Consider the following 115343-nt stretch of genomic DNA (forward strand, 5'->3'; position numbering starts at 1 on the left):
AGATGACTGTCAAGGCACCTATCACCGAGACTCTTGCCAGCGCTCTTTTGATGCTTACCCCCTGGAAAAAGGACCGTATTCTTGTCGATCCGTTCTGCGGAAGCGGCACCTTTCCTATTGAGGCGGCAATGATGGCAGCGGATATGGCGCCGGGACTGAACCGTCATTTTCTGGCTGAGAGCTGGGAGCATCTGATCCCGAAGGAATGCTGGGAGGATGCAAGAGAAGAAGCCAGAGAACGTGTAAATCTTGATATTGAAACCGATATCCAGGGCTTTGATATCGATGCAGCTGCCATCAAGGCAGCACGCGCCAATGCAAAAATGGCAGGAGTGGACAGACTGATCCATTTCCAGCAGCGCCCGGTCAGTGAACTCCACCATTCCAAACCCTTTGGTTTTATCGTGACAAATCCGCCATATGGTGAGCGGATCGAAGAAAAATCCAATCTCCCTGCACTGTACCGTGAGATCGGTGAAAGCTATAAGGGGCTGGATCGCTGGTCCATGTATCTGATCACTGCCTATGACAAGGCAGAGAATGACATCGGCCGAAAGGCAGATAAAAACCGTAAGATCTATAACGGAATGATGAAAACCTACTATTACCAGTTTCTTGGACCACGTCCGCCGAAGAAAGGAAGTATTAAAGAATGAAAAAGATCATTTTTGCTACCGGAAATGAGGATAAAATGAAGGAAATCCGAAGGATACTTGCGGATCCTTCTCTGGAGATCCTTTCCCTGAAGGATGCCGGGATCCATGCGGATATTGATGAAAATGGAAAAAGCTTTGAAGAAAATGCCATGATCAAGGCAGAAGCAATCAGTAAAATGACCGGCGAGATCGTTCTGGCAGATGATTCCGGTCTGGAGATCGACTATCTGAACAAAGAGCCGGGAATCTATTCCGCACGCTATATGGGTGAGGATACTTCTTATCATATTAAAAACGCAAACCTGATCCAGCGTCTGGAAGGTGTACCCGATGAGAAACGTACCGCACGTTTTGTATGTGCTATTGCGGCAGCTTTCCCGGATGGCAGAAGAAAGACAGTCCGTGCTGCCATGGAAGGCCGCATCGGCTACGAGGAAAAAGGGGAGAATGGCTTTGGCTATGACCCGATCTTTTATCTTCCGGAATATGGCTGTACTTCCGCAGAGCTTTCCATGGAAGAAAAGAACAGGATCAGCCATCGTGGAAAAGCTCTTTGTCTTATAAAGGAAGAGCTTGTATGAAGGTGCTGATCGTAAGCGATACTCACGGAAGAGATGAAAACCTGGAGATCGCGATAAATCGGGAGGCTCCTTTTGACATGCTGGTACATTGCGGAGATGTGGAAGGCAGAGAATTTTATATCGAAGCCCTTGCAGAATGTCCCTGCAGTATTGTGTCCGGAAATAATGATTTTTTCTCGGATCTTCCGAGAGAAGATGTGATCGAGGTCGAGGGAAATAAGATCCTGGTAACTCACGGTCATTACTACGGTGTATTCATGGCCTTTGATCAGCTGGCAGAAGCTGCCCGCTCAAGGGGATGCAATGCGGCTTTTTTCGGACATATCCACGTACCGGTTGTTGAAAAGGAAGCAGGTGTGCTTCTGGTAAATCCCGGAAGTCTGGCTTTTCCCAGACAACGGGGACACCGTCCAAGCTATGCAGTAATGGAGACAGATGGAAAGGGCGAAATGCACGTAGAGATCCGTTACCTCTGATTCCGGCAGAAAAAACAAATAAACTGTCATAATTGATAAAATTTGTGCCAATATTCAGCATATATTAGTCAAAAACGATTGCGAAAGTCAGCTATGTGCTATATAACGAACAAGTAGTTTTTTTAGTAATATAGAGCGTTCTTTAGGGTACTGACCATGAAGGGGTCTCGTTCCTGAGAATGCAGCAGAGCGGAATGAGAAGGTCCGCTTTACATAAATGAAGGGAGAAAATACACATGACTGCGGTTTATTATAGGGAGTATCGGCTTTTTATGCTGCTTCCTGTATGATCATAACAGTATCCGATTGAAAAAAAGCTTTCTTCATCCGTTTTTTAGCATAGGATGTTTCCTGATCGCAGTGTCAACAGGTCTGGTGATCCGGAGCTGCTGGCCGCGGCGGGGAAGTTCTTTTTTTATTTCTGCTGTTTTTCTGACAGCAGCGATCCTGTTTCTGGGACTGTTGATCTATACATTGTTTTTTGCGTTGCCCTTTGATGAGACATATAGTCAAAGAAAATCATGAAAGGCTGGCCTATACAGGGGGTGTTATGCACTCTGCCGACATCCTGGCGTTCTGTGGTTCGCCGGATTTTATTTTTGCCTGGCCGGATTTCTTGATCTGACAATGCAGGATTACATGAAGATCCAGAATCGCCTGATGGAAGAGCAGATCCAGCTCTGGTCAGACTGTGAACTGGGCAAAAGCATTCTGAAGGGCAGGAGGCCATCCGGGATCGACGAGTTCCGTCGGCTGGTACCTCTTACCACTTATGAGGATTATGCGGATATGCTTCATAATTATGAGGATCCCACGTTCACTCCTCCGACCTATCTTATGGATGAGGTTGTTCCCGGGGAGAAATATGAGCTTGTGATCACTGTGTTGAAGGGCGGAGCCTTTGCCAGGTACCGTGTGGGAGATATGTATCGGTGCGTGGGTCTTACCAACCAGGAGGATCGGACACAGATCCCAAGATTTGAGTACATAGACCGTGTTCCGTGGATCATTGATATCGCAGGCTTTACCAGGATTTCGGAAAATGGTATCAAAAGTGTGATCCAGCTGTCCGGGCAGCCGGTTACGGATTGGATCGCAGTGAAAGAATATAATGAGAAAAAACGCCCATATCTGCATCTTTATATAGAAGTAAAAAAAGAAGCGCTGATGTATCAGGCTATGAGCACGGATATTCTGAAAGAACTTCTGACCACATATTTCGGGAAGGAAAGATCCATCTGGCAGAACCGGCGGAGCTGAAACGGGAAGAAAAAGCATAAAGAATATTAAGATTACGGGTCTGACAAGCTATGTCAGACCCGTTTTTGTGAAGAATATGAAGAAAGCTTTATTTATCATCTCCGGTAAGGCGAAGTACATCCCGGATCTCATCCACATTCATATCCAGGATCACGGCAAGTTCATCAATGGTGAATTTGGTGGCGTCATCATCGTCTGTGAGTTCTTTAACCGCAGCCTCCAGGTTTTCTACCTTGGATACCAGATAGTCGTCACGGAATTTCTGCTGTGTCTGTTCCTCAATGGCATGAAGGATCCCACTGCGGATACGACCACGCATCCAGGTATCGTTTTTCTCCTGTGGGTCTGTCTCTTTGAGAGACGCCAGAAGGGCCAGATTTGCCTCCTGAATGAGATCGGCCAGGTGGATTTCCTCACAGTTCAGTTCAGCGGCCATCTGGGCTGCCTGAGCCATGTAGAACTGTGTCAGTGCACCTTCGGCAGCAGTGTCTCCCTTTGCAAAGGCCTGAAAGAGGGACGCAAGATCATCCGGATCAAGTCCTTCCGGGGAAAAGCTTTCCATATAGTCACTGAGATAGGCCTGTTCCTCGGCAGTAAGAGCAGCACGGGTACCCGGAAGCTCTTCCTTGTCGCTGGATTCGGATGAAACAGCATCTGCTCTGGCAGCACCGGTGCCTTCATCGGCGCCTTCGATGGTGATCCCTTTTAATTTGAGATACTGCAGGATCTTTACAAGCTGTGAAGTGCTCAGATCCGATTCATCGAAATGGTCACGGATCTGCTGCTGGGAGAGCTGCTTATTGTTTTCCTCAGCAATGGCACAGATGTCATTAAGCTTCTGCTGAAATAATTTTATATCCATGTAAAAACATCTCCTTAGTACTTGTTTTTTTTCTTGACTTAAATTATGGTTTCATGATACCATAAGCCAGTCGCAAATGACAAGAAAACCTTTAAATAGGCGGAAAAAACGTGAAAAAAAGTTTTTTTAAAAAAATTCAAAAAAGGTGTTGACATTTGTAGATTGCTATAATATAATATCACTTGTCGTCAGGCAGAAAACGAAAACGAAACACAAACGAAGACGACAACAACTTAATAAAAACCATAAGTAAATGGTACATCGGGGTGTGGCTCAGTTTGGCTAGAGCGCCTGGTTTGGGACCAGGAGGCCGCAGGTTCGAATCCTGTCACCCCGACTGCTGTAAACTTATTACCGCAAGCATGCGGGTGTAGTTCAATGGTAGAACACCAGCCTTCCAAGCTGGATACGTGGGTTCGATTCCCATCACCCGCTTCTCTGAGAAGAGAGCATGTGTCTGTAGCTCAGCTGGATAGAGCAACGGCCTTCTAAGCCGTGGGTCGGGGGTTCGAATCCCTTCAGGCACGTTGTGGTGGGTATAGCGCAGTTGGTTAGCGCGCCAGATTGTGGCTCTGGAGGCCCAGGGTTCGAATCCCTGTATCCACCCTTCGCCCATTGGGCTATCGCCAAGCGGTAAGGCACAGCACTTTGACTGCTGCATTCGCTGGTTCGAATCCAGCTAGCCCAGTCCTTTTTTATGGGGTATTAGCTCAGTCGGTAGAGCACTTGACTTTTAATCAAGTTGTCCGGGGTTCGAATCCCCGATGCCTCATTAGCGGAAAGCATTTGCTTTCCGTTATTTTTTTATCATCAGACAGGATGAAAATATAATTGAATATGCGGATATGGCGGAATTGGCAGACGCGCTGGTTTTAGGTACCAGTGGGCAACCGTGCAGGTTCAAGTCCTGTTATCCGCAGTGATCAAGAGGCTTTCTATAAATCTGATTTATGGAAAGTCTTTTAATTTTTAGAATTATATTCACAGAAAAATGCCACATATGCATAAGGATATGTGGCATTTTGACTCTATCGAATTTCTTAAATGACGTTACAATTTCTCCCCTTCATTCACTTCCTCAATAAATACCTTCCCTTCCGCCTGCTGTTCCCCAAAATGAAATCGCAGTACAGCCTGAGGCCAGTTGAGTGTGATGATGGCTTTTTTGTCCCGTGTCTTTCCTGCGGCCTGGAGGGCTCGTTTGTATACGTCTTCCAATTTGGTGAAGGACAGCTTTTTCTCGCGGTAATAAAAGTGGTTTCCATCGGTGGTTGGTACCTGCGGGATCAGGAACTCGTCGGAAAGCTCCATAAGCCCGTGAAGCATTGCACGGTACACGTTTTGTTTATCTTTCGACATTTTGCCGTAGTAATATTCTTCAGTTTGTTTCATATATAAAAATACGGAGACTCCTTTCCGGAAAAATAGATTTCAATCAAAGATTATAGCATAAAAAAACATGCAGGACTATCAGAAAAGATACACCCTGCATATTTTTGGTATTGAATATTTTAGATCGAAAATAACTGTGAGCCTGGATCAGCCGTTATACAGCTGATAATACCGGCCCTTCTGTGCAAGCAGCTCCCCGTGGGAACCACGCTCGATGATGTGTCCCTGCTCCAGGACCATGATGCAGTCACTGTTGCGTACTGTGGAAAGTCTGTGGGCGATCACAAAGGTCGTCCTGCCTTCCATCAGCTTATCCATACCATCCTGTACAAGCTTTTCGGTACGGGTATCAATGGAGCTGGTGGCCTCGTCCAGGATCAGGACGGGCGGGTCTGCAACGGCTGCACGGGCAATGGAGAGAAGCTGTCGCTGGCCCTGACTTAAGTTTGCGCCGTTTCCGCGGAGAAGGGTATTATAACCCTGTGGAAGCCTGCGGATGAAACCGTCGGCGTTGGCAAGCTTTGCTGCTGCGATAACCTCCTCATCTGTGGCATCCAGCTTTCCGTAGCGGATATTTTCCATAACGGTTGCTGTGAACAGGTTGGTATCCTGAAGAACGATGCCCATGGAGCGTCTGAGGTCATCTTTTTTGATCTTGGTGATGTTGATGCCGTCATAACGGATCTTACCCTTCTGAATGTCGTAAAAACGGTTCAGAAGATTGGTGATGGTGGTTTTTCCGGCGCCGGTAGAGCCTACAAAAGCGATCTTCTGGCCTGGCTGTGCATACATGTTGATGTCATGGAGAACGATCTTGTTGGAATTATAACCAAAGTCTACATCCTCCAGGACCATATCACCCTTCAGCTCGATATAATCAGTGGTACCCTCAGCTTTGTGGAAATGCTTCCATGCCCAGCGGCCGGTACGTTTGTCGGATTCGGTAAGAACACCGTTTTCCTCTTTTGCATTGACGAGAGTAACGTAGCCTTCATCCACTTCCGGTTTTTCATCCAGAAGATCAAAGATACGTTTTGCACCTGCAAGAGCCATAACAATACTGTTGAACTGCTGGCTGACCTGGTTGATAGGCATGTTGAAGCTCTTATTGAAGGTCAGGAAGCTGGCAAGCCCGCCAAGTGTGAAGCTGCCGATGCCGTTGATTGCAAGGATACCGCCCACCATGGCGCAGATCACATAGCTGACATTTCCAAGCTGTGCGACCACAGGCATCAGGATGTTGGCAAAACGGTTTGCATTGTCTGCGCTGGTGAAAAGCTGGTCGTTCAGTTCATCGAATTTCCGGATGCTTTCGTCCTCATGGCAGAAGACCTTGACAACCTTCTGACCCTCCATCATCTCTTCGATATAACCATTGACAATACCAAGGTTGGTCTGCTGCTCCAGGAAATATTTTCCGCTTAAACCTGCAAGCTTCCGGCTGGCAGTCATCATAATGGCAACCATAAGCAGGGTAACTACAGTAAGCGGAACATTCAGGATCAGCATACTTACAAGAACACTGACGATGGTGATCACACTGGAAAGCAGCTGCGGAAAGCTCTGGCTGATCATCTGGCGCAGGGTATCAATATCGTTGGTGTAGATGGACATGATATCGCCGTGTGCGTGAGTGTCGAAATATTTGATGGGAAGCGTTTCCATCGTTGCAAACATATCGTTTCGGAGGTTACGTAAGGTTCCCTGGGAAACATTGATCATGATACGGTTATAAGTATAGGTGGCAATAACACCAATGGCGTAAAAGCATGCCACACGTGCGATGGCTGCAGCCAGAGGCCCGAAATCCGGTGTATCTGCTGAGAGAAGCGGTGTGATATACTGGTCGATCAGGGTTTTCATGAACATGGTTCCCTGTACATTGGCAAGAACACTGACAAAAATGCAGATCACCACGATCACGATATGGATACTGTAGTTTTTAAAGATATAACGGGCAAGGCGTCCCAGAAGCTTTCCCGGCTGCTCCGGTGCTCCCATACCCCTTGGGCCAGGACCGCCCGGGCCTTTCATGTTCTGTTTTTTCAAGCCGGCTCACCTCCCTCGTCAAAATCACCGGCGCCGCCGGTCTGTGAATGAAATACTTCCTGATAAATGGCGTTGGTCTTAAGAAGCTCCTCGTGGGTACCAAAACCGTTGATCTCACCGTTATCCATAACGATGATCCGGTCCGCGTTCTGGATGCTGGAAACACGCTGTGCGATGATCAGCTTGGTGGTATCCGGGATCTCCTCGGCAAAGGCATGGCGGATCCTTGCATCTGTGGCAGTATCTACCGCACTGGTGGAGTCATCCAGGATCAGTATCTTCGGCTTCTTCAGAAGAGCACGGGCAATACAGAGACGCTGCTTCTGGCCTCCGGAAACATTGGAGCCGCCCTGTTCAATGAAGGTATTGTATTTGTCCGGCATTTTTTCGATGAAATCATCGGCACAGGCAAGCTGGCATGCGCGGCGGCATTCCTCCTCTGTGGCATTTTTGTCACCCCAGCGGAGATTTTCCAGAATGGTTCCTGAGAAGAGTACATTCTTCTGAAGAACAACGGAAACCTGATTTCTGAGAGATTCCAGATGGTATTTACGGACATCGATGCCTCCTACGGAAACAGAACCATCCGTTACGTCATAAAGACGGCTGATCAGGTTGACAAGGCTGGATTTTGCACTTCCGGTACCGCCGATGATCCCTATGGTCTCGCCGGAACGGATCGAGAGATTGATATCCTTCAGAACGGGTTCCTGACTGTCTTTCTTATAGCTGAAATTCACGTGATCGAAGACGATACTTCCGTCCGGGACATCTGTTACCGGATCCTCCGGATCTGTGATGTCCGCAGTATCATTGATGACTTCCGTAACACGCTCTGCGCTGGCAATACTCATTGTCACCATAACAAAAACCATGGAAAGCATCATAAGGCTCAAGAGAATGTTCATGCAGTAGGTGAGAAGGCTCATAAGCTCACCGGTAGTAAGGGAGCTGCCTACGATCATTTTGGCGCCGAGCCAGCTGATCCCCAGGATACAGGCATAAACGGTAAACTGCATCAGGGGCATGTTCATGACAACGATCTTCTCAGCACTTAAGAACATTTCGTATACTTTGTTGCAGGCTTTCTGGAATTTACTGATCTCGTAGTCTTCGCGGACATAGGCCTTGACCACACGCACAGCGCCGATGTTTTCCTGGACACTTGCGTTCAGGTCGTCATATTTACGGAATACGGTCTGAAAATATACCGTTGCTTTTCTCATGATAAAGATCAGACAGGCTCCCAGGAAGATAACAGCGACAAGATAGATGCTTGCAAGCTTTGCATTGATAAGAAACGCCATGACCATGGCACAGATCAGACTGGCCGGTGCACGGGTACACATACGAAGGATCATCTGATAGGCGTTCTGCAGGTTGGTCACATCAGTGGTAAGACGGGTGATCAGGCCGGCAGTGCTGTATTTGTCGATGTTGGAAAAAGAAAAGGTCTGGATGTTGGTGTATATGGCTTTTCGGAGGTTTCTGGCAAAGCCTGTGGAAGCCAGTGCTCCGTATTTTCCTCCCATGACGCCGGACCAGAGTCCGCACAGGGCAAGAACTACCATAACTGCACCCATCCGATGGATATGGCCGATATTTCCGGCTTCCACACCCTTATCAATGATGGAAGCCATGGCCAGGGGGATCAGAGTCTCAAAGAGAACTTCCAGGATCATGAAAAAAGGCGTGAGAAACGATGCCTTTTTAAACTCCCTGACCTGGGCCAGAAGGGTTTTGAGCATAAAAAATCTCCTTTCTTTACTGTTCAAAAGACAGCACCACTGGAAAGGATTCCGGGCTGCTATAGAACAGATATATTGTTCAGCTACTATTATCGGGGAAAATATTTTTAATGTCAAGATAAACATGTGCGAAATGCTTGACACAACATCCTTTAAGCGGTATATTAAAAGTTAATATTCGCCTGTAGAACAGGGAAGGAATGGGATTCAGATCCCTTTAGAGGGTCTATATAGAGTTAAATTTTTGCAGGGAGGATTTTATATGGAAATCAGACAGTCAGCGGAGGATTATCTTGAGTCAATTCTGGTTTTATCCAAAAAAGGAGGAGGAGTTCGTTCCATTGATATTGCGACCAGACTTGGTGTTTCCAAGCCAAGCGTCAGTCACGCAATGAAGCTTCTTCGTGAGGATGGTTATATTGCCATGGACCGTTACGGTACCGTGACACTTCTGGAGAAGGGGGCAGAGATCGCCAATCAGATTTATGAGCGTCACATTGTTCTTGCCAGGATGCTGGAGGGACTTGGGGTTCCGGCAGAGATCGCAATGGAGGATGCCTGCAAGATGGAGCACGACATCAGCCAGGAGAGCTTTGAGAAGATCAAGGCACATTATAATAACTTTATTAAGAAGGAAGAAACAGCAGACTAAGAAACATGCAGACAGGCAGCCGGAAGGTAAAATACCAAACCGGCTGCCTGTTTTTTATTTATTATCTTTTTCCTTTTCCGGCAGCTGTGCCAGGATGATGGCTGCAAACATGATGACACATCCAAGGAGCTCTTTTATGGAAAGCTTCTGATCCAGGAGCACCCAGCCTGCAAGCACGGAGATGCAGGATTCAAGAGAAAGGATCAGAGAAGCAACGGTGGGATTCACATTTTTCTGGCCTACGATCTGCAGGGTGTAGGCAACACCGCAGGACATCACACCAGCATACAGGATCGGCAGCCAGGCAGTGAGAATGGAAGAAATCTGCGGATGTTCCAGAATAAGTGCCGGGATCATGGACAGGATCCCGCAGACCAGAAACTGGATACAGGAAAGCTTTACACCGTCTGCCTTCGGGGAAAAATAGTCAATAACCAGAATGTGCAGGGAAAAGAGAAAAGCACATACCAGCACCAGAATATCTCCGAGGCCAATGGAAAATCCGTCTGTGATGCAGAGAAGATAAAGTCCGACCAGTGCCATGACAACGGCTGCCCATATAAAGGGACTGCATTTCTTTTTCAGGAAAATTCCGATGATCGGGACGATGACAATGTAACAGGCGGTGATGAAGCCGGCTTTTCCTACTGTTGTGTACTGGATACCAAACTGCTGGAAGCTGCTGGCAGCAAAAAGAGCAAATCCGCAGGCAATGCCGCCCAGCCACAGGTCACGGCTGTTATATGGCGTGGGGGATACAGCTTTTTCTGAAGGTGCTGATGAGGATTCCGGTATTGCGGAGTCTGTGGCAGCAGAGGATTTATTTCCGGAACGGTTCAGGATAAAGAGCACCGGAACCAGGACAGCGGCACCGATCAGGGAACGGACGCCGTTGAAGGTGAAGGGGCCGACATATTCCATGCCCACACTCTGGGCAACAAAGGCGATTCCCCAGATCGTTGCGGCCAGAAGCAGGCAGAGAGAATTTTTCAGAGGCATTCTCTGTGAGTTCATGATAAAAAATCCTTTCGTTTATTAGGTATTATGTGATCAAAGCAGTATATAACAAAAGACCCCGGGGAACTTATATAGCTTCCCGGGGCATTCTTATGATCTGTCGGAACAATGTCCAACAAAATTAGTTCTGATTCTGGTTATTTTTAACTTCTGCAAGCTTCATGGCACGAACCTTCAGCGGCAGACCGAACAGAGTGATGAATCCGTCTGCATCATGATGATCATACATATCACCGGTTGTGAAGGAAGCAAGAGACTCATTGTAAAGGCTGTACGGAGAGGTTGTACCATTCTTGATGATGTTTCCTTTGTAAAGCTTGAATTTAACCTCACCGGTAACATATTTCTGAGTGGACTCAACAAATGCCTGGATAGCCTCACGGAGAGGTGTGTACCATTTTCCTTCGTAAACAACCTGTGCAAACTGGCTGCCAAGCTTTTTCTTGGCTTCCATTGTCTCACGGTCAAGGATCAGCTCCTCAAGCTGGTCATGTGCTGCCATCAGGATCGTTCCGCCAGGAGTTTCATAAACGCCACGGGATTTCATACCAACAACACGGTTCTCAACAATATCAACGATACCGATGCCGTTCTCACCGCCAAGCTTGTTCAGCTCTGTGATGATCTCGGAAACCTTCATTGCTTTTCCGTTGAGTGTTTTCGGAACACCCTGCTCGAATGTCATGGTGATCTCAGTTTCTTTATCCGGAGCCTTCTCCGGTGTTACACTTAATACAAGCATGTCATCATAGTTCGGAGCCTGGGATGGATCCTCAAGCTCAAGTCCCTCATGGCTGATGTGCCAGAGGTTTCTGTCACGGCTGTAGCTGTGGCTTGCATCAAATGGAAGAGTGATGCCATGAGCCTTACAGAACTCGATCTCATCTTCACGGGACTGCATGGTCCACAGATCTGTCATACGCCATGGAGCAATGATCTTGATGTCCGGAGCGAGAGCCTTGATGCCAAGCTCGAAACGGATCTGGTCATTTCCTTTACCGGTAGCACCGTGGCAGATAGCAACGGCACCCTCTTTACGTGCGATCTCAACCAGCTTCTTGGCAATGACCGGACGAGCCATGGAAGTTCCGAGAAGATAGGAATGCTCGTATACAGCACCAGCCTCTACACACGGCATGATGAAATCATCGCAGAACTCATCGACGATATCCTCGATATATAATTTGGAAGCACCGGACATTTTTGCTCTCTCTTCAAGACCGTCCAGCTCGTTTCCCTGTCCGCAGTTTACACAGCAGCAGACAACGTCATAATCAAAGGTTTCTTTCAGCCACGGGATCAGGGCTGTGGTATCAAGACCACCGGAATACGCTAAAACAACTTTTTCTTTCATAATATATGTCCTCCTGGGATTTTTTTGATTTTGTATCGCTCCGGACATTTCCGGGACGGTGAATTTTTTTACGTTATCTGGAAAAATTATGCTGTTTTATAACTTTACCAGAGTGAATAAATATTCATGTACAACAAAACAAAATTTTCGGCTGCCCTGTCGACATGGCTTAATATACACCAGATTTTATAAATATGCAAGAGATAATTTGAAAAATATGAAAAAAATTTTGCATAAAAATGCATCAAAAAGTAGGCAATATTATAAGAAAATACAGGAAAAACAGAAAAGACCGTGAAAAATCAAAGAAAATGACTATTGCATAATATGCAGAGAAGATGTATAATCTATCCATTGACAAGGCGGACATATGAGCTGGCAGTACAAACAGGGTTAAGATGTCCGTCTGACCTGGGCAGAAGGTTCAGATATCAGAAGACATAAAAAAGAAACATAAATAAGAATAGCAAGCGCTTCTGCAGGGTGTATTAAGCCGTAGGAAAACGGCAGAGGAGGAATGTGAAAGATGATTAAAGCAGGAATTATCGGTGCGACAGGATACGCAGGAAATGAGATCGTAAGACTTCTTCTTGGACACAAGGACGTTGAGATCAAATGGTTCGGCTCCCGAAGCTACATAGATCAGCAGTATGCAGATATTTATCAGAATTTTTTCAGGCTGGTGGATGCCAAATGTATGGATGACAACATGGCTGCACTTGCAGATGAGGTGGATGTGATCTTTACCGCAACACCACAGGGCCTTTGTGCATCCCTTATTACTGAAGAAATCCTTTCCAAATGTAAGGTGATCGACTTAAGCGCAGATTTCCGTATTAAAGATGTGAAAAAATATGAGAAGTGGTACGGGATCGAGCATAAGGCTCCGCAGTTTATCGAGGAAGCTGTTTATGGCCTCTGCGAGATCAACCGTGAGGATATTAAGAATGCAAGGCTGATCGCCAACCCGGGATGCTATCCGACATGCTCCACACTGTCTATTTATCCGCTGTTAAAGGAAGGCCTCATTGATCCGAATACCATTATCATTGATGCCAAGTCCGGAACCTCCGGAGCAGGAAGAGGAGCCAAGGTTCCGAATCTCTACTGTGAGGTAAACGAGAGCATCAAAGCTTACGGTGTTGCCACACACAGACATACACCGGAGATCGAGGATCAGCTTGGATATGCATGCGGACAGGAAGTGATGATCAACTTTACCCCGCATCTTGTTCCGATGAACCGTGGGATCCTGGTAACAGCATATGCCTCCCTGACCAAGGATGTTACCTACGAGGAAGTAAAAGCAGCCTATGACAAATATTATAAAGACGAGTTCTTTGTACGTGTCCTGAACAAGGATGTATGCCCGCAGACAAGAAATGTAGAAGGCAGCAATTTTGTGGACGTGAACTTCAAGATCGATCCGAGAACAAAGAGAGTCATCATGATGGGCGCTATCGACAACCTGGTAAAGGGTGCAGCAGGACAGGCTGTTCAGAACATGAACCTGATGTTTGGATTTGACGAGAACGAAGGACTGAAACAGATTCCGATGTGCCCGTAAAACAGGCAGATCACAAATAAAATATGGGGGATGCCGAAGGACTTTAAACGAATGAACTGCGATATTCGATCCGGCATCACCATTGAGAGGAGATATATAATATGAAGATCATCGACGGCGGCGTTACAGCCGCAAAAGGTTTTAAGGCAGCGTCAACTGCAGCAGAGATCAAATATAAAGGCCGTACCGATATGGCTATGGTATTCAGTGAGGTCCCCTGTGTGGCTGCAGGAACTTTCACGACCAATGTGGTAAAAGCAGCTCCTGTAAGATGGGATCAGGACATTGTATATAATCACCCGGGTGCAAGAGCTGTGATCTGCAACAGCGGAATCGCCAACGCATGTACCGGCGAGGAAGGATTCGGCTATTGCAGGGAAACAGCCAAGGCAGCATCCGAAAGCCTTGGGATTCCGGAAGACAGCGTACTGGTAGCATCCACCGGTGTCATCGGAATGCAGCTTCCCATCGACCGTATCGCAAACGGAGTAAAAGCCATGGCACCGAAGCTTGAGGGAAGCCGCGAGGCAGGCCTTGAGGCAGCAAAAGCCATCATGACAACAGACACCGAGAAGAAAGAGGCAGCGGTAGAGATCGAGATCGGTGGAAAAACCGTAACGGTAGGCGGTATGTGCAAGGGCTCCGGAATGATCCACCCCAATATGTGCACAATGCTTGGATTTATCACCAGTGATGTGGATATCTCAAAGGAACTTCTTCAGGAAGCACTCAGCGAGGATATCAAGGACACCTACAACATGGTATCCGTTGACGGAGATACCTCCACAAACGACACCGTCCTCCTCCTTGCAAACGGCCAGGCCGGCAATCCGAAGATCACAGAGAAAAACGCAGATTATGAAGAGTTCAAAAAAGCTCTTAACTACGTAAACACAACCCTTGCCAAAAAGATCGCAGGTGACGGAGAAGGTGCAACTGCACTCTTCGAGGTCAAGGTCATCGGCGCAGCCACCAAGGCAGAAGCCGTAACCTTAAGTAAATCCGTAGTAACCTCTTCCTTAACAAAGGCAGCCATTTACGGCCATGATGCAAACTGGGGAAGAATCCTCTGCGCCCTCGGCTACTCCGGCGTCCAGTTCGATCCGGAAAAGGTAGATCTCTACTTTGAGAGCAAAGCAGGAAAGATCAAGATCATTGAAAATGGAGTTTCTACAGGCTACAGCGAAGAGGAAGCAACTAAGATCCTCTCTGAAGAGGCAGTGACAGCCATTGCGGATATGAAGATGGGAGATGCATCCGCAACTGCGTGGGGATGCGACCTCACCTATGATTACATAAAGATCAATGCGGATTATCGTTCTTGATGTAAGAGCTCTGTAGAATGTTTTTTATGGTGGATTTTAGTTGTAGTTTTGTTTCAGTTTGTAAGCTGAGAAAACCCTTAGGGGGAGCGAGCTCAAAGTTGCGAAGCCCGCACGCTCCCCCTAAGAACCCCCTCCGTTGGGCACGCTTGGCTGTGGCATGTAGAACTTCAGTCGACGAAGACTGAGTGACGAACGTGAGAACCTGCAGGGCGGGAGCTCTGAAGTTGAGGCGTGTTGAGGTTTAGTTGACGAAAACTGAGTGACGAAGGTGAGGAACCTCGGAGCGGGAGCCCGGAAGTTATGTCGGGTTAAACTTCAGTTGCCGAAGGCAGACTGACGAGCTGTTCGCCTTTGGCGAAAGCGCGTCGGAAGCGGCTGTCTGCGACAGCCTGTCCGCAGCAGGCGCTTTGCCCGCAACGCGGGCAACAGCCCGTTTCCCGTGGCCGGAGGGGAGGAGCGCGAGGAGGGGAAACGGCCTTCGGAACTCCGAGTGCCTCCCCTCCTCGCAAATCCACGGCTGTCAGCTGAGACAAAATTATAATAAAAAAGAAATCCCTCCAACATACAACAACAAAACCTTTTTCAATCCATATCATTTTTCAAAAAAAGGAGACACCCACATGGTAAATCAGAAATATCTTGACAAAGCAGAGGTTCTCATAGAAGCCCTGCCATACATCCAGCGGTTCAACCGCAAGATCGTAGTCATCAAATACGGCGGAAGCGCCATGCTTGATGAAGAATTAAAGCGTAACGTCATCAAGGACGCAGTCCTTCTGAAATTAGTCGGTTTCAAACCGATCATTGTTCACGGCGGCGGCAAGGAAATCAGCCGCTGGGTCGGTAAAGTCGGCATGGAGCCGCATTTTGTAAACGGTCTCCGTGTAACGGACAAAGACACTATGGAGATCGCAGAGATGGTTCTTGCAAAAGTAAACAAGGAGCTTGTTACTCTGGTAGAATCTCTCGGCGTACAGGCTGTAGGTGTCAGCGGTAAGGACGGCGGTCTTCTCCAGTGCAAAAAGAAGCTTTCCAAAGGCGAAGACATCGGCTACGTAGGTGAGGTTACAAAGGTTAATCCGAAGATCCTTCATGACCTTCTGGAAAGAGACTTCCTTCCGATCGTATTCCCGATCGGCTTTGATGAAAATTTTGATTCCTACAATATCAATGCGGACGATGCAGCCTGCGCCATTGCAGAGGCAGTTGAGGCAGAGAAGCTTGCCTTCCTGTCCGATATTGAGGGCGTTTACAGGGATGCAGATGATCCCTCCACTCTGATCTCCGAGCTTCGTGTAGATGAGGCTGAGAATCTGATCGCAGATGGTACTGTGGGCGGCGGTATGATCCCGAAGCTGAAAAACTGTATCGACGCTATCGAGCATGGTGTAAACAGAGTTCATATCCTGGATGGAAGGATCCCGCACAGCTTACTGCTTGAGATCTTTACAAACAAAGGTATTGGTACTGCAATTTTAAAAGATGATGGGGAGAAATATTACAATGAGCATGAATGAACAGATGGAAGAATCTGAAGCCAGTATTCTTCATACATATAACCGTTTTCCGGTAGTTTTTGAAAAAGGCGATGGCTGTTACCTCTATGATTCCGAAGGAAAGGAATATCTGGATTTTGCGGCCGGTATCGCTGTAAATGCCCTGGGATATCATTATCCGGGCTATGATGAAGCACTGAAATCCCAGATTGACAAGCTGATGCATATTTCCAACCTGTACTACAATGAGCCGATCATTGATGCAGGAGCCAGACTTGTACAGACAAGCCATATGGAAAAGGCTTTCTTCACAAACAGTGGTACAGAGGCCATTGAGGGTGCTCTGAAGGCTGCCAAGAAATATGCCTACGAAAGAGATGGCCATGCAGACCATGAGATCATTGCCATGAACCATTCCTTCCACGGCCGCAGCATCGGCGCTCTTTCCGTGACAGGCAATGCACATTACAGAGAACCCTTTGAGCCTCTGATGGGTGGGGTGAAATTTGCAGATTTCAATGATCTTGAGAGTGTAAAGGCTCAGATCACAGATAAGACCTGTGCCATCATCACCGAGACCGTACAGGGAGAAGGAGGTATTTATCCGGCTACAAAAGAGTTCCTGGAAGGCTTACGTAAGCTTTGTGATGAGAAGGATATCATCCTGATCCTGGACGAGATCCAGTGCGGTATGGGACGTACCGGACATTATTTTGCATGGCAGGCATATGGAGTACAGCCGGATATCATGACCTGTGCCAAAGCACTTGGCTGTGGAGTTCCGGTAGGTGCTTTTGTGCTGAACAAAAAAGCAGCTGCAGCTTCCCTGAAGCCAGGCGACCACGGAACCACTTACGGTGGAAATCCCTTCGTATGTGCAGCCGTCAGCAAGGTATTTGATATTTTTGAAAAGGATCAGATCCTTTCCCATGTGCAGGGACTTACTCCGTATTTTGAGGAGAAGCTGGACGAACTGGTTGCAAAGCATGACTGTGCGGAAACAAGAAGAGGCAAAGGCTTCATGCAGGGTATCGTGATCAAGGGACGTCCGGTAGGAGATGTGGTGAAAAAAGCTCTTGCAAAGGGCCTTCTGGTGATCTCAGCAGGAAGTGATGTTCTCCGCCTTGTTCCTCCTCTTGTGATCACAAAAGAGGATATCGACAAGATGGCAGAGATCCTTGACGAGTGTATGGAATAATAAAAAAATAACAGATATAAAAGCAGCAGTATTTTCCGGAAAGGGTAGTGTGCCGATGGAGAATACGGCTGCTTTTTTTGTCAGAGAGACAATATATATAAATTATATAACAGATATAGAAAACAGTATCCGAAAATCTGGTCGTGTGTTTGAAAATAAACAAAAACTGCTATGATACACCGACAAAATGCACAAAAAAGAGAGAGGGTTTGAGGATAAATTGCACATCTACACAGTTGATTTTAGAACGCCATATGTTATAATTTCACTAGTAAAAAAATTTATGTGAGGGGTGAAAATTTTGAAAAAATTATTAACCGTCATGTGTACTTTTCTGACAGTATTTCTGGCATGTCCTGTGGGTGTATGGGCAGCCGGAAACGGTGGGACAGGATCTGGTGTGCCGGTGTGGCTTTGTATCCCTTTTGCGGGTCTTCTTCTGTGTGTTGCAGTGATGCCGCTGGTAAAGGGTGAGTGGTGGGAGTCACATCAGCCCGTTGTGGTTGCATTCTGGATCGTTCTTATGATCATTCCGTTTGCAGTTGTTTACGGTGCCGGAAAAACTGCGGAAACAGTGCTAGAGTGCGTGATCAATGACTATCTTACATTTATCATCCTGCTATTCGGACTGTTCTGTGTATCCGGTAACATTACAGTTGAGGGTGATTTTGCGGGCTCGCCAAGAGTAAATGTAGGACTTCTTGCACTGGGAACCCTGCTTTCCAGCTGTATCGGAACTACCGGAGCCAGCATGCTGATGGTCCGTCCGGTGATCAAAATGAATTCCTGGAGAAAGAGAAAGGGTCATATCATGATCTTTTTCATCTTTATGGTATCCAACATGGGTGGCTGCCTGACACCGATCGGTGATCCGCCGCTTCTGATGGGCTTCATGCGAGGAGTTCCGTTTTTCTGGAGCCTTCATCTTTTTCCGGTACTTATCTTTAATATGGTGATCCTTCTGTTTGTGTTCTATCATCTGGATATGCGCTCTTACAAGAAGGATATCTCAGAGGGACGTAAACCGGATATCAGCAAACCGGGTACCGAGTTTAAGATCGAGGGTCTTCATAATATCATCTTCCTTGTGATGATCGTTGTGGGTGTTATCTTAAGCGGAATGCTTCCCGGTATGCCTGCATTCCAGGATGCGGCCGGAAATGTAAAGGGCCTTCATATTTTTGGTGAGGTTACTTTAGGCCTCCCGTCGATCATTGAGATCGTCCTGATCCTGGCAGCTGCATTTCTGTCCTTTAAAACAACAGATAAAAGGATCCGTGTGCGGAACCATTTTACCTGGGGTGCGATCAAGGAGGTTGCAGTACTTTTCATCGGTATTTTTATCACCATGCAGCCGGCCCTGATGCTTCTGAAAGCAGTAGGACCGAATCTCGGTATCACCGAGCCGTACCAGATGTTCTGGGCGACCGGAGCTTTGTCCAGCTTCCTGGATAATACACCGACCTATCTGGTATTTCTGACAACAGCGGGAACTCTCGGATTTACAAACGGAATCGCAACAACGCTGGGAACGGTTCCTGTAAAGCTTCTTTCTGCGATTTCCTGCGGTGCTGTATTTATGGGCGCCAATACATATATCGGCAATGCTCCGAACTTTATGGTCAAGACACTTTCTGACGAAAATGGTATCAACATGCCGTCCTTCTTCGGATATATGGCATGGTCCATTTGTTTCCTGGTACCGGTGTTCATCATCGATATGCTGGTATTCTTTTTATAAGGGAGGAGGATCAATATGCAGGATAATAACATTCGAGAGAAATGCAGAGAGCTTGCCACCAGGCTTTATGAACTGGATGGCGAGGTTTATGAAAGCGTAGGATCTTCCCTTGGACGTACCTTCACCGGTGACAGAGAAGGCACTATCCGGAACTTAAGTGCTCTGATGTATACCAAACCGGACGGACATCTTCTTCGAAGCGAGATGGCACTGATCAGCAACATGGCCAGGACCATCAAGGATAAAGAAGAAAAAAGCCGTCTCATGAAGAAATATGATGAGATCTTTCAGGAGATCCTGACGCTGCCGGAGACTTTTGTTGCTACGGATATCATGGACAAGGAACGTGTGGCACTGAATCATATGATCAAGCACAGGGAAAAAATCTCTGAGAATGACCATCTGGTCATCTGCATCAGCCGTACACAGGGAAGTGCCGGCAATGATATCGGTTTCGGACTGGCAGACAAGCTTCGGATCAACTATTATGATGTGGAGATCTTTGATCAGGTATTAAGGCGTCTTGAGGCGGAAAAGGGCGCGGTCAACGATGCGGAATATTTTGCGGATTTCAATAAATATGAGAAGAAGCATAAATCTGATCCCAGGGGCTGGTTCCGGGAATTCAACCGTTACCATGGTCTTCCGAAACAGGATGCGGTATTCTTTAACATGAGTGACCTGATCTGCAATCTGGCCTCAAAAGAGGACTGCATCATTATGGGAAGGTGTGCGGATGCGATCCTCAAGAACAACCACATTCCGCATATCAGTCTGTTTATCACAGCTCCTTTTGCTATCCGTGTGCAGCATGTTATGGATGTACGGAAGATGAATATGAAGCAGGCAGTCCGTTTCCTGAAGAAGATGGACAGCCAGCACAGACGGTATTACAATTTTTACGGCGGAGCTCAGTGGGGCAAGCCGGATAACTACGATCTTTGTATCAACAGTGCAAGCTACGGGATCAATGAAACGGAGAATCTGATTCTGAAGCTTTTGGATGATCAGATCCACTAAGAGATAAAAATATGAGCAGCACGGAAGAAAGAAAAAGTTCCGGAAGGGGTTTTTAGCTTAACAGGCTGCAAACAGAAAAAGAATCAGAACAGAGTTCCTGCATTCTGAGGTAACCTTCTGCCAGACAGAAATACCTCAGAATGCAGGAACTTTTTTTATATTTTGTTTATAAAAACTTAATCTTGATTAACTTTTTTCATTTAGGGGATTGACATTTGAAAAAACTTAGTATAAACTAACCTATGAGTTAGAAATAACTAATTAGACGGAGTTAATTAATAGAAAGAAATGGAGGGATTCCATGCAGCCGATTTTATTTTTACAGTCAGGTGATACTGGCACGATCAAGCGTATTTCCGGAGCGGAGGATACAAGAAGATTTCTTGCAGGCCTTGGTTTTGTTGAGAATGCGGAAGTGACAGTTATTTCCCAGTTTGACGGCAATCTGATCGTAAATGTCAAGGATTCCAGAGTAGCAGTCAATAAGGAAATGGCCAGACACATTATGGTGTGACCGGACTGTGCGGCAGTGACCGGTAGTGGATTTGCCCCAAACTGCGGAAGGCGCAGTTGAGGATAGATTAGGAATTGGAATATGAACAGGGAGGAAAAGAGAAATGACTTTACGTGATGCAGCAGTAGGTTCTACAGTAGTTGTTTCCAAGATCACCGGCGACCCGGCTTACAAGCGTCGTATCATGGATATGGGAATCACAAAAGGCAGCGAGGTTTATATCCGAAAGGTAGCTCCTCTTGGAGATCCGGTTGAGATCACCATCAGAGGTTATGAGCTTTCCCTGCGTAAGCATGACGCAGCATGTGTGGAAGTAAAGTGAAATAAGCTTCGAAAAATGACAGAGCGTCAGGCTCTGACCTGAAAAAAGGAGGATGCAAAATGTCTGTAACAATAGCTCTTGCCGGAAACCCGAACTGTGGTAAGACTACAATGTTCAATGCTCTTACAGGCGCGAACCAGTACGTTGGTAACTGGCCAGGTGTTACTGTAGAGAAAAAAGAGGGTAAGCTGAAAAACCAGAAGGATGTAACGGTAACAGACCTTCCGGGTATCTATTCACTTTCCCCGTATACACTTGAGGAGGTTGTCAGCCGTGATTACCTTCTGAAAGAGAAACCGGATGTGATCATCGATCTTGTGGATGCAACAAACATCGAGAGAAACCTGTATCTTGCAACCCAGCTTCTTGAGATCGGTATCCCGGTTGTTATCGCTCTTAATATGGTGGATCTTCTGAAGAAGAACAACATCCATATCAATGTAAAAGGCTTAAGCTCCGCGCTTGGATGCCCGATCGTTGAGACCTCTGCTCTTAAGGGAACAGGCCTTAAAGAGGTTGTCGATGAGGCAATCAAATGTGCGAACCAGCACAGAGTACCATCGAAGCAGATGGAATTTCCGAAAGCAGTAGAAAAAGCTGTAAATGAGATCGAGGGATTTGTTCCTGCAAACATTGCTGAGGAGAACAAGAGATGGTATGCAGTAAAGCTTCTTGAGAGAGACAGCAAGGTAAAAGAAGGTCTGAACCTTCCGGCTTCTGCACAGTCCAGGATCGAGGAGATTGCTTCTGGCCTTGAGAAGGCAGAGGATGATGATACAGAGAGTATCGTAACGGATGGAAGATATCAGTACATCCAGAAGGTTGTTTCTGCAAACGTTAAGAGAAGCGGAAATAAGATGACAGTTTCCGATAAGATCGACCGCATCGTAACAAACCGTGTTCTCGGTCTTCCGATCTTTATCCTTACCATGTTCATCGTTTATTATGTATCGGTAACAACAGTTGGTACCATGGTAACAGACTGGACAAACGACAGCTTTGTGGGAACCATCCAGAGTGTTGTGTCGGATGGACTCGGCAATGCCGGTGTTGCTGACTGGCTGGTAAGCCTTGTATCACAGGGTATCATCGGTGGTCTTGGTGCAGTGCTTGGATTCGTTCCGCAGATGGCGATCCTGTTCCTGTTCCTTTCCATCCTTGAGGACTGCGGTTACATGGTTCGTATCGCGTTCGTCATGGACCGTGTATTCCGTCATTTCGGACTTTCCGGAAAGAGCTTTATCCCGCTTCTTATCTCCTCCGGCTGTGGAATCCCTGGAATCATGGCTTCCAAAACGATTGAGGCAGATAATGACCGTCGTCTGACGATCATGACAGCAACATTTATTCCATGTGGTGCCAAGCTTCCTGTTATCGCTCTTATGGGTGGTATCATGACAGCTTATGTAACCGGTGACTACGTAGCTGCTGGTTTCATCACACCACTGATGTACTTTATCGGTGTTGTAGCAGTTCTTGTAGCTGCGATCATCCTGAAGAAAACAAAACCGTTCTCCGGCAAACCTGCTCCGTTCGTAATGGAGCTTCCACAGTATCACATTCCGTCTGTAAAGACAGTTCTGCTTCATGTTTGGGAGAGACTGAAAGGCTTCATCATCAAAGCCGGTACCATTCTTTTCCTTGCAACCGTTATCATGTGGATCCTTTCCAGCATCGGAAATACAGGAAGCGGAATCGGATTTGTTGAGGACAGCAACGACAGTATCATGGCTATCCTTGGCGGTATCCTTGCTCCGATCTTTGCTCCTCTTGGATTTGGCAAATGGCAGCCGGTTGCAGCCTCCATCTCCGGATTCTCCGCAAAAGAGTCCATTGTAAGTACAATGGGTGTTCTTGCAAACGTAGCTAGTGATGATGCAGAGGATACCATGATCGTTGGTGCAGCGATCAAAACATGGTTCCCGACAGCAGTAGCAGCATTTTCTTTCCTGCTGTTCAACCTGCTTGACTCTCCGTGCCTTGCAGCTATTTCTACAATGGCACATGAGATGCAGTCCAGAAAATGGTTCTGGTTTGCAATTCTCTTCCAGAACATTTTTGCTTATGTTGTAACACTTTGTGTATACCAGATCGGTCTTGTTGTCACAGGTGCCGGTTCCTTCGGAATTGGAACGATCGTAGCGCTGATCCTTGCAGCAATCCTGCTCTTCCTTCTGTTCAGACCAGATCCGTACAAGAACCAGAACGATGTTACAAAGAGATCTGTACAGGCACAGAGTAATTGAAAACCGGTCATACAGTAACGATCCGGTACATATGACAGCTTTGAAATGATGCTGTAAGAACAGCTGAAATGATAAGAAATGCAGGAGACCGGGGATGTAAATACCTGGTCTTCTGTGCTATAATAAACTTGAAGAAATAAGGAAGTTTTTTTACAAAAGTATTCAGCAGAGGCTGGCAGCAGTTCACAGGCTGTACAGCGAAAGAAAGGGTGACAGATATGAGTATGATAGCGGATATTATTGTACTGGCACTGGTGATCGCATATGGCGTATTTGTGATCAGTTATCTCTATTCAAGAAAGAAACAGGGGCTCAGCTGTGTCGGCTGTGCCGGTAACACACGTACAGGAGGCTGTGGCGGCAGCTGCTCCGGTCATTGTTCCGGCTGCTCCGGCTGCAGTGGAATGCATAAGTAACCAGGAGGGAAAGAAATCATGGCAAATGCAATTGTTGTCATCGTTGTTATCATCATTATGCTGTTTGCCGGAAAAGGCGCATATAAACATCTGAAGGGCGAAGGCGCCTGCTGCGGAGGCGGCAGCAAGCCGGAGATCCCGAAGAAGAAGCTGGATGGAACCAAGCTGGGTGAGAAAACCATGAAGATCACAGGCATGCACTGTGAGAACTGTGTGGCCAGCGTCACAAGAGCGATCAACCGCATTGACGGTGCGGCAGCAAAAGTAAGCCTGAAAAAAGGTGAGGCAGTGGTTTCCTACGACAGAGAGATCTCCAACGAAGAGCTTAAGAAGGTAGTGGAAGACAGAGGATATCACGTAGTTTCTATCCAGTAAAGCTTTATCATAAGAATAACTTTGCCGCGGCTTCTGAGCCGGCAGATCAGAGAAGAGACTTCTCGGCGAAATGCTTAAAAATATTTCGCCGGGGGGCCTTTTTTTTATATAAAAAGTCAGAGTTGCAATTGACTCACTAATGTACACCATTGTATAATAAAAACAGAAAAATTCAGACGGAACGAAATATTTTCTTTCTATCCGGATGAGGCATTAAAACAAAATACAGCAGGAAACAGACTTTGACGGCAAGGAATATCCGAGCAGGAATCGTTGTTCATCCGGCACAGCTTAACCGAATCAGCTGCGAAGCAGTTATTCGGTTATGAACAAGCAGCAAATTCGGATCGCGAATATCCGCTTGACTTTGGTTTGTGAGCGGAATACGGGACTCTTTCACCTTGTGCGTGAAAGAGCTTTTTTTATGAAAAATACCTGCGGGAGCGAACAGAATGAATTAGGGAGGATTTTATGCTGAAGGTAGCAGTATACGGAAAGGGCGGTATCGGAAAGTCTACAGTGACGTCCAACCTGGCGGCGGCTTTTGCAGCCATGGGGAAGAGAGTGATCCAGATCGGTTGTGATCCCAAGGCGGATTCCACCATCAATCTTCTTGGGGGAGAACCTCTACGGCCGGTAATGAATTATATGCGGGAAGAGGATGAGGAGCCGGAAAAGCTGGAGGATATTTCAAAGGAGGGCTTTGGTGGAGTTCTCTGCATTGAGACCGGCGGCCCCACGCCGGGACTTGGCTGTGCAGGCAGAGGTATCATCGCAACCTTTCAGCTTCTGGAGGATCTGAAGCTTTTTGAGACCTGGAAGCCGGATGTAGTGCTTTACGATGTTCTTGGAGATGTAGTATGCGGTGGTTTTGCGGCACCGATCCGGGAGGGCTATGCGGAAAAAGTACTCATTGTCACATCCGGAGAGAAAATGGCACTCTATGCAGCCAATAATATTTCCAGTGCTGTGCGGAATTTTGAGGATCGAAGCTATGCGAGGATCTTCGGGATCGTGCTGAATCACAGGAATGTGGAGAATGAAACGGAAAAAGTAAATGCTTTTGCAGAAAAAAATAACATCCCGGTCGTGGGTGAGATCCCGAGAAGTGACGAGATCATCCGATGGGAGGATCAGGGCAAAACGGTGATCGAGGGAGATGAGAATTCTGAGATCAGTGAGAAATTTTTTGAACTGGCCAGGAAGCTGTTGGAAATTGAAGAAACGGAGAAGGAGGATATATGAAAAAGAAAGCATATTTTGCAACTGCAGAAGAATTGGCCCGGGGCGGGCTGGAAGCGATCCCTCCGCAGATGATCTCCGGGAAGCATCTGATCTACAGCTCTCCGGCAACTCTGGCATTTAACTCTCCGGGAGCGGAGGGCTTTGGCGTAAAGCGGGCCGGGCTTGCAGTGCCGGATTCCATTATGCTGATCGTGGCACCGGGATGCTGCGGAAGAAATACCTCTCTTATCAGCTCCCTGCCGGAGTACAATGATCGATTTTTTTATCTGATGATGGACGAGACGGATATTGTTACAGGCCGTCACCTGAAAAAGATCCCGAAAGCGGTAAAAGAGATCTGCGACTGCTGTGAGAAGAAGCCGTCTGTGGTGATGATCTGTATCACCTGTGTGGATGCACTTCTGGGAACGGATATGGAACGTGTCTGCCGGAAGGCAGAGGAAAAGGTGGATATTCCGGTGCGCCCCTGTTACATGTACGCACTGACACGTGAGGGCAGAAAGCCGCCTATGGTCCATGTGCGCCAGTCCTTATACTCACTCCTTGAGCCACAGAAGAAAAAGGGAAATGTGGTCAATCTTCTGGGATTTTTTTCGCCGCTGGTTGATGACTGCGAGATGTATGAGCTGCTGCAGCAGGCAGGCGTAAAGACCATCCATGAGATCTCAGGATGTAAGGATTATGAAGAATATCAGACCATGTCACAGGCCAATTTTAATCTGGTGCTTCATCCGGAAGCAAGGTTTGCAGCGGAGGATTTTCATGACCGGCTGAAGATTCCTTTTATTGAGCTTCGGAGGCTCTACCAGACAGATAAGATTGAAAATCAGTATCGTGCCCTGGGACAGGTCCTTGGAGTCTCTTTTGATCAGGAAGTGTATAAAAAAGCAGCAGAAGAGGCTGTGGAGCGATTCCGGGAGGTCTGTCCGGATGCGTCTTTTGCAGTAGGGGAGTGCATGAACGGAGATCCCTTTGAGCTGGCCCTTGCCCTGGTGCGGTATGGTTTCCGGGTGCCGGAGATCTACGGAACTATCACAGCCGAGAATTTTGTATATATACGGCATCTTGCGGAATTGAGTCCGGATACAAAGGTTTTTTCCAATATGGAACCCACCATGCTGTATTACGATCCGTCCGGGAGCGGAGTGAATCTTACTATAGGAAAGGATGCAGGATATTATCACCGGGATCAGCCAAATGCCGTGTGGAATCAGGACCGGCAGCCCTATGGCTATGCGGGGGTACGCAGGCTGTTTGAAACACTGACAGAGAAAGTTTTGCAGAAGGGAGAAAAGGTATGAGAGGACTTCGGAAATATCTGACACCCTTTGCACCGGATCAGTCCGGAGCTGTGTCAGTGCTGTATGAGCTTGGCGGGATCATCGTGATCTGTGATGCAGGAGGATGTGCGGGAAATGTCTGCGGCTTTGATGAACCAAGATGGTTTGAACAGAAAAGTGCGGTATTCAGCGCAGGACTTCGGGATATGGATGCCATCCTGGGACGGGATGACCGCCTGGTTGCCAAGCTTGTGGATGCAGCAGAAAAGGTGGAGGCAGGCTTTGCAGCCATTATCGGAACACCGGTACCTGCTGTGATCGGAACGGATCATCAGGCACTGCGGCGGATGTGCGAGAAGAAAACAGATCTTCCGGTGCTTACGGTAAATACCAACGGAATGGAGCTTTATGATGGGGGAGAGCGGAAGGCTTATCTGGAGCTTTTTAAAGCCTTTGCCCGGGAAAAGCTGCCTGTGGAGGCTGGTAGGACAGGAGTTCTCGGAATGACACCTCAGGATGTCAGTGACCTGAAAGCAGCAGACAAGATCCGTGAAAAATTCCGTGCCAGAGGACAGAGAGCAGTCTGCTACGGAATGGGAGACGGGCTTGATGAGGTAAAAAAAGCCTCCTCTGCGGAAAAAAATATCGTGGTTTCTCCTGCGGCACTGGAATGTGCCAGATATCTGGAGAAAACCTTCGGAACACCTTATGAGGTGGGATATCCTCTGGCGGAAGAGCTGGTTCCTGATATGGATTATACAGGAAAAAAGATTCTCATCGTGCAGCAGCAGGTGATGGCCGGTTCCATAAGAGAGGAGCTACGGAAACGTGGTGCGGACGGAGAGATCACCGTGGCAAGCTGGTTTTCCATGGAAAAAGATCTCCTGGAGGAGGGCGATGTGTCGTTAAGGGATGAGGAAGATTACATGGAACTGGCAGAGCAGGGCGGATATGACGTGATCTTTGCAGATCCATGTATGAAGCGGATGACAAAGGCTTTTTCAGGCGTGTTTGTGGATGCAGTGCATTTTGCGGTATCCGGAAAATGCAGGTAGTCCATAAGGTCAGGACATAAAGTTACGTGCATGCTGCAGCCGGATCAGTGGAAACAGCTGCAGAGAATGGAGAAACATATGGAGCGGGAAATTACGAAAATGATCCGTGTTTACGGGATCGTACAGGGGGTGGGGTTTCGCCCTACGGTGAGCCGTCATGCTATGGCAAGAGGAATCCGTGGCAGTGTGTCCAATAAAGGACCCTATGTGGAGATTTTTGCTCAGGGTAAGCAGCAGGATGTGGATGCCTTTATCGCAGATATCGGGAATAAGCCGCCGAAGCGTGCAGCTATCCTGAAGCTTCTTGAAGAATCGGTGGAGGAGCCGGAGAAATTTACACAGTTTGATATCATCGAAAGTGAGAAGACAAAGGGGGAGATCTTTGTCTCCCCGGATATCGCGATCTGCGATGAATGTAAGGCGGAGATGTTTGATCCGGAAAACAGGCGGTATCTGCATCCCTTTATCAACTGTACCTGCTGCGGTCCCAGACTGACGATCCTGGATTCACTTCCTTATGACCGTGAACGGACCAGTATGAAGGAATTTCCCATGTGTCCCTCCTGTGCAGATGAGTACCATAACCCGGATACCAGACGCTATGATGCCCAGCCGGTGTGCTGCAATGACTGCGGCCCTGAGGTATACCTGGCGGGAAGAGAGGAACGGGGACGGGAGGCTATCACTTATACAAGGAAGATCATTGCTTCCGGCGGGATTGTGGCCATCAAAGGGATCGGTGGTTTTCACCTTTGCTGTGATGCTACCAGTGAGGAGGCAGTACAGCGGCTGCGGCAGCGGAAACGGCGTCCGGTGAAGCCTTTTGCAGTGATGGCACAGGATATGGAAGCTGTGAAGAAAATCTGTAAGGTCAGCGAGGAACAGGAGAAGATCCTTACCGGTCATCAGAAGCCGATCCTGCTGTTGGATAAGCTGCCGGGAGAAACGAGGCTTTGTGAGAGCATTGCACCCGGGAATCCCAAGGTGGGTGTCATGCTTCCCTATGCACCGGTTCAGCTGCTTCTTTTTCATTACGATGATGGGATCCGGATGCCCGGGCTTCTGGTAATGACCAGCGGAAATACTTCCGGGGCGCCGATCTGCAGAGATGATGAGGAGGCGGCAGAGGAGCTTTCCCATCTCTGTGACTGCATTCTTTCCCACAACAGGAAGATACGTATCCGGGCCGACGATTCGGTGATGGATTTCTATAAGGGTGAACCCTATATGATCCGCCGTTCCCGCGGGTATGCGCCGCTGCCGTTTATGGTTTCCACACCCTGGAAGGGCCAGGTGATCGCAGCAGGTGGAGAACTTAAGAACACCTTCTGTATTGGTGTGGATAACCGTTTTTATCCTTCCCCTTATGTGGGAGATCTGGAGGATCTTCGAACGGTAAAAGCCCTGAAGGAAACGATCGGGCGACTGGAAACACTTCTGGAGGTGCAGCCGGAGGTAGTGGTCTGTGATCTTCATCCTAAATATAATTCCACAGTGGTGGCAGAGGAGCTAGGGCTTCCGGTTCTGAGGGTGCAGCATCATTATGCACACATTTTATCCTGCATGGCAGAAAATGACTGCGAAGAAAAGGTGATAGGGGTTTCCTTTGACGGAACAGGCTATGGAACCGACGGAACCATCTGGGGCGGAGAGCTCCTGGTTGCAGACTGTCAGGGATTTACAAGGTTTGGAAGTATAGAACCCTTTGTCCAGGTTGGCGGAGATATTTCCGCAAAAGAAGGCTGGCGGATCGCCGTTTCCCTGATCTGGCAGAATACGGGAAATCTGGAAAAAACCCTGGACACTGTCCGTAAACTGGGACTTTGCACAGATCAGGAAGCAAAGGTACTGGTGACTATGGCGCAGCGGAAGATCAATGCCGTGACTTCCACCAGTGCAGGAAGACTTTTTGACGGAGTCAGTGCAATCCTGGGGATCCGGAGAGCGTCCACCTTTGAGGGAGAAGCGTCCACAGCACTGGAATTTGCGGCGGAGGCCTGGAGAAAGCAGCGGGAGATGCAGAAGAAAAATCCGGAAGAAAATCTGAAGATACGGATGTCAGAAAAGGAAGACATTCCGGAAAGCACAGGCATCTCAGAAGCGTCTGAAGATGAACGAAAATTTATTTTAAATACAGGTGAGATCGTTGCATATCTGGTCCGGGCAAGGCTTGCAGGAGCGGATCCCGGGAAGCTGGCTTATGGATTTCACCGGGCACTGGCAGATGAGATCCTTGCAGCCTGTGAGGAAGCAGAGCGGCAGACCGGAATCCGGAAAGTGGCATTAAGTGGCGGTGTCTTTCAGAACCGGCTGCTTCTGGAGCTGGTAGATGACGGCCTTACGGAAATGGGGTTTAAAGTTCTGAAGCACAGCCTGATCCCGCCGAATGACGGAGGGATCGCACTGGGGCAGGCGGTGTATGGGATGGCTTATGTGCAGCGATACAGATAAATATAGATGAGATCATGCAGATACGGATCAAAAATGTTTTATGATAATGCATGGAGCATACAGCAGAAATGCAGGATGGGAGGCACAGATATGTGTGTAGGATTATCAGCAAAAGTAGTAAAGATCAGTGACGGAACAGCAGTGGTGGATGCAGGCGGCGCAAAGAGAGAGGTTTCCGCCCAGCTCCTGGGAGACCTGGAGCCGGGGGATTATGTGATGGTGCATGCAGGTGTTGCCATTGCAAAGATCACCGATGATGACGAGGAAGAGACAGACCAGCTGATGGAGGAACTGTTGTGATGGAAGAGAGGAAAAAAACAGCAAGAGAGATCATAGAAGGATATCAGGGACCGCCGGTGCGGATCATGGAGGTCTGCGGAACACACACCCACGAGATCTTCCGTCTGGGGATCCGCAGGCTTCTGCCGTCTCAGGTGGAGCTGATCTCAGGACCGGGATGTCCGGTCTGTGTAACACCGGTAGGATTTATTGACGAGGCCGTTTATCTTGCTCTGGAAAAACAGGTGACGATCTGCACATTCGGTGATCTTGTCCGCGTACCGGGAACAAAAAAAAGCCTTGCAGATGCCAGGGCAGAAGGCGCCAGGATAAGGATCGTCTATTCACCGGCAGATGCAGAAAAATATGCGAAAGAGCATCCAAAAGAGCAGGTGGTATTTCTTTCCGTTGGCTTTGAGACCACCACGCCTGCCGGCTGTCTTTCCGTGAAAAAGGCCGGAGAGGACGGACTTTCCAATTATTCGCTCCTTGTGGCAAACAAGACCATGCCCCAGGCTTATCAGGCATTAAAGGGCAGTGCGGATGTGTTCCTTTATCCCGGACATGTCAATGCGATCACAGGAACTGCGCTCTGCGAGCATCTGGCAGAGGAAGGCATCAGTGGTGTGGTGGCAGGCTTTACAGCGAAGGAGCTGCTTACGGCACTGGCTGTTGCACTGGTACGTTTTCAGGAAGGAAAACCGTTCTTTGTGAATGGCTATCCCCGTGTGGTAAAAAGTGAGGGAAGCCCGGAGGCACAGAAGCTGATCGATGAACTGATGGAGCCCTGCGATTCTGAATGGCGCGGTCTGGGTGTGATCCCGGGATCCGGGCTGGTGCTCCGGAAGGAGTGGGAAGCCTTTGATGCCAGAAAAAAATATGCAGTGCCGCCGATCCAGGGCAGGCCAAATCCGGCCTGTCGCTGTGGGGATGTGCTTCAGGGAAAATGCAGGCCATCAGATTGTAAGGTATTCGGAAAGGTCTGTACCCCGCAGCATCCGGTAGGTGCCTGTATGGTATCCAATGAAGGAGCATGTTCCGCATATTTTATGTACGGAAACGGATGTCCGCTTTAATGGACTGCGAAACATGATACATTACATATAGTACAAACGAAGGATCGTATCCGGAAGATCTGACAGGCTGAAACCGATATGAAATTCCTTTGACCCAGCATAGAAAGAAGATAATATTATGGAAAATAAAACAGTGACCATGGCACACGGTGCCGGAGGCCGTCAGACCTCAGAACTGATCGATGAAGTATTCAAAGCGCATTTTGCAAACCCGGATCTCACAGCCGATGATGCGGCCGTGCTGGTTCCGCCTGCAGGAAAAATGGCAGTATCCACCGATGGATTTATTGTTTCTCCGGCATTTTTTCCGGGGGGAAATATCGGCAAGCTTTCCATCTGCGGAACCGTTAATGACCTTGCCTGTATGGGAGCAAAACCGATGTATCTTACCTGCGCTTTTGTCATTGAGGAGGGTTTTCCCATGGAGAAGCTGGAGGAGATCGCCGCAGCCATGGAAAAAACAGCAAAAGAAGCCGGAGTGCGTATTGTTTCCGGAGATACTAAGGTGGCAGGAAAAGGTCAGGTTGACGGTGTGTTTATTACAACAACCGGAATGGGTGAGATCCAGGAGGGCGTTCAGGTAGGCGGTGAGCTGGCAAAACCGGGAGATGCCATTATTGTAACCGGTGATGTGGGAAGACATGGATGCACCATTCTTCTGGCAAGAGAGGATTTCGGCATTGACGCAGATGTGACAAGTGACTGCGCACCGCTGTGGGGAGCTGTAAAAGATGTACTGGATGCCACCCATGACATTCATGTGATCCGTGATGCCACAAGAGGTGGTGTCGGAACGGTTCTTTACGAGATCGCAGGACAGAGTAACGTAGGGATCCGCCTGGATGCAGCAGCTGTTCCGGTAGCTCCGGAGGTAAAGGGTGTCTGCGGCATGCTTGGCCTGGAGCCTCTTTATCTGGCATGTGAGGGACGAATGGTGATCATGGCACCAAAGGAAGAGGCAGGAAGGATCGTGGAAGCACTGCGTAAATGTCCTTATTCCAGGAACGCAGCCATTATCGGTGAAGTTACGGAAGATCAGCCGGGAAAGGTTGTCATGACTACGGAGATCGGAACGCAGGCACTTCTTCCGCAGCCGGGAGGAGAGCTTCTGCCGAGGATCTGCTGATAATATCGGAAAGGAGAGTCAGATCTTATGGAGACAAGAGTGGCATTGATTTCGATCATTGTGGAAAACAATGACGTGATCGATGATATCAACCGTTTTCTTCATGAAGCGGGAAAATATATTATCGGGAGAATGGGGATCCCTTACCGGGAAAAAGGCATCAATATCATCAGTATTGCCATTGATGCACCACAGGATGTGATCAGCTCCTTATCCGGAAAGATCGGCCACCTCAGTGGAGTTTCCGCCAAAACGGCATATTCCAATGTGATTACAAAAGCGGAGGACAGAAAATGATAAAAGTTGCGGTATACGGAAAGGGCGGCATCGGAAAATCTACTACGGTTTCCAATGTGGCAGTAGCCCTTGCGGAAAAAGGAATGAAGGTGATGCAGATCGGCTGTGATCCCAAGGCAGATTCCACGATCCTTCTCAGGCATGGAAAAAAGGTTCCCACTGTGCTGGAGCTGTATAACGAAAAACGCCAGGAGCTGAAGCTTACGGATATGGTGCAGATCGGATATGGGGGTGTAGTCTGTGTGGAAGCCGGCGGTCCTGCACCGGGGCTTGGATGTGCGGGAAGAGGTATCATTACTGCTCTCGAGAAGCTTAAGGAAAACGGAGCCTATGAGACTTATAAACCGGATATTGTTTTTTATGACGTACTGGGAGATGTTGTCTGTGGTGGATTTTCCATGCCCATGCGAAAGGGGTATGCAGATAAGGTATTTATCATCACCTCCGGAGAAAACATGGCCATCCATGCAGGGGCAAATATTGCCATGGCAGTGGATAATTTCAGAAACAGAGGATATGCATCCCTTGGCGGCGTGATCCTGAACCGGCGGAACGTGCCGGGAGAGGAAGAAAAAGTCCGGGAGCTGGCAGAGGATTTTCATACGCGGGTAGTGGGAACGCTTTCCAGAAGTGAACTGGTCCTGGAAGCAGAGAATCGAGGAAAAACTCTTCTGGAAGCCTATCCGGATTGTGAGATGGCAGAGGAGTACCGGACACTGGCCGAGCAGATCCTGAATGCATGCAGGGAGGAAGGCTCATGTTAAAAAGAGTTGGTAACAGAGAGCTTTTTGGAAAAACAGAAATATTTATAAAGGAAGCCTCCTTTCCGGTTCCTTTTCAGCCGGGGCTGGAATTTAATTCACCGGTCCATGGAAACTGGAATATCGTACATACGGGAATGCTGGTTCCGGAAGCAAGGCAGATCTATGTCTGTGCGGATAACTGCATGCGTGGCGTTGTGCTGACTGCCGCAGAGATGAATGCGGCAGACCGTTTTTCCTTTGTGATTGTGGAGGAAAAGGATCTTCTGGGCGGAAATCTGGAGGATGTGACCATTGAAGGAGTGACGGACATTCTGAACCGGCTGGATGAGAAGCCAAAGGCAGTATTGCTTTTTACCGTGTGTCTTCATCATTTTCTGGGAAGTGATCTGGACCGCATCTACGGCGAACTGGAAGAAAGATTTCCGGAGATCTTTTTTATGCGATGCTTTATGGATCCTGTCATGCAGAAAACAGGTCCGACTCCGGATCAGAAGCTGCGCCGTGCCATGTATGATGCAGTACCGGAGAGGAAAGCAGATCCGGAATGTGTCACAGTCCTGGGCAGTGATTTTGTGCTGGATGAGAGTGCAGATATCTGCCGGATCCTGAAAAAGAACGGAATCCGTCTCCGGGAAGCACCGGCCTGTAAGACCTGGGAGGATTATCAGAGCCTGGGAGAGGGAAGCCTGATCCTTAACTGTTATCCGGCAGGAAAATTCGGAGTACAGCAGCAGGCGGAGAGACTTGGAAGGCCGTTTTTATACCTGCCCGGAAGCTTTGACTATGAGGAGATAGAGACGCAGGAAAAGTATTTGCTGGAGCTGCTGGATCAGCAAAGTGGCGATAAAAATGGCCTGGATATCGAAACGGAGATCCGAAAATGCGAGGAAGCTCTTTTCCATGCACACCAGATCATCGGTGACACTCCCGTAGCTGTGGATTATCTTTTTCATCCAAGACCTCTGGGACTTGCAAAGCTTCTCCTTACGCATGGATTTCAGGTACAGTCCGTTTTTCTGGACAGTATCAGCCCGGAAGAAAAAGAAGTATTTTTCTGGCTGAAGGAGAATTACCCGGAACTCATGTTGATTTCAACTGTCCGCCCGGAGATGAGAGTGCGGCCACGGCAGCATTCCGGAAAACTCCTTGCCATCGGACAAAAAGCAGCCTGGTTTACCGGAAGTCGGAATTTTGTCAATATGGTACAGGGGGGCGGGCTTTGGGGCTTTGACGGGATCAGACGTACTGCACAGCTGATGCTGGAGGCATTTAATGAGGAAAAAGCTCCGGAGGATCTGATTGTTCGAAAGGGATGGGGGTGCGAAAGCTGCATATGAGACAGGCATATCGGATCATACCAATCTACACGGCAGACGTGTCCGGCGTCTGCTCCGCGTTGTATGAGCTTGGAGGAATGACAGTGATGCATGATCCCTCCGGCTGTAATTCTACCTATAATACCCATGATGAGATCCGGTGGTACGACCAGGACAGTCTGATCTTTATCTCAGGTCTTACGGATATCGATGCCATTATGGGAAATGATGAGAAATTTCTTCAGGATATCGAAGAGGCGGCAAAGGAGCTGAAACCGAAATTTATTGCACTTGCAAGTTCACCGATCCCCTTTATGAACGGAACAGATTTTCAGGGACTGGCCCGTGCACTTACAGCAAGGACCGAAATTCCGGTATTTTCGGTTCCGACCAGCGGCATGCACGACTATGTATACGGAGCAGGGCTGGCACTGGCGGAAATCGCAGTACATTTCACAGGAGCAGCAGAGGAAACAGGAAGGTGTTCAGAAGTACCGACGGGATCTGCGGAAAGATCTACAGAGAAGAGAAGCAGGAAATTAAATCTTCTTGGAGCAACACCCCTTGATCTTGGCCCGCAGTCTGCAGTAGATGCCATGAAAAAACGTCTGAAAAACTATGGCTGGGAGATACTTTCCACCTGGGCTATGGGGGATACGCTGGAAGCTTTGTCCCGTGCCGGTGAAGCAGCGGTAAACCTTGTGGTATCCTCTGTGGGAATCCCGGCGGCCAATGTGCTGAAAGAAAAATTCGGTACGCCATTTCTCGTGGGGACTCCTGTGGAAGGTTATGAGGGGCAGATTTCAGATGCACTTGAGCGGATCGCGGATAGATCCTGTGGAGAGTGGGTAAATAAGAAGGATGACTCCGCAGAGGAAAGCGGAGGGCAGATCTTAGGGAAACAGGAGGAACTGTGGAAAGTAACTCCGGAGCAGGTAATCTATTTTCAGGGAAGGAACAGTCTGTCAGCAGTATCTGACCCTTCAGGAGAAAGCAGGGAAATGCCCGACAAAGATGAGGCATTTTTTTCCGTACCGGACATTACCATCATCGGAGAACCGGTTACCATGGGCTCCCTGGCAGCAGTCATAGAGCAGAAATACGGAAAAAAGGTTCAGCTGCTCTGTCCGCTGGAGATCACAGAGGGACTTTTGCGCAAGGGAGATGAAGCCATCTGTGGCGAGGAAGCCATGGAAGAAAAGCTGAAAACAGCCAGGATCATTGTGGCAGACCCACTCTATCGTCCGATCTGTCCGAAAACAGCCATTTTTTATGAGATGCCGCATATTGCGTTTTCCGGAAGGATATATCTCAGAAAATATTTTCCGGAATAAAGAGCGTTTCGTGATCATGTATATAAATATTATGCGGATGAGAAAACAGGGCAGCAGTGTGTATAATTGCAGGAAAATCACATAAACTAAATTATAAGAAACCGTAAAGGCGTTGCAGAAATATGCAGCGCCTTTTTCCGGCAGTAATACCGGAAATGGAGTATATATGGAGGGATTTTTATGTGGGGATTTCTGTCAGCACTGATCTCAGGTGCACTGATGAGTATTCAGGGGGTATTTAACACAAATGTAACAAAACAGACCAGTCTGTGGGTTTCAACCGGCTGGGTACAGTTTTCTGCATTTCTGGTCTGTGTGGCAGCATGGTTTTTCACAGGCAGAGAAAGTATCGGCATGCTGTGGCAGGTAGAGGCTAAATATAATTTACTCGGAGGAGTGATCGGTGCATTTATCACTATCACAGTGATCCGGAGTATGGGAAGTCTGGGGACTGCGCGGGCGGTTATGCTTATTGTCATTTCTCAGCTTGCGGTGGCTTATCTTATAGAACTGCTGGGGATTTTCGGTGTGGAAAGAGCAGATTTTCAGTGGAGAAAGCTGCTGGGAATGCTGATCTGTATTGCAGGTGTGGTTATTTTCAAATGGAAATAGAAATAAAAGTATTGTAATATTTGTAATACTTCGTTAAAATAAGGTATGGTTTTGCATGAGTAACGGGGCACCTGCCGCCACATCGGCGGAAAGGAGTGAACCGCATACCTATGAAAATAAGATCACATATCAGAAGTGTTCGGCTTGTTTTTTCCATATTTTTGTTACAGATCCTGGCAGGGCTGACAGGCTGTAAGGATGACGGAACAGAATTTCTGGAGAAAGAACTGGTGCAGGAAGAAAGTACGGAAGCATCCGGAATGGATGCAGAGCAGGAAGAACCGAAGGATACGGAAAGTGAAGTATCCGGGAAGGAATCCGCAGTGGCTGCGGCAGATATATCACAGAAGAAACAGAATGAGTCTGCGGAAGAACCGGCTCCGGAGGTTGAAAAACAGCTGCCGGAGATCTCAGACACCCCTCAGACCATTTATGTAGATATATGTGGAGCAGTGACCAGCCCGGGAGTCTATGAGCTTCCATATGGCAGCCGTGTTTTTCAGGCTATCGAGCAGGCCGGAGGATATCTTCCGGAAGCTGCGGCAAGCTATCTCAACCGTGCTAAGGGACTTTCCGATGGACAGCAGGTTTATGTGCCTACCCAGGCGGAGGTGGACAGCCAGCGGATCGCAGCTACCCAGGATGGATCGGAAGTCACAGCAGAAAACAGTACCGAAACGGCGAGCGGACAGAAATCCGCCGGAGAGGATTCCGGTGAAGCCGAGACTGCATCTTCCACAGAGCAGAAGATCGATCTGAACACCGCTGATGTATTCCAGCTTACTACTCTCACAGGTGTAGGGGAGTCCAAGGCCCTGGCGATCATCGCTTACAGGGAAGAGAACGGTCCCTTTACTTCAGCAGAGGATATCATGAATGTACCAGGCATCAAAGAAGGAACCTATGAGAAGATAAAGGATAAAATAGCAATAAAGTAAGGAGCGCTAAATGAGCAGGAAAGTATTGGTAGTAGATGATGAGAAACTGATTGTCAAGGGACTTCGCTTCAGTCTGGAGCAGGACGGAATGGAAGTGGACTGTGCCTATGACGGAGAGGAAGCACTGGAAAAAGCAAAAGCAGGAGAGTACGATATCATCCTTCTTGACCTGATGCTTCCAAAAATGGACGGTTTTGAGGTATGCCAGCAGATCCGTGAATTTTCCAATGTTCCGATCATCATGCTTACAGCAAAAGGAGAAGATATGGATAAGATCCTGGGTCTGGAATACGGAGCTGATGATTATGTCACCAAGCCTTTCAACATCCTGGAAGTCAAAGCCCGCATCAAGGCGATCATCCGCCGTGCAGGCAGCAAACAGGACAAGCAGGAGAAGGCCAAGACTGTGGAAGTCGGAGAACTGAAGCTGGACTGCGAAGGACGCCGCGTATTTATCTCCGGAAAAGAGATCAACCTCACAGCCAAGGAATTTGATGTGCTGGAGCTGCTGGTATTCAATCCGAACAAGGTATACAGCAGAGAAAATCTTCTGAATATCGTATGGGGCTATGAATATCCGGGAGATGTCCGTACCGTAGATGTACATATCCGCCGCCTGAGAGAAAAGATCGAGGCCAATCCCAGTGAGCCGAAATATGTACACACCAAATGGGGTGTGGGCTACTATTTCCAGGCATAACCTGTGAAGTTCAAAAAGAACGGCAAATTTTTCAAAAGTCTCCGCTTTCGTATTCTGATCATCCTGATCATACTGGGAATCGTACCGAGTGTCATCGTAACGGAAATGGTCATTGCCAACTATGAAGATCGTGCCATTGCCAACCGTGTGCAGAGCATGGAGAACATCTGTGACATCATGTGCGACCTGCTGATCAAGGAGAATTATCTGAATGACACCAGCTCTCAGACGGTGAACAGCAAGCTGGAATTACTGTCCAACAGCTATGGTGGCAGGATTCTCATTGTAGACAGGGATTTCAGGATCATCAAGGATACCTATGGCGTGGATGAGGGCAGGACTCTGGTTTCCCAGAAAGTATTGAACTGTTTTAAAGGAGAAGATGCCTGCCAATATGATTCTGACAGCCAGAAGCTGATCCTGGCAGTTCCGGTAAAAAGTCCGGATGTAAAACAGGTGCAGGGTGCCATGATGATCATGGCATCTTCCAGTGAGGTGACAGCAACCATCCATGAACTGGAGCAGAAAGGGATTCTGATCATCGGTATCATTGTAGTGCTGGCCATTTTTCTGGGTTATATTCTTTCCACGATCCTGGTGAAGCCATTTGCCAGGGTAACGAAAGCAATCGAGGACCTTACAGACGGATATCAGAATGAGGAGATCTCGGTACCGGATTATACAGAGACAGCTTTGATCACAGATGCATTTAACAAGATGCTTTCCAGAATGAAGACGTTGGATGAATCCAGACAGGAGTTTGTATCCAATGTGTCTCATGAGCTGAAGACACCTATGACTTCAATGAAGGTTCTGGCGGATTCGCTGGTAGGACAGCAGGGGGTTCCGGAGGAACTGTATCAGGAATTTCTTTCTGATATCACAGAAGAGATTGACAGAGAGAACAAGATCATCACCGATCTGCTCTCCCTGGTAAAAATGGACAAAAAAACAGCAGATATGAATATCAGCAATATGAATATCAATGAGCTGCTGGAGAATATCCTGAAGCGTCTCCGTCCTATTGCAGATCAGAGAAGGATTGACCTGATCCTGGATTCGTTCCGACCGGTAACCGCAGATGTGGATGAGGTGAAATTTACCCTTGCCATCAGTAACCTGGTCGAAAATGGTATCAAATACAATGTAGATGAGGGATGGGTCCGCGTAACACTGGATGCGGATCATAAGGATTTCTATGTGACGGTTGCAGATTCCGGCCTGGGAATACCGGAAGATTCCATTGAACGGATCTTTGAGCGTTTTTATCGTGTGGATAAATCCCATTCCAGAGAGATCGGCGGAACCGGTCTTGGACTTGCTATTACAAGAAGTTCTATAGCCATGCATCATGGGATCATCAAGGTATCCAGCAAAGAGGGTGAGGGAACCACATTTACCGTGAAGATCCCGCTGTCCTATATCCCGTCCTAGGAGGTACAGCATGAAAAAAACGATTTTGATCATCTGTGTGGCCGCTGCCTGCATCCTTTTTGGTCTGGTTGCTTTCATAGGTTTGTCGGGAAGAAATAAAAACGAAGAACAGCAGTATAGATTTTATTATATCAACAGCGATGAAACGAGACTGAAAGAAGAAAAATATACTCCGGAGAAGGAAACAACAGAAGTGATGCTGCGCAATTTTTCCGAGAGTCTGAATAACCGTGAGACCCGGGAAGACGGAATCTCACTTTTTCCGGATGGGGTAAAGATTTCTTCTTATTCTATACAGGATGGAGTCCTGAACGTAGAATTCAATGAGGCCTATGATAAAATGTCACGTACCAGAGAACTTCTGGTGCGGGCAGGTATAGTGAAGATCTTTTTACAGGTTCCAGGAGTGGATTCTGTGGAGATCTATGTGGGTAAAAAGCCGCTGACAGATACCAGGGGTGAGGAAGTGGGAGCCATGAACAACGACACTTTTGTGGAGTTTTCCGGGTCCGATGGGGATGTGTACAGCTATGACACCTTTACTTTATATTTCACAAACAAAAACGGAGATAAACTGGTAGCGGAACAGAGAAGTGTCCGCTACAGACGAAATCTTCCGAAGGCTACGGTGGTTCTGGAGCAGCTTGCAAGAGGTCCGCTGGAAAAAGGACATTATCCTACAATACCGGAGAATTCAGAGGTACTTTCCCTGACGAGAGCAAACGGAATCTGCTATGTGGATTATAATTCCGTATTTCAGGATTATGCGCTGGATGTTTCGGAACAGATTGCCGTGTATTCGGTGGTAAATACGCTGATCGCGGCAACGGATGTGGACAAAGTTGAGATTTCCATCGAAGGAAACAAGGAAGTGACCTTTGGCCAGAATATGCAGCTTTATAAGTTCTATGAATGGAACGACAGCCTGCTGGCACACACAAAGGCTAAAAAAGAACAGAAAAAATAAAACATTTCAAAATATCAGAAAACGGGAGAACATTTATGGCGAAAAGGCCGATGTGTCTTTTGTGTTTTCTTATGGTGCTGAGTCTTGGCGCACTGGAGCTTATGGGGATTCCTCTGATCAGTGGGAATCCCCTTCCGTTAAATGTGCAGGAGCAGATCGAAGCGCACCCTGGTTCCATAATCTGCGGGGAGGTGGAACAGTATGAAAACACAGAATTTTCCCAGTCTGTTTATCTGAAAAAAACATATCTTATCCATCAGTCAAAAAAATTTCCAATTGAAAATGTAAGAATATTCCTCAAAAAAGAAGAAGATCTGAAACCGGGAATGAGGATCCTGGTCAAGGGAACGCTGAAAAGAGTGGAAGGTCCTGCGAATCCGGGGGGCTTTGACAGCCAACAGTATTATGCCTGTCGTCATATTTATTATTTTATGAAGAACGCTGTGCTCCAAAAGAAAACAGCCGTGTATTCCGGCTACAGGCAGCTTCTTTTGGAGATAAAAGAAAGCTGCAGACAGATCCTGAAGGAAGCAGCAGGAAAAGATGCACCTGTTTTTTGTGCCATGACGCTTGGAGACAAACAGGAACTGGATCCGGAAACACAGATGCGTTATCAGCTGGCCGGAATCATACATATCCTTGCCATCAGCGGACTTCATATCAGTATTCTGGGAATGGGGCTTTACAACCTTCTAAAGAAGATGGGACTGGGAATCTGGCCTGCCGGGATTTTTTCTCTGGGAGTGATGCTGCAGTATGGGATCATGACCGGAGGGAGTGTTTCCACCATGCGTGCAGTAACTATGTTTCTGATCGCCATGGGAGCCAGGATCACCGGACGGATCTATGATATGATGAGTGCTCTTTCCGTAACTGCCATGATGATCCTTGTGGAATCTCCGGCTTATCTCCTGGACAGCGGATTTCTTCTGTCCTTTGGCTGTGTTCTGGGAATGGGGCTCGCTGCGGAAAAGATCTGTGCCCTTGCAGGAGCGGAGAAAAAATGGACAAAGGCACTGGTAAGTCCTATAGCTCTTCAGCTTGTGACTCTGCCGGTGATGCTGAAGTTTTTCGGAGAAGTCTCTATTGCCGGATTTATCCTGAATCTGTTGGTGCTTCCAAGTGTGGGGGTAGTGCTGACTGGAGGAATGGCGGCGCTGCTGCTGGGAATTCTCAGTATTCCTGCGGCAAAACTGGTAATCCTGCCGGCAAGGGTACTGCTGCTTTTTTATGAATATCTCTGCAGTCTGGCAGGAAGATCAGGATGGAGTACCTGGATCGGAGGGGAGCCGGAAACATGGCAGATCCTGGTATATTATGGCTTTTTGATCACAGTTCTGTTTATGGGGCAGTATATAAAAGAACAGCTCCGGAAGAAAAAAGCAGTCTGTGAGGAAACGGAGCTAGCAGAGGAGCGGGCGGAAGCAGGTTGCCGGAAGCTATATGCTATCCGGATAACTGCCGGTATTTTTCTGGCAGTCGGAATCCTGATACTGGGATATCATCCAGCAGGAAGTCTGAAGGTGATCTGCCTGGATGTAGGACAGGGGGACGGTATTCTTGTGGAGACCCCGGAGGATCACCATTTTCTGATCGACGGAGGAAGCAGCAGCCAGTCGGAGCCTGGAAGATACTGCCTTTTGCCGGCATTGAAAAGTCAGGGGATTTCCTGGCTGGATGGGATTTTTATTTCCCATACAGATCAGGATCATATCAACGGTGTGAAAGAGCTTCTGGAATATATGGGAAAAGGTCTTACAACCATCCGGGCCGGATATCTGATCCTGCCTGCCTGGGCGGAAAGACCAGATGCGTGGAGGGAGCTTGCAGAGGCAGCAAAAACAGCCGGAGTTAAGGTCATGACAGCAGGAAAAGGGGATGAATTGCCTTGCGGCAAAGTATCTTTTTCTGTTCTGTGGCCGGAGAAAAATGCCACAGGAAAAGATGTGAATGAGGAAGCTATGGTGATGGAGCTGTCTTTTGGAGATTTTCAGATGCTTTTTACCGGAGATATCGGTGCAGATACGGAGAAAAAGCTTCTGGCAGTCGGTGGGCTTGAGGATGTTGACTGTCTGAAGGTGGGACATCACGGTTCCCGTTATTCTACCACAGAAGCATTTCTTGAGAAAATAAAGCCGGAAGTGGCGATCATTTCCTGTTCGCTCACCAACACCTACGGACATCCGTCACCGGAAACCGTAGAGCGGCTTAAAGAGGCCGGAAGTCAGGTGGAATACACCATGAAAAACGGTGCTATTACCGTGGAAACAGATGGAAAAAAGCTTAAGATCGGAAGGTTCCGAAAGGATTGAGTTTTTTTTCAAAAACCGAAAAAAACGGTGACTTTTGAACACGTTTGTTGTAAAATAGACAGGGTTTGTGCAAAAACAAAATACTGAAAATGGGCAATACAAGATAAGGAGTTTTTATTTATGAAATATGATGTACTGATCGTAGGAGCAGGTCCCGGTGGAATCTTTGCGGCCTATGAACTGATGAATAATGATCCGGAGAAAAAGATCGCGGTTTTTGAAGCTGGTCATCCTCTGGAAAAAAGAAAATGTCCCATCGACGGAAAGAAAGTAAAATCCTGTATCCACTGCAAAACCTGTGCGATCATGAAGGGATTTGGCGGTGCAGGCGCTTTCTCCGACGGAAAATATAATATCACCAATCAGTTTGGCGGAACTCTGTACCAGCATATCGGCAAGGATACAGCCACAGAGCTGATGGAATATGTAGATAAACTGAACCTGATGCATGGCGGTGAAGGAACCAGGCTTTATTCTACCACAAACAGCGAGATCCGTAAGCTCTGCCTTCAGAACGGCCTGCATCTTCTGGATGCATCAGTCCGTCATCTGGGAACAGATATCAACTATGTGGTGCTTCAGAACCTCTATGAAAAAATGAAAGACCATGTGGACTTCTATTTTGACGCATCTGTTGACAAAGTAGAAAAAACTGAAGACGGTTATGCAGTTTTTGTAGGAGATGAGCGTTACGAGGGAACTTACTGTATCATCTCCGCAGGACGGAGCGGAAGTAAATGGATGGAGACGGTATGTACAGAGCTTAAGATCCCGACTCTTTCCAACCGTGTGGACATCGGAGTCCGTGTGGAGCTTCCGGCAGAGGTTTTCAGCCGTCTGACAGATGAGCTTTATGAGAGCAAGATCGTTTACAGAACTGAGAAGTTTGAGGATATGGTCCGTACCTTCTGCATGAACCCGCGAGGTGTTGTCGTGAATGAAAATACCAACGGTATTATCACAGTAAACGGTCACAGCTACGAAGATCCGGCAAAGCATACCAACAATACAAACTTTGCCCTTCTGGTATCCAAGCATTTCTCAGAGCCGTTCCATGACAGCAACGGATACGGTGAGAGCATTGCAAGACTTTCCAATATGCTTGGCGGTGGTGTTATGGTACAGCGGTTTGGAGATCTGATCCGCGGAAGACGAAGCACAAAAACCCGTATTGAGGAAAGTTTCGTAACACCTACACTTTCTGCGACACCGGGAGATTTAAGCCTTGTTATGCCGAAACGTATCCTGGATGGCATCATCGAGATGATCTATGCCCTGGACAAGATCGCACCGGGAACCGCGGATGACGATACTTTGCTTTATGGCGTGGAGGTTAAATTCTATAACATGGAGGTTGAGATCGACGAAAATCTGGAAACCTGCCACAAGGGTCTCTTTGTTATCGGAGACTGCAGCGGCGTGACACACTCTCTTTCCCATGCATCTGCCAGCGGAATCTACGTAGCCAGATACCTGGAGCAGGAGTATTTTAACAGATAAACTGCAAAGCAGTTTATCTGTTAAAGACAGTCCTTTTCTGATATCAGGGTGATGACAGAAAGGGGCTGGTTTTTATGCAGGATATGCATGAATATTGGAGAAAGCATTCAGATAATAACTGACAGATACAGGGAGAAAACCGGTTACTGTTCACTGGTAATATTTCGCAAGGTGTTTTTTGTGAGCGAAGATCACAGAAAACCGTGAATCGTCTGACATCAATCTTGACAAATTTGCGAGTTTGTGGTAAAAGTTAGATAACCAGGTAAAAGAAAATATGTGCAAATGTTATAATGATAAGGTTGCATCCAGTCGGATGTGCAAAAGAGAATCCGGTGAGAATCCGGAACGATACCGTCACTGTGAAAGGGGAGCTGCTTTTATAACCACTGGGAGACCGGGAAGGGAAAGCAGTGTGGAACCAAGTCAGGAGAACTGCCTTATTGTGAGATCCAGGGATTCGCGGTTTACGAATCGGTATTCTCCATAACAATACAGAACTTCTTTTTATGTATTTGTATTGCGCAGAGAATCATGTGTGAGCAGGCGGCCGCAGAGAGCTGCTGTTTTTTTGTACATATCAGTATTCTGGAAATACATGAAAAGAGGACAATAAGAAATGAAAAGAAAAACAATGTTAGCTCTGATGCTCGCAGTTTCCATGACATGCTCTATGGGTGCGGCTACAACAGCAATGGCAGCAGAGGATTCTGCTACAGAAGAGAACGCTGAGGCAGCTGATACCACAGAGGCTTCTGATGCAGATCAGAAAGCAGCAGATAAGGTAGCAGCTCTGATTGACAAGATCTATGTACAGGAAAGAAACGACACAACAGATGAGGACTGCAAGGCAGCCAAAGAAGCATGGGATGCTCTGACAGACGCTCAGAAAGAACTGGTAGAGGGTGAGAATGCAGATCCGGATTATTTCGGACGTGACACAGGAGATGCTTCCAAGGACGATCCGCGTAACCAGGATGATATCGGTGAGAATGAACTTCTTGTTGTAAGCTTTGGTACTTCCTTCAATGACAGCCGTGCAGAGGATGTCAAGGGAATCGAGGATGCTCTTGCAAAAGCTTATCCGGACTGGTCTGTAAGAAGAGCATTTACAGCACAGATCATCATCAACCATATAGAGGCAAGAGATGATGAAGTGATCGATAACATGCAGCAGGCTCTTGACCGTGCAGTAGAGAATGGTGTTAAGAATCTGGTTGTACAGCCTACCCATCTGATGCATGGTGCTGAGTACGATGAGATGACAGAAGCAATCAATGGCTATAAAGATAAATTCGAGTCTGTAGCTATCGCAGAGCCAATGCTCGGTGAGGTTGGAGACGATGCAACTGTGATCAACGATGACAAGAAAGCCGTTGCTCAGGCGATCACAGATGCGGCTTGCAAAGAGGCCGGGTTTGACAGCATGGATGCAGCAGCTGAGGCTGGCACAGCATTCGTATTCATGGGACATGGAACATCTCATACAGCTAACATTACATACGATCAGATGCAGACACAGATGGAAAACCTTGGATTCAAGAACGCATTCATCGGTACTGTAGAGGGTGAGCCGGAAGATACAGCCTGCGACAAGGTTATCGAGAAGGTAAAAGAAGCAGGATACAAGAACGTTGTTCTTCGTCCGCTGATGGTTGTTGCCGGAGACCATGCAAACAACGATATGGCCGGTGATGATGAGGATTCCTGGAAGAGCCAGTTTGTAGCATCCGGAAACTTCGATAAGGTTGACTGCCAGATCGAGGGTCTTGGAAGAGTCGAAGCAGTTGAGAAGCTTTATGTAGAGCATACAAAGGCAGCCATCGATTCTCTGGGAAGCACTGAGGAGTCCGCAGATTCTGATGCAACAGCAGATACAGAGGCTGATTCTGCTGAGGAGTCCGCAGAGTAATAAATATAAAAATATCTGAGTGAGTTCAGATACCTATAAGAAATCAATGTAACTGCCCGGAAAGATCAGGAAGACTGTTTTCCGGGCAGATTGCTGTATCTATGGAAGGGAGAAGATTATCATGAAAAAACGCTATGTAAACTTAATTCTTGCAATGGCAGGTGCATCAGTCCTGGTGCTGGGCTCTGTGCCTGCGATGGCAAAAACAGATGAAACAAAAACAGAGTCCGGTGAGGAAGCAGAAACTTCCGAAGAAAAGGATACAGATGCAGCCAAAGCAGATACCCTGGAAGATGGCGTTTATACAGCAGAGTTTGATACAGACAGCAGCATGTTTCATGTAAATGAGGCCAATGACAAAAAAGGAGAGCTCACGGTCAAAGATGGTAAAATGACCATCCACGTAAGTCTGGTTTCCAAGAAGATCGTTAACCTGTTTGCGGGAACTGCCGAGGATGCCCAGAAGGACGGAGCAGAGATCATTGAGCCGACCACGGATACAGTGAAGTACAGCGATGGTTATACAGAGGAGGTTTACGGATTTGATATCCCGGTACCGGCCATTGGTGAGGAATTTAACGTGGCGATCCTGGGAGAAAAAGGCAAATGGTACGACCATAAAGTCAGCGTAAAGAATCCTGTAAAAACCTCTGACGACAAAAAATCCGAAGGGAAAAAACCGGAAGAGCTGAAGCTGGAGGACGGAACCTATGAGATGGATGTAACCCTTACAGGCGGATCAGGAAGAGCATCTGTAGAATCTCCGGCTAAAGTAGAAATCAAGGACAAAGAAGCTACGGCAACCATCATCTGGAGCAGTCCGAATTATGATTACATGATCGTGGACGGCGAAAAATATGAGCCGGTGAACAAAGACGGAAACTCCACATTTGAGATCCCGGTCACAGTCTTTGACGCAGAAATGGAAGTGACTGCAGATACTGTAGCCATGAGTACTCCTCACGAGATTGAGTATACCCTGAATTTTGATTCTTCAAGCATGAAAAAGGAAGAAAAATGAAAAAAATAATTTCATACATATTTCTGACGCTGACCCTGATCCTGGGGTGTGCTTTTGCAGTGCAGGCAGCAGAGACAGAACATAAGCCTGCGGATATTCCAGGCCTTACCTTTGACCACAGTATGGAGCTTTCCTACGCAAAGGAATTTAATGTGGATTACTACAACGATGGCTATGCGCTGATCACCATTGATCAGGAAGGACAGTTTCTTGTAGTTCCCGAAGGCAGGAAAGCACCGGAGGGGCTGAATCCTGACATTGCGGTTCTGCAGCAGCCCATAAACAATATCTATCTGGTAGCAACCTCGGCCATGGATCTTTTCCGCGCTATCGACGGGATTGACAGCATCAAGCTTTCCGGAACCAAGGAAGACGGATGGTATATCCAGGAAGCAAAGGACGCCATGGAGCAGAAAAAGATGATCTATGCCGGCAAGTACAGTGCTCCGGATTACGAGCTGATCCTGAACGAGGGCTGTGACCTTGCCATTGAATCCACCATGATCCATCACAATCCGGAGGTACAGGAGAAGCTGGAGCAGTTCGGGATTCCTGTAATGGTAGAGCGTTCCAGCTATGAGAGTCACCCTCTTGGAAGGACCGAATGGATGAAGCTTTACGCAGTTCTTCTGGGAAAAGAAGATGTGGCAGAAAAGGTTTTCAAAGAGCAGACGGACAAGCTGGATAAGGTTCTCACAGCAGATAAAACAGATAAGACCGTAGCGTTCTTTTATATCAACTCCGTAGGTGCGGTAAATATAAGAAAAAGCGGCGATTATGTTTCGGAAATGATCTCTCTAGCAGGGGGAAATTATGTTCCGGAGGATACAGGAACAAATGACAATGCTCTTTCCACCATGAATATGCAGATGGAGGAGTTTTATGCCAAGGCGAAGGATGCAGACTATATCATCTACAACAGTACGATTGACGGGGAACTTAAGACCATTGATGAGCTTCTTTCCAAAAGTAAGCTTCTTGCAGATTTCAAGGCAGTGAAGAACGGAAATGTCTGGTGCACAGGCAAAAATCTCTTCCAGGAAACTACCGGACTTGGAACCATGATCGAGGATATCCACACCATGCTGACTACAGACGATGATTCTCTGGATGAGCTGACCTATATGCATAAACTGAAATAAATTCCAGTGTTCGCTTTAACTCCTTTGCCGGTTTCCACCTGTGAGCAGGAAACGAAAGGACAGGATAACAAAACAGAAGAGGAGTGTACCAGAAAAAATGAATGACAGAAAACGCGCAGTCCGATGCGGGATCTCTTTTGTGATCCTTGCGGTACTTTTGATCTTTTTATTTATATGGAATGTAAATTCCGGAAGTATCCACCTCTCTGTGAAGGAGATCCTGAATATCATATTCCGGCATCAGGGAGATGAAACTTCTTATAATATCGTCTGGGAGATCCGCCTTCCCAGGATACTGGCAGTGATCATCCTTGGCGGAGCACTTTCTGTTTCCGGATTTTTGCTGCAGACCTTTTTTAACAACCCTATCGCGGGACCCTTTGTACTGGGGATCTCTTCCGGTGCCAAGCTGATCGTGGCACTTCTGATGATCTTTTTTTTAAGCAGATCGGTGTCCATCGGTTCCGGTGCCATGATCCTGGCTGCTTTTGCAGGCTCAATGATCTCCATGGGCTTTGTGCTCCTTGTGGCAAAAAAAGTCCACAACATGTCCATGCTGGTCATCAGTGGTGTTATGATCGGCTATATCTGTTCGGCCATCACAGACTTTGTGGTGACTTTTGCAGATGATTCCAACATAGTCAATCTTCACAATTGGTCATTGGGTAGCTTTTCCGGTATGACCTGGGGGAATGTGCAGACTATGGCTGCTGTGGTACTTCTTACCATGGTGATCGTATTTTTTATGTCAAAACCGATCAGCGCCTATCAGCTGGGGGAGACTTACGCGCAGAATATGGGAGTTAATATCAAGGCTTTCCGGATACTTCTGATCCTGCTTTCCAGTATTCTTTCTGCCTGCGTGACTGCTTTTGCAGGGCCGATTTCCTTCGTGGGGATCGCTGTGCCTCATATTGCAAAAAGTCTCCTGAAGACTGCCAAACCCCTGCTTGTGATCCCGGCCTGTTTTCTGGGCGGTGCAGTGTTCTGCCTGTTCTGTGACCTGATCGCAAGAACTGTATTTGCACCGACGGAGCTGAGCATCAGTTCTGTGACAGCAGTTTTCGGAGCACCGGTAGTTATCTATATCATGATTCGCAGACAGCAGAGGATATAAACGATGAAATCATATTTTTTTTATACAGATCAGCTGACCGTAGGCTATGATGGAAAACCGCTGATCAAAGAGATCAATATTCAGCTGAATAAAGGAGAGATCCTGACACTGATCGGTCCCAACGGTGCCGGAAAATCTACTATTTTGAAGAGCATCACAAGACAGCTTTCCCTGATCAGCGGAACGGTATATCTGGAACAGGAACAGATGAGCCGGATGACCAACAGGGAAGTGTCAAAAAAACTGGCTGTAGTACTTACCGAGCGCATGCGACCGGAGCTTATGACCTGTGAGGATGTGGTATCCACCGGACGATATCCCTATACCGGAACTCTCGGGATCCTTTCCGCAGAGGACAAGGAAAAAGTTAAAAGCGCCATGGAGATGGTTCACGCCTGGGATCTGAAGGACCGGGATTTTACAGCCATCAGTGACGGACAGAGACAGCGTATCCTTCTGGCACGCGCCATCTGCCAGGAACCGGAGATCATTATCCTGGATGAACCGACCTCCTTCCTGGATATCCGGCATAAGCTGGATCTTCTTGCCATTTTGAAGAAGATGGTATTGGAAAAACAGATGACGGTGATCATGTCCCTTCACGAGCTGGATCTTGCCCAGAAGATTTCTAACCAGGTGATCTGTGTTCATGGAGATCACATTGAGAAATATGGTGCACCGGAGGAAATCTTTACTTCCGATTATATTCGGAAGCTTTATGGCATCACCCGTGGAAGCTATAATGCAGAATTCGGCTGCGTGGAAATGGAACCTCCGGCCGGAAAACCGGAGGTGTTTGTGATCGGAGGAAATGGAAGTGGGATTCCGTTATATCGGAAGCTGCAGCGACAGGGGATTCCTTTTGTGACCGGAGTTCTCCATACCAATGATGCAGATTATCAGGTGGCAAAAGAACTGGCTGCAAAAGTGATCACGGAGAAGCCTTTTGAATGCATTTCGGAGTCTGCCTTTGAAGAAGCACTGGAGTTCATGGGAAAATGTGAAAAAGTGTACTGTCCGCTGAAGGATTTTGGTATCATGAATGAAAAAAACCGGGAATTGTTGAAAAAAGCAAAAGAAACCGGAAAATTAAACCAGATCAGATAAGTTCTCTGGGAAAATGAGAAAAGCAATAAAACGCTGTCAGAAATGAGTGATATAATTTCCGGAAGCGTTTTTTATATAATATAAATTACAAATATTTCAGCAGCTGTGTTATAATATGGCAAGAACGACAGATCGTGAAGCGCTCGCATTCGTGGAGATGTAAGTAACGAAGAGGAATGTCCGCTTTACACCGCAAAAGTTAAGTAGATACAATCGATCCGAAAAAATATATGGAGGGAAGATCAATGAAGAAAAGAAACATGATCGCAGCTCTGCTCTGCAGTGCATGCCTTGTGGCAGGAAGTGTAAATCCCGTATTTGCAGATGCATCGAAGGTAGTAACACTTGGAGCAGATCTTACGGATGCTCAGAAGCAGACAATGATGAAATATTTTAATGTAAGTTCCGATCAGGTGCAGGTGATGACCATTACAAATGAGGATGAGCATAAACACCTGGATAATATCGCACCACAGTCCCAGATCGGTTCCAGAACTTTGAGCTGTGCCTATGTGAAGCCTACACAGTCCGGCGGGATCAAGGTCCGCACAGCAAATCTGAACTGGGTGACAGGTAATATGATCGCAACGACACTTTCCACATCCGGTGTGAAGAACTGTGAAGTAGTTGCCGCCTGCCCGATGGAAGTATCCGGAACAGGTGCACTTACCGGTATCCAGATGGCATATGAGAAGGCCAGTGGAGAGAAGCTGGATGAGACCAAGACGAAGCTTGCCAACCAGGAGATCGTAACCACCGGTGAGCTTGCAGATAAGGTTGGTAAAAATGAGGCGACAACAGTTGTAAACCAGTCCAAGATGGATGTGATCCAGAACGGAGTACAGAATGCAGATGAGATCCAGAATATTGTCATCAATGTGGCTGAGAAGAACAATATTTCCGTAAGCCAGGACGATATTGACAGGATCGTGTCTCTTCTGAAGCAGATCTCACAGCAGGATTACAATTATGATGATGTGAAGGAAACACTGGAGCAGGTAGATGCCAATACCACAGGCCAGGCCTCTTCCTCTGATGATACACTGGATGGAGAGAGCAGTGATGACACAGTAGATGTGGATGAAGATTCTTCAGATGATATCGTCAACAATGTAAATGACAGCATTCTTGGTGACGATGTGATCCAGAGCTCCACAGAGGACCCGGGTCTTGAGGAAGAAACAGGAGCAGATTCTCAGGATACAAGCAATGAGACCGGAATCCCGGAGGCAAAAGAAGATACAGAATCTTCAGAAAGTACAGACAGCTCAGACCAGGCAGACAGTGCAGAAAACGATACTTCTGTGCTCAGTGAAGAAGCAAAGAACAATTATGACAAATTTGTCCTCTTTGTAAAAGGCGAGTATGAGGGAGATGCAGATTCCCTTCTCGCTGCAACGGGTGATACAGAGACAGTGGCAACGGTAACACTGGATGAGCAGACAGCAAAGAATGTGGCAGAAACTGTTGAGAAGGATTATTATGATATCCTGAAGGATGGTACAGAATCTTATGAGGCAGATGGTACAGAAAAATATCAGAGTACAGAGCTGAATATGATGGATCAGAAGCTGAAGAAGCTGTTCGGTATTGACAGTTCCCAGGAGGACACAGAGGCCACAGACGTGACAGCAGCTATTCTTGCAGATGTTCCCCAGGAAGATAAGCAGACACTTTATAAAGAAACCATGAAATATCTGGCAGGTCTTTACGGCGAGAACACGGACTCTTCTGAGGAATCCGCAGCAGAATAAAAGATTTACAGAAAAAGAGATAAAAAATACCGCAGCAGAGAAAACAACCTCTGCTGCGGTATTTTTTGTCGTGCCGGAAAGATATCATGAAAATTTTGTGATTTACGACAAGGATTTGTGTAAGCACTGGAAAAATGGATTTTTCTGTGATAAAATTGACCGTAAATCGGTTTTGTGGACTCATACATCGCAAACCGTGACAGGGAAACGAGAAAGGGAAAAGGTAGAATTTATGAGCCTGGCAGTAGTAACATTAAAAAAAGGCGAAGGCAGATTCCTGAAATCAGGAGGCCTCTGGGTATATGACAATGAGATTGCAAGCATCATGGGAAGTTTTGTGAACGGAGATATCGTTCTGGTCCGGGACTTTGACGGATATCCGATGGGAAGAGGATTTATCAACACCAATTCCAAGATCACAGTCCGTATGCTTACCAGAGATGAGCGTACAGAGATCAGTCCGAAATTTTTGAAACAACGTGTCCGCGACGCATGGGAGTATCGTAAGAAGGTAGTAGATACCGGAAGCTGCCGTGTGATCTTCGGAGAAGCAGACTTTCTTCCGGGTCTTGTTGTGGATAAGTTTTCAGATGTGCTTGTTGTACAGTCTCTTGCACTGGGAATCGACCGTCTTAAAGAAACGATCCTAGATGCACTGAAGGAAGTCCTTGCTGAGGATGGGATCCGGATCCGTGGAGTCTATGAGCGGAGTGATGCAAAGGTACGCCGCCAGGAAGGAATGGAACTTACCAAGGGATTTATCGGAGAAGAATTTCCGACACTTGTTCAGATTGAGGAGAACGGTGTGAAATATGAAGTAGATATCAGGGACGGGCAGAAGACCGGATTTTTCCTGGATCAGAAATATAACCGTCTTGCTATCCAGAAGCTCTGCAAGGGGGCGAAGGTTCTGGACTGTTTTACACATACCGGCTCTTTTGCCCTGAATGCGGGAATTGCAGGGGCACAGAGTGTTCTTGGTGTGGATGCGTCGGAAACTGCAGTCCTGCAGGCAAGACGAAACGCCAGTCTGAACGGCCTGGACGGAACAGTGAAATTCCTCTGTGAAGATGTTTTTGAGCTTCTTCCCGAGCTTGAGGAGAAGGGAGAGAAATTTGATGTTGTGGTACTGGATCCTCCGGCATTTACGAAATCCAGAAGCTCTGTAAAAAATGCCATCAAGGGATACCGTGAGATCAATCTCCGTGCAATGCGTCTTGTAAAGGACGGCGGATTTCTGGCAACCTGTTCCTGCTCTCATTTTATGACGTATGAGCTGTTTACACAGACCATCGGTCAGGCAGCGAAGAATGTCCATAAGAGACTGCGCCAGGTAGAGTACCGTACACAGGCACCGGATCATCCGATCCTCTGGTCAGCAGATGAGTCCTATTATCTGAAGTTCTACATTTTCCAGGTATGCAATGACCGTTAGGAACTGCCATCCGGATTTTTTTACGGAAATTTTTGGGCAGTGCCGTCTGGCAGTGAAAAGGAGATGCAGATCATATGAGAGACAAATTCAATAAATTTATGCAGGGACGTTATGGAGTGGATGATCTTTCCAGGTTCACCATGGGAGTCGCACTGGTTCTGATCATTCTGGCAATGTTTGCCAATATATTCAGCAGAACTGTCGGCAGCACCCTTGACATTCTCGGGGTCGCAGCGATCGTATATGCATATATACGTATTTTTTCCAGAAATATCCAGCAGCGTTATGCCGAAAATCAGAAATTCCTTCAGATGACGTCAAAGTTCCGTTTTCGCTTTAATAAAGAAAAGGATCTGATGAAGCAGAGAAAGACCCATCACATCTACAGCTGTCCGAGCTGCGGACAGAAGATACGTATTCCAAAGGGAAAGGGCAAGATCGAGATCGAATGTCCGAAATGCCACACAAAATTCGTAAAAAGGAGCTGACATGTTCGGATATGTGACCGTTAATAAACCGGAAATAAAATTCAAGGATTTTGATGTGTACCGTTCTTTTTACTGCGGCCTTTGCAGAGAATTGCGGGAGAGATACGGGATACCGGGACAGATCTCACTGACTTATGATATGACATTTGTGGTCCTTCTTTTAAGCGCTCTTTATGAACCGCCAACGAAGAAGGGAACCTCCAGGTGTGTGGCCCATCCGCTGAAGCCCCAGCCGGTACGTAAAAATACAGTAACTGAGTACTGTGCGGATATGAATGTGATCCTTACCTATTATAAATGTATGGATGACTGGCGGGATGAACATAAACCACTGCACTATGCATATGCAGGAATTCTGAAGAATTGCGGAAATATGCATATGTCCGCTTATCCGGAAAAGATCCAAAGGATCCGAAACGCACTGGAGGAGCTTTCTTCCCTGGAAAAACAGGGGGAAACCGATGTGGACCGTGTAGCCGGGTGTTCCGGACGTATCATGGAAGAGATTCTGGCCTTCCGTAAGGATGTCTGGGAATCGTCCCTGCGCCGTCTGGGATTTTATCTCGGAAAATTTATCTACATCCTGGATGCTTATGATGATGTGGAAAAAGACACAGAAAACGGAAATTACAATCCTTTCCTTGAAAAATATAAGATAGAAGGGTTCGAGGAAGAGGTACGTCGGCTTCTTATGATGATGCTTGCAGAATGCTGCAGAGAATTTGAAAAGCTGCCGATCCTCCGATACGGAGATATCCTTCGAAATATTTTATATTCCGGCGTCTGGTGCCGTTTTGCGGCAATCGGACAGAAGCGCAGGGAAGAACGGGAGAAAGAGAAAAAATGTTAGATCCATACAGCGTGCTGGGAGTTCCCAGAAACGCATCTGATGATGAAATAAAAAAGGCATACCGGAAGCTGAGCCGAAAGTATCACCCGGATGCCAATATCAATAATCCGAATAAGGATCAGGCCGAAGAAAAATTCAAAGAAGTGCAGCAGGCTTACGAGCAGATCATGAAAGAGCGTGAGTACGGAAGCAGTTCCCAGAATGGTTATGGCGGTTACGGAAATTACGGTGGTTTTGGAAATTACGGAAATGCCGGTTCCAGTACCTATCAGGATGAGGAAAGTATGCGCAGAAGGGCGGCCGCCAATTATGTGCAGAGCGGCCACTTTCAGGAAGCTATGAATGTACTGGATTCTCTTGGTCAGAAAAATGGGGAATGGTATTACCTGGCTGCTATGGCAAATATGGGAATGGGAAATAATGTAACAGCTCTGGATCAGATCCGTGAAGCAGTCCGTCAGGAACCGGATAATATGCAGTACCGTATGCTGCTCCAGAGAATGGAAGGCGGTGGCGGCTGGTATCAGCAGCGGCAGGATCCCTTTGGGGGAATGCCGACCGCAGGAGGAGATATGTGTGATGCCTGCTGCAGGACCATGGCTTGTTTCATGTGCTGGCCGGGCGGCTTTTTCTGCTGCTGATGCAGGAACAAAGCGGTCATCGATATCCCGGAATTGAGAATCGGAATATCCCGGGGCAGCATGTCCATATGATTGTAAGGCGGATCAGTCAGATCCGTTTTGCGATATAGATCGCAGAGGGATTTTTCTGACAGAAATTCACAGTGCTGTCCGGAAAATGTCATACTGCAGAGAAAAAGAGGAGGAAATCGTTATGAGTATAAGAATTGGTATTTTAGGTTACGGAAACCTGGGACGCGGCGTGGAGTGCGCCATCAAGCATAATCCGGATACAGAGCTGGTTGCAGTATTTACCAGACGTGATCCGGAGACTGTAAAGATCCTTACAGAGACCGCAAAGGTTTATTCTGTAAAAGATGCGGAGAAGCTGAAGGATGCGATCGATGTCCTGATCATCTGTGGAGGAAGTGCGACAGACCTTCCTGTTCAGACACCGGAGTATGTAAAATATTTCAATGTTGTGGACAGCTTTGATACACATAAGAAAATCCCGGAGCATTTTGCAAATGTTGACAAGGCAGCAGCAGAGAGTGGACATGTAGGAATCATTTCCGTAGGCTGGGATCCGGGAATGTTTTCTCTGAACCGTATGTATGCAAATGCGATCCTTACAAATGGAAACGACTACACTTTCTGGGGCAAGGGTGTCAGCCAGGGACATTCTGATGCTGTCCGCCGCATCAAAGGCGTAAAGGATGCAAAGCAGTACACCATTCCGGTAGAAGCTGCACTTGAGGCAGTAAGAAACGGAGAAAATCCGGAGCTTACCACACGCCAGAAACATACAAGAGAGTGCTTCGTAGTTGCTGAGGAAGGTGCTGATCTTGCACGTATCGAGGAAGAGATCAAGACCATGCCGAATTACTTTGACGAGTATGATACAACGGTACATTTCATTTCCCAGGAAGAGCTGGATCGTGACCACAGCGGTATCCCGCACGGCGGTTTTGTGATCCGCAGCGGAAAGACAGGCTGGAACAATGAGAACAGCCATGTGATCGAGTACAGCCTGAAGCTGGATTCCAATCCTGAGTTCACATCTTCTGTGATCGTTGCCTATGCAAGAGCTGCATACCGCATGAATCAGGAAGGACAGAAGGGCTGCAAGACCGTATTTGATGTTGCACCTGCATATTTAAGCGCCCTGGACGGAGCAGAGCTTCGCAAAAAATTCCTGTAAGGATCTGTAACAGACAGGAGCAAAACTGCATAAAAGATCATATCTCCGGAGCATCAGTGAATATTTCTGATGTTTCGGGGATTTTTTCTGTATAAAATCAACATTGGTAATACCTGGATGATGATTTTTCTGAAAGAAAAGGAAAGAGTTGACGGACAGTAAAGAATGTTATATAATATGGACGTAAAATTGTAACAGAATTGTAATGTTTACGATCAGCCGGACTTAAGAAATAGTAAATATCAATGATCTATCTATCAAAGGAAGGTATGTATGCGAAAATTAAGCAGAAAATGGAAACTCTGGGGACTTTTTTTTGTTCTGATGTTCTTTGCAGCCGGAGCAACTGTACATACAACGGCAACCGATGTACAAGCTGCGGCCAAGAACGGCTTTAAGACCGAAAAAGGAAAATCCTATTATTATCAGAATGGCCAGAAGGTAAAAGGCTGGCTTACACTGAACGGGAAGAAATATTTTTTTAATAAATCCACAGGCGTGCAGATGAAGCGCTGGGCTAAGGATTCCAAGGGCAAACGATATTTTTATAATGTTAACGGTGTCAAGGGCTATATGGCAACAGGCTGGCTTACAGACAGAGAGAACAATACCCGCTATTTTAATCCCACCAGCGGATATATGACAACGAAATGGGCAACGATCAACAATAAGAAATATTATTTCTACAGCGGTAGTGGTGCTGCTGCAAGAAGCGTATTCCTCACAGATAAGCAGAATGTGACCAGATATTTTACCAGCAAATGCTTTATGGCAAAGGGCTGGGCAACAAATAAAAAACAGCAGAAGCGCTATTTTGATCCAAACACGGGAGCTATGTATAAGGGCTTCAAGAAGATCGGCAGCGATACCTATTATTTTTACAGCAAGAGTGGTGTGATGGCTACCGGATGGGTCACAAATTCAAAAAAAGGATATAAATATTATTTCGACCCGTCAACCGGTGTCATGGCTACGGGGACGAAGACGATCGATGGTAAGAAGTATACATTTGGCAGCAACGGTGTCCTGGATACAAATCCAAGCACTACTACAGCTACAAGCTCCAGGACCATCAAGAATTTCCTCGCCAATGCACTGCTTCCGGTAGGAAAGACTCTTTACGTATGGGGCGGCGGTCACAACTGGTCAGATGCGACCAGAAAGGGCGTCAGTCCAAAATGGAAACAGTGGTATGACAGCAATTCCGGCTCCTATAATTACAGATATTATATGGATCTCAGCGAATCTACAGAGCAGAAGGGACTTGACTGCTCCGGCTTTGTAGGATGGTCTGTATATCAGATCATGCAGAGCAGATCCGGTGGACCTATGTACACGGATGTTTCCGGAAATCTTGGATCTTTGTATTCCGGCAAGGGAATGGGTACCGTTGTTTCCCAGGCTCAGCTGGCAAGCTCAAACTGGAAGCTTTATCCTGGGGATATCGGATACAACAGCGGACATACCTGGATCGTTCTCGGGCAGTGTTCCGATAAGAGTGTCGTGATCCTCCACTGTACACCGAATGCCGGCGTACAGATTTCCGGAACACCGACACCAAGCGGAACTTACGGAAGCCAGGCAATCAAGCTGGCAGAAACTTACATGTCCAGGTATCCTGGAGTCAGCAAATATGATTATCATGAATCCAGTGGTAACTATATCCGAAACGGTGCATACTTCAGATGGAACAGAAGAACTCTTTCCGATCCCAACGGATATCTGAACAAGACAGCCAATCAGATCCTTGCAGATCTTTTCTGATCAGGATATGCTGAAAGAAATTTATATGTAACAAATAGCAATAAGAAACGTGAGAGGAGAATCTGAGATAACCCGGGTTCTCCTTTCTTAATGTCAAAATTATTAATAAATGTTACAAAATTTTAAAGTAATTAACAGAAAATCCTTGCAATCCAAATAACACTGTGTTAATATATAAAAAGATTGAAACAAGATATTGCAAAAGTATTACAAAGAAACCAACGAAGCGGATGGTCAGATCCGCTGTATTAATTTAGAATCAGATTGCGAGGGTGAACAGTCATGAAGAAAAGGATATTATGTCTGACACTGGCGCTCATCATCAGCGGAGCACAGGTAGTCAGCGTAAGCGCAACAAGAGAAGATGAGGCAGCACTTCAGCAGGAGATGGATGCGACCAACGAACAGCTGAATGCGACTTATTCCAGATTGGATGAGCTTTCCTCACAGAAGTCACAGATTGAAGGCGAGATTTCAACTCTTGATGCCAATCTTGTAAACGTGATGGTTTCGATCCAGACACTGGAGGGAGATATCTCCAATAAGGAAGCCGACATTGCATCTACACAGACCAACCTTGAGAAGGCCAAAAATGCCAAGCAGAAACAGTATGAGGCAATGAAGAAACGTATCCAGTATCTCTATGAGAAGGGTGGAGACGATGCATGGTTCCAGATGATGCTGAATGCAGAGAACCTGTCTGACCTTCTTACAAGAGCAGAGTACACACAGAAGACTTATGAGCAGGACCGTAAGAGTCTTGAAAAATATTCCAATACGATCCAGCAGGTGGCAAACCTGGAGACACAGTACACACAGGAGAAGGCAGAGCTGGAGGGAATGAAGCAGGAATATGAGGCAGAGTCCCAGAACCTGCAGGCACAGCTGGATGAGAAGCGTGCCACATCCGCAGATTATGATAATGAGATCGCCTACGCACAGCAGCAGGCTACAGATTATGCAAACCTTCTTGCCGAGCAGACTGCAGAGCTTCAGAGATTAGAGGCTGAGCGTATTGCGGCAGAGGAAGAAGCAAGACGTCAGGCCGAGGCTGAAGCAGCAGCGAGAGCACAGGCTGAGGCAGAAGAGGAAGCAAGACGCCAGGCAGAGCAGGAAGCACAGCAGGATGAGGCGGACGCGAGCGAAGACGTACAGCACGATGAGGACGGCGACGTGATCGAGAATGCAGATGAGGATACTGCAGAAGATGACACCGGGGATGTGGATGAAGATGCAGACAATGGTGAGAATGATGATGCGTCCGAGGATACTGAGAATACAGAGGATAATGCAGACGCAGATTACGATAACAGCACAGATGCATCTGAAGAAAGTGCAGAGGACACTTCTGCTGAAGCGGATACATCTTCCGACAGTGACAGTTCTTCTTACGGCAGTGGCTCCGGATCTTCTGTTGTGAATTATGCCACACAGTTTGTGGGAAATCCTTACGTATGGGGCGGAACAAGCCTTACCAATGGTGCAGACTGCTCCGGATTTGTACAGAGCGTCTATGCGAACTTCGGAGTCAGCCTCCCGAGAACCTCCTATGAGCAGCAGAATGCAGGTACAGAAGTATCCTATGCAGATGCACAGCCGGGAGATCTGATCTGCTATGGCGGACACGTGGCTATTTACATGGGTAATGGCCAGATCGTTCATGCATCGAACTCTCAGGACGGGATCAAGATCAGCAATGATGCTACATACAGAACAATTGTATCTGTAAGACGTCTTGTATAATAAGAACGTACAACAGAAAATAAAAATACAGCAGCCCGACAGCAGTTTGTCGGGCTGTTTTTGACGTCGGAAAAAAATATTGAAAACCCATGAAACGGAGTGAACAGTAACAAAATATGCTCAAAAATGTATAAATATTGAAAACAGTATTGACATATAATTAACAGGATGTTATTATAATGTCAGTATAATTCCATATTGAACATAGCAAGTGCTGAGGATAGCTGACAGTTATATATTGATTATCAGAAGTCCACAGAAAAGGGAATCAGGTGTGAAACCTGAGCGATCCGGTCACTGTAACGGCGGAGCGAATCTCATAGTCCATTGTACGTATGTATGAGAAGGAGAGAGGAGCCATGATCCCGGAGCCAGGAAACCTGCTTGTTATGGCGAGGTTAAACTTCCGTGTAAAGTGTAACAACCATTTCAGGGACTCCGCACCCCTGGGACGTTGTCTACTTTTTTACGAGAGTAGGCATTTTTTATGGAATGCGCCTGTTCATATGAATTATACATGATTAAATGGCAGGCGATACTACTCCGGATACATTCGTTCCCTCCGCGCACTCATGAACGGATTATATTTCTACCCCGGGGTGGCATCGCTACCTCTTTTTTATAGGAAAAAATTATGTGTGGTTATGTCAGGAGAGGAGAAAAGAGCCATGGAGAAACCATACTGGGAAGGCAAAGAATACTCTTACTTCAGCCACAAAAACTGTGAGTATTTTCCGTGCCATAAAGGAGCAGATCCGGAGAACTTCAATTGTCTGTTCTGTTATTGTCCTTTATATGCACTGGGAGATAAATGTGGTGGTAATTTCCACTTTACGGAAAGCGGGATCAAAGACTGCACCGAATGCAAGCTTCCTCACAGAAGAGAAAATTTCGGATATGTTACAGGTAAATATAGCGAGCTTGCGGAAATTGTACGGAAGCAGCGGGAAAAATAAAAAACAGGCCAGTTCAGATACAGGAAAATGTATATTCCTGTGTTTGAACTGGCCTGTTTTGTTTGGGGGGACAATATCTGTTATCTGGCGGAAAAGATACAGAAGATCATTCTCTGGTTTGGAGAAAAACCTTGAGTCTGGGAATCTGGTTGTTGAGAATCAGCTGTTCCGGGAACATGGCCTGATGAACAAACTCAGCGGCACAGGTAAAATCTCCGATATGCTCCGGGCCATGGCTGTCACTGGAAAGAAGCAGCGGCAGATCATATTTGCGGCAGCATCGAAGGATCTCGAAACAGTTTTCTCTTGTGTCGCCACGATAGCCATAAGGTGCAAGAGAAGCTTCGTTGATCTCAAAGATCGTGCCGGTTTCCCTGGCAGCCCTTGCAAGCGCATCATAATTAACCGGGTAATGAGTGTTATCACTATGTCCGAGGATCTTTACACAGGGGTTTTTCATTACATTGATATAAGCTTCTGTGTTTTCGGCTCTGGTACCGCAGCGGTAATTCCAGGCATGCATGCTGGCAATGGCGTAATCAAGTTTACGTAATAATTCCTGATCTAAATCTACCGTTCCGCTGCGGTCAAGGATATTCAGTTCAATTCCGTAGAGTAATTCTACACCGAAATGTTTTTTGGGAGAATAGGTAAGGCTGCGGAAATAGGAGGAAGTTCCGGCTGCCAGAGTGCCGGGACCGTGATCCGTGATCCCGAGAAGCCGGAGACCTTTCTCGGCAGCTGCGCGTGCCATGTTTGTGATGGTACATTCCGTGCCGTGACCACTGGCGATGGAGTGGGTATGCATATCAGAAAGATACATAAAAATACACCTCTTTTACTGTTTGAGAACATGTGGCAGAGCGGAATACGAATGTCCGCTTTGCATAAATTTTTTCTGAAAAACAAAGGAATTCCTATATAAATCCAAGTATGGCAGAGCAGAAAAACAAAGTCAATAGAGAAAAACATAAAAATACAAAAAACAAATAAAATCAACAGGACGCAACCGATAAAAACCACAAAAACAGCTAGAAACACATGTTGGATTTCGTTGACATCGAAGTAGGGGTAAGGTATAATAAAACTACATGAGCACATAGCCGGACAGGAGCGGTTCTGGAAGCGCAGAGGCAGACAGATCACCAGAAACAACCGGTTATGAGAAAGGAGAATCATGGAGAAATTTCATATAGCAAATGTTCCGAAAACAGACAGGATCACACATCTTGTAGATAATCTTTATGCAAAGATGCCGGTGATCGAATCCGCCAGAGCAAAACTGATCACAGAGTCTTACAAAGCAACAGAAGACGAGCCGATCATCACCCGCAGAGCCAAGGCATTTGCCCACATCCTGCACAACATTCCGATCATCATCCGTGATGAGGAGCTGATCGTCGGAAGCAGCACTTTGGCGCCGAGAGGCTGTCAGACGTTTCCGGAGTATTCTTTCCAGTGGCTGGAGGATGAGCTGGATACAGTGGCTACCAGAACAGCCGATCCATTTTATATTGCGGAGGAAACCAAGGCGGAGCTCCGTGAGGTACATAAATACTGGAAAGGCAAGACTACCAGTGAGCTTGCAACCTCCTACATGGCACCGGAAGCGATTCTTGCCATTGACCACAATATTTTTACACCCGGAAACTATTTCTACAATGGTGTAGGACACGTAACCGTTAAATATGAAGAAGTTCTGGCGATCGGTTATGAAGGGATCATTGCCAAAGCTCAGAAGGAACTGGATGAGTGTAATGTAGGAGATGGTGATTACGCAAAGAAATCCCGTTTCCTGGAAGCAGTTATCATGAGCTGTCAGGCAGTTATTGACTATGCACATCGCTATGCCGAGCTCGCAGAGCAGATGGCATATCAGTGTCAGGATCCGACCAGAAAACAGGAACTCCTTCAGATCGCATCCAATTGTACACGCGTACCGGCGAAGGGCGCCCGTAACTTCTATGAGGCGTGCCAGTCCTTCTGGTTTGTGCAGCAGCTGATCCAGATGGAAAGCAGCGGACATTCTATTTCTCCGGGACGTTTTGACCAGTATATGTATCCATATTACAAGAGTGATATGGAAGCAGGCAATCTTACCAGAGAATTTGCCCAGGAACTGATGGACTGCATATGGGTAAAATTAAACGACCTGAATAAATGCCGTGATGCTGCATCAGCAGAAGGCTTTGCAGGCTACAGCCTTTTCCAGAACCTGATCGCAGGTGGTCAGAACAAGGATGGCGAGGATGTGACCAATGATCTCTCCTTTATGTGCATCCAGGCGTCTATGCATGTGCACCTTCCGGCACCGTCTCTTTCTGTAAGAGTATGGAACGGATCACCACATGAATTCCTGATCAAGGCTGCAGAGCTTACAAGAACGGGAATCGGACTTCCGGCTTATTACAATGATGAGGTTATCATTCCTGCACTGCAGAACCGTGGCCTTTCTCTTGCAGATGCCAGAGAATATAACATCATCGGCTGCGTAGAACCGCAGAAAGCAGGTAAGACAGAGGGCTGGCATGATGCTGCATTCTTTAACATGTGCCGTCCGCTGGAGATGGTTTTCTCCAATGGTATGGACAAAGGGGTGAAGATCAGTGTTCAGACCGGCGATGTCACAGAGATGAAGACTTTTGACGAGTTCTATGAGGCATATAAGAAACAGATGGAATATTTCATCTCCCTGCTTGTAAATGCCGATAATGCCATTGATGTGGCACATGCGGAGAGATGTCCGCTTCCATTCCTTTCCTGTATGGTGGATGACTGCCTGAAACGAGGCAAATCCGTTCAGGAAGGCGGAGCTGTTTATAACTTCACAGGCCCTCAGGGATTTGGTATTGCAAACATGGCAGATTCTCTGTATGCGATCCGCAAGCTTGTATATGAAGAAAAGAAGATGACCATGGAAGAGCTGAAGGAGGCTCTGGCATGGAACTACGGCAAGGGTATCGATGCACAGTCTGCGGCAGATATCACTACCGTTGTAATGAAGAAGCTCCAGGAGAATGGCATCCGTGTGAATGAGCAGACAGCAACAGCTGTTATGACAGCAGCTCTCGGAACAGAGCCATCTCCTGAGAAGAAAGCAAGATTCGAAGAGATCCACAAGATGATTGAGGAGGTTCCGAAATTCGGAAACGATATCCCGGATGTGGATTATTTTGCAAGAGATGTGGCTTATACTTACACCAAGCCGCTTCAGAAATATATGAACCCAAGAGGCGGACATTATCAGGCAGGACTTTATCCTGTATCTGCAAATGTTCCGCTTGGCGGACAGACCGGTGCAACACCGGATGGCCGTTACGCACATACTCCGGTAGCAGATGGTGTTTCCCCGTCAGCCGGCAAGGATGTGAAGGGACCGACAGCTGCGGCAACTTCTGTATCCCGCCTGGATCATTTTATCGTATCCAACGGAACACTGTTTAATCAGAAATTCCATCCGTCAGCACTTGCAGGAAGAGAAGGACTGGAGAAATTCGTAGCACTGATCCGCGGATACTTTGATCAGAAGGGTATGCATATGCAGTTTAACGTTGTTGACAGAGAAACACTTCTGGATGCACAGAAGCATCCGGAGAAGTACAAACATCTGGTTGTACGTGTTGCAGGCTACAGCGCATTGTTCACTACACTTTCCAGATCTCTGCAGGACGATATCATCAGACGTACTGAGCAGGGCTTCTAAAGGAGTAACGAATGGACTATTTGGATACAAAGGGCAGGATCTTTGATATTCAGAAATATTCAGTACACGATGGACCGGGTATCCGTACCATCGTGTTCCTGAAGGGCTGCGTTCTTCGCTGCCGCTGGTGTTGTAATCCGGAATCACAGGAATACCGGATCCAGAACATGAAGGTTCTGGGAGAAGATAAAGTGATCGGCCGCGACGTGACAGTTCGTGAGACGATCGAAGAGGTGGAAAAAGACCGTGCCTATTATTATCGTTCCGGAGGCGGGATCACCCTTTCCGGAGGGGAATGTATGTGTCAGGCGGACTTTTCCAGAGATCTTCTTCGCGCGGCAAAGGAGAGAGGAATCAACACAGCGGTAGAAAGTATGGCCTGTGCCCCATGGGAAAAGATCGAACAGGTACTTCCCTATCTGGATGTATATCTGATGGATATCAAGCATATGGATCAGGAAAAACATAAAGAGTTCACAGGACGGGCCAACGGACTGATGCTGGAGAATGCAAGAAGGGTTGCGCTCTACGGAAAAACCAGACTGGTGATCCGTGTTCCGGTGATCCCCACATTTAATGATTCTGTGGAAGAGATCCAGGCGATCGCAAGATTTGCAGCATCCCTTCCGGGCGTAAACAAGATCCATCTTCTTCCGTACCACAGACTGGGGCAGGATAAATATGAAGGACTTGGCAGACCCTATTTAATGGAAGGAATCCTTCCGCCTACAACAGAACATATGCAGATGTTAAAGAATGCAGTGCATGCGGTATGCAGCCTGGACTGCCAGATCGGCGGCTGAGAGATACAGGATTACAGAAAAAAGATCCTTTACAAACAGAAAATATAAAAAACAATAAAAACAACACAAAATACAACAAGAAACCAACATAAAACAACGGATTGTCCTTGACTTATTTTGTGGTATGGGGTAAAATGTTCTCAGAAACAAAATAGTGCAATCCAATGCTCAAGGAGGAAATTAAGCATGGTAAACGAGTTTGAAATCAAAAAACAGCTTTGCGACATCGGTAAGAGAATCTACAACCGTAACATGGTTGCAGCTAACGACGGAAACTTCTCCGTTAAAGTGGCAGAGAATGAATATCTTTGCACACCAACTGGTGTATCCAAAGGATTCATGACACCAGAGTTCATTTGTAAAGTAGATGGCAAGGGTAATGTAATCCAGGCTAACCCGGGATTCAAACCATCATCTGAGATCAAGATGCATATGAGAGTATATGAGAAGAGACCGGACGTAGGATCTGTTGTACATGCTCATCCGATCTACGCTACATCTTTCGCAATCGCAGGTATCCCGCTTACACAGCCGATCATGCCAGAGGCAGTTATCGCTCTTGGATGCGTTCCGATCGCTGAGTACGGTACACCTTCTACAATGGAGATTCCGGATAACCTTGAGAAATACCTTCCATACTTCGATGCAGTACTTCTTGAGAACCACGGAGCACTTACATGGAGCACAGACCTTAACGCTGCATACATGAAGATGGAGTCTGTGGAGTTCTACGCACAGCTTCTGTATCAGAGCAAACTTCTTGGCGGCCCGAAGGAATTCGACAAAGAGAACATCGAGAAACTCTATGCAATCCGTCGTAAATTCGGTATGCCTGGAAAACATCCGGCAAACCTCTGCCTGAACAAAGATGGAAAGAACTGCCACAACTGCGGCGGCGCATGCCACAGTGAGGACTACAAACAGTTCCCGGGATATCAGTATGATTTCGTTGGAAAAGACTGTGATTGTGATAAAGATGCAGCTCCTGCAGCAGACGCAGCAAAGAATGATGCAGAGCTTGTAGCTCAGATCACAAAACAGGTTATGGCTCAGCTTGGCCTGAAATAATTTTTTGACGGAATATTAAGGAGGACATCTCATGCCAATAAGTGAGAATATGGTACAGGAAATTGTACAAGAAGTTATGGCAAAAATGCAGATCGCAGATGCTCCGGCCGGAAAACATGGCGTTTTCAAGGATATGAATGATGCTATCGAAGCAGCCAAGAAGGCTCAGCTGGTAGTTAAGACAATGCCTATGGACCAGAGAGAAAAGATCATCACCTGCATCCGCAAGAAGATCAAAGAAAATGCGGAAGTACTGGCACGTATGGGTGTTGAGGAAACTGGTATGGGTAATGTAGGAGATAAAATCCTGAAGCATCACCTGGTAGCAGACAAGACACCTGGAACAGAAGATATTACAACAACTGCATGGTCCGGAGACAGAGGACTGACTCTGATCGAGATGGGACCGTTTGGTGTTATCGGCGCGATCACACCATGTACCAACCCGAGTGAAACAGTTCTCTGCAACACAATGGGTATGCTGGCAGGCGGAAATACAGTAGTATTCAACCCACATCCGGCAGCAGTTAAAACTTCTATTTACGCAATCAATCTTTTAAATGAGGCTTCCCTGGAATCAGGCGGCCCGGATAATATCGCTGTCACAGTTGAGAAACCAACTCTTGAGACAAGCAATATTATGATGAAACATAAAGATATCCATCTGATCGCAGCAACAGGAGGTCCTGGTGTTGTAACAGCAGTTCTTTCCTCCGGTAAGAGAGGAATCGGTGCAGGAGCAGGAAACCCGCCGGCACTGGTTGATGCTACTGCTGATATCCGTAAGGCAGCTCAGGATATCGTAAACGGATGTACATTCGATAACAACCTTCCATGTATCGCAGAGAAGGAAGTTGTTGCAGTATCTTCCGTAGTTGATGAGTTAATGCACTACATGCTTACAGAAAATGACTGCTACCTTGCATCCAAGGAAGAGCAGGATAAGCTTGTTGAAACTGTACTTGCAGGCGGCAAGCTGAACCGTAAATGTGTAGGACGTGATGCGAAGACACTTCTTTCCATGATCGGAGTTCAGGCACCGGCAAATACCCGCTGCATTATCTTCGAGGGACCGAAAGAGCATCCGCTTATCACAACAGAGCTTATGATGCCAATCCTCGGAATCGTAAGAGCAAAGGATTTTGATGACGCTGTAGAGCAGGCTGTATGGCTTGAGCATGGCAACCGTCATTCCGCACATATTCATTCCAAGAATATTGATAACATTACAAAATATGCGAAAGCAATCGACACAGCGATCCTTGTAAAGAACGGTCCGTCCTATTCCGCACTTGGATTCGGTGGAGAAGGCTTCTGTACATTTACCATTGCAAGCCGTACCGGTGAGGGACTTACAAGCGCAAGCACATTCACAAAGAGAAGACGCTGCGTAATGACAGACAGCCTTTGCATTCGTTGATCAGGAGGAACATAAATCATGGATATGAACAATGTAAATATCGAAGAAATCGTTAAACAGGTTCTCTCCGGCATGACAGGAAACGCTCCAGCAGCAGCTGCTGCAAGCACTCCGGCTGCTCCGGCAGGAAATACAATTCCTAAAAAAGCAAGAGTGGCAATGATGACAGAGAAGAAACATTTTGAGCTTCAGGAGTATGATCTTCCGGAAGTCGGTGACGACGACATCCTTGTTAAGGTTGAGGGATGCGGTGTCTGCGGAACAGATGCTCATGAGTACAAAAATGACCCGTTTGGTCTTATTCCGGTAGTTCTCGGACATGAGGGAACCGGCGAGATCGTAAAAATGGGTAAAAACGTTAAGGTTGATACAGCCGGTAAACCGGTTAAAGTCGGAGATAAGATCGTTACATGTATGATCTTCAAAGATGATCCGGAAATCACAATGTTCGACCTCAACAAGAAAAACGTAGGTGGCGCTGACGTATACGGACTTCTTCCGGACGATGATGTTAAATTCAACGGATGGTTCGCTGATTACATCTTCATCAGAGGCGGAAGCTTCGGTTCCACATTCTTCAATGTAAGTGATCTGGATCTTGATTCCCGTATCCTCATCGAGCCATGTGCAGTACTTGTACATGCAGTAGAGAGAGCAAAAACAACAGGAATCCTGAAATTCAACAGCAGAGTTGTTGTTCAGGGCTGCGGACCGATCGGTCTGATCTGTATCGCCGTTCTTCATACAATGGGTGTTCACAACATCTGTGCAGTAGACGGAAACGAGCAGCGTCTTGAATTTGCCAAGAGAATGGGCGCAACTACAACTGTAAACTTTATGAACTTCAAGGGTGTTGAGGCACTTACTGAGGCTGTGAAAGAGGCTCAGGGCGGACATCTTGCAGATTTCGCTTTCCAGTGTACCGGAAATCCTCATGCTCATTCCAATATCTACAAATTCATCCGCAACGGCGGCGGCCTCTGCGAGCTTGGATTCTTCATCAACGGTGGAGATGCAACCATCAACCCGCATTTCGACCTCTGCTCCAAAGAGATCAACCTTGTTGGTTCCTGGGTATACAACCTCAGAGATTATGCAACAACATTTGATTTCCTTAAGAGAGCAAAAGCAATCGGACTTCCAATGTCTGAGCTGATCACTGACAAGTATCCGCTGGAAGAGATCAACGAGGCACTTGAGAAGAACCTGTCAATGACAGGTCTTAAGATCGCGGTTGTTAACAAATAACCTTAACGGGAAAGGAGAAGCAACATGGCAGAAGCTGTAGGAATTCTGGAGGTCTTCGGACTTGCGACAGCCTTTGTGGCAGCTGACGCCGGGTGCAAGGCTGCAAATGTCCACCTGGAGGTATTCGATAAGAATAAACCGGCGAATGCGGACAGCCTGCCAGTACCGCTTCTTGTCTGCATCAAGTACCGCGGAAGCGTGTCAGATGTCACAGCAGCGGTAGAAGCCGGCATGAAAGTCGCAGAGAGCATGACAGGCGTGGTACAGCATTACATAATCCCCAACCCGGAACCAGGTACACAGAAAATGCTGAAAATCAGCGCCCTGGATAAAGATTAAGAGGATTCCGAAGTTCACTTTACAAAAGTGACGGAATCATATATGATAAAAAAGTAACGAATAGGATTCAGGAGGATAGAATCATGGCACAGGAAGCATTAGGAATGGTTGAGACAAGAGGCCTCACAGCTGCGATCGAGGCAGCAGATGCAATGACAAAAGCAGCAGAGGTTGCTCTGGTAGGAACAGAGAAGATCGGTTCCGGTCTTGTAACTGTTATGGTTCGTGGAGACGTAGGCGCTGTAAAAGCAGCAGTAGAGAGCGGAAGCGCAGCAGCATCCAGACTTGGAGAGCTTGTAGCTACACACGTGATCCCGAGACCTCATACAGACGTAGAGAAAATCCTTCCAAAGCTCTGATTCAGGCTTTGAGAGGAATAGAAATTAGTTAAGGAGTTCGCTCATGGGAAAATCATATGGATTTATAGAAATCACTGGTGTAGTTGCGGCGATCAATGCCCTGGACATCATGTGCAAAACGGCAGACGTTGAGCTGGCGTCATGGGAGCGTAAGCTGGGCGGACGACTGGTGACCCTGATCGTACAAGGCGATGTATCAGCAGTTACAGCAGCTGTCAATGCAGCAGTAGAGCAGGCTATCAAGAAGCCTGCCAGCTATGCGGTAATTGCCAATCCCCACGAGGAAATCGTCAAACTGGTTGAGCTGAGTGCAAGCCGATGGAAAAAGAGACAGCAGGAAAATCCGGAAGAAGCACTGGAAAGCAAAAACAGCAGCAAAAAATAACTGCTGCACCAAAATAGTCAGAAGTAAACAGAACAAATAAAGCATTTATAATCCACAAGGAGGATATGATCATGACACAGGAAGCATTAGGAATGGTTGAGACAAGAGGACTTACAGCAGCTATCGAGGCAGCTGACCAGATGTGTAAAGCAGCTAACGTTGCTCTGGTAGGAACAGAGAAGATCGGTTCCGGTCTTGTAACAGTTATGGTTCGTGGAGATGTAGGAGCAGTTAAATCTGCAGTAGAGAGCGGAAGCGCAGCAGCATCCAGACTTGGAGAGCTTGTAGCTACACACGTAATTCCGAGACCTCATACAGACGTAGAGAAAATCCTTCCGGTTCTTAAATAATCTAACTGATCAGTTCCAAGACGCACCGGCCTGATGGCCATTAAGGCTTCCGGCCGGTGTGTTTTGAGTTAAGTTCAGTCATGAAACCGAAAGAAAGCAGGTGTACTCTTGGAAACGAATAATATTGAAATGATCACAAAAATGGTGATCGATGCGATCAACAAAAACGAAGACAAGGGCAATGGTTTCGTTGTTCCTATCGGAGTTTCCGCAAGACATATTCACCTGACACAGGAGCATGTGGAGGCACTGTTCGGAGAAGGCTATCAGCTCACAAAGAAAAAGGATCTGATGGGCGGACAGTTTGCATCCAACGAAACAGTTACCATTGTGGGACTGAAGCTCCGTGCGATCGAGAATGTAAGGATCCTCGGACCTGTCCGCAGTAAATCACAGGTTGAGGTTTCCGCAACAGATGCGATCAAGCTGGGAATGAAGGTTCCGGTACGTATGTCCGGTGATCTTGCAGGAAGTGCACCGATCGCCATCGTCGGACCGAAAGGTGCCATTTATCTGAAAGAGGGATGTATTGTGGCTATGCGTCACATCCACATGGCTCCGAAGGATGCCCAGGCTGCGGGTGTACATGATGGTGATGTTGTTTCTGTTAAAGCTGACAATGAGCGTGGAACGATCTTTAATCAGGTTAAGATCCGTGTTGATGACAGCTTTACACTGGAAATGCATATTGATACAGATGAAGCAAATGCAGCAAGAATTGCCACAGGCAATACAGTTACCATAATCAAATAATATTCCTCCTTCGGGGATGCCGTTTCCGGCATCCCCAGCAGAGGATATAGAGAAAAACGGAGGCTCATATGATCGTAGGCAAAGTAGTTGGGAGTATTGTTTCCACACGAAAAAGTGAAAAACTGATAGGAAATAAATTCATGATCGTGGAGCCGGTGCATCATATGAAAGCCGAGCACAGCCAGATTGTTGCCATCGATATCATCGGTGCGGGAATCGGCGAATATGTATTGGTGGCACAAGGAAGCGCAGCAAGAATTGGCTGCGGCGTAGAAACAGCACCGGTAGATGCCGCAATCGTCGGAATCGTAGATGACGGTGCAGGATTGGAGTAACGCCATGGATATCAAAGAATTACAGAAAATTATGCAGGAGAATGGTGTTGTCGGAGCAGGTGGAGCAGGTTTTCCTACATACATGAAGCTGACAGACAAAGCAGAAATCATTCTCATGAACTGTGCAGAGTGCGAACCATTACTGAAACTTCACAGACAGTTGTTGGAGAAGCACGCATACGAGATCATGAAAACATTCGATATGGTTGCGGAGACGGTAGGAGCTTCCCAGGCCATTATCGGAATCAAAAAATCTTATGTACAGACGATCAATGCTTTAAATCAGCATATCGAAGAATTCCCAAGGGTTAAGATGCATCTTCTTGATGAGGTTTATCCTATGGGTGATGAGGTTGTTCTTATTTATGAGGCAACCGGACGTGTGGTACGGCCCGGAGGACTGCCGATCGAGCAGGGAGTAGCCGTATTTAATGTAGAGACTCTCTACAATGTATACCGCGCGGTAGAAGAACATAAACCGGTCACATGTAAATATGTTTCCGTTGTTGCTGAGGTTGAGAACCCTGTTACAGTGAAGGTTCCGTTGGGATGTACACTGGAAGAGGTTGTTGCCCAGGCAGGCGGTACAACTGTAAAGGATCCTGTATATTTCGTTGGCGGCCCGATGATGGGACGTATCGGAAATGGTTCAGACCCGGTTACAAAAACAACGAATGCAATCCTGGTTCTTCCAAAGGACCATGTTATTGTCATGAAGAAGCAGCGGACTTCTTCTATAGATCTGAAGAGAGCAGCATCGATCTGCTGCCACTGCCATACATGTACAGATCTTTGCCCGAGACATAATCTGGGACACCCGATCGATCCGGCAATGTTCATGATGGCAGCATCCAATCAGGATTTCAGAAATGTAAATCCTTATATCAATTCTGCATTCTGCAGCTCCTGTGGTGTCTGCGAGATGTATGCGTGTCCGCAGAGCCTGGCTCCGAGAACACTGCTTGCAGATATGAAGGGCGGACTTCGTAAGGCAGGGATCAGACCACCTCAGGGTGTTCAGCCGAAGCCGGTTCAGGAGTCCAGAGAATACCGCAAGGTTCCTGAGGAGCGTCTGATGGCACGTCTGGGACTTACCAGATATGACAAGGATGCACCGCTTCAGGAAGAACTTGTAAACGTATCGAAGGTAAAGGTTCTCTTAAGCCAGCATATCGGTGCACCGGCACAGGCAATCGTAAATGTAGGCGATATGGTAACAGAAGGTCAGATGATCGCACAGCCTGCACAGGGATTAAGTGTCGGAATCCATGCAACCATCAGCGGTAAGGTTACAGAAGTGACAGACCGTCATGTTGTAATTGCAAGAAATTAGAAAGGACGTGCACAAAATGAGTAGAGCAATCGGAATGATTGAGTTTAAAACCACACCAGCTGGTATCACTGCAGCAGATGCCATGGTTAAGACATCTGAAGTAGAGATCGTGGAGGCGCAGACAGTATGTCCGGGAAAATATATTGCAATTATCACCGGAGATTTAAGCGCAGTAAAAGCTGCTGTAGACACAGCTGTAACAACATACGAGGACAAATGTATTGACAGTTTTGTACTGGGCAATCCACATGAGTCCATTTTCCCGGCAATCTACGGAACCACACAGGTCGAGGAGATCAGTGCCCTGGGAATTCTTGAGACCTATGATGCAGCATCTATCATCGAGGCGGCAGATCAGGCAGCTAAGACAGCTATCGTTGATCTGATCGAGCTTCGTATCGCCAAGGGTATGTGCGGTAAATCATACATGCTTCTTACCGGCGAGGTTTCTGCAGTAGAGGCTTCTATCGAAAGAGCAAAAGAGCTGGTGGCTGAAAAAGGAATGTACATGGATTCCTCAGTGATCGCTCATCCGGACAGGAGAATGATCGATACGATCCTTTAATATTGTCTTTATATCTGTGGGATATCCTTTTGAAGGGTATCCCTGCAATGACATCTGAAAAGGAGGCATCTTATGCTAGCATTAGAAAGAAGAAATCTGATTCTCGAGAAATTACAGGAAGAGAAAAGGGTTGTTGTAAGTGAACTAAGCCAGCTTTACAGTGTCTCAGAAGAAACCATCCGCCGTGATCTGGACAAGCTGGAAAAAGAGGGACTTGCCACAAAGAGTTATGGCGGTGCGGTGATCAATGAAGATGTCGGTATTGATTTACCATTTAATATTCGTAAAAACCAGAATGTACAGGGAAAGCAGAAAATGGCGGAGATTGCTGCTTCCATGGTGAATGACGGAGATCACATTTTTCTGGATGCCAGCACAACGGCAGTTTTTGTGGCCAAGGCTCTGAAAGAAAAGGAACGTCTTACCGTTGTTACCAATTCTATGGAGATCCTTCTGGAGCTCTCTGATGTATCCGGCTGGAAGATTATTTCCACCGGCGGAGTGATGAAGGAAGGATATCTTGCATTTCTTGGTGCCAGGACCGAGGAAGTGATCCGCTCTTACTATGTGGACAAGGTTATTTTTTCCTGTAAGGCATTAAACGAGGATATGGGGATCATGGAATCCAAAGAAGCCTTTGGAACAACCAAAAAAGCCATGATCAATTCCGGAAAAATGCGTATTCTGGTGGTAGACAGCACGAAATTTGATCAGACTGCTTTTTCCGTGGCAGGACAGCTGCGGGATATCGAGACGATCATCACAGACAAAAAACCGTCTGAAAAGTGGCTGAAGTATTTCAGCGGGCATAAGATCGAATGCATCTACCCGAAATAGACGGAACATATATTGTGAAACGATTATGTTCATGAGCATGCAGTGTATGCGGAATGCGGAGATCCGCTTTACTTTATCCGAACACAGGCAGACAAAAAAGAACTGTGTTTCGGTTTGACGAGAGGGAGCAGTTTCTATGAATACATTTGAAATGAAAACAGCCATCCATTTTGGAGCTGATGCCCTGGGAAGACTGAGAGATATTCCATACAAAAGAGTCCTTGTTGTCACAGATCCGTTTGTTGTAAAAAGCGGAATGATCGATATGATCACAAAACCGCTTCAGGCAGGTGGAAAAGAATTTGATATTTTCTGTGATGTTGTTCCGGACGCTCCGGTTGGAAAAATTGCCGAAGGAGTCAAAAAATTCCTTCAGTATCAGCCGGAAGCGATCGTTGCAGTAGGTGGTGGCTCTGCCATCGACTCCTCCAAGGCAATCCGTGAGTTTGCCCTGAAGATCAACAATTACGGAAAGGTTGGACTGGTTGCCATTCCTACAACAAGTGGTACTGGCTCCGAGGTTACTTCTTTTGCAGTTGTAAATGATACAGAAGCACATGTGAAATATCCGTTGATCTCAGACAGCCTGACAGCCGATGAGGCGATCCTGGATGCTGAGCTTGTACGCAGTGTTCCACCTGCGATCACAGCAGATACAGGTATGGATGTTCTGACTCATGCAATTGAGTCTTATGTCAGCATCAATCACAATGAGTTTACTTCTGCACTTGCAGAGAAATCCATTGAGATCTGTGGTGTATATCTTTACCGTGCATATGTTGATGGTAATGATATGCATGCAAGACAGAAAATGCATGTAGCATCCTGTCTGGCAGGACTTTCCTTTAATGCCGCAGGACTTGGTATCACACACAGTATGGCACATCAGCTGGGGGCTATTTTCCATATTCCTCACGGAAGAGCTAATGCGATGCTGTTGCCGCATATTGTTGAATATAATGCAAATATCAACAAACGCAGCAGAAGCCAGAAAGAATATCTTCCGGCAGTAAAGAGATATTCCAATATTGCACATCTTCTTGGACTGAGCAATTATAACGAAGTTATGAGCGTAAGATCTCTTGTAAACTGGATCCAGTTTATGCAGAAAGAGATGAATATCCCGCTTACCATCGAAGAGATGAAGACGATCACACCGGATGCTTATTTTGCGGCGGTTGATAAGATGGCGGATATGGCACTTGCGGATGCCTGCACAGCGGCAAATCCGCGTGTACCGAAGAAAGAGGATATTGTTAAGATTTATACTAAACTTTGGTCTTTTTGATAAAAGAAAAATCGCAAAGGGTCCGAAGCCCCGGACCCTCTGCACACCCTTCGGGCTTTTTTTAGAGTGCTTGACTGTGGCGGGCGGAAGGTTATTGACTTGTGCCTGTATGCTTGGTTTGTTCCGGGCGTGATGTTGTGCCGATATGGTATTCAATCGTAGTATTGTTGAGTATTGTAAAAGTGGCCTGATATAGATAAGTGTTTATTATCAGGATTTACTGGGAGGTTGAGCGGTGATGGAGGTTTATACCGGGTATGGTGATAAGGGAATGACGGATCTTTCCCATACGAAGAATGTTTCCAAGTCGGATGACCGTATCTGTCTGATGGGGTCTATTGAGGAGCTGTTGAGTCATATTGGGCTTGTCAGGGCTCTGATTGGTGACGGGGATATTGTCCGGATGCTGGAGAAGATCTCGGAGACTTTGAAGAAGATCATAGATGGGGTTTCTGATCCTTATAATCGGGAATTTAAGGTCAGTGAAGACCGGACGGAGCTTCTGGAGGAGGAGATTGGCCGGATGAAAGAGATTTTTTCCGGAGAGAGGCTTCCGATTCTTCCGGGGGATTCCCGAGTTGCGGCTGAGATTGATGTGACAAGAGCTGTGGCGCGGAGGGCTGAGAGAGAGCTTGCGCTGGTCAGTGTGAAGTTTGGATCGGATACCGGAGCCAAGAAATATATGAACCGGCTGTCAGATTATTTTTATGTGCTGGCAAGGTATGTGGATGCGTCGAAGATCAAAGAGAAGAAAAAAGAAGTTTTTGAACGTGTTCAGGGAGCTGCCGGATCAGAAAATACTGAGAAAGAAGTTGCAGGAACTGTTGAAAATAATGCGAATGTTGCAGCAGGTACAGCAGAACCACAGACAGAACAGATACAGCAGAATACATTGATGCAGGCTCAGAATACACAGGAAAATGTGTCTGTGGTGACAACAGCAGGAGGAAATACAGCGATGGCACAGAATGACAGTATGGCGGCAAGCACAGCGATGATCCAGGAAGTGCTGAAGCGCATGGGGATCCAGGGTCGTATCACACTGGATTCTGCCAAACGTCTGATCGAGAAGATCGAGCAGGAAGCCCTGAGAAGAAACAAGCCTTCTGTAATTGCGGTATGCAGTCCGGACGGAAATCCGGTTGCGGTTCATGTGATGGACGGATCTTTTCTTGTAAGTTTTGATATGGCTGTAAAAAAGGCTTATACATCCGTTGCCGTGAAGATGTCAACCATGGAGCTTTCCAGACTGACACAGCCAGGCCAGACATTCTATGGTCTTGGCAAGATGAGCGACAATATCGTAATATTCGGAGGCGGCGTACCGCTGAAAGTCGGAGACACCATTATCGGCGGCCTTGGCATCAGTGGTGGTACTGGCGAAGAGGACAACAGTCTTGCAGAATATGGACTGCAGATTCTGAATGAAGTACTCTGAAAGTAAAGAATTAAATACATGACAATAAAGAAAAGAAAAACAGGTTATGAACGCCATTCATTCATAACCTGTTCTTTTTTGTTTAGACAGATTAGGATTACATAATCTTTCTGAAGAGAGCTTTCAGATCTTCAACGCTTGCATCTTTCGGGTTTCCAGGTGCACATGCATCTGCATATGCGGATTCTGCCAGAAACTGAAGATCTTCTTCTTTGATAGCTTCCAGTTTTGTCGGGATTCCAACATCAACAGAAAGTTTTTTAACTGCATCAATAGCAGCTTTTCTGTATTCTTCCTGGGTCATGGAGTCTACATTTTTAACACCCATTGCACGTGCGATCTCACGATATTTTTCGCCGGTGCATTTCTGGTTGTATTCCATAACGATCGGAAGCATCATAGCGCATGCAACACCATGAGGTGTATCATAAACAGCACCCAGAGTATGAGCCATGGAATGGGCAATGCCAAGACCTACATTGGAGAATCCCATACCTGCGATATACTGTCCAAGAGCCATTCCTTCACGGCCTTCTTTTGTATTATCAACAGCACCACGAAGAGATTTGGAGATCAGTTCGATTGCTTTCAGATGGAACATATCTGTCATTTCCCATGCAGCTTTTGTTGTGTAACCTTCAATTGCATGAGTAAGGGCATCCATACCTGTGGAAGCGGTCAGCCCTTTTGGCATGGAGGACATCATCTCAGGATCAACAACAGCGATGATCGGCATATCATGTGGGTCAACGCATACAAATTTACGTTTTTTCTCAACATCTGTGATAACGTAGTTGATAGTAACCTCAGCTGCAGTACCGGCTGTTGTCGGAACAGCGATGATCGGAACGCAAGGTTTTTTGGTAGGAGCAGTACCCTCAAGGCTTCTTACATCTTCGAATTCCGGGTTTGCAATGATGATTCCGATTGCCTTGGAAGTATCCATGGAAGAACCTCCGCCGATTGCAATGATGTAATCAGCACCGGATTTTTTGAAGGTTTCTACGCCATGCTGTACATTCTGAATAGTAGGGTTTGCTTTGATATCAGAGTAAATTTCATATTCCAGTCCGTTTTTATCAAGGATGTCAGTTACCTTGCTTGTTACGTTAAATTTGATCAGATCCGGATCGGAACATACAAATGCTTTTTTGAATCCGCGGGCTTTTGCTTCATTTGCGATCTCTGCAATTGCACCTGCTCCGTGATAAGAAGTTCCGTTTAAATTAATTCTGTTTGACATGATTATCATTCCTTTCTGCGCTGAATACGCCATATCTTTGATATTATATTAACAATTTCCGGGCAAAAAAGAAAGTTACAGAATCGGTTAAATGTAACGTTTTCTGTAACTTTAGAAGTATTTACCAAAGAAGATGTCGTGTTTTAGTTAAGAATTTCCAATTTTAAGAAAAGGTTCTTAAGCTTCTCAGGCATTGCATCTACCAGTATTAAAGCCATTTCTGCCGGTGTGCACACGATTTCACCGGTTACCCATTGAACGGTCATGTAAATGGAACTGTAGCAGTACATTTCCAGGAGATAGTGGATATTTTTTGACGGAAAATTGTTTGTTTTTTCACAAATCAGATTCTCATAAAAGTCGAGAATCAGTTCGAAATCATGTTGTCGCAGAGAATTCTGTTCATCATATCGAAAAGCGGCAGAAAAAAATGTACGTTCTTCCTGAATGTAGGTGAATTTTTTGACCAGTGCATCGTAAACGTTTTTTCCCTGTCCCATATGTTCGAAAGATTTCGTAAGAAGTTTATCAAAATACCAGTTGATCAGATCGTATTTATCCAGAAAATTTCGATAAAAGGTCTGTCTGGTAAGCCCGCAGTTTTCTGCGATCTGCTTTACTGTGATGCTCTCCACAGAAGAAGACTGCATACATTTTTTCATGGATTTTGCCAGACGGTATTTGGTTTTATTACTTTTCGTCAGTGATTCCTGAGTGATTTTTTCATCCATTTCAGATTCCTCCTTCATTTTGTGTGTGGCCGGCAGATAAAACAGGTTTATCCATCTGCCAAACCGGATAAATCCAATGTTAAAAAAGAATGGGGAATTTGTCAACGGACAGGCAGAAAATAAAGACGTTGCCAGTCACAAAGTAAACAGTAACAATGACACATAAATTGGAAATCACTTTAAAAATATGTTAAAATAAAACATTCAGAAAACAGCAGTTATTTGATTAAAGAAAGGATCATGTCGATTTATGACGAAACAGGAACTTTTAAAGACCCACTTTGGGTATGATACTTTCAGAGAAGGGCAGGAAGCGGTGATCGATGCGCTTCTTGCAGGAAAAGATGTTCTGGCGGTAATGCCTACAGGAGCAGGAAAATCGATCTGTTATCAGGTACCGGCACTGATGATGAAAGGAATCACACTGGTAATTTCCCCCCTGATCTCCCTTATGAAAGATCAGGTACGGAGCCTGAACCAGGCGGGAATCTCAGCGGCATACCTCAACAGCTCCCTGACACAGGGGCAGTATTTTACTGCTTTGCGCTATGCAAAAGCAGGACGTTACTCAATTATCTATGTGGCACCGGAACGGCTTACCACAGAGGCGTTTCTGGATTTTGCGCTGAGTGCGGATATATCTATGATTGCGGTGGATGAGGCACACTGTGTATCTCAGTGGGGACAGGATTTTCGGCCAAGCTATTTGAAGATCGCAGAGTTTGTGGCACAGCTTCCCAAAAGACCGGTGATCGGTGCATTTACAGCTACAGCCACGAAGGAGGTCAGGGAGGATATTGCAAGACTTCTGGGGCTTCAGGATCCCTTTTGCACAACCACAGGATTTGACCGGGAAAACCTTTATTTTGCAGTGAAAACACCGAAAGATAAATATAAGGAAGTACACGATTACATACTGGAGCATCCGGACGACAGTGGGATTATCTACTGTCTCACCAGAAAGCTGGTGGAGGAGGTCTGCGGAAAGCTGATCCGTGACGGCATCACGGCAACCAGATATCATGCAGGACTTTCCGATGAGGAACGCCGGAACAATCAGGATGATTTTATTTATGACCGCTGCCGTGTGATGGTAGCCACCAATGCATTTGGAATGGGAATCGACAAGTCCGATGTGCGTTATGTCATTCATTATAATATGCCGAAGAACATGGAAGGCTATTATCAGGAAGCAGGCCGTGCGGGCCGTGACGGCGATCCTGCGGAATGTATCCTGCTTTACAGCGGGAAGGATGTGGTTACCAATCAGTATCTTATCGAGAGAGGACAGGATAACCAGGAAATGGAAGCGGCAGCCTGGCGCCTTGTCCGGGAGCGTGATCAGGAGAGGCTGAAGCAGATGACCTTTTACTGCTTTACCCATGATTGTCTGCGTGAGTACATCCTGAAATATTTTGGGGAATACGGAAAAAGCTACTGCGGAAACTGCCTGAACTGCCAGACCGAGTTTGAAGAGCAGGATGTGAGCCGGGAGGCCAGGGCAATGATCCGGTGCGTGGAAAGCAGTGGTCAGAGATATGGGGTGACCGTGATCCTGGATACTCTGCGTGGTGCATCTACGGCGAAGATCCGGCAGTATGAGATGGATGGAAATCCGGAATATGGAGTCTGTGCAAAGATTCCGGCACACCGGCTGCGGCAGATCTTTAATTATCTGGTACTGAAGGAATATCTTTATCTGACGGATGACGGATATACGATTGTGAAGCTGACCGCCGCTTCCAGGTCACTTCTGGAGGAGGCGCATATCCTCACAATGAAAATGCCAAAGGAGCAGGAGCCGAAGAAAAAGGAGAAACGGAGCAGACTTCCGAAATCTGCAGTCGGGGAACTGGGAGAGCAGGATGAGCCCCTTTTTCAGAAGCTCCGTGCGCTTCGCCTGGAGATCGCCAGAGAGGAAAAAATCCCCCCTTATATGGTCTTTTCCGACAAAACCCTTATCCATATGTGTCTTCTGAAGCCCGGAAACGAGGAGGAAATGCTGAATGTGACAGGAGTCGGCAGGCACAAGTACGAAAAATACGGAAAAAGGTTTATAGATGCGGTGCAAAAGCTGTAGGAAAGAGACTTTTGCTGTCGGAAAATGAGGAGCGAAATGTTCTGAAATTTCTTGCATTTCAAAGAGGCATTTGTTAGAATAAGACAAGCAGGAAACATCCGGAGGCTATGGTGCGGCCGGATCGTTTTTAACTGTATCATATTTCTGCTGCACGTTCCGGTGCAGCGTACAGGCATTTCGCAAGCAGAGTTCTATGCAGCAGTGGAATCCCTTCGAGTAGATGGACCGACTGTGTGAGATATCCGTTGGTCAGAAGCAAGCAGTGAGGTGGATGATCGTATCCGCTTTCAATTAAGATATAATCTGGTGCTGGTCACTTCGTGAACAGAGATCAGGCTCCTTCACGATCTGCGTCGGCTTTTTCATGCAGAAAATCTGCCCTGCCGGTTTTTTTCGCATACAGAAGAGTAGCATGTATTCATAAAGACATGAACATAGCCCGTCTGCAAAACGGGAATCCGCTCCGGCATGACTGTTCTCCGCCAGGCCGAAAAAGCTGTATTTACATAAAACAGCCCAATTCCTCAAAAAGCAGGATATCCGCAATATGTGCGAAATCCTGCTTTTTGTCATGTAATACTCTGGTATGTGCCATTAAGACGTGGAAAAATATTTCAGCGTCTTTTATATTTGCCGGGGGTGATCCCCTTGTACTTTTTGAAGGTACGGATAAAGTAGCTCAGATCATTAAATCCATTCCGATAGGCAATCTCCGTGATGGAATCATCGGTGGTAGCCAGCTGGCAGCAGGCCTGCTCGATCCTCTGGCGGTTGAGGTAATCCATTGGTGTCTGATGAGTCATCTCGGAAAAGAACCGGCAGAAATATTTGGGAGACATGGAAACCGAAGCGGAAAGCTCCTGCAGGGTAATGGGGCTGGCATAGTTCTTTTCAATAAATTCCACGACCTGCTTCAGCTGGACAATGCGCTTGTAATCTCGTCTGGTTTTCCGCAGACTTTCCAGGTAGTAATGATTACCAAAAACCAATCCGAAAAAGTGGTAAAATTGTCCAAACACAACCAGCTCATATCCTGGCTTTCTCTGCCAGAAAGAATCAAAAAGAGAGTTCACTGATCTCTGGATATCAGGCTGCTTTTCAGTGAAATGGTGATAGATCAGAAGTTCCTGGTGGCTGATCTTCTGCATATATTCTGTGCAGACGGAATTAAATTTCAGAAACATGTTCATATCAAAAACAATGCACTGATAGATACAATCCTGAGGAATTCCGGAATGCAGAACTCCACTGTTGATAAAAATCACATCTCCGGTGTTTGCTGTAAAACTTTTTTCGTCTAAAGTGACGGTGAGAGTGCCCTGTAATACACGCATGATTTCACATTCTACATGCCAGTGGTAGGACATGACATAGCGTGGATGGCTGCTGTCAATGTGGTGGAATTCAAAAGGAAATTCATAGGTACCTCGAAGTCTGTCCTCATTTCTTCCAAGATCGTGCAAAATACAACCCTTCTTTCTTAAATTTTATAGATTTTTTAGGAACTCATATGAAAAAGTGAATATTGTACTGTTTTTTGCTATTATAACACAAGTAATTTAAAAGATGCAATCGTATAATAAAAGCATAGTTCGGACAGGAGTTGTTGGAACGTAAAAAAACTGTAAGTTATAATAGTGAATATAAATTTAGGAGGTAATTGTTACTATGGCAAAGAGCAGATTAGTAGGCAGCTATCCGGTTATCGGTATCAGACCAACCATCGACGGACGTAGAGGAGCCCTCGATGTAAGAGGATCTCTGGAAGATCAGACTATGAACATGGCCAAATCCGCAGCAAAGCTTTTCGAGGAGAACCTGAAATATTCAAATGGTGAGCCTGTAAAAGTTGTTATTGCTGATACCACAATCGGACGTGTTGGTGAGAGCGCTGCATGTGCGGATAAATTCCGTAAAGAGGGTGTAGATATCACTCTTACCGTTACACCATGCTGGTGCTACGGAGCTGAGACCATGGATATGGATCCACAGACCATCAAGGCTGTATGGGGATTCAACGGAACAGAGAGACCTGGTGCTGTATATCTGGCATCCGTTCTTGCTACACATGCACAGAAAGGTCTTCCGGCATTCGGTATCTACGGACATGACGTTCAGGAAGCTGACGACACATCCATTCCGGAAGACGTTAAAGAGAAACTGTTAAGATTCGGCCGTGCAGCAGTTGCAGCTGCATCCATGAGAGGCAAATCCTACCTGCAGATCGGTTCTGTAACAATGGGTATCGGCGGATCTATCATCGATTCTGATTTCATCGAGTCCTATCTCGGAATGAGAGTTGAGTCTGTTGATGAGGTAGAGATCATCCGTCGTATGACAGAGGGTATCTACGATCACGAAGAGTTTGAGAAAGCTCTCAAATGGGCAAAAGAGACCTGCAAGATCGGCTGGGACAAGAACCCGGAAGAGCTTCAGTTCTCACCAGAGAAGAAAGAGGAGCAGTTCGAGTTTGTTGTTAAGATGGCAGTTATCATCAAAGAGCTGATGAACGGCTGTGATAATCTTGCTCCGGAATTCTCCGAGGAAGCAATCGGACACAATGCTCTTGCAGCTGGATTCCAGGGCCAGAGACAGTGGACAGACTTCTATCCGAACGGTGACTTCGCAGAGGCTATGCTGAACACATCCTTCGACTGGAATGGCGCTCGTGAGCCGTACATCCTTGCTACAGAGAACGATGTTCTCAACGGACTTGGAATGCTGTTCATGAAACTTCTTACAGGACGTGCTCAGATCTTCGCGGATGTTCGTACATACTGGAGCCCGGAGGCAGTTAAGAAAGCTACAGGATATGACCTTGAGGGTGTTGCCAAAGAAGCTGGCGGATTCCTTCATCTGATCAACTCCGGTGCTGCTTGCCTGGATGCTAACGGACAGGCTAAAGAGGCTGACGGAACACCAGTTATGAAACAGTGGTGGGATGTTACAGAGGCAGACCAGAAAGCGATCATGGACAATACAGAGTGGTGTATGGCCGACAACGGATACTTCCGTGGAGGCGGATACTCCAGCCGTTATGAAACACGTGCTCAGATGCCTGCAACTATGATCCGTCTGAACCTTGTAAAAGGACTTGGACCGGTTCTTCAGATCGCAGAGGGATGGACAGTAGCCCTTCCGGAAGAGGTATCTGACAAGCTCTGGAAACGTACAGATTACACATGGCCATGTACATGGTTCGCTCCAAGATGCGATGGCAAAGAGGGACCGTTCAAAACAGCTTACGATGTAATGAACAACTGGGGTGCTAACCACGGTGCGATCTCCTACGGACACATCGGTGCAGATCTGATCACAATGTGCTCTATGCTGAGAATCCCGGTATCCATGCACAACGTTCCTGAGAAGGATATCTATCGTCCGGCAGCTTGGAACGCATTCGGTATGGAAAAAGAGGGTGCAGACTTCCGCGCTTGCAAGAACTATGGACCACTTTACAAATAAATCATATTGTTAAGATAACGGAATACCAAATCCTCCGGCATGCATGTGCCGGAGGATTTTTTTGTGCCATAGTATATGGATAGTTGGGAAATATACTGTTCGGATCTACGGAAAAAAGTTATAATAGAAAAAGATATATATGAATACGGGAGGTTACGTAGATGAAATATATACAGCTGAACAATACAGATCTGAACATCAGTCCTATCTGCCTCGGAACAGCAGGATTTGGAGATAAATCAGACCTGGAAAAAAGCTTTGAGATTCTGAATGCATTTGCACGCGCAGGCGGAAATTTTATTGATACGGCAAATGTATATTGCAAATGGCTAAAAGGACATGGAAACTGCAGTGAGCAGATCATAGGAAAATGGCTGAAAGAGAGTGGCATGCAGGGAAAAGTTATTGTGGCAACGAAGGGCGCGCACTATTCCTTTGAGGATCCGGGCCGCAGCAGAGTGAAAAAAGAAGATATCCGCATGGACCTGGATGAGAGCTGCCGCACACTGGGAAAAGATGAGATGGATTTTTACTGGCTTCACAGAGATGATCCGAAGAAACAGGTAGAGGAAATCGTGGATATTCTGGAAGAATTGAAAAAAGAAGGCCGGATCCGTTATTATGGATTTTCCAATTACCGCACAGAGAGGCTGAAAGAAATTGCGCAGTGTCTGAGAGAACGAGATCTTTCAGGGATCACAGCAGTATCCAATCAGTGGAGTCTTGCAGGAATCAATCCCGGAGGAAATACAAATCCGGATCCTACACTTGTGGAGTTTTCCAGGGAAGAATATCAGTGGCACTGTGAGACAGGCGCTGCTGCCGTTCCGTTTTCTTCCACTGCAATGGGATTTTTTTCAAAACTTCAGAAAATGGGGCTTTCCTGTACAGATGCAGAGGTGGATGCATCCTGGATGCGGGAGAAGGAAACACAGATTGCAGGTCTTTCAGAAAGTATGAAAAGATCCTACTGGAACGAGACAAATCTTCGTACCTATCAGAAGCTGTTAAAGCTGCAGAAAGAAACCGGCCACAGCCTGCAGTCCCTGTCTCTGGCGTACTTTTTCCATCAGCCATTCCAGGCTGTGCCTGTAACCGGCGTCAGCAATCCTTCACAGCTAAAAGATGTACTGGATGCCTGTGAGATCGACCTTGCACCGGAACTGTTCGGCGGCTGGGTGAGCGCAGGAGGATGATATAAGTAACTAAATATATTGTAAAAAGATATTAAATGTGTTTAAATATACTTATGGAGGTATATTATGGACACATCAAATATCACAAATTATAAACCAAAAGATTTTGCTGAATTATTAGGTGTTTCTGTAAAAACGCTTCAGAGATGGGACAGAGAGGGAATCTTAAAAGCAAACCGAACTCCAACAGACAGGCGTTATTACACATATGACCAGTATCTTCAATTTAAAGGTATAAATATAGAACATGATAAACGAAAAGTTGTTATTTATGCAAGAGTATCTACCAAAAACCAAAGGGATGATCTTCAAAATCAGACAGCATTTCTGCGTCAGTTCTGTAATGCCAGAGGAATGATCGTAGACCAGTGCATGGAAGACTATGGAAGCGGACTTAATTATAACCGCAGGAAATGGAATGGATTACTGGACGAAGTCATGGAGCAGAAGGTCAAAACCATAGTGATCACGCATAAAGACAGATTTATCCGTTTTGGATACGACTGGTTTGAAAGATTCTGCATGAAATTCCACACAACGATACTGGTGGTGAACAATGAAGAACTGTCACCACAGGAAGAACTTGTACAGGATATTATTTCCATCCTTCATGTATTTTCCTGTAGATTATATGGACTTCGTAAGTATAAAAAACAGATAGAAAAGGATGAGGAGATTGCTGAAGAGCTTCAAGACAGAGATCAATCCTACAGAAGAGCAGAAGATCAAAATACATAAGACAATCGGCACATGCAGATATATTTATAATTTCTACCTGTTTCATAATAAAGAACGTTATGATGCCGGTGAAAGATTTATGAGCGGCAAGTCGTTCAGTGTATGGCTGAACAATGAATACCTTCCAGGGCATCCGGAATATTTCTGGATCAGAGAAGTCAGTTCCAAATCGGTAAAGAATGCAATCGAAAATGCCTGTACCGCTTTTTCAAGATTTTTTCATCATCAGAGTAGTTTCCCGAGATATAAGAAAAAAGGAAGATCTGATGTAAAAATGTATTTTGTAAAGAATAATCCCAAAGACTGTCTCTGTGAACGTCACAGGATCAAGATCCCAACACTTGGCTGGGTAAGGCTGAAAGAAAAAGGTTACATTCCGGCCTCTAAGGATGGATATGTGATCCGAAGCGGGGCAGTTTCCATGAAAGCAGGCAGATATTATGTGTCTGCACTTGTCGATATACCTGCTCCGGAAGCAGATGGAAATTTCACTGATGGGATCGGAATTGATCTGGGGCTGAAAGACTTTGCAGTTGTGTCAAATGGAACTGTATACAGAAATATCAATAAAACAGCACGGATCAGAAAACTTGAGAAACAATTAAGACGGGCACAGCGAAAGCTTTCCCGTAAATATGAGAATTTAAAGAAAGGAGAGACCACTCAAAGAGCAAATATATGCAAACAAAAGCTTAAAGTACAGAAACTTCATCATCGGATAGAAAATATCCGTACAGATCATATCAACAAGGTAATATCTGAGATAGTGAAAACCAAGCCGTCTCATATAACGATCGAGGATCTGAACATATCCGGGATGATGAAGAACCGGCATCTCTCAAAAGCAGTTGCGTCCCAGAAATTCTATGAATTCCGGACAAAATTGAAAACAAAATGTGCTGAATATGGAATCGAACTGAGGGTAGTTGACCGATGGTATCCATCTTCCAGGATCTGCCACTGCTGCAGCTGTATTAAAAAAGATCTGAAACTTTCAGACAGGATCTACAGATGCACATGTGGATATATTGAGGACAGAGATCTCAATGCAGCACGGAATCTGAGAGATGCAGAGACTTACGAAGTTGCATGATCCCGCAAACGTAAGTATGTACCGAAGGCTATTTCGGGAATTAACGACTGTGGAGTGTACTTAGGATCTGTGAGTAGAGATAACTCCGGTTACTCAAAAGCATACACAAAGAAACAGTAAGCGGTATTCGTGAGAATCCGCATTATCTCGATGTGAGTATGTTTAATCACATTTTGAGTGGCAGGTGATCGATGAAACTGATCCATTTATCAGACCTTCACCTGGGAAAACGTGTCAATGAGTTTTCCATGATCGAAGATCAGAAATATATTTTGAATGAAATCCTGAGGATCATTGATGAAGAAGCACCGGACGGGGTTCTTCTTGCGGGGGATCTTTATGACAGACCGGTTCCGTCTGCGGAAGCCGTGCAGCTTTTTGACCGGTTTCTTACGCAGTTGGCAGAAAGGAAGATCCCGATGTATGCCATCAGCGGAAATCATGACAGTGTGGAAAGGATCGCTTTCGGTTCACAGATCATGAGCAGCAGTGGGATCTGCATGTCCCCGGTATACGATGGAAAAACAGAAAAGTACTGTTTAACGGACAGCTATGGAGAAGTGTGGATCCATCTGCTTCCATTTGTGCGTCCGGCAACTGTGAGGCACGGGCTGGAAGGAGAAGAAGAGGTGGATGAGATCCGTACCTACCAGGAGGCCGTGCAGGCGGCAGTTGCACATATGGAGATTGATAAACGTCATCGCAATGTACTGATCGCCCATCAGTTTGTGGTCGGTGCAATGCGCTGCGATTCTGAAGAGATTTCCGTTGGAGGTATCGACCAGGTGGAGGCAGATGTGTTCCGGGATTTTGACTATGTGGCACTTGGTCATATCCACAGTCCTCAGAATGTGGGAAGCGAGCACATCCGCTACTGCGGAACTCCTTTGAAATATTCTTTTTCCGAGGCAGGACAGCAGAAATCCGCGACAGTTGTGGAGCTTCTGGAAAAAGGAAATCTCAAGATCAGGGAGATTCCGCTGAGGCCTCTACGGGATATGCGAAAACTGAAGGGCACATACATGGAAATCACATCACTGTCCGGTTATCAGGACACAAACACAGAGGATTATGTGCAGATCACGCTGACAGATGAAGAAGATATCGTAGATGGAATGCAGAAGCTCCGTACTATTTATCCGAATCTGATGAAGCTGGAATATGATAACCGACGCACAAGAGAAAACCAGGAGATCGCAGGTACAGAAACGGTGAAAAGGAAATCCGAGCTGGAATATTTTGAGGAATTTTTTGAACTGCAGAATAACCAGCCCATGAATGAAGAACAGCGGAAATATTCCGAAGACCTGATCCGTAAGATCCAGGAGGTGAAATAATGAGACCGGAAAAACTGACCATCAGTGCCTTCGGGCCCTATGCGGACAAAACAGAGATTGATTTTTCAAAGCTTGGAGAGGGAGGTCTCTACCTGATCACCGGTGACACCGGAGCGGGAAAAACCACGATCTTTGATGCGATCACCTTTGCGTTATATGGAAGAGCCAGCGGAGAGGTAAGAGAATCAGCCATGTTCCGGAGTAAGTATGCAAAAGATTTCACAGAGACTTTTGTAGAGCTTGTTTTTTCCTATCAGGGAAAAACCTATCACGTGCGCCGGAGTCCGGAATATATGGCTCCGAAAAAAAGAGGCACCGGACAGACTCTTAGAAAAGCTGAGGCACAGCTGATCTATCCGGATGAACGTCAGCCGGTGACAAAGGCAAAAGATGTTACTGCGGCAGTGGAACAGCTTCTGGGACTGAGTTATGATCAGTTCACACAGATCGCAATGATCGCACAGGGGGATTTTCAGAAGCTGCTGCTGGCAGGAACTCTGCAGCGAGGGGAGATATTCCGGCAGATTTTTCATACGGGCCTTTACCAGCAGCTCCAGATAAAGCTCCGGGATGCGGCTATTTCCAGATATAAAGAATATGATGAGATGCGCCGGAGTATCGCCCAGTATCTGGATGGTGTGAAGTTCCAGCCGGATGCAGGGATGGAAGAAGAGGAATTTTCAAGGCTTAAAAAAGCGAAATTCGAAGGAAAGCTGGAACGGAGTCTTGAGCTTCTGAAACTGTTTATTGACAGAGGAGAACTCCGGGAAAAGGAACTTCAGAAACAGGAAAAGGAATTGGAAGAGAAACTCCGGACAATGGAAACCATGCTGAATCTTTCTGCACAGAAACGAAGCCTGGAAGAGAAACGAGCGCTTGCTCTGGAGCAGCTTGAAAAGATTCTTTCGGAACTTGCGAAGGCGTCAGAGGAGGCGGAAAAATATAAAGATGCAGATAAGAGATGTGAGGAACTTGGCCTTCTGATCCGGGAAAAACAGGAAAAGCTGAAGAAATATCAGGATCTGGAGCAACTGCAAGAAGAACGAAGAGAAATTGAAAGACAGCTGGGAAACTGTCAGACGCAAAAGGAAAAGATCATCCGGCAGGAAGAACAGCAGCAGAAAGAAATGGAGCAGCTGAAAACGGAACGGGAGCAGCTGGGAAATTCTGAGCTTGACCTGCAGAAAGCGCTCACAGAGAAAGAAAAACAGACGCGGAGAAAGAGAGAACTGAATGGACTTATTGCTGAGATCCGGAGATTCAGAGGCCTTTATGATGAAACCAAAGAGCAGCAGAAAAAGTATCAGTCTGCCTATAGAGATGCACAGCAGCAGAGGGAATATTATCAGCAGATATTCCACATTTTTCTGGATGCACAGGCAGGTCTTCTGGCCCGGGAGCTTAAGGATGAAATGCCCTGCCCTGTGTGCGGTTCTCTGAGCCATCCACATCCCAGAATGCTTTCAGAAGAACAGACGGTTGACCAGAAAACACTGGATAACGAGAAAAGCAGGCTGGATAAAATGGAGAAGGATTCTGTAGATCAAAGCCTGCAAGCCGGAAGCTTAAAGGAACAGAGCAATGCATCCTGGAGGCAGATCGTAGCCAGTGCAGAAGAGCTTCTGGAAGAGTTTCAGGAATTCCATAAGAAAAATAAAAACGGGAACGGACAGGCAGAGGATTTTCTGACTGTGTGGAAACAGCTGACTTCCATGGTAAACAGAGCGCAGGAACAGTGTGAGGATCTTCTGACGGAAAGTGAGAAAGAGATCAGGAAAGCCCAGGAAAATACAAAAAGAAAGAAAACAGTGGAAAATGCCATGGAGCGTCTTGAAAAAGAAAAAGAGGAGCTGCAGGAAAAAAAGAATTTCTTTGACAGAGAGCAGGCAGGCCTGAGTATGAAAGCATCCGAGAATCAGAAACAGCAGCAAAATGCGGCAGAGGAGATCCGACAGATCCGTCTGGAAACGGAAAAAGATAAGTCCTGTAAAGCGGACAGTACGAAATCGGAAGCCTTGAAAGCAGGAAAAGAAGATCTGGAAAAAGAAATCAGGGAAAAGCAGCAGGAATATGGGGAACTGAAGGAAAACAGCAAAAAAGTGAAAGAAACGCTGCAGAGATTTCAGTCAGAAAAAGAAAGGATAGCTTCCTCTATAGAGACTTTTGAAGCGCAGAAAAAAGAGATCGGAGAGATTCCGGAAGCGGAGATCAGAGAACAGCATGCACAGACTGCTGCGAGGAAAGCAGATCTCACAGAAAAAAGAAAAGAGCTTTTTTCCGTTCAGAGTGGAAACCAGGATATTTTTCAGAAAGTGCAAAAGGGCCGGGAGGAAATGACAACAGCGGAAAAAGAATATGCATGGATCAGGAATCTTTCGGATACAGCCAATGGAAAACTGAACGGAAAGGCAAAGATCGAGCTGGAAACCTATATCCAGATGGCATATTTTGACCGGATCCTGCGAAGAGCCAATCTCCGTCTTATGACCATGAGCAGCGGCCAGTACGAGCTGAAACGCCAGGAACAAAGCAAAAATCAGAAAGAAAAAGCAGGTCTTGATCTGAATGTCATTGATCACTATAACGGAACGGAACGAAGCGTAAAGACATTGTCCGGTGGGGAATCCTTCCAGGCATCGTTATCCCTGGCGCTGGGACTTTCCGATGAGATCCAGGCTTCAGCCGGGGGAATCCGGCTGGATTCCATGTTTGTGGATGAAGGATTCGGTTCTCTGGATGAGGAATCTCTGGAGCAGGCATTAAAAGCGCTGAACAGCCTTGCAGATGGCAGACGCCTGGTAGGAATTATTTCCCATGTTTCCGAGCTGAAGGAACGAATTGACAATAAGATCATCGTTACCAAGCAATGTGGCGGAGAAGGTGTGGGAAGCAGCATCCGGATACAGTAACGCAGAAATAAGATAAAAATAAGATAAAAAAGCTCCGGCCGGGATGACATATATATGTATCGTCCTGGTCGGAGCTTCTTATATAGCTTTTTATTTATACAGCAGGTATGTTATCAGAGAATCAGTCTTTCTGATAGTTTTTCTTCTGTTCCTTCTTGGCTTCGCAGGTAAGCTCAACACCAAGCTTACGGAAGCTGATCACATCCACATCGGAAAGCATTACGGAAGTATGAGCCTGGCATCCACGGAGATTCGGGATCTGTTCCAGGGCAAGGCGTGCGGCATCGCTGGTTGTGGCACTCATGGAAAGGGCGATCAGGATCTCATCAATGTGAAGACGTGGATTTTTGCTTCCAAGATATTTGGTTTTCAGCTGCTGGATCGGATGGATGGCATCCGGAGAGATCACATGAAGTTCGTGATCGATTCCTGCCAGCTCTTTCAGGGCATTGAGAAGAAGCGCAGCGGATGCGCCGAGAAGATCGGAGGTTTTTCCGCATACGATCTTTCCGTCAGGAAGTTCCATAGCGGCGGCAGGGCCATTGGTTGCTTTTTCTTTTTCGAGGGCAGCCGGAACAACCCTACGGTCAGTGATCTCTGCATGAGCCTGCTGGAGAAGAAGCTCGATCTTACGTACCTCATTCTCTGTGCCGGAGCCGGAAACCAGAGCGTTCATGCTCTTATAATAACGGCGGATGATCTCCTGGCGGGAAGCCTCCTGGCATACTTCATCGTCAACGATGCAGTTACCTGCCATGTTGACACCCATATCTGTCGGAGATTTATAAGGGCAGCTGCCCATGATCTTCTCAAACATGGCCTGTACAACAGGGAAAACCTCTACGTCACGGTTGTAGTTGACGGTAGTTTTGCCGTAAGCCTCCAGATGGAACGGGTCGATCATGTTGACATCGTTCAGATCCGCAGTGGCAGCTTCGTAGGCAAGGTTTACCGGATGTTTCAGAGGAAGGTTCCAGATCGGGAAGGTCTCAAATTTTGCATAGCCGGCTTTTACTCCCCGTTTGTATTCGTGGTAAAGCTGGGAAAGGCAGGTTGCCATCTTTCCACTTCCTGGTCCCGGTGCTGTGATCACGACCAGAGGTCTGGTAGTTTCAATATAATCATTCTTTCCATAACCCTCGTCACTTACAATAAAGGAAGTGTTGCTTGGATAGCCGGGGATCAGGTAAAGCTTGTAGACACGGATTCCCAGTTTCTCCAGACGTTTTTTGAAGAGATCGGCACTTTCCTGGCCGGAGTACTGTGTGATGCATACGCTTCCCACATACAGGCCACGGCTTGAAAACTCATCCATAAGACGGAGTACATCTTCGTCATAGGTGATCCCAAGATCGCCACGTACTTTATTCTTGTCAATGTCATTGGCACTGATAACAATAACGATCTCCGCCTGATCAGAAAGCTGCATCAGCATGCGGAGCTTGCTGTCCGGTTCAAAACCCGGAAGAACACGGGATGCATGGTAGTCGTCAAACAGTTTGCCGCCGAATTCAAGATAAAGCTTGTTGCCGAACTGACCGATTCTTTCACGGATGTGTTCTGACTGCATTTTCAGATATTTGTCATTATCAAAACCTATTTTCATTTGTCTGATTTCCTCTCCTCTTTAATTTTCCAATTCACTGGGAACAGTATACTACAACTTTACGTTCACTGGCAATATCCAACGCGGTGTTTTTTCGATGGTATTTTTGTAATCTCGCAGTTGATTTATATGGTTTTTCTCTTTATAATAAAGAAATGACAAGAGGAGGAAAAAAATGAATAATCAACTGAATAATGATCAGGACGGGAAGCGACCTGACAACAAAGATCCCAGGCAGGGATCAGGTAAAAATCATCAGTCGATTCTGGCTTTTCTGATATGCCTCCTGGTCACACTGGTGTGCTTCGCGTTGTTTACCAATATGCTGAAGGATAACAGCAGTGAGATCTCCTATGATAAATTTATCGATATGGTGGATAAGGACCAGGTTAAGGAAGTAACGATCCAGTCCAGTACATTGACGATCGTACCCAAGAAAAAGAATTCCAAGTACGAGGATATGAGCTATTACACCACGAAGACCGAAGACAGTACAGCACTTACCAAGAGACTGGAAGGAAAGGGAATCAAGTTTGAGACCGATCCGCCGGATGTTTTTGGTGAGTTTGTTGCAATGATCCTGAGCGTGGTTCTGCCGACACTGCTTTTGTTCGGACTTCTGATGTTCTCCATGCGCCGCATGAACAAAAGCGGCGGGATCATGGGCATGGGCGTAGGCAAGAGCAAAGCCAAGGCATATGTGCAGCAGGAAACGGGCGTTTCCTTTAAGGATGTGGCAGGTCAGGATGAAGCCAAGGAATCTCTCCAGGAAGTTGTGGATTTTCTTCACAACCCCGGAAAATACACAGCCATCGGAGCCAAGCTGCCTAAGGGCGCACTTCTTGTAGGCCCTCCGGGAACCGGTAAGACATTACTTGCCAAGGCAGTTGCAGGTGAAGCGCAGGTACCGTTCTTCTCTCTTTCCGGCTCGGAATTTGTGGAGATGTTTGTGGGCGTGGGTGCCTCACGTGTCCGTGACCTTTTCGAGGAAGCCAAGAAGAATGCTCCTTGTATCGTATTTATCGATGAGATCGATGCCATTGGTAAAAGCCGTGATTCCCACTATGGCGGCGGAAATGATGAGCGTGAGCAGACATTGAACCAGCTGCTTGCGGAGATGGATGGCTTTGATACATCCAAGGGACTTCTGATCCTTGCTGCGACCAACAGACCGGAGGTTCTTGATCCGGCTCTTCTCCGTCCGGGACGTTTTGACAGACGTGTGATCGTTGACAGACCGGATCTTAAAGGAAGGGTGGATATCCTGAAGGTACATGCCAAGAACGTACTTCTGGATGACACCGTTGATTTTGAAGCTATTGCACTTGCAACTTCCGGTGCGGTAGGCTCTGATCTTGCCAATATGATCAATGAAGCTGCGATCCTTGCAGTCAAGAAGGGACGTAAAGCTGTATCACAGAAGGACCTGGAGGAATCCGTAGAGGTAGTTCTGGTGGGAAAAGAGAAGAAGGACCGTATCTTAAGCAAACAGGAACGCCGGATCGTATCCTACCATGAAGTCGGACACGCACTGGTAAATGCACTCCAGAAGGATGCGGAGCCTGTACAGAAGATCACCATCGTACCCCGTACCATGGGAGCCCTGGGTTACGTTATGCAGGTACCTGAGGAAGAAAAATATCTTAACACCAAGAAAGAGCTGGAAGCTATGCTGGTAGGCTATCTTGGCGGACGTGCTGCAGAGGAGATCGTTTTTGACACAGTCACTACAGGTGCTGCCAATGATATTGAGCAGGCTACCAAGGTGGCCAGAGCCATGATCACACAGTATGGTATGTCTGAGAAGTTCGGACTGATGGGACTTGCCACACAGGAGAACCAGTATCTCAGCGGAAGAGCAGTTTTAAACTGTGGTGATGATACCGCAACAGAGATCGATCATGAGGTGATGAAGCTTCTCCACCATTCCTATGAGGAAGCCAAGAGGATCCTTGGAAGTCACAGAACAGAGATGGATAAGATCGCGGAATATCTGATCCGCAAGGAAACCATTACAGGTAAAGAGTTCATGAAGATCCTCCGTGCAGTTCAGCAGGGCCTGGATATCCCGGAGAATCTGGATGATCTGGTACTTTCCGAGGATGAAAAAGAAGTGTCCAATAAACAGGATATTGAAATGATCGCGGAAAATAACGAGGCTGCAAAAAGTACAGAATCGGTTCAGTTCAGACCGGAGATATCCGGACAGGAACTGACAGAGGATATGCAGGCACCGGAGAAAACAGAAGAATCTGCTCAGATAACAGATAGCGATCATGCAGAAACAGAAGAAAAGCCGGGATCACAGGCATAAAACAGATCATAAGAAAACCGGGAGAAATCCCGGTTTTCTTATTACTGTAATAGTAAAACAGGAGAATAAAGTATGTTCATAATCGAGGAAGAATTAAAGAAGCTTCCGGCAAAACCGGGAGTTTACATCATGCATGGCGAGAAAGACGAGATCATCTATGTGGGAAAAGCCATAAGCCTTAAGAATCGTGTGCGCCAGTATTTCCAGAGCAGTCGTAACAAAGGTGCCAAGATTGAACGGATGGTTACACATATTACCAGATTTGAGTACATTATTACGGATTCGGAGCTGGAAGCCCTTGTGCTGGAGTGTAATCTTATCAAGGAACATCGTCCAAAATATAATACCATGCTCAAAGATGACAAGAGCTATCCGTTTATTAAGGTGACAGTTCATGAGCCATACCCGAGAGTGCTTTTTGCCAGGAGAATGAAAAAGGACAAGGCAAGATATTTTGGCCCCTATACAAGCGGCGGAGCAGTAAAGGACGTGATCGAACTGGTGCGGAAGCTGTATCAGGTGCGCTCCTGCAACCGCAGTCTTCCGAGAGATACCGGAAAGGACCGGCCCTGTCTGTACTATCATATGAAACAGTGCAAGGCACCATGCCAGGGGTATATCAGCCAGGAAGAATACCGGAAGAATATCAATAAGGTGATCAAATTTCTGAATGGAGATTTTCAGGACGCCATTAGTGAGCTGATGGAAAAAATGCAGAAAGCTTCGGAGGAAATGCGCTACGAAGATGCCATGGAATACCGGGACCTGATCAGCAGTATCCGGAAGATCGGGGAACGGCAGAAGATCACCGGCTACGGGCAGGAAGACAGAGACATCATTGCAGTAGCCATGGATGACAGTGAAGACCTCAGGGATCAGGATGCGGTTGTCCAGGTGTTTTTTATCCGGGATGGCAGGCTGATCGGCAGAGATCATTTTTATCTCCGTGTGGCCAAGGGCGATACAAAGGCGCAGGTCCTTTCCAGCTTTCTGAAACAGTTTTATGCGGGAACGCCTTTTATCCCATCTGAGATCATGCTGCAAAGTGAGATCGAAGATGCAGATATCATCGAGGAGTGGCTGTCAGGAAGAAGAAAGCAGAAGGTACACATCCGGGTCCCGAAGAAGGGAACCAAGGAAAAGCTGGTAGAGCTTGCCCTGGAAAATGCCCGTATGGTACTTGCCAAGGACAGAGAACGGATCAGGCGGGAGGAAGGACGAACCATCGGAGCTGTTCACGAGGTGGAAGAATGGCTGGGCTTGAAAAATGTAGTGCGCATGGAAGCCTATGATATTTCAAATATCAGTGGCTTTGAGTCTGTGGGATCCATGGTGGTTTATGAAAAAGGCCGTCCCAAACGCAGTGATTACCGTAAGTTCAAGATCAAATGGGTACAGGGTCCCAACGATTATGCCAGCATGGAAGAGGTTCTGACCCGAAGGTTCACTCATGAGAGTAACGGAGAATTTGACAGCTTTGCAAGGCTTCCGGATCTGATCCTGATGGATGGTGGAAGAGGGCAGGTAAATATCGCTCTGAAGGTGCTGAATGAGCTTGGGATAAGCATCCCGGTCTGCGGTATGGTCAAGGATGATCATCATCGGACGAGAGGCCTGTATTTCAACAATGTGGAGATTCCTATTGATACATCCGGCGAAGGCTTCCGCCTGATCACCAGGATCCAGGATGAAGCCCACCGGTTTGCCATTGAATATCATCGTTCCCTCAGGAGCAGGGAACAGGTCCATTCTATCCTGGATGATATCCCGGGGATCGGTGATACCAGGAGGAAAGCCCTTCTGCGTAAATTTAAATCTGTGGAAAACATCCGGGATGCATCGGAGGAAGAACTGGCACAGACAGAGAGCATGAATGCCAGAAGCGCCCGTCAGGTCTATGAATTTTTTCATAAATCCTGATGCTGCATTGCAGTTTCAGCAGTGATTGTGTATAATTAAAGACAAGGTGTCTCACGCCCCGGTAAAACGGCAGTGAGAATGCAAACTTTCAGCGAAAAGGAGACAAAAGTATGAAGGGTGTACAGTTGATAAAGATGGTACAGGAACTGGAGCTTAATAATCTGACTCCGGAGATCGACCTGTCAGGCATCGTGATCAAGACTGCGGAGATCAACAGACCTGCGCTTCAGCTTACCGGATATCTGGAGCATTTTGCCAATGAACGAGTTCAGATCATCGGATATGTAGAGTATACGTATCTGATGCAGCTTAATGAGGAGGAGAGACGTTTTAAATATGAACGTTTCATTTCCAGCAAGATCCCATGTGTTATTTTCAGTACCATGACCCGTCCGTCTCAGGACATGATCGATCTGGCTGTTAAATATAATGTTCCGACATTCGTGACAGAAAGAACAACTTCCAGTTTTATGTCAGAGATCATCCGCTGGCTGGGCGTGCAGCTTGCACCATGTATTTCTATTCATGGTGTGCTGGTTGATGTTTACGGCGAGGGAATCCTGATCACAGGTGAGAGCGGTATCGGTAAGAGTGAGGCAGCCCTGGAGCTGATCAAGAGAGGTCATCGTCTTGTCAGTGATGATGTTGTTGAGATCCGTAAGGTCAGTGACGTAACACTGGTGGGATCTGCGCCGGATATCACACGTCACTTTATCGAACTTCGTGGTATCGGTATCATCGATGTAAAAACACTGTTCGGTGTTGAGAGCGTTAAGGATACCCAGTCCATCGATCTTGTGATCAAGCTTGAGGAGTGGGACAGAGACAAGGAATACGATCGTCTTGGACTGCATGAGGAGTATACAGAGTACCTTGGAAATAAGGTAGTATGCCATTCTCTTCCGATCCGTCCGGGCCGTAACCTGGCGATCATCGTTGAGGCAGCGGCTGTCAACCACAGACAGAAGAAGATGGGATACAATGCGGCAGAGGCTCTGTACAAGCGTGTACAGGCAAATCTTGCGAAAAAAAGAGAAAATCCGGATGACGAAGAATAAGAGAGGGTAAGAAATGGGAACATATTGTTTTGGGATCGATGTAGGTGGAACAACTGTAAAATGCGGTCTTTTCCGCACGGATGGTACTCTTGTTGAGAAATGGGAGATTCCAACCCGTAAAGAAAACAATGGAGATCAGATCCTTCCTGATGTGGCAGCAGCAGTAAATGCCAAGATGGAAGAAAAGGGTATCTCCAAAGAGGAGGTGGAAGGCGTCGGGATCGGTGTTCCGGGACCGGTAAACTCCAAAGGCGAAGTATCACGTGCAGTAAATCTCTTCTGGGGATATAAGAACGTTGTGGGAGAGATGGAAGAACTTACAGGTCTTCATGCGGAAGCCGGAAATGACGCCAATGTAGCGGCATTGGGAGAGGCATGGAAGGGTGCTGCAGCAGGCTCCTCCGATGTGATCATGGTCACACTTGGAACAGGTGTAGGCGGTGGTATCATTGTTGACGGAAAGATCGTGACCGGACATCACGGAGCTGGCGGTGAGATCGGACATGCCAATGTGGATCATCATGAAACAGAATCCTGCAACTGCGGAAACAGGGGCTGTCTGGAACAGTATGCTTCTGCGACCGGAATTGTCCGCATGGCAAAAAAAGAGCTTGCAGCTTCCGGTGAGAACAGTGTTCTCAGAGATGCCGGAGAGATTTCAGCAAAAGCAGTTCTGGACGCATTTAAGGAGAATGATCCGGTAGCTGCAGCAACCATGGAAAAGGTCGGAGAGCAGCTGGGTGGTGCTCTTGCCATTATTTGCTGTGTGACAGATCCGGAGACCATTGTTATCGGCGGAGGAGTTTCCAAGGCCGGACAGCCGCTTATTGACTGTATCCGGAAATATTACAGAGAGTATGCTTTTGAATCCTGCAAGGATACTCCTATCGTGATCGCGACACTTGGCAATGATGCAGGAATCTACGGTGCAGCCAGGATGGTACTTTAACCGAACCAGGGAAGTCTCCTGCTTCAAATGCGAAAAGTAATAAGCGGTGGGTGGAACTTGCCTGAACTGATAAACTGCGAGACAGTAAGAAGTTATTAAAAGTAAAAAAGTGGTTTCCATATTTCAGGAAACCACTTTTTTTATAGTGCGCCTTGCGGCGCACGTTTCTAATGGGTGAAAGTCCCTAATCCGCCCTAGAGAGGTAATAGACATATAATAAAAAAACAGTAAATATATGATGATAATATAGGAAAAACGATAAAAAATATCAAAAATGAAAATGATTCAAAAAACTATTGCGTTATAAAATTAACAATGATATAATGCAAGCGAACAGAAGCAGTGAGTGCCTTCTGCAGTAACATGTAAACAGACATAATTTTTTAAGGAGATAACAGCAATGGCAAGATTTACATTACCAAGAGACATTTATCATGGAAAAGGATGTCTCGCAGAATTAAAGAACTTAAAAGGAAAGAAAGCAGTTCTTGTTGTAGGCGGCGGCTCAATGAAACGTCAGGGATTCCTGGACAAAGCAGTTAATTATTTAAAAGAAGGCGGAATGGAAGTTCAGCTGATTGAAGGTGTTGAACCGGATCCGTCAGTAGAAACTGTTATGAAAGGTGCAAAGATAATGCAGGAATTCCAGCCGGACTGGATCGTAGCGATGGGCGGCGGATCCCCAATCGATGCAGCGAAGGCAATGTGGACATTCTATGAATATCCGGATACAAAATTTGAAAATCTTATCACACCATTTGGTTTCCCTGAATTAAGGCAGAAAGCAAAATTTGCAGCAATTCCATCTACATCAGGAACTGCTACAGAAGTTACTGCTTTTTCCGTAATCACAGACTATCATACAGGGATTAAATATCCTCTGGCAGATTTCAACATCACACCGGATGTAGCAATTGTTGATCCGGAACTGGTTGAGGGACTTCCTGTAAAACAGGTAGCATATACAGGTATGGATGCATTAACACATGCAATTGAAGCATATGTTTCTACGCTTCACTGTCCGTATACAGACCCGCTTGCACTGCAGGCAATCGAGATGGTTCTGGCATATCTGCCGGCATCTTATAATAAGAATATGGAAGCACGTGAGCAGATGCATTATGCACAGTGTCTGGCAGGAATGGCATTCTCCAATGCACTGCTTGGTATTGTACATTCCATGGCGCATAAGACAGGTGCAGCATTCTCTACAGGACATATTCCGCACGGATGCGCAAACGCAATTTATCTTCCATATGTAATCAAGTACAATGCAAAAGATCCTGTAGCAGCAGAACGTTATGCTGAGATTGCAAGAAGAATGGGACTGGAAGGAACATGCCAGCAGGCACTGATCAACAGCCTCTGCGAGAAGATTGACGAGTTTAATGTAAGATTGAACATTCCAAAGACATTAAAAGACTTCGGAATCCAGGAAGAAGAATTTAAAGAAAAAGTTGCCAAAATCGCAGAGCTTGCAGTTGGTGATGCATGTACAGGCTCCAACCCGAGAGCAATCGATCCTGCAAATATGGAGAAACTTCTTACATGCACATATTATGGTACAGAGGTTGACTTTTAATTAGTCAAGCGGATAAAATCAACCGCTTCACTAATTGCTTGATTTGATTAAATAAAGAGGGCACATTGGCAGATGAGACATATCGCCGATGTGTCCCTTTTGGCATCTGAAGTAATTTCTTGACGAAATGTGCTTTGTTCAATATACTTGAAATAAGTTAGATATAACAAACCGAGAAGGAGAAGCCATATGTCAGGAGTAAAAAAGCAAGTGCTTTCTAATGCAATAGATATATTGTTAAATCAGGGAAATCTACCTGAGAAACTGGATGGCAAAAAACTGTACGGTGAAGCATTAGAAGGTGATGATGCTTTAAAGGCAGATTGCAGAGTATACCAGCTATCCAATGGGACCGGAAACGGACAGATCACGGTATATCAGGTATTTAATGGCATTGAACTGTACTATAATGACATACGCCTAGCATACTGCAATCAGGATCAGGTGACTGCGAAGAACATTATCGAGATTAACCACTGCTATATTGGAAGATATGAATGCAGTTTTGGAGAAAACAGTTGCTGCTATTTGTCGGCAGGGGATTTATCCATTGGTTCTGCGATGAAGAAGAAATCATTTTCCATATTTCCATGCGATCACAGAGTACGAGAAATTTGCTTCCGGATATGCGCTGAAATGCCGAATCCCGATGACTGGATTTACCGTAGCATTAAACAGCACTTTCGTCCTGCTGATCCCGGCTGCAACGATCATTCTTTCCGGACTCAGCGGACAGATTTCTTATGAAGAAACAGTTCTTGACTTCCTGTTCTATGCTTTATTTACACCAGTCTGCACAACAATGATGAACAGAATCATGTTTGCCAGCGAACAGCTTATGGCGGCAAAGATATCTGACGCAGGATTTCACCCTCTGATGGACTGGATTAAGATGCGTTATTTTAGAGGATCACTATAAATATGGAATCTGACAGTAAAGCAATGAATTAATCGAAGTGAAAGGCATTTTATCCTGGCAGCAGGGTGGGGTGCCTTTCTTGCTGTGGAGAATTTGTTTTTCCATTTTCCTATATGCAGAAACTTTTTCTTATGTGCACAGAACAGGGCGAAAAAACAAAACGATTTTTGTGCAATTTCACACTGGAAAAACAAAAGTTAGTCTCATATAATTAAATCACAGTAAAATACTGGGGGTTAAAACAACCCATGAAACAGAGCAGCGGATTTTTTATCCGCCTGACAGGAGAAAGGGAGGATGATTATGTCAGCTCAGTTATTACAGATTAAAGATTTATCCGTAAAAGTAGAAGATAAAGAAATTCTCCACAATGTGGATTTAAATTTAAATAAAGGGGAAACCCATGTACTGATGGGACCCAACGGTGCCGGAAAATCAACGCTTGGATATGCGTTAATGGGAAATCCGAGATATGAGATCACAGATGGACATATCTTTTTTAACGGTAAGGATATTACAGAAGAATCTCCGGCAGAAAGAGCCGGAGATGGAATCTTCCTTTCTTTCCAGAACCCGATCGAAGTTCCGGGTATTACGCTTGGAAATTTTATCCGTACAGCACTGGAGCAGAGAACCGGAAGCCGTATCAGACTCTGGAACTTTCGTAAGGAGCTGAAAAAAGCGATGGATATCCTTCAGATGGATGAGGAATATGCAGACCGTGACCTGAATGTAGGATTCTCCGGCGGTGAAAAAAAGAAAGCAGAAATTCTCCAGCTTCTTATGTTAAAACCATCCCTTGCCATTCTGGATGAGACAGATTCCGGTCTGGATGTGGATGCGGTCCGCACAGTATCCAGAGGTGTGGAAGAATATCAGAAAAATAAAAACGGAGCACTTCTGATCATTACCCACAGCACCAGGATTCTGGAGGCACTTCATGTGGATGCAACCCATATCCTTGCAGACGGAAAGATGGTTGCTTCCGGTGACAGTTCCCTTGTGGATGAGATCAACACCAATGGTTTTGAGAAATATATCCAGCAGTAAAGGAGGCACGGGCTTTGAAAGAGAAAACATATGTGGAAGATATAGACAGAAGTATGTATGACTTTCGCAATGAAGAAAAAGACGCTTACCGTGTGGATGAAGGTCTGACTCCTGCCATTGTAGCAAAAATTTCAGAAGAAAAGCATGATCCTGTATGGATGCAGAACTTCAGACTTCATTCTCTTCAGATTTATAATGAGATGAAAGTTCCGGACTGGGGTCCGTCTATCGAAGGTCTGGATATGAACAACATTGTAACTTATGTAAGACCGAATACTCATATGAGTGCAAAATGGTCAGATGTGCCGGAAGACATCAAAGATACGTTCGAGAAGCTTGGAATTCCCCAGGCAGAAAGAAAATCTCTGGCCGGTGTGGGCGCGCAGTATGATTCGGAACTTGTTTACCACAATGTAAAAGCAGAGGTTGCTGCACAGGGTGTTGTCTATACAGATATGGAAAGTGCGCTGACCGGTCCGTACGCAGACATGGTTCGGAAACACTTTATGAAACTTGTGCCGCCGCAGGATCATAAATTTGCAGCACTTCACGGAGCAGTATGGTCAGGAGGTTCCTTTGTTTATGTGCCGCCGGGTGTTTCTGTGGAGATTCCGCTGCAGTCTTATTTCAGACTCAATGCACCGGGAGCCGGACAGTTTGAACATACACTGATCATTGTAGATGAAGGTGCTTATCTTCATTTTATTGAAGGCTGCTCTGCACCGAAATACAATGTGGCAAATCTTCATGCCGGATGCGTGGAACTGTATGTGGGAAAAAATGCAACCCTTCGTTATTCCACTATTGAGAACTGGTCGAAAAATATGTACAACCTGAATACAAAGAGAGCAAAAGTAGAAGAAGGCGGAACGATTGAGTGGATATCCGGTTCCTTTGGTTCTCATGTATCCTATCTGTATCCGATGAGTATTCTCAACGGGGAGGGGGCAAGGGCAGAGTTTACCGGTGTCACCTTTGCGGGAAAAGGACAGAACCTGGACACCGGAGCGAAGATTGTCCATAATGCACCGAACACTTCTTCCTATATGAATACAAGGTCGATTTCCAAGGATGGAGGCATCAGCACATTCAGAAGTTCTGTAGTTGTAAACAGAAAGGCAAAAGGAAGCAAATCTTCCGTATCCTGTCAGTCATTGATGCTGGATGATATTTCCAGATCAGATACGATTCCGGCCATGGATATCCGTACACAGGATGCAGATATCGGTCATGAAGCAAAGATCGGCAGGATCAGCGATGAGGCAGTTTTTTATCTGATGTCGAGAGGTATTTCCGAGGAAGAAGCAAGAGCACTGATCGTCAGTGGATTTGCAGACAATGTATCCAGGGAACTGCCACTGGAATATGCGGTTGAGATGAACAATCTGATCCGGTTGGAGATGAAAGGCAGCATTGGATAAAGCATGGATGAAACAGCAGAAGGGAGGAAAAGGTATCATGAGTCAGAATTTTGAAATGAAAATAAATCCGTTGCCTGCGAAGACCTGGAACTGGCTTCATATGAACGGAACCGTTCTGAAAGAAGAAATCATTACGGAAAGAGGAACCGTAAAAGCAGACAGGCCAGAAACTGTAACAGAGACAGAATGCAGAATGGAAAACCTGATCAAACCAGAAACTCAGGTCAAATCAGAAACTCAGATTGAAACAGCAGAAGACTGTGCACAGAAGAAAAGGAATCTTTCTCAGATAAAAACAGGCATGGGAACAGAGATGGATGCATTTGCAGATGCAGGAAGTCTGGAATGGCAGGTTTTCACATCCAAATCAGGGAAAAAAGAAAGCCAGCCACTCAGACTCATGTTTTCTTATCAGGATAAGAGCAGAACCATGAACCGCATCGGGATTCATATGCTGCCGGACAGTGAGCTGACAGTGGTCATGGATTTTACATCAGAAAAGGAAACTGAAGGAACCGCAGCCATACAGACGAAAATTTATGCAGAGGAAAATGCGGTGCTTCATCTGATCCAGGTTCAGCGTCTTGGAAGTAAGATGACATTTCTGGATGATTTTGGCGCAGACTGTGAAAAGAATGCAAGAGTGGAAACAATTCAGCTTGTCCTTGGCGGAAAAGATACATATCTGGGAAACCGCACAGCACTCAGAGGTGAAAGCAGTGATCTGGAGTCAGATATTGGATATCTGCTTGGCGGGGAGAGCCGTCTGGATATGAATCTGGAAGCTGTTCATACCGGTAAAAAGACAAACAGCCGAATGGATGCTGCCGGTGTGCTCAGTGGAAAGGCAGTCAAGATATTCAGAGGAACCATTGATTTTCAGAAAGGCTGTGCAGGTTCTGTGGGAAATGAAAAAGAAGATGTGCTTCTTCTGGATGATACCATTGTGAATCAGACCATTCCGTTGATCCTCTGCAATGAGGAGGATGTGGAAGGAAATCATGGCGCAACCATCGGAAAGCTGGATGAAGAACTGCTGCTTTATCTGGAGTCAAGAGGAATCAGCGAAGAGGCTGTTTATGCGATGATGGCACAGGCAAGGATTGACAGTATCTGTCATAAAATTTCTGATGAAGAGATGAAGAAGAAAGTTCAGGAGTATCTGGAAGGAGAACGAGAAGAATGATACAGGAACTGGATGTCCAGAAAATAAGAAAAGATTTTCCCATGCTGCAGAATCAGAATCTGATTTATCTGGACAGTTCTGCCACTTCCCAGAAACCATACAGTGTGATCCGGGCGGTTACAGATTTTTATGAAAACTGTAATGCAAATCCGCTGCGTGGACTCTATGAGACTGCGCAGAATGCAACAGAGAAATATGAGGCTGCCAGAGAAAAAGTCCGTCAGTTTATTCATGCAAAAAGCACAGAAGAGATTATTTTTACAAGAAATGCAACAGAAAGCCTGAATCTGGTTGCATACAGCTATGGACTGATGGCATTTCAGCCGGGAGATGAAATTCTGGTAAGCATTATGGAACATCACAGTGATATGCTTCCATGGCAGCAGGCAGCCAAGCGAACAGGTGCGGTGGTAAAATATCTGGAGTGTGACCGGCAGGGAAGAATTACAGAAGAAGATCTGCGAAATGCCATCACAGATAAGACGAAACTTGTGGCAGTTACGCAGGTGTCCAATGTTCTGGGTGTCAGAAACGATATCCGGGCTTTTGCAAAAATCTGCCATGAGAAGGGAATTGTGATCGTGGCAGATGGAGCGCAGAGTGTTCCGCATATGCCTGTGGATGTACAGGAACTGGATGTGGATTTTCTGGCATTTTCCGGACATAAGATGCTGGGACCTATGGGAATCGGAGTTCTCTATGGAAAAAGGGAATATCTGGAAAAAATGCCTCCGTTTCTTACCGGCGGTGAAATGATTGAATCAGTAAGCAGGGATGGTGCTGTTTTCGCACAGCTTCCGCATAAATTCGAGGCAGGCACCGTGAACGCTGGTGGCGCAGCCGGGCTGGCAACAGCCATTGATTATATAGAAAATATTGGTTTTGAACAGATTCAGAAGAGAGAGGATGCGCTTACTGCACTGGCAATGGAGAAGATCAGAGAGATTCCTTTTGTACACATTATGGGACAGGAAAATCCAGAGCAGCATCATGGGATTATTACCTTTACAGTTGACGGTGTTCATCCTCACGATATTGCAGCCATTCTGGATGCAGATCATATCGCAGTGCGGGCAGGACATCACTGTGCACAGCCGCTTCTGAGACATCTGGGCGTGATGGCCTCCACAAGAGCCAGCCTGATGTTTTATAATACAGAAGAGGAAATCGTGAAATTTACAGAAAGTCTGAAAGAGATCAGGAGGAAAATGGGATATGCCGAGTAATACTTTTTATAATGAAATTCTGACGGATCACAATCTTCATCCGGGGCACAAACATGACCTACCGGACGCGAACCTTGTACTGGAAGGCGTAAATCCAAGCTGTGGAGACGATATCTGGCTGAAACTTAAGGTGGAAGATGGCAGGATCACAGATGGTGCTTTTGTCGGTGACGGATGTGCCATTTCCCAGGCATCCGCGGATATGATGCTGGATCTGATCATCGGGAAATCGGAAGAAGAAGCTATGAAACTTGCGGAAATTTTTCTCCGCATGATCAAGGGCGAAGTGACAGATGAGGAAATGGATCAGCTCGAAGAAGCCTCTGTACTGAAAGACATTTCCCATATGCCAGCCAGAGTGAAATGTGCGGTGCTGGGGTGGCATACGATGGAGGAGATGCTGAAGACGGAAAAAGAATAAATCAGATTACAGAAAAAGGCATTTTGCTCTGATAAAGGGCAGGATGCCTTTTTTCATCGAAAAGAAGCCTTTATTTGTAAGAATGAGTGTTTAAGGCTCACAAGGAAGTGAATCACTGTCTGGCTTGAAATGAATTTTCTCGGTTCCAGCTTTTATGGCAGTTTTATAGTACCAGCATTTATGATTGATATAACAAAACTTTAATGGATGAGTGTGGAATTGAAAAAGTTCCGACAACTTATGAAGAATTCCTATACAGGAACTGTTGACGGAGAACTTCAGCAGCTGTCAATTGATGAAGTAAACAGCTATGTATCCAATGCAGTAGGAAACAGAAAACTTTCCAACAGTGAAGTAGAAACTGCAATTCAGGTAGCTATGCAGAATGTAGCAGCAGGTGCAGATCCGGCAGACGAACTGAAAACAGTTCAGGATGTACAGGACGCACAGTAAAATAATAACGAACCCTTGCCACGAAAAACACATCGGTGATTTTGACGATGTGTTTTTTACATATTATGAAAAATGATTCCGTAATATTCTATTTGGGTGATATGAAAAGAAATCATTCTTTGATGTTTTTCGAATCAGGTAAATTCCGTATTTCAATTGCGAATATGCGCTTGAGTTTTGTGTTTACGATTGAAAATTTCCGTACTGACCAACAGCGCTTATATTATGGAGAAGATGCTCAAGAACAGTAAGGTTTCCAATGTGAGTGGAAGCTATCTTTCAGAAAACAAAAAAGGAACTACAATACTCGGGTCGAGTAGGTGCACCCCTTACGGTCGTACACCCCTCACAGAATTCCGGACGTGCGGCTTTCCCGCATCCGGCTTTGCTGCATCTTTCTTTTGCATAACGCCCGAACTCTATCAGACGGCTCTTTTCTTCTTCAAGGATTAATCCAAAGTGTCCCATTCTATGTTTCAGATGTTCATAGAACCACTCTGCATCCGATTTATACTGGACTGTATGAGTTTTTGCAAAAGCAGAAAAAGTGCAGAAAGAACCTTGAAAAACATTATTCCGTTTATAGAAGGAAAACTATTCCTCAAAGTAAATCGGAAGAAAACAGAGGTGGCTCACATCAATAAAGTCAAATACCTTGGATATACCTTTTATAGATACAAGGGGAAATGCAGATTGAGAGTACACCCAAAGTCAGCCACCAAGATGAAGAATAAAATCAGAGAACTAACAGACAGAAATAATGGCATGAGCAACGCCAAAAGAGAAGAAAAATATCAACAATTCGTGCGAGGATGGGTAAATTACTTCAAACTTGCGAACATGAAGAAGCTTCTCAAAGAAACAGATGAATGGGCAAGGCGCAGAATCAGAATGGTCTATTGGAAACAATGGAAGAAAATCAAAACAAAGTACCGAATGCTTAAAGCGCTAGGACTTAAACATTGGAAAGCAAAAGAACTTGCATGTAGCAGAAAAGGTTACTGGAGAATGGCAAAGGTACTGAACCAAATCTTTTCGAATAAAATAATAGCCAAGCTTGGATAAACATCCATGCTTGACTATTATCTAGCTTATGAAAGATACTTATAATGGAGATCATTCATAATATTCTACCGGATCTTCGCCGGTGTCATCGCCACCGGTATCACCGCTGTTATCATAGCTGCCGTCATCACCACCGGTGTTGTCGTCGGTTCCGGAATTGTCAGTATCATCACCGGTATTATCGGAACCGTCATCGGAATTGTCAGTATTGTCAGTGTCGGTGCCGTCAGTACTGTCAGTACTGTCCGGAGCTGCGCTTGGGATCGCTTCAGCTGCTGCATCGGTATCGGCGTCCGTATCTTCGTTAGAATAATAGTCCTTTTCATCGTAATCGCTGCTGCCGTAGAAATGCTGATCACAGTATTCGGTGGGAAGACTGGAGATATCAAAATACTCTGTGATAGTCGGGCATCCGGATCTGGGAAGAAGACCGGTTTCTGCGCAGACACTGGCTTTTTCCACACTGGAAGGCATATCGAAATCTCTGTCCTCCAGGCCCTCGTGGATACGGGTCATAACCTTTTTCCAGAGGTTTTTGTGGAAGTTACGGGCATCTTCCGGAATTTTTTCGTTGTTGTCATAGCCGGACCATACTGCACAGGTGTAGTACGGTGTGTAACCTACGAACCACAGGTCATTGTAGTCCTCTGTAGTACCTGTTTTTCCGGCTACAGTCATATTGTCCAGCTGGCAGGCGGTACCGGTACCTTTTTTTACAACGTCTTCCATGGCGCTTGTAAGAAGATAAGCGGTACTGTCTTTGATCACAGATCTGGAAACGGAGGAGTTCTCGATCAGAACATTTCCGTCATGATCAAGGATCTGTGTATAATAGATCGGTTTGATATAGTTCCCGCCATTAGCAATGGCTGCATATGCAGCACAAAGTTCCACGTTCTTGACACCTTTGGTGATACCGCCAAGAGCAGTAGCCAGGTTGGCGTCACTCCAGATATTTCCGTTGGCATCTTTATCTGCCTCAGTTCCGTGAGCTAGTGTGGTGAAACCGAAATCATCCAGATATTTAAGGCCGAGAGCCGGGGTAACCTGCTCCAGGCATTTAACAGCTACAACGTTGATGGAATTCTGGATCGCTTTGCGGATGGTGGTCTCGCCGCCGTAGCTTCTTGAGGCGTTGTTGACAGGAGATCCGTCCGGGTATTTGTAAGGCTCATCCATAAAGGTTGTAGCAAGTGTATCGCCTTTTTCGTTCAACGCAGGTGCATAGGTGGAAACGATCTTAAAGGTAGAACCAGGCTGTCTGGTCGTATCAGTGGCACGGTTCAGGGTCAGGCTGGCTGTTTTTTCGCCACGGCCTCCGATCAGGGCTTTTACGTAACCGGTATGCTGGTCAATGACAGTCATGGAAGACTGTGGCTGTGGCGCAAAGTTTACACGCTCAGATACTACGGTGCTTCCGTCTGCCAGGATGTTGGCCTTGTACTGATCCACATACTGCTGACCTTCCTCAGGAGAATCAAAGAGAAGATCAAATTCCGGATCCTGATCACGGAAATACAGCTGCAGCATTTCTTTGCTGTAGTTTGTCTGTTTTCCATCCGGGCTTTGTACAGTCAGTGCATAATCCAGTTCATACTGAACATTGGCCGGATAGTTATCAGGGTTTGCATATTCCTCATCAAGGATCTGCTGCATGTTGGAATCCAGGGTTGTCATGATCTTCAGACCACCGCTGTAAAGAAGATTGGTAGCCTGTGTCTTGGTATATCCTTTAATGTTCATCAGGTCGCTGATGACCTGATTGGTAACCTCATCTTCGAAATACGTGTAAACGGTACTTTCTTCTTCGGTGTTCTCAAGCTGTGCGGCCTGGATACGGGAATAAACGTCATCATTCAGTGCTGCATTATATTCATCCTGTGAGATGTAATTCTGATCCAGCATGTGATCCAGGACTTCCTTCCGTCTCTTGGAGTTTGCTTTTGGATTGGTGATCGGATTGAATTTGGTAGGGTTCTGCGTGATGCCGGCAAGGGTGGCACATTCAGAAAGATTCAGATCCCATACGTCTTTGTTAAAGTATTTTTTGGAAGCGGCCTGTACACCGTAGGAACCTGCACCCAGGTTAATGGTATTCAGATAATTCTCAAGAATCACATTTTTGTTATATTTTTTTTCAATCTGTACAGCAAGGTACTGCTCCTGGAACTTACGTGTGAAACGTTCCAGCTGTGTGGATTCGTTGGTCCAGTCAGTGAAAACATTATTCTTCAGAAGCTGCTGTGTGATGGTACTGGCACCTTCGGAAAAGTTACCGGTGGTGATCGCCTTCATTCCGGCACGTGCGATACCGCGGACATCAATACCGTTATGTTCATAAAAACGCTCATCCTCAATGGCTACCACTGCATGCTGCAGACTGACCGGGATCTGGTCCAGGGAGACCGGAAGACGGTTGGATGTAGGGGCTGAAAGCTGTCGGATCTGTGTTCCCTGGTCATCATACAGGAAGGTTGCATATCCGAGAGGTGAAATATCCACATCGTTGACGTCAGGTGCTCCGGCGATCACGCCCCGGAAGGAGCCGATACCAAGGCAGACAATCATGACGCAGACTGCGATCAGAGCTGTAAATAAAACCCGGATAAACGAAACATGTGCTCTTTTTTCCAGCATGGAAGTACGGGAGATCAGAGCATTCCGCTTCTTGGAAGTGGATCTTTTTCCGTAGTTCATAATATTCCTCCTTTATAATCCGTTTCATTATAACAAATATGAGATGCCAAATAAAGCCTTAAAAAAAATTTCACAATTCATGATATCTTATACATTGTGCAATGAAGATAATTATTATACAATAAAGAAAACTCTGCCTGAAACAGAGGGTTGGATATAGATAACGGAGGCGTAAACCATGCTGGAACATTATAAAACCATATACGAAGGCGGCGAAGGCGAACTTGTGGAAAAAAAATCCCGTTTCATCGCAACCGTCCGTCCTGTGGAAACAGAAGAAGAGGCCCTTGCCTTTATCGAAGAAATGAAAAAAAAATACTGGGATGCACGTCATAACTGCTATGTATATTCCGTAGGGATGAACCGGGAAGCCACCCGCTGCAGTGATGACGGAGAACCATCCGGAACAGCCGGAAGGCCTATGCTGGATGTGCTTCTGGGAGCCGGGATCTATAATGCGGCCATTGTGGTGACCAGATATTTTGGAGGTGTCCTTCTTGGGACAGGAGGGCTTGTGCGGGCATATTCCGGTGCAGTCCAGGCAGGACTGGCGGCAAGTACCGTCATTGAGAAGCATCATGGGATCTCTCTTCAGGTGACGACGGATTACACAGGGATCGGAAAGATCCAGTATATCGCAGGAGAAAGAAGCTTGCCGATCCTGGATTCCGAATATACCGACAAGGTTGTCCTGAAGCTTCTTGTGCCGGATGATCAGGTCGAAGAGGTGAAGAAGGCGATCACAGAAGGAACAAACGGAAGAGCCGGACTTGAGAAGGATGCAGAACTGTATTTTGCGAAAGTAAACGGAGAAGTGAAGACCTTCGAAAAGTAAAAGAAAAGAGAATGTCAGTATAAAAATACCCCGGGAAGAGGGCAGAGGATCTGCGTTACAGTCTGCTCTTCGCGGGGCTTTTTTATTTCAGAAAATTATTCCTGTCAGCATTTCTCCGGTTCCGGATAATCCACACCAAAGGTATCAACAGTCATGGAGCTGATCTTCTGCTCGTCAAGAGGACGGTCACTGTAGTCCGTGTCTGTCTCTGCGATAGCATTTACAACATCCATACCCTCAATGATCTGACCGAATGCAGCATAGCTTCCGTCGAGATGCGGAGCAGCCTTGTGCATGATAAAGAACTGGCTTCCGCCAGAGTTTGGATTCATGGCTCTTGCCATGGAGAGAACACCTGGTGTATGCTTCAGGTCGTTTTTGAAACGGTTCTGGGAGAACTCACCCTTGATGCTGTATCCCGGGCCACCCATACCAGTTCCGTCCGGGCATCCGCCCTGGATCATAAAACCGTTGATGACACGGTGGAAGATCAGGCCGTCATAAAAGCCTTTTTTTACAAGGCTGATGAAGTTATTTACTGTGTTCGGGGCAACTTCCGGATATAATTCCGCTTTCATTACATCGCCATTATCCATTGTGATGGTAACGATAGGATTTGCCATAGTTTTCGCACTCCTTTTCAAAAAGTATTGTATTTCGCTGTTCGCTCTATTATAATATGCAAAGAATAATTGTGCAAGAAAAAGGTGGAAAATATGGTCATAGAAACGCATGATCCTGAGGAAACATTCGAGGTCGGAAGGACGATCGGAATGAATGCGAAGCCGGGACAGATCTACACACTGACAGGCGATCTGGGAGTTGGAAAAACCGTGTTCACACAGGGAGTGGCAGCAGGTCTTGGAATTACAGAACCTGTAAACAGCCCTACGTTTACCATTATCCAGGAATATGAAGACGGACGTCTGCCATTTTATCATTTTGATGTATATCGTATCGGGGATCTGGAAGAAATGGAAGAGATCGGATACGATGATTATTTTTTCGGGCAGGGAATCTGTCTGATCGAATGGGCGGAACTCATTGAGGAGATCCTGCCGGAAAAAAGGATCGAAGTTACCATTGAAAAAGATCTTGAGAAGGGCTTTGAATACAGAAAGATCACCATTGAGGAGAGAGGAGAAAAGACAGAATGAGAGTTTTGGCACTGGACAGTTCCGGAATCGTGGCATCCGTAGCCGTTGTGGAGGACGATACACTGGTAGCGGAATATACAGTTAATTATAAGAAAACACATTCCCAGACTCTTCTTCCCATGCTGGATGAGATCGTGAAGATGACAGAGCTGGATCTGAAGACGATTGACGCTATTGCGGTAGCCAAGGGACCGGGCTCTTTTACCGGACTCCGTATTGGCTCTGCCACAGCCAAGGGACTTGGACTTGCCCTTGACAAACCACTGGTCGGGATTCCGACTGTGGAGGCACTGGCCTATAATCTCTATGATGTAAACGGACTGATCTGTCCGATCATGGATGCCAGAAGAAAGCAGGTTTATACGGGAATCTATCGTTACGAGGATCACAGGCTCATGACGGTAA

At 46.4% G+C, this 115343-nt stretch carries 102 protein-coding genes, 7 tRNA genes and 2 riboswitches (2 of these 111 running past the window's edge); of the genes, 96 read left to right on the top strand and 13 right to left on the bottom strand.

All coding sequences use genetic code 11. The features are described from left to right. From V9W66_RS13545 to V9W66_RS13560, 4 genes are all read left to right on the top strand, one after another. Window positions 1–656, top strand: partial view of a THUMP domain-containing class I SAM-dependent RNA methyltransferase gene (locus V9W66_RS13545; protein WP_144096150.1) — the 3' portion only. Its footprint begins 502 nt before the window's first position; only the last 656 of its 1158 coding nucleotides appear in the window; the start codon falls outside the window, past its left edge; its stop codon occupies window positions 654–656. Further along, window positions 653–1237, top strand: coding sequence for an XTP/dITP diphosphatase (locus V9W66_RS13550; RefSeq protein WP_110103311.1), 585 nt, complete (start codon window positions 653–655; stop codon window positions 1235–1237). Before V9W66_RS13545 ends, V9W66_RS13550 begins: the two co-directional genes overlap by 4 nt. Continuing rightward, on the top strand, window positions 1234–1713 hold the full coding sequence (locus tag V9W66_RS13555) for a metallophosphoesterase family protein (RefSeq protein WP_144096148.1): 480 nt from the start codon (window positions 1234–1236) through the stop codon (window positions 1711–1713). Before V9W66_RS13550 ends, V9W66_RS13555 begins: the two co-directional genes overlap by 4 nt. Window positions 1714–2340: 627 nt before the next feature. Further along, window positions 2341–2973, top strand: a complete 633-nt coding sequence (locus V9W66_RS13560; protein WP_144096147.1) for a GH3 family domain-containing protein — start codon at window positions 2341–2343, stop codon at window positions 2971–2973. A gap of 88 nt (window positions 2974–3061) precedes the next feature. Here V9W66_RS13560 and V9W66_RS13565 read toward each other — a convergent pair whose 3' ends face one another. Further along, window positions 3062–3835, bottom strand: a complete 774-nt coding sequence (locus V9W66_RS13565; RefSeq protein WP_144096145.1) for a hypothetical protein — start codon at window positions 3833–3835, stop codon at window positions 3062–3064. A 262-nt stretch (window positions 3836–4097) separates the two neighbouring features. Here V9W66_RS13565 and V9W66_RS13570 point away from each other — a divergent pair. From V9W66_RS13570 to V9W66_RS13600, 7 genes are all read left to right on the top strand, one after another. Continuing rightward, a tRNA-Pro gene (locus tag V9W66_RS13570) sits at window positions 4098–4172 on the top strand. Between the two features lie 27 nt (window positions 4173–4199). Next, window positions 4200–4270, top strand: a tRNA-Gly gene (locus tag V9W66_RS13575). Between the two features lie 18 nt (window positions 4271–4288). Further along, window positions 4289–4362 (top strand) — tRNA-Arg (locus V9W66_RS13580). Between the two features lie 5 nt (window positions 4363–4367). After that, window positions 4368–4441 (top strand) — tRNA-His (locus tag V9W66_RS13585). Window positions 4442–4451: 10 nt separating this feature from the next. After that, window positions 4452–4523, top strand: a tRNA-Gln gene (locus V9W66_RS13590). A gap of 11 nt (window positions 4524–4534) precedes the next feature. Further along, a tRNA-Lys gene (locus V9W66_RS13595) sits at window positions 4535–4607 on the top strand. A 67-nt stretch (window positions 4608–4674) separates the two neighbouring features. Further along, window positions 4675–4754 (top strand) — tRNA-Leu (locus V9W66_RS13600). 131 nt (window positions 4755–4885) lie between these two features. Here the strand turns inward: V9W66_RS13600 and V9W66_RS13605 are convergent. The 3 genes from V9W66_RS13605 to V9W66_RS13615 form a co-directional block, all read right to left on the bottom strand. Further along, window positions 4886–5227 carry a hypothetical protein gene (locus V9W66_RS13605; protein ID WP_144096143.1) on the bottom strand — a complete coding sequence of 114 codons (342 nt, stop codon included), beginning with the start codon at window positions 5225–5227 and terminating at the stop codon, window positions 4886–4888. Window positions 5228–5374: 147 nt separating this feature from the next. Then, entirely contained in the window at window positions 5375–7261 is a 1887-nt protein-coding gene (locus V9W66_RS13610; protein ID WP_144096232.1) for an ABC transporter ATP-binding protein, read from the bottom strand. Window positions 7262–7272: 11 nt separating this feature from the next. Next, window positions 7273–9024, bottom strand: a complete 1752-nt coding sequence (locus tag V9W66_RS13615; protein WP_144096141.1) for an ABC transporter ATP-binding protein — start codon at window positions 9022–9024, stop codon at window positions 7273–7275. Window positions 9025–9286: 262 nt separating this feature from the next. On the opposite strand from V9W66_RS13615, the gene V9W66_RS13620 reads away from it, so the two are divergent. After that, window positions 9287–9676 (top strand): metal-dependent transcriptional regulator, encoded by a 390-nt coding sequence (locus tag V9W66_RS13620; protein ID WP_021650299.1) that lies wholly within the window; start codon window positions 9287–9289, stop codon window positions 9674–9676. 54 nt (window positions 9677–9730) lie between these two features. On the opposite strand, the gene V9W66_RS13625 is transcribed toward V9W66_RS13620, so the two are convergent. After that, complete coding sequence (locus tag V9W66_RS13625; protein WP_144096230.1) at window positions 9731–10675, bottom strand: DMT family transporter; 945 nt, start codon at window positions 10673–10675, stop codon at window positions 9731–9733. A 139-nt stretch (window positions 10676–10814) separates the two neighbouring features. Beyond that, the gene (locus tag V9W66_RS13630; protein ID WP_015526007.1) at window positions 10815–12047 is read right to left on the bottom strand and encodes an argininosuccinate synthase; all 1233 of its coding nucleotides are present in this window, start codon (window positions 12045–12047) and stop codon (window positions 10815–10817) included. A gap of 526 nt (window positions 12048–12573) precedes the next feature. Here V9W66_RS13630 and argC point away from each other — a divergent pair. From argC to V9W66_RS13850, 44 genes are all read left to right on the top strand, one after another. Then, the gene (gene argC / locus V9W66_RS13635; protein WP_144096139.1) at window positions 12574–13614 is read left to right on the top strand and encodes an N-acetyl-gamma-glutamyl-phosphate reductase; all 1041 of its coding nucleotides are present in this window, start codon (window positions 12574–12576) and stop codon (window positions 13612–13614) included. Between the two features lie 101 nt (window positions 13615–13715). After that, window positions 13716–14939: a bifunctional glutamate N-acetyltransferase/amino-acid acetyltransferase ArgJ gene (gene argJ, locus V9W66_RS13640; RefSeq protein WP_021650304.1), complete on the top strand. Its 1224-nt coding sequence runs from the start codon at window positions 13716–13718 to the stop codon at window positions 14937–14939. Between the two features lie 620 nt (window positions 14940–15559). Further along, on the top strand, window positions 15560–16456 hold the full coding sequence (argB, locus tag V9W66_RS13645; RefSeq protein ID WP_144096138.1) for an acetylglutamate kinase: 897 nt from the start codon (window positions 15560–15562) through the stop codon (window positions 16454–16456). Then, the gene (locus V9W66_RS13650) at window positions 16443–17633 is read left to right on the top strand and encodes an aspartate aminotransferase family protein (protein WP_144100395.1); all 1191 of its coding nucleotides are present in this window, start codon (window positions 16443–16445) and stop codon (window positions 17631–17633) included. Before argB ends, V9W66_RS13650 begins: the two co-directional genes overlap by 14 nt. Next, window positions 17614–17808 carry a hypothetical protein gene (locus V9W66_RS13655; RefSeq protein ID WP_144100393.1) on the top strand — a complete coding sequence of 65 codons (195 nt, stop codon included), beginning with the start codon at window positions 17614–17616 and terminating at the stop codon, window positions 17806–17808. The genes V9W66_RS13650 and V9W66_RS13655 overlap by 20 nt, the downstream gene beginning before the upstream one ends. A 126-nt stretch (window positions 17809–17934) precedes the next feature. Beyond that, window positions 17935–19374, top strand: coding sequence for a sodium:proton antiporter (locus V9W66_RS13660; RefSeq protein ID WP_144092230.1), 1440 nt, complete (start codon window positions 17935–17937; stop codon window positions 19372–19374). 15 nt (window positions 19375–19389) lie between these two features. Then, a complete protein-coding gene (locus tag V9W66_RS13665; protein WP_144092232.1) occupies window positions 19390–20394 on the top strand; it encodes an AAA family ATPase in 1005 nt (334 codons plus the stop codon). A 301-nt stretch (window positions 20395–20695) separates the two neighbouring features. Further along, window positions 20696–20908, top strand: a complete 213-nt coding sequence (locus V9W66_RS13670) for a FeoA family protein (protein WP_015525999.1) — start codon at window positions 20696–20698, stop codon at window positions 20906–20908. Between the two features lie 103 nt (window positions 20909–21011). After that, window positions 21012–21230 (top strand): FeoA family protein, encoded by a 219-nt coding sequence (locus V9W66_RS13675; protein WP_015525998.1) that lies wholly within the window; start codon window positions 21012–21014, stop codon window positions 21228–21230. A 59-nt stretch (window positions 21231–21289) separates the two neighbouring features. Beyond that, window positions 21290–23476, top strand: a complete 2187-nt coding sequence (gene feoB / locus V9W66_RS13680) for a ferrous iron transport protein B (RefSeq protein WP_144092234.1) — start codon at window positions 21290–21292, stop codon at window positions 23474–23476. Between the two features lie 218 nt (window positions 23477–23694). Continuing rightward, window positions 23695–23892, top strand: a complete 198-nt coding sequence (locus tag V9W66_RS13685; protein ID WP_092070282.1) for a FeoB-associated Cys-rich membrane protein — start codon at window positions 23695–23697, stop codon at window positions 23890–23892. 18 nt (window positions 23893–23910) lie between these two features. Further along, entirely contained in the window at window positions 23911–24267 is a 357-nt protein-coding gene (locus V9W66_RS13690) for a heavy-metal-associated domain-containing protein (protein WP_021651583.1), read from the top strand. 471 nt (window positions 24268–24738) lie between these two features. After that, window positions 24739–25512, top strand: a complete 774-nt coding sequence (locus tag V9W66_RS13695) for a nucleotide-binding protein (RefSeq protein ID WP_144092236.1) — start codon at window positions 24739–24741, stop codon at window positions 25510–25512. Beyond that, entirely contained in the window at window positions 25509–26813 is a 1305-nt protein-coding gene (locus tag V9W66_RS13700; protein ID WP_144092238.1) for a nitrogenase component 1, read from the top strand. The genes V9W66_RS13695 and V9W66_RS13700 overlap by 4 nt, the downstream gene beginning before the upstream one ends. Then, window positions 26810–27847 carry a nitrogenase component 1 gene (locus tag V9W66_RS13705; RefSeq protein WP_144092239.1) on the top strand — a complete coding sequence of 346 codons (1038 nt, stop codon included), beginning with the start codon at window positions 26810–26812 and terminating at the stop codon, window positions 27845–27847. The genes V9W66_RS13700 and V9W66_RS13705 overlap by 4 nt, the downstream gene beginning before the upstream one ends. Window positions 27848–27925: 78 nt before the next feature. After that, window positions 27926–30298: a carbamoyltransferase HypF gene (gene hypF, locus V9W66_RS13710; RefSeq protein ID WP_144092241.1), complete on the top strand. Its 2373-nt coding sequence runs from the start codon at window positions 27926–27928 to the stop codon at window positions 30296–30298. 90 nt (window positions 30299–30388) lie between these two features. Continuing rightward, on the top strand, window positions 30389–30598 hold the full coding sequence (locus tag V9W66_RS13715; RefSeq protein ID WP_022426401.1) for a HypC/HybG/HupF family hydrogenase formation chaperone: 210 nt from the start codon (window positions 30389–30391) through the stop codon (window positions 30596–30598). After that, complete coding sequence (gene hypD / locus V9W66_RS13720; protein ID WP_144092243.1) at window positions 30598–31653, top strand: hydrogenase formation protein HypD; 1056 nt, start codon at window positions 30598–30600, stop codon at window positions 31651–31653. Before V9W66_RS13715 ends, hypD begins: the two co-directional genes overlap by 1 nt. Before the next feature lie 118 nt (window positions 31654–31771). Next, entirely contained in the window at window positions 31772–32779 is a 1008-nt protein-coding gene (gene hypE, locus V9W66_RS13725) for a hydrogenase expression/formation protein HypE (protein WP_144092245.1), read from the top strand. Between the two features lie 27 nt (window positions 32780–32806). Beyond that, window positions 32807–33076, top strand: coding sequence for a TM1266 family iron-only hydrogenase system putative regulator (locus tag V9W66_RS13730; RefSeq protein WP_021651574.1), 270 nt, complete (start codon window positions 32807–32809; stop codon window positions 33074–33076). Next, entirely contained in the window at window positions 33073–33840 is a 768-nt protein-coding gene (locus V9W66_RS13735; protein WP_144092247.1) for a nitrogenase iron protein NifH, read from the top strand. Before V9W66_RS13730 ends, V9W66_RS13735 begins: the two co-directional genes overlap by 4 nt. Beyond that, complete coding sequence (locus tag V9W66_RS13740; protein ID WP_144092249.1) at window positions 33834–35177, top strand: nitrogenase component 1; 1344 nt, start codon at window positions 33834–33836, stop codon at window positions 35175–35177. Before V9W66_RS13735 ends, V9W66_RS13740 begins: the two co-directional genes overlap by 7 nt. Further along, window positions 35174–36490 (top strand): nitrogenase component 1, encoded by a 1317-nt coding sequence (locus V9W66_RS13745; RefSeq protein WP_144092251.1) that lies wholly within the window; start codon window positions 35174–35176, stop codon window positions 36488–36490. Before V9W66_RS13740 ends, V9W66_RS13745 begins: the two co-directional genes overlap by 4 nt. A 180-nt stretch (window positions 36491–36670) precedes the next feature. Next, window positions 36671–37102, top strand: coding sequence for a DMT family transporter (locus tag V9W66_RS13750; protein WP_144092253.1), 432 nt, complete (start codon window positions 36671–36673; stop codon window positions 37100–37102). Between the two features lie 110 nt (window positions 37103–37212). After that, on the top strand, window positions 37213–38040 hold the full coding sequence (locus V9W66_RS13755) for a helix-hairpin-helix domain-containing protein (RefSeq protein ID WP_144092255.1): 828 nt from the start codon (window positions 37213–37215) through the stop codon (window positions 38038–38040). A gap of 10 nt (window positions 38041–38050) precedes the next feature. Further along, window positions 38051–38740: a response regulator transcription factor gene (locus tag V9W66_RS13760; RefSeq protein WP_144092256.1), complete on the top strand. Its 690-nt coding sequence runs from the start codon at window positions 38051–38053 to the stop codon at window positions 38738–38740. 3 nt (window positions 38741–38743) lie between these two features. Next, entirely contained in the window at window positions 38744–40174 is a 1431-nt protein-coding gene (locus V9W66_RS13765; RefSeq protein WP_144092258.1) for a sensor histidine kinase, read from the top strand. Window positions 40175–40184: 10 nt separating this feature from the next. Then, complete coding sequence (locus V9W66_RS13770; RefSeq protein WP_144092260.1) at window positions 40185–41141, top strand: GerMN domain-containing protein; 957 nt, start codon at window positions 40185–40187, stop codon at window positions 41139–41141. 35 nt (window positions 41142–41176) lie between these two features. Continuing rightward, window positions 41177–43453, top strand: coding sequence for a DNA internalization-related competence protein ComEC/Rec2 (locus V9W66_RS13775; protein ID WP_144092262.1), 2277 nt, complete (start codon window positions 41177–41179; stop codon window positions 43451–43453). Between the two features lie 120 nt (window positions 43454–43573). After that, a complete protein-coding gene (locus tag V9W66_RS13780) occupies window positions 43574–44953 on the top strand; it encodes an NAD(P)/FAD-dependent oxidoreductase (protein WP_144092264.1) in 1380 nt (459 codons plus the stop codon). Window positions 44954–45235: 282 nt separating this feature from the next. Further along, window positions 45236–45410: riboswitch (cobalamin riboswitch) on the top strand. Between the two features lie 162 nt (window positions 45411–45572). After that, on the top strand, window positions 45573–46865 hold the full coding sequence (locus V9W66_RS13785; RefSeq protein WP_144092266.1) for a sirohydrochlorin cobaltochelatase: 1293 nt from the start codon (window positions 45573–45575) through the stop codon (window positions 46863–46865). A gap of 121 nt (window positions 46866–46986) precedes the next feature. After that, entirely contained in the window at window positions 46987–47886 is a 900-nt protein-coding gene (locus V9W66_RS13790; RefSeq protein ID WP_144092268.1) for a hypothetical protein, read from the top strand. Continuing rightward, window positions 47883–49028 carry an ABC transporter substrate-binding protein gene (locus V9W66_RS13795; RefSeq protein WP_144092270.1) on the top strand — a complete coding sequence of 382 codons (1146 nt, stop codon included), beginning with the start codon at window positions 47883–47885 and terminating at the stop codon, window positions 49026–49028. Before V9W66_RS13790 ends, V9W66_RS13795 begins: the two co-directional genes overlap by 4 nt. Before the next feature lie 97 nt (window positions 49029–49125). Next, window positions 49126–50145: a FecCD family ABC transporter permease gene (locus V9W66_RS13800; protein WP_144092272.1), complete on the top strand. Its 1020-nt coding sequence runs from the start codon at window positions 49126–49128 to the stop codon at window positions 50143–50145. 3 nt (window positions 50146–50148) lie between these two features. Then, window positions 50149–51252 carry an ABC transporter ATP-binding protein gene (locus V9W66_RS13805; RefSeq protein ID WP_144092274.1) on the top strand — a complete coding sequence of 368 codons (1104 nt, stop codon included), beginning with the start codon at window positions 50149–50151 and terminating at the stop codon, window positions 51250–51252. Between the two features lie 245 nt (window positions 51253–51497). Continuing rightward, window positions 51498–53006 carry a DUF1002 domain-containing protein gene (locus V9W66_RS13810; protein ID WP_144092276.1) on the top strand — a complete coding sequence of 503 codons (1509 nt, stop codon included), beginning with the start codon at window positions 51498–51500 and terminating at the stop codon, window positions 53004–53006. A 232-nt stretch (window positions 53007–53238) separates the two neighbouring features. Beyond that, window positions 53239–54441: a class I SAM-dependent rRNA methyltransferase gene (locus V9W66_RS13815; RefSeq protein WP_144092278.1), complete on the top strand. Its 1203-nt coding sequence runs from the start codon at window positions 53239–53241 to the stop codon at window positions 54439–54441. A 74-nt stretch (window positions 54442–54515) separates the two neighbouring features. Further along, the gene (locus V9W66_RS13820) at window positions 54516–54929 is read left to right on the top strand and encodes a hypothetical protein (protein WP_144092280.1); all 414 of its coding nucleotides are present in this window, start codon (window positions 54516–54518) and stop codon (window positions 54927–54929) included. 1 nt (window position 54930) lies between these two features. Continuing rightward, on the top strand, window positions 54931–55779 hold the full coding sequence (locus V9W66_RS13825) for a DUF5685 family protein (protein ID WP_144092282.1): 849 nt from the start codon (window positions 54931–54933) through the stop codon (window positions 55777–55779). After that, window positions 55773–56420: a J domain-containing protein gene (locus V9W66_RS13830; RefSeq protein WP_144092284.1), complete on the top strand. Its 648-nt coding sequence runs from the start codon at window positions 55773–55775 to the stop codon at window positions 56418–56420. The genes V9W66_RS13825 and V9W66_RS13830 overlap by 7 nt, the downstream gene beginning before the upstream one ends. A 193-nt stretch (window positions 56421–56613) precedes the next feature. Next, window positions 56614–57600 (top strand): diaminopimelate dehydrogenase, encoded by a 987-nt coding sequence (locus V9W66_RS13835; RefSeq protein WP_144092286.1) that lies wholly within the window; start codon window positions 56614–56616, stop codon window positions 57598–57600. Between the two features lie 273 nt (window positions 57601–57873). Further along, window positions 57874–59364, top strand: coding sequence for an N-acetylmuramoyl-L-alanine amidase family protein (locus V9W66_RS13840; RefSeq protein WP_144092288.1), 1491 nt, complete (start codon window positions 57874–57876; stop codon window positions 59362–59364). A gap of 282 nt (window positions 59365–59646) precedes the next feature. Further along, window positions 59647–61107, top strand: coding sequence for a C40 family peptidase (locus V9W66_RS13845; RefSeq protein WP_144092290.1), 1461 nt, complete (start codon window positions 59647–59649; stop codon window positions 61105–61107). A 232-nt stretch (window positions 61108–61339) separates the two neighbouring features. After that, window positions 61340–61509, top strand: a riboswitch (cobalamin riboswitch). A gap of 266 nt (window positions 61510–61775) precedes the next feature. Continuing rightward, entirely contained in the window at window positions 61776–62063 is a 288-nt protein-coding gene (locus tag V9W66_RS13850) for a cysteine-rich small domain-containing protein (RefSeq protein WP_186289965.1), read from the top strand. Window positions 62064–62169: 106 nt separating this feature from the next. On the opposite strand, the gene V9W66_RS13855 is transcribed toward V9W66_RS13850, so the two are convergent. Next, a complete protein-coding gene (locus V9W66_RS13855) occupies window positions 62170–62886 on the bottom strand; it encodes a phosphatase (protein ID WP_144092292.1) in 717 nt (238 codons plus the stop codon). Between the two features lie 354 nt (window positions 62887–63240). Here V9W66_RS13855 and V9W66_RS13860 point away from each other — a divergent pair, with 354 nt between their 5' ends. The 16 genes from V9W66_RS13860 (at window position 63241) to V9W66_RS13935 (ending at window position 78287) form a co-directional block, all read left to right on the top strand. After that, window positions 63241–65766, top strand: coding sequence for a glycyl radical protein (locus V9W66_RS13860; protein ID WP_144092294.1), 2526 nt, complete (start codon window positions 63241–63243; stop codon window positions 65764–65766). An 11-nt stretch (window positions 65767–65777) separates the two neighbouring features. Continuing rightward, window positions 65778–66569 (top strand): glycyl-radical enzyme activating protein, encoded by a 792-nt coding sequence (locus V9W66_RS13865; RefSeq protein WP_144092296.1) that lies wholly within the window; start codon window positions 65778–65780, stop codon window positions 66567–66569. A 186-nt stretch (window positions 66570–66755) separates the two neighbouring features. Beyond that, entirely contained in the window at window positions 66756–67637 is an 882-nt protein-coding gene (locus V9W66_RS13870) for a class II aldolase/adducin family protein (protein WP_144092298.1), read from the top strand. A 31-nt stretch (window positions 67638–67668) separates the two neighbouring features. Further along, the gene (locus V9W66_RS13875; protein ID WP_144092300.1) at window positions 67669–69057 is read left to right on the top strand and encodes an aldehyde dehydrogenase family protein; all 1389 of its coding nucleotides are present in this window, start codon (window positions 67669–67671) and stop codon (window positions 69055–69057) included. 18 nt (window positions 69058–69075) lie between these two features. Then, entirely contained in the window at window positions 69076–70305 is a 1230-nt protein-coding gene (locus V9W66_RS13880; RefSeq protein ID WP_144092302.1) for a zinc-binding dehydrogenase, read from the top strand. Window positions 70306–70329: 24 nt separating this feature from the next. Continuing rightward, window positions 70330–70644, top strand: a complete 315-nt coding sequence (locus V9W66_RS13885; RefSeq protein WP_015525953.1) for a BMC domain-containing protein — start codon at window positions 70330–70332, stop codon at window positions 70642–70644. An 83-nt stretch (window positions 70645–70727) separates the two neighbouring features. Continuing rightward, a complete protein-coding gene (pduA, locus tag V9W66_RS13890; RefSeq protein ID WP_015525952.1) occupies window positions 70728–71003 on the top strand; it encodes a propanediol utilization microcompartment protein PduA in 276 nt (91 codons plus the stop codon). A gap of 43 nt (window positions 71004–71046) precedes the next feature. Continuing rightward, window positions 71047–71388, top strand: coding sequence for a BMC domain-containing protein (locus V9W66_RS13895; RefSeq protein WP_118368606.1), 342 nt, complete (start codon window positions 71047–71049; stop codon window positions 71386–71388). Window positions 71389–71459: 71 nt separating this feature from the next. Then, complete coding sequence (locus tag V9W66_RS13900; RefSeq protein ID WP_005427721.1) at window positions 71460–71738, top strand: BMC domain-containing protein; 279 nt, start codon at window positions 71460–71462, stop codon at window positions 71736–71738. Window positions 71739–71879: 141 nt separating this feature from the next. Next, window positions 71880–72491, top strand: a complete 612-nt coding sequence (locus V9W66_RS13905; RefSeq protein WP_373152625.1) for a phosphate propanoyltransferase — start codon at window positions 71880–71882, stop codon at window positions 72489–72491. Window positions 72492–72559: 68 nt separating this feature from the next. After that, entirely contained in the window at window positions 72560–72826 is a 267-nt protein-coding gene (locus V9W66_RS13910) for a EutN/CcmL family microcompartment protein (protein ID WP_015525950.1), read from the top strand. A gap of 4 nt (window positions 72827–72830) precedes the next feature. After that, complete coding sequence (locus V9W66_RS13915) at window positions 72831–74159, top strand: 4Fe-4S dicluster domain-containing protein (RefSeq protein WP_144092303.1); 1329 nt, start codon at window positions 72831–72833, stop codon at window positions 74157–74159. Window positions 74160–74175: 16 nt separating this feature from the next. Next, on the top strand, window positions 74176–74724 hold the full coding sequence (locus tag V9W66_RS13920; protein ID WP_144092305.1) for a BMC domain-containing protein: 549 nt from the start codon (window positions 74176–74178) through the stop codon (window positions 74722–74724). A 72-nt stretch (window positions 74725–74796) separates the two neighbouring features. Beyond that, complete coding sequence (locus V9W66_RS13925; protein WP_144092307.1) at window positions 74797–75561, top strand: DeoR/GlpR family DNA-binding transcription regulator; 765 nt, start codon at window positions 74797–74799, stop codon at window positions 75559–75561. Between the two features lie 136 nt (window positions 75562–75697). Next, window positions 75698–76849 (top strand): 1-propanol dehydrogenase PduQ, encoded by a 1152-nt coding sequence (locus V9W66_RS13930; protein ID WP_021651538.1) that lies wholly within the window; start codon window positions 75698–75700, stop codon window positions 76847–76849. Window positions 76850–77087: 238 nt separating this feature from the next. Then, complete coding sequence (locus tag V9W66_RS13935) at window positions 77088–78287, top strand: cob(I)yrinic acid a,c-diamide adenosyltransferase (RefSeq protein WP_144092309.1); 1200 nt, start codon at window positions 77088–77090, stop codon at window positions 78285–78287. A gap of 97 nt (window positions 78288–78384) precedes the next feature. On the opposite strand, the gene fucO is transcribed toward V9W66_RS13935, so the two are convergent. Continuing rightward, window positions 78385–79530, bottom strand: a complete 1146-nt coding sequence (gene fucO / locus V9W66_RS13940) for a lactaldehyde reductase (protein ID WP_144092311.1) — start codon at window positions 79528–79530, stop codon at window positions 78385–78387. Window positions 79531–79673: 143 nt separating this feature from the next. After that, a complete protein-coding gene (locus V9W66_RS13945; RefSeq protein ID WP_144092313.1) occupies window positions 79674–80261 on the bottom strand; it encodes a TetR/AcrR family transcriptional regulator C-terminal domain-containing protein in 588 nt (195 codons plus the stop codon). A 250-nt stretch (window positions 80262–80511) separates the two neighbouring features. Here V9W66_RS13945 and recQ point away from each other — a divergent pair, with 250 nt between their 5' ends. Beyond that, a complete protein-coding gene (gene recQ / locus V9W66_RS13950) occupies window positions 80512–82341 on the top strand; it encodes a DNA helicase RecQ (protein ID WP_144092315.1) in 1830 nt (609 codons plus the stop codon). Between the two features lie 614 nt (window positions 82342–82955). Here the strand turns inward: recQ and V9W66_RS13955 are convergent. Beyond that, window positions 82956–83804 carry an AraC family transcriptional regulator gene (locus tag V9W66_RS13955; RefSeq protein WP_144092317.1) on the bottom strand — a complete coding sequence of 283 codons (849 nt, stop codon included), beginning with the start codon at window positions 83802–83804 and terminating at the stop codon, window positions 82956–82958. A gap of 205 nt (window positions 83805–84009) precedes the next feature. On the opposite strand from V9W66_RS13955, the gene V9W66_RS13960 reads away from it, so the two are divergent. The 6 genes from V9W66_RS13960 (at window position 84010) to V9W66_RS13985 (ending at window position 93079) form a co-directional block, all read left to right on the top strand. Continuing rightward, window positions 84010–85806, top strand: coding sequence for an L-fucose isomerase (locus V9W66_RS13960; RefSeq protein ID WP_015525941.1), 1797 nt, complete (start codon window positions 84010–84012; stop codon window positions 85804–85806). A gap of 161 nt (window positions 85807–85967) precedes the next feature. Then, window positions 85968–87002, top strand: coding sequence for an aldo/keto reductase (locus tag V9W66_RS13965; protein ID WP_144092319.1), 1035 nt, complete (start codon window positions 85968–85970; stop codon window positions 87000–87002). A gap of 81 nt (window positions 87003–87083) precedes the next feature. After that, window positions 87084–87740, top strand: coding sequence for an IS607 family transposase (locus V9W66_RS13970; RefSeq protein ID WP_144092646.1), 657 nt, complete (start codon window positions 87084–87086; stop codon window positions 87738–87740). Continuing rightward, window positions 87670–88833: an RNA-guided endonuclease InsQ/TnpB family protein gene (locus tag V9W66_RS13975; RefSeq protein ID WP_439362785.1), complete on the top strand. Its 1164-nt coding sequence runs from the start codon at window positions 87670–87672 to the stop codon at window positions 88831–88833. Before V9W66_RS13970 ends, V9W66_RS13975 begins: the two co-directional genes overlap by 71 nt. A 191-nt stretch (window positions 88834–89024) precedes the next feature. Further along, window positions 89025–90170: an exonuclease SbcCD subunit D gene (locus V9W66_RS13980; protein ID WP_144094920.1), complete on the top strand. Its 1146-nt coding sequence runs from the start codon at window positions 89025–89027 to the stop codon at window positions 90168–90170. Next, on the top strand, window positions 90170–93079 hold the full coding sequence (locus tag V9W66_RS13985; protein WP_144094918.1) for an SbcC/MukB-like Walker B domain-containing protein: 2910 nt from the start codon (window positions 90170–90172) through the stop codon (window positions 93077–93079). The genes V9W66_RS13980 and V9W66_RS13985 overlap by 1 nt, the downstream gene beginning before the upstream one ends. Before the next feature lie 121 nt (window positions 93080–93200). On the opposite strand, the gene V9W66_RS13990 is transcribed toward V9W66_RS13985, so the two are convergent. Further along, window positions 93201–94685, bottom strand: coding sequence for a DUF1846 domain-containing protein (locus V9W66_RS13990; protein WP_144094916.1), 1485 nt, complete (start codon window positions 94683–94685; stop codon window positions 93201–93203). A gap of 175 nt (window positions 94686–94860) precedes the next feature. On the opposite strand from V9W66_RS13990, the gene ftsH reads away from it, so the two are divergent. From ftsH to V9W66_RS14060, 14 genes are all read left to right on the top strand, one after another. Then, window positions 94861–96999: an ATP-dependent zinc metalloprotease FtsH gene (gene ftsH / locus V9W66_RS13995; protein WP_144094914.1), complete on the top strand. Its 2139-nt coding sequence runs from the start codon at window positions 94861–94863 to the stop codon at window positions 96997–96999. A gap of 72 nt (window positions 97000–97071) precedes the next feature. After that, the gene (gene uvrC / locus V9W66_RS14000) at window positions 97072–98919 is read left to right on the top strand and encodes an excinuclease ABC subunit UvrC (RefSeq protein ID WP_092070110.1); all 1848 of its coding nucleotides are present in this window, start codon (window positions 97072–97074) and stop codon (window positions 98917–98919) included. A 110-nt stretch (window positions 98920–99029) separates the two neighbouring features. Further along, entirely contained in the window at window positions 99030–99977 is a 948-nt protein-coding gene (gene hprK / locus V9W66_RS14005; protein WP_144094912.1) for an HPr(Ser) kinase/phosphatase, read from the top strand. Window positions 99978–99990: 13 nt separating this feature from the next. After that, entirely contained in the window at window positions 99991–100926 is a 936-nt protein-coding gene (locus V9W66_RS14010) for an ROK family glucokinase (RefSeq protein ID WP_144094909.1), read from the top strand. A gap of 400 nt (window positions 100927–101326) precedes the next feature. Next, window positions 101327–102508, top strand: coding sequence for an iron-containing alcohol dehydrogenase (locus V9W66_RS14015; protein WP_144094907.1), 1182 nt, complete (start codon window positions 101327–101329; stop codon window positions 102506–102508). 649 nt (window positions 102509–103157) lie between these two features. Then, window positions 103158–103427, top strand: coding sequence for a hypothetical protein (locus V9W66_RS14020; RefSeq protein ID WP_243121798.1), 270 nt, complete (start codon window positions 103158–103160; stop codon window positions 103425–103427). Window positions 103428–103492: 65 nt separating this feature from the next. Next, window positions 103493–103642, top strand: a complete 150-nt coding sequence (locus V9W66_RS14025; RefSeq protein ID WP_420313835.1) for a fibronectin type II domain-containing protein — start codon at window positions 103493–103495, stop codon at window positions 103640–103642. 88 nt (window positions 103643–103730) lie between these two features. Continuing rightward, window positions 103731–104477 carry a Fe-S cluster assembly ATPase SufC gene (gene sufC, locus V9W66_RS14030; RefSeq protein ID WP_144094903.1) on the top strand — a complete coding sequence of 249 codons (747 nt, stop codon included), beginning with the start codon at window positions 103731–103733 and terminating at the stop codon, window positions 104475–104477. A gap of 14 nt (window positions 104478–104491) precedes the next feature. Beyond that, window positions 104492–105898, top strand: a complete 1407-nt coding sequence (sufB, locus tag V9W66_RS14035) for a Fe-S cluster assembly protein SufB (protein WP_144094901.1) — start codon at window positions 104492–104494, stop codon at window positions 105896–105898. A 37-nt stretch (window positions 105899–105935) separates the two neighbouring features. Then, complete coding sequence (locus tag V9W66_RS14040) at window positions 105936–107084, top strand: SufB/SufD family protein (protein ID WP_186290093.1); 1149 nt, start codon at window positions 105936–105938, stop codon at window positions 107082–107084. Next, window positions 107081–108310 carry an aminotransferase class V-fold PLP-dependent enzyme gene (locus tag V9W66_RS14045; protein ID WP_144094897.1) on the top strand — a complete coding sequence of 410 codons (1230 nt, stop codon included), beginning with the start codon at window positions 107081–107083 and terminating at the stop codon, window positions 108308–108310. Before V9W66_RS14040 ends, V9W66_RS14045 begins: the two co-directional genes overlap by 4 nt. Then, entirely contained in the window at window positions 108300–108731 is a 432-nt protein-coding gene (sufU, locus tag V9W66_RS14050) for a Fe-S cluster assembly sulfur transfer protein SufU (protein WP_055059835.1), read from the top strand. Before V9W66_RS14045 ends, sufU begins: the two co-directional genes overlap by 11 nt. Before the next feature lie 219 nt (window positions 108732–108950). After that, window positions 108951–109184: a hypothetical protein gene (locus V9W66_RS14055; protein WP_243121797.1), complete on the top strand. Its 234-nt coding sequence runs from the start codon at window positions 108951–108953 to the stop codon at window positions 109182–109184. Between the two features lie 561 nt (window positions 109185–109745). After that, window positions 109746–110249: a group II intron maturase-specific domain-containing protein gene (locus V9W66_RS14060; RefSeq protein ID WP_243121796.1), complete on the top strand. Its 504-nt coding sequence runs from the start codon at window positions 109746–109748 to the stop codon at window positions 110247–110249. Window positions 110250–110300: 51 nt separating this feature from the next. Here V9W66_RS14060 and V9W66_RS14065 read toward each other — a convergent pair whose 3' ends face one another. Beyond that, on the bottom strand, window positions 110301–112946 hold the full coding sequence (locus tag V9W66_RS14065) for a transglycosylase domain-containing protein (RefSeq protein ID WP_144094893.1): 2646 nt from the start codon (window positions 112944–112946) through the stop codon (window positions 110301–110303). Between the two features lie 178 nt (window positions 112947–113124). On the opposite strand from V9W66_RS14065, the gene V9W66_RS14070 reads away from it, so the two are divergent. After that, on the top strand, window positions 113125–113781 hold the full coding sequence (locus tag V9W66_RS14070) for a YigZ family protein (protein ID WP_022426677.1): 657 nt from the start codon (window positions 113125–113127) through the stop codon (window positions 113779–113781). 104 nt (window positions 113782–113885) lie between these two features. Here V9W66_RS14070 and V9W66_RS14075 read toward each other — a convergent pair whose 3' ends face one another. Further along, the gene (locus V9W66_RS14075; RefSeq protein WP_144094891.1) at window positions 113886–114404 is read right to left on the bottom strand and encodes a peptidylprolyl isomerase; all 519 of its coding nucleotides are present in this window, start codon (window positions 114402–114404) and stop codon (window positions 113886–113888) included. Window positions 114405–114497: 93 nt separating this feature from the next. Here V9W66_RS14075 and tsaE point away from each other — a divergent pair, with 93 nt between their 5' ends. Further along, window positions 114498–114938 carry a tRNA (adenosine(37)-N6)-threonylcarbamoyltransferase complex ATPase subunit type 1 TsaE gene (tsaE, locus tag V9W66_RS14080; protein WP_015525922.1) on the top strand — a complete coding sequence of 147 codons (441 nt, stop codon included), beginning with the start codon at window positions 114498–114500 and terminating at the stop codon, window positions 114936–114938. Further along, window positions 114935–115343, top strand: the 5' portion of a protein-coding gene (tsaB, locus tag V9W66_RS14085; RefSeq protein ID WP_015525921.1) for a tRNA (adenosine(37)-N6)-threonylcarbamoyltransferase complex dimerization subunit type 1 TsaB. The gene runs 317 nt beyond the window's last position; only the first 409 of its 726 coding nucleotides appear in the window; it begins with the start codon at window positions 114935–114937; its stop codon lies off the right edge, out of view. Before tsaE ends, tsaB begins: the two co-directional genes overlap by 4 nt.

Origin of the sequence: Blautia massiliensis (ex Durand et al. 2017), assembly GCF_051861785.1 — a bacterium.
GTDB lineage: Bacteria > Bacillota > Clostridia > Lachnospirales > Lachnospiraceae > Blautia_A > Blautia_A luti_A.

Excerpts from the sequence above, each read along its gene's own strand:
- V9W66_RS13550 (WP_110103311.1), top strand. The coding sequence starts at position 653 with ATGAAAAAGATCATTTTTGCTACCGGAAATGAGGATAAAATGAAGGAA.
- V9W66_RS13555 (WP_144096148.1), top strand. The coding sequence starts at position 1,234 with ATGAAGGTGCTGATCGTAAGCGATACTCACGGAAGAGATGAAAACCTG.
- V9W66_RS13560 (WP_144096147.1), top strand. The coding sequence starts at position 2,341 with ATGCAGGATTACATGAAGATCCAGAATCGCCTGATGGAAGAGCAGATC.
- V9W66_RS13565 (WP_144096145.1), bottom strand. The coding sequence starts at position 3,835 with ATGGATATAAAATTATTTCAGCAGAAGCTTAATGACATCTGTGCCATT.
- V9W66_RS13605 (WP_144096143.1), bottom strand. The coding sequence starts at position 5,227 with ATGAAACAAACTGAAGAATATTACTACGGCAAAATGTCGAAAGATAAA.
- V9W66_RS13610 (WP_144096232.1), bottom strand. The coding sequence starts at position 7,261 with ATGAAAGGCCCGGGCGGTCCTGGCCCAAGGGGTATGGGAGCACCGGAG.
- V9W66_RS13615 (WP_144096141.1), bottom strand. The coding sequence starts at position 9,024 with ATGCTCAAAACCCTTCTGGCCCAGGTCAGGGAGTTTAAAAAGGCATCG.
- V9W66_RS13620 (WP_021650299.1), top strand. The coding sequence starts at position 9,287 with ATGGAAATCAGACAGTCAGCGGAGGATTATCTTGAGTCAATTCTGGTT.
- V9W66_RS13625 (WP_144096230.1), bottom strand. The coding sequence starts at position 10,675 with ATGCCTCTGAAAAATTCTCTCTGCCTGCTTCTGGCCGCAACGATCTGG.
- V9W66_RS13630 (WP_015526007.1), bottom strand. The coding sequence starts at position 12,047 with ATGAAAGAAAAAGTTGTTTTAGCGTATTCCGGTGGTCTTGATACCACA.
- argC (WP_144096139.1), top strand. The coding sequence starts at position 12,574 with ATGATTAAAGCAGGAATTATCGGTGCGACAGGATACGCAGGAAATGAG.
- argJ (WP_021650304.1), top strand. The coding sequence starts at position 13,716 with ATGAAGATCATCGACGGCGGCGTTACAGCCGCAAAAGGTTTTAAGGCA.
- argB (WP_144096138.1), top strand. The coding sequence starts at position 15,560 with ATGGTAAATCAGAAATATCTTGACAAAGCAGAGGTTCTCATAGAAGCC.
- V9W66_RS13650 (WP_144100395.1), top strand. The coding sequence starts at position 16,443 with ATGAGCATGAATGAACAGATGGAAGAATCTGAAGCCAGTATTCTTCAT.
- V9W66_RS13665 (WP_144092232.1), top strand. The coding sequence starts at position 19,390 with ATGCAGGATAATAACATTCGAGAGAAATGCAGAGAGCTTGCCACCAGG.
- V9W66_RS13670 (WP_015525999.1), top strand. The coding sequence starts at position 20,696 with ATGCAGCCGATTTTATTTTTACAGTCAGGTGATACTGGCACGATCAAG.
- V9W66_RS13675 (WP_015525998.1), top strand. The coding sequence starts at position 21,012 with ATGACTTTACGTGATGCAGCAGTAGGTTCTACAGTAGTTGTTTCCAAG.
- feoB (WP_144092234.1), top strand. The coding sequence starts at position 21,290 with ATGTCTGTAACAATAGCTCTTGCCGGAAACCCGAACTGTGGTAAGACT.
- V9W66_RS13685 (WP_092070282.1), top strand. The coding sequence starts at position 23,695 with ATGAGTATGATAGCGGATATTATTGTACTGGCACTGGTGATCGCATAT.
- V9W66_RS13690 (WP_021651583.1), top strand. The coding sequence starts at position 23,911 with ATGGCAAATGCAATTGTTGTCATCGTTGTTATCATCATTATGCTGTTT.
- V9W66_RS13695 (WP_144092236.1), top strand. The coding sequence starts at position 24,739 with ATGCTGAAGGTAGCAGTATACGGAAAGGGCGGTATCGGAAAGTCTACA.
- V9W66_RS13700 (WP_144092238.1), top strand. The coding sequence starts at position 25,509 with ATGAAAAAGAAAGCATATTTTGCAACTGCAGAAGAATTGGCCCGGGGC.
- V9W66_RS13705 (WP_144092239.1), top strand. The coding sequence starts at position 26,810 with ATGAGAGGACTTCGGAAATATCTGACACCCTTTGCACCGGATCAGTCC.
- hypF (WP_144092241.1), top strand. The coding sequence starts at position 27,926 with ATGGAGCGGGAAATTACGAAAATGATCCGTGTTTACGGGATCGTACAG.
- V9W66_RS13715 (WP_022426401.1), top strand. The coding sequence starts at position 30,389 with ATGTGTGTAGGATTATCAGCAAAAGTAGTAAAGATCAGTGACGGAACA.
- hypD (WP_144092243.1), top strand. The coding sequence starts at position 30,598 with ATGGAAGAGAGGAAAAAAACAGCAAGAGAGATCATAGAAGGATATCAG.
- hypE (WP_144092245.1), top strand. The coding sequence starts at position 31,772 with ATGGAAAATAAAACAGTGACCATGGCACACGGTGCCGGAGGCCGTCAG.
- V9W66_RS13730 (WP_021651574.1), top strand. The coding sequence starts at position 32,807 with ATGGAGACAAGAGTGGCATTGATTTCGATCATTGTGGAAAACAATGAC.
- V9W66_RS13735 (WP_144092247.1), top strand. The coding sequence starts at position 33,073 with ATGATAAAAGTTGCGGTATACGGAAAGGGCGGCATCGGAAAATCTACT.
- V9W66_RS13740 (WP_144092249.1), top strand. The coding sequence starts at position 33,834 with ATGTTAAAAAGAGTTGGTAACAGAGAGCTTTTTGGAAAAACAGAAATA.
- V9W66_RS13745 (WP_144092251.1), top strand. The coding sequence starts at position 35,174 with ATGAGACAGGCATATCGGATCATACCAATCTACACGGCAGACGTGTCC.
- V9W66_RS13750 (WP_144092253.1), top strand. The coding sequence starts at position 36,671 with ATGTGGGGATTTCTGTCAGCACTGATCTCAGGTGCACTGATGAGTATT.
- V9W66_RS13755 (WP_144092255.1), top strand. The coding sequence starts at position 37,213 with ATGAAAATAAGATCACATATCAGAAGTGTTCGGCTTGTTTTTTCCATA.
- V9W66_RS13760 (WP_144092256.1), top strand. The coding sequence starts at position 38,051 with ATGAGCAGGAAAGTATTGGTAGTAGATGATGAGAAACTGATTGTCAAG.
- V9W66_RS13770 (WP_144092260.1), top strand. The coding sequence starts at position 40,185 with ATGAAAAAAACGATTTTGATCATCTGTGTGGCCGCTGCCTGCATCCTT.
- V9W66_RS13775 (WP_144092262.1), top strand. The coding sequence starts at position 41,177 with ATGGCGAAAAGGCCGATGTGTCTTTTGTGTTTTCTTATGGTGCTGAGT.
- V9W66_RS13780 (WP_144092264.1), top strand. The coding sequence starts at position 43,574 with ATGAAATATGATGTACTGATCGTAGGAGCAGGTCCCGGTGGAATCTTT.
- V9W66_RS13785 (WP_144092266.1), top strand. The coding sequence starts at position 45,573 with ATGAAAAGAAAAACAATGTTAGCTCTGATGCTCGCAGTTTCCATGACA.
- V9W66_RS13790 (WP_144092268.1), top strand. The coding sequence starts at position 46,987 with ATGAAAAAACGCTATGTAAACTTAATTCTTGCAATGGCAGGTGCATCA.
- V9W66_RS13795 (WP_144092270.1), top strand. The coding sequence starts at position 47,883 with ATGAAAAAAATAATTTCATACATATTTCTGACGCTGACCCTGATCCTG.
- V9W66_RS13800 (WP_144092272.1), top strand. The coding sequence starts at position 49,126 with ATGAATGACAGAAAACGCGCAGTCCGATGCGGGATCTCTTTTGTGATC.
- V9W66_RS13805 (WP_144092274.1), top strand. The coding sequence starts at position 50,149 with ATGAAATCATATTTTTTTTATACAGATCAGCTGACCGTAGGCTATGAT.
- V9W66_RS13810 (WP_144092276.1), top strand. The coding sequence starts at position 51,498 with ATGAAGAAAAGAAACATGATCGCAGCTCTGCTCTGCAGTGCATGCCTT.
- V9W66_RS13815 (WP_144092278.1), top strand. The coding sequence starts at position 53,239 with ATGAGCCTGGCAGTAGTAACATTAAAAAAAGGCGAAGGCAGATTCCTG.
- V9W66_RS13820 (WP_144092280.1), top strand. The coding sequence starts at position 54,516 with ATGAGAGACAAATTCAATAAATTTATGCAGGGACGTTATGGAGTGGAT.
- V9W66_RS13825 (WP_144092282.1), top strand. The coding sequence starts at position 54,931 with ATGTTCGGATATGTGACCGTTAATAAACCGGAAATAAAATTCAAGGAT.
- V9W66_RS13830 (WP_144092284.1), top strand. The coding sequence starts at position 55,773 with ATGTTAGATCCATACAGCGTGCTGGGAGTTCCCAGAAACGCATCTGAT.
- V9W66_RS13835 (WP_144092286.1), top strand. The coding sequence starts at position 56,614 with ATGAGTATAAGAATTGGTATTTTAGGTTACGGAAACCTGGGACGCGGC.
- V9W66_RS13840 (WP_144092288.1), top strand. The coding sequence starts at position 57,874 with ATGCGAAAATTAAGCAGAAAATGGAAACTCTGGGGACTTTTTTTTGTT.
- V9W66_RS13845 (WP_144092290.1), top strand. The coding sequence starts at position 59,647 with ATGAAGAAAAGGATATTATGTCTGACACTGGCGCTCATCATCAGCGGA.
- V9W66_RS13850 (WP_186289965.1), top strand. The coding sequence starts at position 61,776 with ATGGAGAAACCATACTGGGAAGGCAAAGAATACTCTTACTTCAGCCAC.
- V9W66_RS13855 (WP_144092292.1), bottom strand. The coding sequence starts at position 62,886 with ATGTATCTTTCTGATATGCATACCCACTCCATCGCCAGTGGTCACGGC.
- V9W66_RS13860 (WP_144092294.1), top strand. The coding sequence starts at position 63,241 with ATGGAGAAATTTCATATAGCAAATGTTCCGAAAACAGACAGGATCACA.
- V9W66_RS13865 (WP_144092296.1), top strand. The coding sequence starts at position 65,778 with ATGGACTATTTGGATACAAAGGGCAGGATCTTTGATATTCAGAAATAT.
- V9W66_RS13870 (WP_144092298.1), top strand. The coding sequence starts at position 66,756 with ATGGTAAACGAGTTTGAAATCAAAAAACAGCTTTGCGACATCGGTAAG.
- V9W66_RS13875 (WP_144092300.1), top strand. The coding sequence starts at position 67,669 with ATGCCAATAAGTGAGAATATGGTACAGGAAATTGTACAAGAAGTTATG.
- V9W66_RS13880 (WP_144092302.1), top strand. The coding sequence starts at position 69,076 with ATGGATATGAACAATGTAAATATCGAAGAAATCGTTAAACAGGTTCTC.
- V9W66_RS13885 (WP_015525953.1), top strand. The coding sequence starts at position 70,330 with ATGGCAGAAGCTGTAGGAATTCTGGAGGTCTTCGGACTTGCGACAGCC.
- pduA (WP_015525952.1), top strand. The coding sequence starts at position 70,728 with ATGGCACAGGAAGCATTAGGAATGGTTGAGACAAGAGGCCTCACAGCT.
- V9W66_RS13895 (WP_118368606.1), top strand. The coding sequence starts at position 71,047 with ATGGGAAAATCATATGGATTTATAGAAATCACTGGTGTAGTTGCGGCG.
- V9W66_RS13900 (WP_005427721.1), top strand. The coding sequence starts at position 71,460 with ATGACACAGGAAGCATTAGGAATGGTTGAGACAAGAGGACTTACAGCA.
- V9W66_RS13905 (WP_373152625.1), top strand. The coding sequence starts at position 71,880 with ATGGTGATCGATGCGATCAACAAAAACGAAGACAAGGGCAATGGTTTC.
- V9W66_RS13910 (WP_015525950.1), top strand. The coding sequence starts at position 72,560 with ATGATCGTAGGCAAAGTAGTTGGGAGTATTGTTTCCACACGAAAAAGT.
- V9W66_RS13915 (WP_144092303.1), top strand. The coding sequence starts at position 72,831 with ATGGATATCAAAGAATTACAGAAAATTATGCAGGAGAATGGTGTTGTC.
- V9W66_RS13920 (WP_144092305.1), top strand. The coding sequence starts at position 74,176 with ATGAGTAGAGCAATCGGAATGATTGAGTTTAAAACCACACCAGCTGGT.
- V9W66_RS13925 (WP_144092307.1), top strand. The coding sequence starts at position 74,797 with ATGCTAGCATTAGAAAGAAGAAATCTGATTCTCGAGAAATTACAGGAA.
- V9W66_RS13930 (WP_021651538.1), top strand. The coding sequence starts at position 75,698 with ATGAATACATTTGAAATGAAAACAGCCATCCATTTTGGAGCTGATGCC.
- V9W66_RS13935 (WP_144092309.1), top strand. The coding sequence starts at position 77,088 with ATGGAGGTTTATACCGGGTATGGTGATAAGGGAATGACGGATCTTTCC.
- fucO (WP_144092311.1), bottom strand. The coding sequence starts at position 79,530 with ATGTCAAACAGAATTAATTTAAACGGAACTTCTTATCACGGAGCAGGT.
- V9W66_RS13945 (WP_144092313.1), bottom strand. The coding sequence starts at position 80,261 with ATGGATGAAAAAATCACTCAGGAATCACTGACGAAAAGTAATAAAACC.
- recQ (WP_144092315.1), top strand. The coding sequence starts at position 80,512 with ATGACGAAACAGGAACTTTTAAAGACCCACTTTGGGTATGATACTTTC.
- V9W66_RS13960 (WP_015525941.1), top strand. The coding sequence starts at position 84,010 with ATGGCAAAGAGCAGATTAGTAGGCAGCTATCCGGTTATCGGTATCAGA.
- V9W66_RS13965 (WP_144092319.1), top strand. The coding sequence starts at position 85,968 with ATGAAATATATACAGCTGAACAATACAGATCTGAACATCAGTCCTATC.
- V9W66_RS13975 (WP_439362785.1), top strand. The coding sequence starts at position 87,670 with ATGAGGAGATTGCTGAAGAGCTTCAAGACAGAGATCAATCCTACAGAA.
- V9W66_RS13980 (WP_144094920.1), top strand. The coding sequence starts at position 89,025 with ATGAAACTGATCCATTTATCAGACCTTCACCTGGGAAAACGTGTCAAT.
- V9W66_RS13985 (WP_144094918.1), top strand. The coding sequence starts at position 90,170 with ATGAGACCGGAAAAACTGACCATCAGTGCCTTCGGGCCCTATGCGGAC.
- V9W66_RS13990 (WP_144094916.1), bottom strand. The coding sequence starts at position 94,685 with ATGAAAATAGGTTTTGATAATGACAAATATCTGAAAATGCAGTCAGAA.
- ftsH (WP_144094914.1), top strand. The coding sequence starts at position 94,861 with ATGAATAATCAACTGAATAATGATCAGGACGGGAAGCGACCTGACAAC.
- uvrC (WP_092070110.1), top strand. The coding sequence starts at position 97,072 with ATGTTCATAATCGAGGAAGAATTAAAGAAGCTTCCGGCAAAACCGGGA.
- hprK (WP_144094912.1), top strand. The coding sequence starts at position 99,030 with ATGAAGGGTGTACAGTTGATAAAGATGGTACAGGAACTGGAGCTTAAT.
- V9W66_RS14010 (WP_144094909.1), top strand. The coding sequence starts at position 99,991 with ATGGGAACATATTGTTTTGGGATCGATGTAGGTGGAACAACTGTAAAA.
- V9W66_RS14015 (WP_144094907.1), top strand. The coding sequence starts at position 101,327 with ATGGCAAGATTTACATTACCAAGAGACATTTATCATGGAAAAGGATGT.
- V9W66_RS14020 (WP_243121798.1), top strand. The coding sequence starts at position 103,158 with ATGACTGGATTTACCGTAGCATTAAACAGCACTTTCGTCCTGCTGATC.
- sufC (WP_144094903.1), top strand. The coding sequence starts at position 103,731 with ATGTCAGCTCAGTTATTACAGATTAAAGATTTATCCGTAAAAGTAGAA.
- V9W66_RS14040 (WP_186290093.1), top strand. The coding sequence starts at position 105,936 with ATGAGTCAGAATTTTGAAATGAAAATAAATCCGTTGCCTGCGAAGACC.
- V9W66_RS14045 (WP_144094897.1), top strand. The coding sequence starts at position 107,081 with ATGATACAGGAACTGGATGTCCAGAAAATAAGAAAAGATTTTCCCATG.
- sufU (WP_055059835.1), top strand. The coding sequence starts at position 108,300 with ATGCCGAGTAATACTTTTTATAATGAAATTCTGACGGATCACAATCTT.
- V9W66_RS14065 (WP_144094893.1), bottom strand. The coding sequence starts at position 112,946 with ATGAACTACGGAAAAAGATCCACTTCCAAGAAGCGGAATGCTCTGATC.
- V9W66_RS14070 (WP_022426677.1), top strand. The coding sequence starts at position 113,125 with ATGCTGGAACATTATAAAACCATATACGAAGGCGGCGAAGGCGAACTT.
- V9W66_RS14075 (WP_144094891.1), bottom strand. The coding sequence starts at position 114,404 with ATGGCAAATCCTATCGTTACCATCACAATGGATAATGGCGATGTAATG.
- tsaE (WP_015525922.1), top strand. The coding sequence starts at position 114,498 with ATGGTCATAGAAACGCATGATCCTGAGGAAACATTCGAGGTCGGAAGG.